General features: G+C 44.0%; 110 protein-coding genes, 1 rRNA gene, 2 pseudogenes and 1 riboswitch (1 of these 114 running past the window's edge). Of the genes and pseudogenes, 91 read left to right on the top strand and 22 right to left on the bottom strand.

Annotation, left to right across the window (positions count from 1 at the left end; all coding sequences use genetic code 11):
• Positions 1–7: 7 nt before the first annotated feature.
• From rrf to WA407_RS18485, 4 genes are all read left to right on the top strand, one after another.
• A 5S ribosomal RNA gene (rrf, locus tag WA407_RS18470) occupies positions 8–124 on the top strand.
• Positions 125–340: 216 nt separating this feature from the next.
• Positions 341–1,333 (top strand): ketoacyl-ACP synthase III, encoded by a 993-nt coding sequence (locus WA407_RS18475; protein ID WP_235307264.1) that lies wholly within the window; start codon positions 341–343, stop codon positions 1,331–1,333.
• A 129-nt stretch (positions 1,334–1,462) separates the two neighbouring features.
• Entirely contained in the window at positions 1,463–3,598 is a 2,136-nt protein-coding gene (locus WA407_RS18480; protein ID WP_336078000.1) for a DNA topoisomerase III, read from the top strand.
• A 109-nt stretch (positions 3,599–3,707) separates the two neighbouring features.
• Positions 3,708–3,845, top strand: a complete 138-nt coding sequence (locus WA407_RS18485) for a hypothetical protein (RefSeq protein WP_016819760.1) — start codon at positions 3,708–3,710, stop codon at positions 3,843–3,845.
• 182 nt (positions 3,846–4,027) lie between these two features.
• Here WA407_RS18485 and WA407_RS18490 read toward each other — a convergent pair whose 3' ends face one another.
• A complete protein-coding gene (locus WA407_RS18490; protein ID WP_336078007.1) occupies positions 4,028–5,194 on the bottom strand; it encodes a type II asparaginase in 1,167 nt (388 codons plus the stop codon).
• Between the two features lie 351 nt (positions 5,195–5,545).
• On the bottom strand, positions 5,546–5,674 hold the full coding sequence (locus WA407_RS18495; RefSeq protein ID WP_081112528.1) for a DUF4023 family protein: 129 nt from the start codon (positions 5,672–5,674) through the stop codon (positions 5,546–5,548).
• A gap of 194 nt (positions 5,675–5,868) precedes the next feature.
• Between WA407_RS18495 and WA407_RS18500 the strand changes: the two genes are divergently transcribed.
• The 28 genes and pseudogenes from WA407_RS18500 to WA407_RS18635 all read left to right on the top strand — a co-directional run bounded on the left by WA407_RS18500 (position 5,869) and on the right by WA407_RS18635 (position 32,917).
• A complete protein-coding gene (locus tag WA407_RS18500; protein WP_336078010.1) occupies positions 5,869–6,132 on the top strand; it encodes a DUF1294 domain-containing protein in 264 nt (87 codons plus the stop codon).
• A gap of 144 nt (positions 6,133–6,276) precedes the next feature.
• Positions 6,277–6,711, top strand: a complete 435-nt coding sequence (locus WA407_RS18505; protein ID WP_061832065.1) for a universal stress protein — start codon at positions 6,277–6,279, stop codon at positions 6,709–6,711.
• Positions 6,712–7,060: 349 nt separating this feature from the next.
• A riboswitch (purine riboswitch) is annotated at positions 7,061–7,162 on the top strand.
• Between the two features lie 148 nt (positions 7,163–7,310).
• The gene (gene purE, locus WA407_RS18510; protein ID WP_013308792.1) at positions 7,311–7,796 is read left to right on the top strand and encodes a 5-(carboxyamino)imidazole ribonucleotide mutase; all 486 of its coding nucleotides are present in this window, start codon (positions 7,311–7,313) and stop codon (positions 7,794–7,796) included.
• Positions 7,793–8,968 carry a 5-(carboxyamino)imidazole ribonucleotide synthase gene (gene purK, locus WA407_RS18515; protein WP_336078012.1) on the top strand — a complete coding sequence of 392 codons (1,176 nt, stop codon included), beginning with the start codon at positions 7,793–7,795 and terminating at the stop codon, positions 8,966–8,968. The genes purE and purK overlap by 4 nt, the downstream gene beginning before the upstream one ends.
• Positions 8,969–8,970: 2 nt before the next feature.
• Positions 8,971–10,269, top strand: coding sequence for an adenylosuccinate lyase (purB, locus tag WA407_RS18520; protein WP_322157868.1), 1,299 nt, complete (start codon positions 8,971–8,973; stop codon positions 10,267–10,269).
• Between the two features lie 359 nt (positions 10,270–10,628).
• Positions 10,629–10,844, top strand: coding sequence for a hypothetical protein (locus WA407_RS18525; RefSeq protein ID WP_336078014.1), 216 nt, complete (start codon positions 10,629–10,631; stop codon positions 10,842–10,844).
• 131 nt (positions 10,845–10,975) lie between these two features.
• The gene (locus WA407_RS18530; protein WP_336078016.1) at positions 10,976–11,857 is read left to right on the top strand and encodes a phosphoribosylaminoimidazolesuccinocarboxamide synthase; all 882 of its coding nucleotides are present in this window, start codon (positions 10,976–10,978) and stop codon (positions 11,855–11,857) included.
• Between the two features lie 58 nt (positions 11,858–11,915).
• Positions 11,916–12,161 carry a phosphoribosylformylglycinamidine synthase subunit PurS gene (purS, locus tag WA407_RS18535; RefSeq protein WP_013308797.1) on the top strand — a complete coding sequence of 82 codons (246 nt, stop codon included), beginning with the start codon at positions 11,916–11,918 and terminating at the stop codon, positions 12,159–12,161.
• Positions 12,162–12,165: 4 nt separating this feature from the next.
• Entirely contained in the window at positions 12,166–12,855 is a 690-nt protein-coding gene (purQ, locus tag WA407_RS18540) for a phosphoribosylformylglycinamidine synthase subunit PurQ (RefSeq protein ID WP_165179506.1), read from the top strand.
• Positions 12,833–15,076, top strand: coding sequence for a phosphoribosylformylglycinamidine synthase subunit PurL (purL, locus tag WA407_RS18545; RefSeq protein ID WP_336078022.1), 2,244 nt, complete (start codon positions 12,833–12,835; stop codon positions 15,074–15,076). The genes purQ and purL overlap by 23 nt, the downstream gene beginning before the upstream one ends.
• The gene (gene purF / locus WA407_RS18550; RefSeq protein ID WP_235307271.1) at positions 15,061–16,542 is read left to right on the top strand and encodes an amidophosphoribosyltransferase; all 1,482 of its coding nucleotides are present in this window, start codon (positions 15,061–15,063) and stop codon (positions 16,540–16,542) included. Before purL ends, purF begins: the two co-directional genes overlap by 16 nt.
• A gap of 59 nt (positions 16,543–16,601) precedes the next feature.
• Positions 16,602–16,796: a hypothetical protein gene (locus tag WA407_RS18555; RefSeq protein WP_336078025.1), complete on the top strand. Its 195-nt coding sequence runs from the start codon at positions 16,602–16,604 to the stop codon at positions 16,794–16,796.
• A gap of 466 nt (positions 16,797–17,262) precedes the next feature.
• A complete protein-coding gene (gene purM, locus WA407_RS18560) occupies positions 17,263–18,303 on the top strand; it encodes a phosphoribosylformylglycinamidine cyclo-ligase (protein WP_336078026.1) in 1,041 nt (346 codons plus the stop codon).
• Entirely contained in the window at positions 18,303–18,917 is a 615-nt protein-coding gene (purN, locus tag WA407_RS18565) for a phosphoribosylglycinamide formyltransferase (RefSeq protein ID WP_069012413.1), read from the top strand. The genes purM and purN overlap by 1 nt, the downstream gene beginning before the upstream one ends.
• 130 nt (positions 18,918–19,047) lie before the next feature.
• Positions 19,048–20,595: a bifunctional phosphoribosylaminoimidazolecarboxamide formyltransferase/IMP cyclohydrolase gene (gene purH / locus WA407_RS18570; protein ID WP_235307273.1), complete on the top strand. Its 1,548-nt coding sequence runs from the start codon at positions 19,048–19,050 to the stop codon at positions 20,593–20,595.
• A 71-nt stretch (positions 20,596–20,666) separates the two neighbouring features.
• On the top strand, positions 20,667–21,932 hold the full coding sequence (purD, locus tag WA407_RS18575) for a phosphoribosylamine--glycine ligase (RefSeq protein ID WP_061832072.1): 1,266 nt from the start codon (positions 20,667–20,669) through the stop codon (positions 21,930–21,932).
• A gap of 216 nt (positions 21,933–22,148) precedes the next feature.
• Entirely contained in the window at positions 22,149–22,604 is a 456-nt protein-coding gene (locus WA407_RS18580; RefSeq protein WP_235307274.1) for a DinB family protein, read from the top strand.
• A gap of 411 nt (positions 22,605–23,015) precedes the next feature.
• On the top strand, positions 23,016–23,594 hold the full coding sequence (locus tag WA407_RS18585) for a TetR/AcrR family transcriptional regulator (protein ID WP_254329577.1): 579 nt from the start codon (positions 23,016–23,018) through the stop codon (positions 23,592–23,594).
• A 361-nt stretch (positions 23,595–23,955) separates the two neighbouring features.
• A complete protein-coding gene (locus WA407_RS18590; protein ID WP_025723270.1) occupies positions 23,956–24,657 on the top strand; it encodes an SDR family oxidoreductase in 702 nt (233 codons plus the stop codon).
• Positions 24,654–25,439, top strand: a complete 786-nt coding sequence (locus WA407_RS18595; protein ID WP_336078030.1) for an SDR family NAD(P)-dependent oxidoreductase — start codon at positions 24,654–24,656, stop codon at positions 25,437–25,439. The genes WA407_RS18590 and WA407_RS18595 overlap by 4 nt, the downstream gene beginning before the upstream one ends.
• A 49-nt stretch (positions 25,440–25,488) precedes the next feature.
• Positions 25,489–26,571, top strand: a complete 1,083-nt coding sequence (locus WA407_RS18600) for an alkene reductase (RefSeq protein WP_235307278.1) — start codon at positions 25,489–25,491, stop codon at positions 26,569–26,571.
• Positions 26,572–26,658: 87 nt separating this feature from the next.
• Positions 26,659–27,601 (top strand): annotated as a pseudogene (locus tag WA407_RS18605) (NADP-dependent oxidoreductase).
• Positions 27,602–27,868: 267 nt separating this feature from the next.
• Positions 27,869–28,546, top strand: a complete 678-nt coding sequence (locus WA407_RS18610) for a TetR/AcrR family transcriptional regulator (RefSeq protein ID WP_235307279.1) — start codon at positions 27,869–27,871, stop codon at positions 28,544–28,546.
• Positions 28,547–28,645: 99 nt separating this feature from the next.
• Positions 28,646–29,503, top strand: a complete 858-nt coding sequence (locus WA407_RS18615; protein ID WP_336078033.1) for a substrate-binding periplasmic protein — start codon at positions 28,646–28,648, stop codon at positions 29,501–29,503.
• Positions 29,504–29,588: 85 nt separating this feature from the next.
• On the top strand, positions 29,589–30,236 hold the full coding sequence (locus WA407_RS18620) for an amino acid ABC transporter permease (protein ID WP_235307280.1): 648 nt from the start codon (positions 29,589–29,591) through the stop codon (positions 30,234–30,236).
• Positions 30,237–30,250: 14 nt separating this feature from the next.
• Positions 30,251–31,000, top strand: coding sequence for an amino acid ABC transporter ATP-binding protein (locus WA407_RS18625; protein WP_081112529.1), 750 nt, complete (start codon positions 30,251–30,253; stop codon positions 30,998–31,000).
• A 54-nt stretch (positions 31,001–31,054) separates the two neighbouring features.
• A complete protein-coding gene (locus tag WA407_RS18630; RefSeq protein WP_023987060.1) occupies positions 31,055–31,480 on the top strand; it encodes an OsmC family protein in 426 nt (141 codons plus the stop codon).
• Between the two features lie 183 nt (positions 31,481–31,663).
• Positions 31,664–32,917 carry a serine hydrolase gene (locus WA407_RS18635; RefSeq protein WP_336078036.1) on the top strand — a complete coding sequence of 418 codons (1,254 nt, stop codon included), beginning with the start codon at positions 31,664–31,666 and terminating at the stop codon, positions 32,915–32,917.
• A 40-nt stretch (positions 32,918–32,957) separates the two neighbouring features.
• Here the strand turns inward: WA407_RS18635 and WA407_RS18640 are convergent, their stop codons facing one another.
• The 5 genes from WA407_RS18640 to WA407_RS18660 form a co-directional block, all read right to left on the bottom strand.
• The gene (locus WA407_RS18640) at positions 32,958–33,935 is read right to left on the bottom strand and encodes a FecCD family ABC transporter permease (RefSeq protein ID WP_336078038.1); all 978 of its coding nucleotides are present in this window, start codon (positions 33,933–33,935) and stop codon (positions 32,958–32,960) included.
• Positions 33,932–34,936 carry a FecCD family ABC transporter permease gene (locus tag WA407_RS18645; protein WP_069012865.1) on the bottom strand — a complete coding sequence of 335 codons (1,005 nt, stop codon included), beginning with the start codon at positions 34,934–34,936 and terminating at the stop codon, positions 33,932–33,934. Before WA407_RS18645 ends, WA407_RS18640 begins: the two co-directional genes overlap by 4 nt.
• A complete protein-coding gene (locus tag WA407_RS18650) occupies positions 34,933–35,913 on the bottom strand; it encodes an ABC transporter substrate-binding protein (RefSeq protein ID WP_061830879.1) in 981 nt (326 codons plus the stop codon). Before WA407_RS18650 ends, WA407_RS18645 begins: the two co-directional genes overlap by 4 nt.
• 200 nt (positions 35,914–36,113) lie before the next feature.
• The gene (locus WA407_RS18655) at positions 36,114–36,842 is read right to left on the bottom strand and encodes a response regulator (protein WP_250259378.1); all 729 of its coding nucleotides are present in this window, start codon (positions 36,840–36,842) and stop codon (positions 36,114–36,116) included.
• Complete coding sequence (locus WA407_RS18660; RefSeq protein WP_336078043.1) at positions 36,835–38,487, bottom strand: sensor histidine kinase; 1,653 nt, start codon at positions 38,485–38,487, stop codon at positions 36,835–36,837. Before WA407_RS18660 ends, WA407_RS18655 begins: the two co-directional genes overlap by 8 nt.
• Before the next feature lie 182 nt (positions 38,488–38,669).
• On the opposite strand from WA407_RS18660, the gene WA407_RS18665 reads away from it, so the two are divergent.
• Positions 38,670–38,963: a putative quinol monooxygenase gene (locus WA407_RS18665; RefSeq protein ID WP_336078044.1), complete on the top strand. Its 294-nt coding sequence runs from the start codon at positions 38,670–38,672 to the stop codon at positions 38,961–38,963.
• Between the two features lie 44 nt (positions 38,964–39,007).
• Positions 39,008–39,832 carry an aldo/keto reductase gene (locus tag WA407_RS18670; RefSeq protein WP_235307288.1) on the top strand — a complete coding sequence of 275 codons (825 nt, stop codon included), beginning with the start codon at positions 39,008–39,010 and terminating at the stop codon, positions 39,830–39,832.
• Between the two features lie 92 nt (positions 39,833–39,924).
• On the opposite strand, the gene WA407_RS18675 is transcribed toward WA407_RS18670, so the two are convergent.
• Together WA407_RS18675 and WA407_RS18680 are read right to left on the bottom strand one after the other, a co-directional pair.
• A complete protein-coding gene (locus WA407_RS18675) occupies positions 39,925–40,578 on the bottom strand; it encodes an SdpI family protein (protein ID WP_235307289.1) in 654 nt (217 codons plus the stop codon).
• Complete coding sequence (locus WA407_RS18680; protein WP_254329585.1) at positions 40,575–40,886, bottom strand: autorepressor SdpR family transcription factor; 312 nt, start codon at positions 40,884–40,886, stop codon at positions 40,575–40,577. The genes WA407_RS18675 and WA407_RS18680 overlap by 4 nt, the downstream gene beginning before the upstream one ends.
• A 218-nt stretch (positions 40,887–41,104) precedes the next feature.
• Here WA407_RS18680 and WA407_RS18685 point away from each other — a divergent pair, with 218 nt between their 5' ends.
• The 10 genes from WA407_RS18685 to WA407_RS18730 all read left to right on the top strand — a co-directional run bounded on the left by WA407_RS18685 (position 41,105) and on the right by WA407_RS18730 (position 51,423).
• On the top strand, positions 41,105–41,716 hold the full coding sequence (locus WA407_RS18685; protein ID WP_336078047.1) for an alpha/beta hydrolase: 612 nt from the start codon (positions 41,105–41,107) through the stop codon (positions 41,714–41,716).
• A gap of 72 nt (positions 41,717–41,788) precedes the next feature.
• Positions 41,789–42,013 carry a small acid-soluble spore protein Tlp gene (gene tlp / locus WA407_RS18690; RefSeq protein ID WP_013308822.1) on the top strand — a complete coding sequence of 75 codons (225 nt, stop codon included), beginning with the start codon at positions 41,789–41,791 and terminating at the stop codon, positions 42,011–42,013.
• A 240-nt stretch (positions 42,014–42,253) separates the two neighbouring features.
• Positions 42,254–43,546 (top strand): ABC transporter substrate-binding protein, encoded by a 1,293-nt coding sequence (locus WA407_RS18695; RefSeq protein WP_336078050.1) that lies wholly within the window; start codon positions 42,254–42,256, stop codon positions 43,544–43,546.
• A 27-nt stretch (positions 43,547–43,573) separates the two neighbouring features.
• Positions 43,574–44,536, top strand: a complete 963-nt coding sequence (locus tag WA407_RS18700; protein WP_336078052.1) for a carbohydrate ABC transporter permease — start codon at positions 43,574–43,576, stop codon at positions 44,534–44,536.
• Positions 44,537–44,539: 3 nt separating this feature from the next.
• The gene (locus tag WA407_RS18705; protein ID WP_336078053.1) at positions 44,540–45,379 is read left to right on the top strand and encodes a carbohydrate ABC transporter permease; all 840 of its coding nucleotides are present in this window, start codon (positions 44,540–44,542) and stop codon (positions 45,377–45,379) included.
• 214 nt (positions 45,380–45,593) lie between these two features.
• On the top strand, positions 45,594–46,880 hold the full coding sequence (gene ilvA / locus WA407_RS18710; RefSeq protein ID WP_235307293.1) for a threonine ammonia-lyase IlvA: 1,287 nt from the start codon (positions 45,594–45,596) through the stop codon (positions 46,878–46,880).
• Between the two features lie 188 nt (positions 46,881–47,068).
• The gene (locus WA407_RS18715; protein ID WP_250259370.1) at positions 47,069–48,043 is read left to right on the top strand and encodes a glycoside hydrolase family 43 protein; all 975 of its coding nucleotides are present in this window, start codon (positions 47,069–47,071) and stop codon (positions 48,041–48,043) included.
• Positions 48,044–48,235: 192 nt separating this feature from the next.
• Positions 48,236–49,321, top strand: a complete 1,086-nt coding sequence (locus WA407_RS18720) for a FecCD family ABC transporter permease (RefSeq protein ID WP_336078055.1) — start codon at positions 48,236–48,238, stop codon at positions 49,319–49,321.
• The gene (locus tag WA407_RS18725; RefSeq protein WP_235307296.1) at positions 49,321–50,346 is read left to right on the top strand and encodes a FecCD family ABC transporter permease; all 1,026 of its coding nucleotides are present in this window, start codon (positions 49,321–49,323) and stop codon (positions 50,344–50,346) included. Before WA407_RS18720 ends, WA407_RS18725 begins: the two co-directional genes overlap by 1 nt.
• A 129-nt stretch (positions 50,347–50,475) precedes the next feature.
• Positions 50,476–51,423, top strand: coding sequence for an ABC transporter substrate-binding protein (locus WA407_RS18730; protein WP_336078058.1), 948 nt, complete (start codon positions 50,476–50,478; stop codon positions 51,421–51,423).
• A gap of 161 nt (positions 51,424–51,584) precedes the next feature.
• On the opposite strand, the gene WA407_RS18735 is transcribed toward WA407_RS18730, so the two are convergent.
• Positions 51,585–52,016 (bottom strand): hypothetical protein, encoded by a 432-nt coding sequence (locus tag WA407_RS18735; protein WP_254329592.1) that lies wholly within the window; start codon positions 52,014–52,016, stop codon positions 51,585–51,587.
• Positions 52,017–52,213: 197 nt separating this feature from the next.
• Here WA407_RS18735 and WA407_RS18740 point away from each other — a divergent pair, with 197 nt between their 5' ends.
• The 3 genes from WA407_RS18740 to WA407_RS18750 all read left to right on the top strand — a co-directional run bounded on the left by WA407_RS18740 (position 52,214) and on the right by WA407_RS18750 (position 54,494).
• Entirely contained in the window at positions 52,214–52,513 is a 300-nt protein-coding gene (locus WA407_RS18740) for a hypothetical protein (protein WP_336078060.1), read from the top strand.
• Between the two features lie 272 nt (positions 52,514–52,785).
• Complete coding sequence (locus tag WA407_RS18745) at positions 52,786–53,610, top strand: alpha/beta hydrolase (protein ID WP_068938549.1); 825 nt, start codon at positions 52,786–52,788, stop codon at positions 53,608–53,610.
• Between the two features lie 92 nt (positions 53,611–53,702).
• Positions 53,703–54,494, top strand: a complete 792-nt coding sequence (locus tag WA407_RS18750) for a dioxygenase family protein (RefSeq protein ID WP_336078063.1) — start codon at positions 53,703–53,705, stop codon at positions 54,492–54,494.
• Between the two features lie 157 nt (positions 54,495–54,651).
• Here WA407_RS18750 and WA407_RS18755 read toward each other — a convergent pair whose 3' ends face one another.
• Positions 54,652–55,170: a DoxX family membrane protein gene (locus WA407_RS18755; RefSeq protein WP_235307300.1), complete on the bottom strand. Its 519-nt coding sequence runs from the start codon at positions 55,168–55,170 to the stop codon at positions 54,652–54,654.
• Between the two features lie 247 nt (positions 55,171–55,417).
• On the opposite strand from WA407_RS18755, the gene WA407_RS18760 reads away from it, so the two are divergent.
• From WA407_RS18760 to corA, 7 genes are all read left to right on the top strand, one after another.
• The gene (locus tag WA407_RS18760) at positions 55,418–56,512 is read left to right on the top strand and encodes a DUF3048 domain-containing protein (protein ID WP_254329593.1); all 1,095 of its coding nucleotides are present in this window, start codon (positions 55,418–55,420) and stop codon (positions 56,510–56,512) included.
• A 188-nt stretch (positions 56,513–56,700) separates the two neighbouring features.
• On the top strand, positions 56,701–57,315 hold the full coding sequence (locus WA407_RS18765) for a DUF47 domain-containing protein (RefSeq protein WP_007428879.1): 615 nt from the start codon (positions 56,701–56,703) through the stop codon (positions 57,313–57,315).
• A gap of 14 nt (positions 57,316–57,329) precedes the next feature.
• Positions 57,330–58,319 (top strand): inorganic phosphate transporter, encoded by a 990-nt coding sequence (locus tag WA407_RS18770; RefSeq protein WP_039272398.1) that lies wholly within the window; start codon positions 57,330–57,332, stop codon positions 58,317–58,319.
• A gap of 237 nt (positions 58,320–58,556) precedes the next feature.
• Positions 58,557–60,005 (top strand): amino acid ABC transporter substrate-binding protein/permease, encoded by a 1,449-nt coding sequence (locus WA407_RS18775; protein ID WP_103049900.1) that lies wholly within the window; start codon positions 58,557–58,559, stop codon positions 60,003–60,005.
• Positions 59,998–60,726 carry an amino acid ABC transporter ATP-binding protein gene (locus WA407_RS18780; RefSeq protein ID WP_235307302.1) on the top strand — a complete coding sequence of 243 codons (729 nt, stop codon included), beginning with the start codon at positions 59,998–60,000 and terminating at the stop codon, positions 60,724–60,726. Before WA407_RS18775 ends, WA407_RS18780 begins: the two co-directional genes overlap by 8 nt.
• Before the next feature lie 316 nt (positions 60,727–61,042).
• Positions 61,043–61,471 carry a GNAT family N-acetyltransferase gene (locus WA407_RS18785; RefSeq protein ID WP_235307303.1) on the top strand — a complete coding sequence of 143 codons (429 nt, stop codon included), beginning with the start codon at positions 61,043–61,045 and terminating at the stop codon, positions 61,469–61,471.
• Between the two features lie 171 nt (positions 61,472–61,642).
• Positions 61,643–62,602 carry a magnesium/cobalt transporter CorA gene (corA, locus tag WA407_RS18790; protein WP_061830842.1) on the top strand — a complete coding sequence of 320 codons (960 nt, stop codon included), beginning with the start codon at positions 61,643–61,645 and terminating at the stop codon, positions 62,600–62,602.
• A gap of 6 nt (positions 62,603–62,608) precedes the next feature.
• On the opposite strand, the gene WA407_RS18795 is transcribed toward corA, so the two are convergent.
• Positions 62,609–63,124 carry a hypothetical protein gene (locus WA407_RS18795; RefSeq protein WP_061830840.1) on the bottom strand — a complete coding sequence of 172 codons (516 nt, stop codon included), beginning with the start codon at positions 63,122–63,124 and terminating at the stop codon, positions 62,609–62,611.
• Between the two features lie 226 nt (positions 63,125–63,350).
• Between WA407_RS18795 and WA407_RS18800 the strand changes: the two genes are divergently transcribed.
• From WA407_RS18800 to WA407_RS18945, 30 genes are all read left to right on the top strand, one after another.
• Positions 63,351–63,641 (top strand): YerC/YecD family TrpR-related protein, encoded by a 291-nt coding sequence (locus tag WA407_RS18800; protein WP_007428885.1) that lies wholly within the window; start codon positions 63,351–63,353, stop codon positions 63,639–63,641.
• A complete protein-coding gene (locus WA407_RS18805) occupies positions 63,641–64,417 on the top strand; it encodes a sirohydrochlorin chelatase (protein WP_254329594.1) in 777 nt (258 codons plus the stop codon). The genes WA407_RS18800 and WA407_RS18805 overlap by 1 nt, the downstream gene beginning before the upstream one ends.
• 185 nt (positions 64,418–64,602) lie before the next feature.
• Positions 64,603–65,484: a diacylglycerol kinase gene (locus WA407_RS18810; RefSeq protein ID WP_013308843.1), complete on the top strand. Its 882-nt coding sequence runs from the start codon at positions 64,603–64,605 to the stop codon at positions 65,482–65,484.
• Between the two features lie 221 nt (positions 65,485–65,705).
• Positions 65,706–67,253 carry a 23S rRNA (uracil(1939)-C(5))-methyltransferase RlmD gene (rlmD, locus tag WA407_RS18815; protein WP_336078076.1) on the top strand — a complete coding sequence of 516 codons (1,548 nt, stop codon included), beginning with the start codon at positions 65,706–65,708 and terminating at the stop codon, positions 67,251–67,253.
• 719 nt (positions 67,254–67,972) lie between these two features.
• Positions 67,973–71,092 (top strand): ATP-binding protein, encoded by a 3,120-nt coding sequence (locus WA407_RS18820; protein ID WP_336078078.1) that lies wholly within the window; start codon positions 67,973–67,975, stop codon positions 71,090–71,092.
• Positions 71,085–71,990 (top strand): RNA-binding domain-containing protein, encoded by a 906-nt coding sequence (locus WA407_RS18825; RefSeq protein WP_336078080.1) that lies wholly within the window; start codon positions 71,085–71,087, stop codon positions 71,988–71,990. The genes WA407_RS18820 and WA407_RS18825 overlap by 8 nt, the downstream gene beginning before the upstream one ends.
• A gap of 90 nt (positions 71,991–72,080) precedes the next feature.
• Positions 72,081–72,344 carry a hypothetical protein gene (locus tag WA407_RS18830; protein WP_336078082.1) on the top strand — a complete coding sequence of 88 codons (264 nt, stop codon included), beginning with the start codon at positions 72,081–72,083 and terminating at the stop codon, positions 72,342–72,344.
• 403 nt (positions 72,345–72,747) lie between these two features.
• Positions 72,748–72,930 carry a hypothetical protein gene (locus tag WA407_RS18835; protein ID WP_322158534.1) on the top strand — a complete coding sequence of 61 codons (183 nt, stop codon included), beginning with the start codon at positions 72,748–72,750 and terminating at the stop codon, positions 72,928–72,930.
• A gap of 446 nt (positions 72,931–73,376) precedes the next feature.
• A complete protein-coding gene (locus tag WA407_RS18840; protein ID WP_336078086.1) occupies positions 73,377–76,775 on the top strand; it encodes an RNA dependent RNA polymerase in 3,399 nt (1,132 codons plus the stop codon).
• A gap of 102 nt (positions 76,776–76,877) precedes the next feature.
• Positions 76,878–77,567, top strand: coding sequence for a ParB/RepB/Spo0J family partition protein (locus tag WA407_RS18845; protein ID WP_336078088.1), 690 nt, complete (start codon positions 76,878–76,880; stop codon positions 77,565–77,567).
• A gap of 14 nt (positions 77,568–77,581) precedes the next feature.
• Entirely contained in the window at positions 77,582–77,857 is a 276-nt protein-coding gene (locus tag WA407_RS18850) for a hypothetical protein (RefSeq protein WP_336078090.1), read from the top strand.
• 6 nt (positions 77,858–77,863) lie between these two features.
• Positions 77,864–78,022 (top strand): hypothetical protein, encoded by a 159-nt coding sequence (locus WA407_RS18855; RefSeq protein ID WP_336078092.1) that lies wholly within the window; start codon positions 77,864–77,866, stop codon positions 78,020–78,022.
• A 96-nt stretch (positions 78,023–78,118) separates the two neighbouring features.
• Positions 78,119–78,289: a hypothetical protein gene (locus tag WA407_RS18860; RefSeq protein ID WP_196765464.1), complete on the top strand. Its 171-nt coding sequence runs from the start codon at positions 78,119–78,121 to the stop codon at positions 78,287–78,289.
• Between the two features lie 14 nt (positions 78,290–78,303).
• Positions 78,304–80,358 (top strand): hypothetical protein, encoded by a 2,055-nt coding sequence (locus WA407_RS18865; protein WP_061830808.1) that lies wholly within the window; start codon positions 78,304–78,306, stop codon positions 80,356–80,358.
• Positions 80,359–80,695: 337 nt separating this feature from the next.
• Entirely contained in the window at positions 80,696–80,884 is a 189-nt protein-coding gene (locus tag WA407_RS18870; RefSeq protein WP_061830806.1) for a hypothetical protein, read from the top strand.
• Positions 80,885–80,921: 37 nt separating this feature from the next.
• On the top strand, positions 80,922–82,157 hold the full coding sequence (locus tag WA407_RS18875) for a site-specific DNA-methyltransferase (protein WP_336078095.1): 1,236 nt from the start codon (positions 80,922–80,924) through the stop codon (positions 82,155–82,157).
• 139 nt (positions 82,158–82,296) lie between these two features.
• A complete protein-coding gene (locus WA407_RS18880) occupies positions 82,297–82,812 on the top strand; it encodes a DUF1643 domain-containing protein (protein WP_336078096.1) in 516 nt (171 codons plus the stop codon).
• 134 nt (positions 82,813–82,946) lie between these two features.
• Positions 82,947–83,690 (top strand): transposase, encoded by a 744-nt coding sequence (locus tag WA407_RS18885; protein WP_336078098.1) that lies wholly within the window; start codon positions 82,947–82,949, stop codon positions 83,688–83,690.
• A gap of 160 nt (positions 83,691–83,850) precedes the next feature.
• Positions 83,851–84,696, top strand: a complete 846-nt coding sequence (locus tag WA407_RS18890) for a tyrosine-type recombinase/integrase (protein WP_336078099.1) — start codon at positions 83,851–83,853, stop codon at positions 84,694–84,696.
• A 175-nt stretch (positions 84,697–84,871) separates the two neighbouring features.
• The gene (terL, locus tag WA407_RS18895) at positions 84,872–86,422 is read left to right on the top strand and encodes a phage terminase large subunit (RefSeq protein ID WP_336078100.1); all 1,551 of its coding nucleotides are present in this window, start codon (positions 84,872–84,874) and stop codon (positions 86,420–86,422) included.
• 51 nt (positions 86,423–86,473) lie between these two features.
• A complete protein-coding gene (locus WA407_RS18900) occupies positions 86,474–86,932 on the top strand; it encodes a DUF2262 domain-containing protein (protein WP_336078101.1) in 459 nt (152 codons plus the stop codon).
• 150 nt (positions 86,933–87,082) lie between these two features.
• Entirely contained in the window at positions 87,083–88,390 is a 1,308-nt protein-coding gene (locus WA407_RS18905) for a phage portal protein (protein ID WP_336078102.1), read from the top strand.
• Between the two features lie 777 nt (positions 88,391–89,167).
• Positions 89,168–89,785, top strand: a complete 618-nt coding sequence (locus tag WA407_RS18910; protein ID WP_336078103.1) for a DUF4355 domain-containing protein — start codon at positions 89,168–89,170, stop codon at positions 89,783–89,785.
• A 27-nt stretch (positions 89,786–89,812) separates the two neighbouring features.
• Entirely contained in the window at positions 89,813–90,643 is an 831-nt protein-coding gene (locus WA407_RS18915) for a phage major capsid protein (protein ID WP_336078104.1), read from the top strand.
• 97 nt (positions 90,644–90,740) lie between these two features.
• On the top strand, positions 90,741–90,959 hold the full coding sequence (locus WA407_RS18920; RefSeq protein ID WP_336078105.1) for a hypothetical protein: 219 nt from the start codon (positions 90,741–90,743) through the stop codon (positions 90,957–90,959).
• Positions 90,952–91,263 carry a phage head-tail connector protein gene (locus WA407_RS18925; RefSeq protein WP_336078106.1) on the top strand — a complete coding sequence of 104 codons (312 nt, stop codon included), beginning with the start codon at positions 90,952–90,954 and terminating at the stop codon, positions 91,261–91,263. Before WA407_RS18920 ends, WA407_RS18925 begins: the two co-directional genes overlap by 8 nt.
• On the top strand, positions 91,263–91,553 hold the full coding sequence (locus WA407_RS18930) for a hypothetical protein (protein WP_336078107.1): 291 nt from the start codon (positions 91,263–91,265) through the stop codon (positions 91,551–91,553). The genes WA407_RS18925 and WA407_RS18930 overlap by 1 nt, the downstream gene beginning before the upstream one ends.
• A complete protein-coding gene (locus WA407_RS18935) occupies positions 91,550–92,701 on the top strand; it encodes an Ig-like domain-containing protein (protein WP_336078108.1) in 1,152 nt (383 codons plus the stop codon). The genes WA407_RS18930 and WA407_RS18935 overlap by 4 nt, the downstream gene beginning before the upstream one ends.
• 63 nt (positions 92,702–92,764) lie before the next feature.
• Positions 92,765–92,890, top strand: coding sequence for an SHOCT domain-containing protein (locus WA407_RS18940; protein ID WP_268794278.1), 126 nt, complete (start codon positions 92,765–92,767; stop codon positions 92,888–92,890).
• Between the two features lie 90 nt (positions 92,891–92,980).
• Entirely contained in the window at positions 92,981–94,603 is a 1,623-nt protein-coding gene (locus WA407_RS18945; protein WP_336078109.1) for a recombinase family protein, read from the top strand.
• A gap of 28 nt (positions 94,604–94,631) precedes the next feature.
• Here WA407_RS18945 and WA407_RS18950 read toward each other — a convergent pair whose 3' ends face one another.
• From WA407_RS18950 to WA407_RS18985, 8 genes are all read right to left on the bottom strand, one after another.
• On the bottom strand, positions 94,632–94,919 hold the full coding sequence (locus WA407_RS18950; protein WP_336078110.1) for a hypothetical protein: 288 nt from the start codon (positions 94,917–94,919) through the stop codon (positions 94,632–94,634).
• 132 nt (positions 94,920–95,051) lie between these two features.
• Complete coding sequence (locus tag WA407_RS18955; RefSeq protein WP_336078111.1) at positions 95,052–95,555, bottom strand: hypothetical protein; 504 nt, start codon at positions 95,553–95,555, stop codon at positions 95,052–95,054.
• 18 nt (positions 95,556–95,573) lie between these two features.
• Entirely contained in the window at positions 95,574–98,471 is a 2,898-nt protein-coding gene (locus WA407_RS18960; protein WP_336078112.1) for a contractile injection system protein, VgrG/Pvc8 family, read from the bottom strand.
• 25 nt (positions 98,472–98,496) lie between these two features.
• Positions 98,497–98,952: a DUF4280 domain-containing protein gene (locus WA407_RS18965; RefSeq protein WP_336078113.1), complete on the bottom strand. Its 456-nt coding sequence runs from the start codon at positions 98,950–98,952 to the stop codon at positions 98,497–98,499.
• Positions 98,953–98,983: 31 nt separating this feature from the next.
• Positions 98,984–99,613, bottom strand: a complete 630-nt coding sequence (locus WA407_RS18970; RefSeq protein ID WP_336078114.1) for a hypothetical protein — start codon at positions 99,611–99,613, stop codon at positions 98,984–98,986.
• 12 nt (positions 99,614–99,625) lie between these two features.
• A complete protein-coding gene (locus WA407_RS18975; RefSeq protein ID WP_336078115.1) occupies positions 99,626–100,138 on the bottom strand; it encodes an imm11 family protein in 513 nt (170 codons plus the stop codon).
• Positions 100,139–100,150: 12 nt separating this feature from the next.
• Positions 100,151–101,254 (bottom strand): pentapeptide repeat-containing protein, encoded by a 1,104-nt coding sequence (locus WA407_RS18980; RefSeq protein ID WP_336078116.1) that lies wholly within the window; start codon positions 101,252–101,254, stop codon positions 100,151–100,153.
• A gap of 20 nt (positions 101,255–101,274) precedes the next feature.
• Positions 101,275–102,777 carry a hypothetical protein gene (locus tag WA407_RS18985; protein ID WP_336078117.1) on the bottom strand — a complete coding sequence of 501 codons (1,503 nt, stop codon included), beginning with the start codon at positions 102,775–102,777 and terminating at the stop codon, positions 101,275–101,277.
• A gap of 540 nt (positions 102,778–103,317) precedes the next feature.
• Here WA407_RS18985 and WA407_RS18990 point away from each other — a divergent pair.
• From WA407_RS18990 to WA407_RS19010, 5 genes are read left to right on the top strand one after another with little or no spacing between them, the layout of a single operon-like run.
• Positions 103,318–103,905: a restriction endonuclease subunit S gene (locus WA407_RS18990; protein WP_250245158.1), complete on the top strand. Its 588-nt coding sequence runs from the start codon at positions 103,318–103,320 to the stop codon at positions 103,903–103,905.
• Positions 103,906–103,909: 4 nt separating this feature from the next.
• On the top strand, positions 103,910–106,966 hold the full coding sequence (locus WA407_RS18995) for a type I restriction endonuclease subunit R (RefSeq protein ID WP_336078118.1): 3,057 nt from the start codon (positions 103,910–103,912) through the stop codon (positions 106,964–106,966).
• A gap of 41 nt (positions 106,967–107,007) precedes the next feature.
• Positions 107,008–107,913 (top strand): AbiJ-NTD4 domain-containing protein, encoded by a 906-nt coding sequence (locus tag WA407_RS19000; RefSeq protein ID WP_336078119.1) that lies wholly within the window; start codon positions 107,008–107,010, stop codon positions 107,911–107,913.
• Positions 107,914–107,926: 13 nt separating this feature from the next.
• Positions 107,927–109,174 (top strand): restriction endonuclease subunit S, encoded by a 1,248-nt coding sequence (locus WA407_RS19005; RefSeq protein WP_336078120.1) that lies wholly within the window; start codon positions 107,927–107,929, stop codon positions 109,172–109,174.
• 18 nt (positions 109,175–109,192) lie between these two features.
• The gene (locus WA407_RS19010; protein ID WP_336078121.1) at positions 109,193–110,809 is read left to right on the top strand and encodes a type I restriction-modification system subunit M; all 1,617 of its coding nucleotides are present in this window, start codon (positions 109,193–109,195) and stop codon (positions 110,807–110,809) included.
• Positions 110,810–110,993: 184 nt separating this feature from the next.
• Here WA407_RS19010 and WA407_RS19015 read toward each other — a convergent pair whose 3' ends face one another.
• Both WA407_RS19015 and WA407_RS19020 read right to left on the bottom strand, forming a co-directional pair.
• Positions 110,994–111,200, bottom strand: a complete 207-nt coding sequence (locus WA407_RS19015; protein ID WP_420873665.1) for a hypothetical protein — start codon at positions 111,198–111,200, stop codon at positions 110,994–110,996.
• Between the two features lie 111 nt (positions 111,201–111,311).
• Positions 111,312–112,075 (bottom strand): annotated as a pseudogene (locus WA407_RS19020) (IS5 family transposase).
• A 122-nt stretch (positions 112,076–112,197) separates the two neighbouring features.
• On the opposite strand from WA407_RS19020, the gene WA407_RS19025 reads away from it, so the two are divergent.
• Both WA407_RS19025 and WA407_RS19030 read left to right on the top strand, forming a co-directional pair.
• A complete protein-coding gene (locus WA407_RS19025) occupies positions 112,198–113,532 on the top strand; it encodes a DNA/RNA helicase (RefSeq protein WP_336078122.1) in 1,335 nt (444 codons plus the stop codon).
• A 730-nt stretch (positions 113,533–114,262) separates the two neighbouring features.
• Positions 114,263–115,343 carry the 5' portion of a DNA modification methylase gene (locus WA407_RS19030; protein ID WP_336078123.1) on the top strand. The gene runs 173 nt beyond the window's last position, so the window shows 1,081 of its 1,254 coding nt (coding positions 1–1,081); the start codon lies at positions 114,263–114,265; its stop codon lies beyond the right edge, outside the window.

Here is a 115,343-nt window from a genome sequence, read left to right on the forward strand (position 1 = left end):
ATTCATGTTTGGTGGCGATAGCGGAGGGGTTCCACACGTACCCATCCCGAACACGACCGTTAAGCCCTCCAGCGCCGATGGTACTTGGACCGCAGGGTCCTGGGAGAGTAGGACGTCGCCAAGCAACAAGCAAGAGAGACCATGATCTTCTGAAGATCTTGGTCTCTTTTTTTTGCGTTAAAAGACAGTGGGATTTTATTTAAAGTGAGTTTGTTATAAGTTCAACTGGATAAGTGGATATTAACTAATAAATAAGAAGACGGTTTTAAAATAATTTAGTACCAGGTATTAGTATCTGGTGTTATAATGTGAATAAGGATTACAAAGGAGAGTGATCAGATTGTTGAATTCAAAAGCTAAGCTTACGGCCTTTGGCACTTATGTACCTGAACGGATTTTGACGAACGCTGACTTGGAGAAGCTTGTGGATACGAGTAACGAGTGGATTGTACAGAGAACGGGTATGCATGAAAGACGCATTGCGGCTGAAGATCAATATGTATCTGATTTATGTATACAAGCTATTACTCGTATGATTAACCTGTATGACGTAAATATAAACGATGTTGAGATGATCATTGTAGCGACGAGTACACCTGATTACTACTTTCCAAGCACGGCTTCACGTATTCAGGCTCATTTTGATATTCCAAACACAGGGTCAATAGATGTTAGTGCAGCATGTGCAGGTTTTTCCTATGGACTTCATTTGGCAAATGGCCTTATTACGAGTGGTCTGCATCGTAAGGTGCTGGTAGTGGGAGCCGAAACGTTGTCCAAAATTACAGATTATACGGATCGGACGACGTGCATACTTTTTGGAGATGGTGCAGGAGTTGCACTTGTTGAATATGACGAGGATGAAGGCTCATTTTTAACTTCAGATATAGGTACCTATGGGCAAGGGGGAGCACATCTTTACCGTGTGGGATTATCTGATCATTTGGATGGAGAGAAGCTGCAAGACCATGGATTTATTGCTCAAAATGGACGTGAGGTTTATAAATGGGCTGTTCGCTCTGTTCCAACGGGAATCGAACGATTATTGGATAAGGCTAATATGAAGAAGGCGGATCTTGATTGGTTTGTACCTCATAGCGCTAATTTGAGAATGATCGAGTCCATATGTGAAAGAAGTACAGTACCTTTGGAAAAAACGCTGACAAGCGTAGAATTGTATGGTAATACATCGGCGGCATCCATCCCGTTGGCTTTGCAGTGTGGTTTGGATGATGGACGTTTACGGTATGGACAACATGTGTTGTTATATGGATTTGGGGGAGGCCTCACCTATGCGGGTCTGCTATTAAAATGGAGTGTGCCTGATTTGTAAGTTATCCTAACCCATGTAGAAGCAATAGCACTAGTATGTACGATCATGTTAATAAGAGCCGTTGGCATTAGAATTTATCGTAAGATGGCAGGATGCTATAATTAACACTATGAGAGAAAGGAGCGTAACATGAAGGTATTGGTATTGGCAGAAAAACCGTCCGTGGCCAGAGAGATTGCACGTGTGATGGGTAGCCGCGAGAAGCATAAAAGTTATATAGAAGGACCCCAGTACGTGGTGACGTGGGCACTGGGACATTTGGTCGGCTTAGCAGAGCCAGAGGATTACGATTCTAAGTATGCGACCTGGAATTTGGAGGACTTGCCTATTCTTCCGAAGAGTTCAAAGTTAAAGGTGCTGCGCGAAAGTAACCATCAGTTCAAAGCTGTGCAGCAGCTCATGAAGCGGCAGGACATTGGAGAGCTTATCGTGGCAACCGATGCTGCCCGCGAAGGAGAATTGTTGGCACGCTGGATCATCCAAATGGCAAACTGGAAAAAGCCCTTCCGGCGCTTATGGATCTCCTCGCAGACGGACAAGGCGATTAAGGCAGGTTTCGCAAAGCTATTGCCTGGTCAGCAGTTTGATCGTTTATATGAATCGGCTCGCTGCAGAGCTGAAGCAGACTGGATGATTGGTCTCAATGTAACTCGTGCGTTGACTTGTCGTTATAACGCCCAACTTTCGGCTGGAAGAGTGCAGACACCAACGCTGGGGATGATTATGGAGCGTGAGAAGGAAATTACCGAATTCCGTTCTCAGGAATATGATACTCTGACGGCGGATTTTGGCGATTTTCAGGCAACTTGGCGGGCAGAAAGCGGGGATTCACGCATGTTTGACCGCACTCAAGCAGAGGCTTTGCGCCGTAGACTTGAGGGGGCCAAAGGCACAGTTGCCAGTGTTAAAAAGAGCGAAAAGAACGAGCCTCACCCGCTAGCGTATGATTTAACGGAACTGCAAAGAGATGCTAATCAGCGCTATGGCTTTTCGGCTAAACAGACGTCTAATCTGCTTCAGCGTCTGTATGAGCAGCATAAGCTGGTGACGTATCCACGTACAGACAGCCGTTATTTGACATCCGATATGGTGGACACACTTAAGGAAAGGCTCAGTAGTGTAGCAGTAGGTCCGTATGCTTCCTTGGCACGTCCGCTATTGCGTAACAACCTACCAATCACAAAGCGAATTGTGGATGACAGTAAAGTCACGGATCATCATGCGATTATTCCTACTGAGCAGACATTATTGCTTAATCAGTTGAGCCCTGAGGAACGGAAGCTGTATGATCTGATTGCACGACGTTTTATCAGTCTATTCTATCCACCTGCACGTTATGATGCTGTAGCCGTATCAGTAACGGTGGAGCAGGAGACGTTTCAGGTAAAAGGCACAACGGTAAAAGATAGCGGATGGCGTGCTGTATATGACGCGAACCATTATGATATGGATGATGAAGAAGCAGAGGATCGGGAAAACAATGGACGAGGCGTTATTTTACCTGAGCTGCAAAAAGGAGATTTCGTCCGGTTACAGCGTTGCCTTGTACGAGCTGGGCGAACGATGCCGCCGAAGCGGTATACAGAAGCAGCCCTGCTCGCTCAGATGGAAAAGCATGGACTGGGTACACCTGCTACCCGTGCAGATCTAATTGAGAAGCTTGTCAGCTCGGATACGATTGAGCGTCAGTGGAACGTGATGCATCCAACCGGGAAAGGTAAGCAATTGATTGAACTGGCGGCTCCACAGCTTCGAACGCCCGAATTGACGGCACGTTGGGAAGCGGAGCTAGAACGGATTGCTCGTGGTCAAGGACAACCGGAACCGTTTTTGAATTCTATTCGTGCTATGGCGAAAGAGCTGGTTTCCACTGTGAAAAATAGCAATGCGGAGTACAAGCCCCATAATGTGACGAATAGTCATTGTCCAGATTGTGGTACAAAGCTATTGGAGAAGAAGGGTAAGAAAGGCAAGCTCCTTGTATGTCCAAGTGCGGATTGCGGTTACCGTCGTTCAGGGGAAAAACGTTTGTCCAATCGACGTTGCCCGCAGTGTCATAAGAAAATGGAAATGAAAGAGGGCAAAGCAGGATTGTATGTAAGATGCCTGCCCTGTGGCATTACCGAGACGTTGGATAAGGACAAGCAACGGGTAAACAAACGGGAACAGCAAAAGCTAGTAAGACAATTTGAAAAACAGGAATCTTTTGGCTCCAGTTTGGGTGATTTGCTTAAAGCAGCGATGGAACAAAAGCAGGGCAAATAGCAGGCAAATAACGAATGACCAAAAGTGCTACAGTCAACATAATCAGCAGGTATACGTCGGTATAAAAACGATCATTCCTTGGCATGGTAAGCCGAGGAGGTGAGTATTTATGCCCAAACATAAACCGCTTAAAATCAATAATCAGCAAAATAAATCAAGCATACTGGAGGAGGAAATTGCTGCTCATCCAGAGAAGCAAGCGAAATATCCTCCAAGCTTGAATGGGATTCCCAAACAGCAGTCTTGATGCTGCGTAGGAGGGACAACGAATTATTGTATAGAACCAAGACGATTGGACGTCAGATGAAGTAGTTACTAATGCTAGACCTGTCTCGCAAAAAAAAGAAGCAGCAGTTACGGTGGTCAACCGTAATCGCTGCTTCTTTTTCATAATAGAATGTTGATTTATTTGATTTGAGATAACTACTTTTAGTATTCATTAAAAAAGGATTGAATTTGGTTAACATCGTGTGTTTGGGTCAAAGCAAGCATGAGCAAAATCCGTGCTTTTTGCGGATTAAGCGAATCGGTCGATACAAAGTTCGATGCCGCGTCTTTTGTTGACGGGGACACCACTCCACTTCCCACGCGGCTGGAGCGGGCAATGATCACTCCTTTTTTACCTGCGGCCTCTGCGCCTTCTGAGGAGGTCTTGGACAAGGAGCCATTACCGGAACCAGCTACGACAATTCCCTTGGCACCAGCTGCTACGGCTGCATCATACAGATAGCGACCATTGTTTTGATATTCGTATAAAATATCTACTTGTGGCAGTTGAGTCAGGTTAGAGATGTCGAATACAGAAGAAGTCGTATGCTTGTGTGTGGATTTGTTGTAGTAGTACACTTGATCGCCCACAACAGCTCCAAGGTACCCCTGCTCCACAGACTTGAACGTATCGACTGCTGTTGTGTTCATTTTGGTGATGTATCTTGCTGCACCGATACGGTCGTTCAACAGGACGAGTACACCCTGACCTTTAGAGGCCGAAGCCCCGGCGACTTTCACTGCATTATAAAGGTTGAAGGGACCATCGGCACTGATGGCAGTAGCTGGACGCATAGAGCCAACGACAACTACTGGCTTATTGCTTTTGATAACAAGATTGAGGAAATAAGCTGTTTCTTCTAATGTATCTGTACCATGTGTAATGACAATGCCATCTACATCGTCTCTGGCAAGCAGTTCATTGGTGCGTTTGGCAAGTTTTAAGAGGATCTCATTATTAACGTCGGGACTACCTACATTAACAACTTGCTCACCACTGACATTTGCAATACTTTTCATCTCAGGAACGGCATTGATCAAGGTTTCCACACCCAACGCGCCTGCTTTGTAGCCGGTTGTATCCGTATTGACGGAAGATGATCCTGCAATGGTCCCTCCTGTGGCAAGTATTTTAATATTGGGTAAATGATTGGTTTGAGGATTTTCGGATTTGTCCGACGTAGTAGTGGTAGAAGCAGGTGCAGTTGTGCTGTTGGTAGCTGCTGCCGCAACCGCAGCGTTGGCGGTAAATCCACCACTCCATAAGGTACTACCGAGAATAAAGCTAGCCAACAGGGGAATCATCGTCATTTTTTTCATGTTAGTCATATAAAGCTCCTCTCCAATCTTAAACCTCAAATATAAATGATAGATTAACTGACAAATATTTTGTCGAATTACGTTAATATCACGAATTATAGGGTGTAAAATTGTTTTTAGTCAACACTTATGTTAGAAAATATGACTTTAGAACTTGTTTATTATGAATGTAATCAATTTCAAAAAAGATATTTGCAAAACAAAACAACAAGCAGATATCTCATAAGGAGTCTGCTTGCTGTTATTGTGGAAGCTAAACAATAGAGTTTACCCTGTAATCAATTCGCATAAAAGGCTGCAGGGTTAAGTTAATACTTTAGGTTAATAACGCGGCTATACAGCTTAATGCAGATTCGTTGATCAAGGATTGTTGGAATGCTGTTTTGTCGGCAAGCTGGCGCTGGGAGTTCCTTTTCCTCGTTTACGGTTGCGTTCTGCCTTTTTTGCATTTTCTCGCAGCTTTTCAACGTATTCATGGGTGCTTTCCATCGCAGTTCCTCCTTTAAGACGAAATAGATGCACTCGGGGATCGCCCTTATGCCACCTTACTATTTCCGCAAAAGCGCTATCCAAGTCAGAAGAGGCGTTGTTTCTGTAAAAGGGGTGGGGTTATAATGAGGGGGAGAGCGCTATATAAGGCCTAATACCTGAACTTGGTACGGTGTGCAAAAGGAGGAGAGACATTGCAGACAGGCTTGTTGGTATGGCTGCTGTTTATCAATGCAGTAAGCTATCTGGTAATGTCGGAGGATAAAAAGAGAGCACGTAAACATCGTGATCGTGTACCTGAACGGACGTTGTTTTTCCTGGCCCTGATCGGGGGAGCGTTAGGCGTTCTAATTGCCATGTACCGTAAACGCCATAAAACACGGCATATGAGCTTCAGACTAGGTATTCCTGCGTTGCTATTCATGAACGCATTGCTGTTTGGTTATTTTTTACGGTAAGGCTGGGGGTTTAGGTTCTCATAGGGAAGTTTAATGATGAGTGAGAAGACTATTTCAGCCATCCGGTGACATGGAATGAACAACCACAGGAATACATATTTCAGGCTTTGAATCAATAAACTGAATGAGGAAGAGGTGCATATTATGATATTTTCAAAAGTATTGCTTGCTTATGACGGTTCGGATGCATCCAACAAGGCTTTGTTAAAGGCGGCTGAATTGGTCAAGGCATCACCGTCCTCGAAGCTTGAGGTGGTAACGGCATTCGATTTTCCTCGAATCTTTATGGGCGAAGGTTTGGCTCCAATTCCGGCTTCAATAAATAAAGAATATTACGATTTGGCCGAACAAACTACGGATGAAGTTAAAAAACGACTTGCTGAGCAGGGTGTAGATGCCAAGGTGGAACTGATTCAAGGTTCTCCAGCCGAAGTCATTTTGGATTATGCCAATGAGAATGGCTTCGATGCGATTGTGATCGGTAGCCGAGGTTTAGGTGGTATCCGTGAATTTGTATTGGGTAGCGTAAGTCACAATGTGGTGCAGCATGCGCGTATTCCTGTGCTGGTCGTAAAATAACTAAATAAAAAGTAAAAGTCGGTTTACTGCCTGTATAGGGAGTGCCGACTTTTATTTTTTTCAGTAGGATGCGTTGCGGTCGCTGTTATCAGGGGAGGGGAGCGATAGCTAAATATAATACAATAGTCCTGACCTGTAGGTATATAAGGGTACTGATTTCACTAAACACGAACATTCTATTGTATGATTATTCTAATGTTCGTTTTCAAGTTGACATAAGGTGTAGGGAATTGTTAAACTAGGAAGTGTATTATCGATAAAAAATGAACTTAAGGTACAATTTAATAAGGTACACATGTTTGAGCCGAAACAAACCACGATCATACTTGTAAAGAATATCGATTGGGATGGAATAGGCACAATGCTAACTCGTATAATGCCGGGGATATGGCCCGGAAGTTTCTACCTGGAAACCTTAAATTTCCGGACTACGGGAGACATACGGCTGAAGCCGCATTGGATGCGGTGGAAGAGGCTTGCTTTTGGCATGCCTTTAAGAGGCTCTGTCGTTTGTTTTTTCGTAGTCCGGTGTCTTGAAAATAACGTTATTTTCGAGTGCCGGATTTTTGGCGCTTATTGATAAACAGGGAGTGAAGGACATGTCAGTGCAGGTCGCTGTCATTATGGGCAGCACATCAGACTGGGACACCATGCAGCATGCATGTGCTGTGCTGGACGAGCTTGAAATCGGATATGAGAAAAAAGTAGTTTCAGCCCATCGTACACCGGATTTAATGTTTCGTTTTGCAGAAGAGGCCGCTGGGCGTGGACTAAAGGTCATTATTGCTGGAGCGGGTGGGGCTGCGCATCTGCCAGGAATGGTGGCTGCGAAGACAGCATTGCCGGTCATTGGTGTGCCTGTTCAGTCGAAGGCTCTGAACGGTCTGGACTCCCTGCTCTCCATTGTGCAGATGCCGGGTGGTATTCCGGTTGCCACTGTGGCAATTGGTAAGGCAGGCGCTACAAATGCAGGGCTGCTGGCAGCACAAATATTAGGCGCTTTTGACGAAAAGATAAGCCAGCGGGTTTTGGCGAGACGCGACCGTATTCGTGATGAGGTGCTGGAAGGCAGTGACTCGCTATGAATGGGGCAAGTGAACCCGCAGGCCGTATCCGACCTCCTGGTACAACGATTGGACTTTTAGGAGGCGGGCAATTAGGAAGAATGCTTGTACTGGCCGGAACCAATCTAGGATATCGCTTTGTGACACTGGACCCTGCACCGGATAGCCCTTGTGGACAGGTGTCAGAACAAATCCGCGCTGCCTATGATGATGAGCATGCGGCCAGAGAGCTGGCTGAGCGGTGCGATGTGATCACGTATGAGTTTGAAAATGTGGACGCAGGTGTGGCTGCGCTTTTGGAACAGGAATCCAGCGTACCGCAAGGTAGTAGTCTTTTGTACACAACACAGCATCGTCTGAGAGAAAAGCGTTCTATTGAAGCTGCTGGTGTCCCTGTCGCTCCGTATCGTGAAATCAGTAGTTCTGCGGATATGGTTCAAGCGGTAGCTGAACTGGGTGTACCGTGTGTGCTCAAGACAGCAGTCGGTGGTTATGATGGCAAGGGACAAGTGGTCATTCGCCAACCGGAGCAAGCCACGGCTGCCTACGAACAACTGGCAGGAGGCGGTGCGGAACTGGTATTGGAACAGTTCATCCGTTTTCGCTGCGAAATCTCGGTGATTGTAGCTCGCAGCACGAACGGTGAAGCCAAAGCCTTTCCACCTGCCGAAAACATTCACGTGAACAATATTTTGCACACGTCGATTGTGCCTGCACGTGTGCCAGAACCTGTTCAGGAGGAAGCACGCAAGTTGGCGCTGGCTGTGGCAGAGTCGCTGGGTGCGGTGGGACTGCTCGCTGTGGAGATGTTTGTCACCGAAGACGGACAATTGTACGTTAATGAGTTAGCACCACGACCGCATAACTCCGGTCATTACACGATGGAGGGATGCGCGACGTCGCAATTCGAGCAGCACATACGTGCGATTTGCGGTTTACCCTTGGGCAGCACGAAGCTGCTGACTTCCGTCGTGATGGTCAATGTGCTAGGTGAGCATTTGGAAGATGTGGTTCGGCGGTTTGCGCAATCGGATGTTGAAGCTGACAGATTGGATGTTGTACCCAAGCTACATTTGTATGGAAAAAGTGAAGCCAAGCCAGGCCGAAAGATGGGACATATTAATCTATTGTGCCAGGATGCGGAACAAGCGCTGGAATGGATTAAACAAACCAATATTTGGGGGAATAAATAGTCATGATCGAACGCTATAGCAGACCGGAAATGAGAGCGATTTGGACGGAAGAAAATAAATTTAAAGCATGGCTGGAAGTAGAACTGTGTGCCTGTGAAGCTTGGGCGGAATTAGGGGTTATTCCAAAAGAGGATACCGTGGCTCTGCGTAAGAATGCAAGTTTTGATATTGAACGGATCTATGAAATTGAGCAGGAGACAAGACATGATGTCATTGCATTTACCCGCACGGTATCCGAAAGTCTTGGAGACGAGCGCAAATGGGTACATTACGGTCTGACCTCCACAGATGTAGTTGATACGGCACTGGGCTACCTGTTAAAGCAGGCGAATGAAATCCTGGAGCGCGATATCTTGAATTTTATTGAAATTTTGAAGGAAAAGGCATTGGCTTACAAGCACACACCGATGATGGGACGTACACACGGAGTACATGCTGAGCCAACAACGTTTGGACTGAAGATGGGATTGTGGTACGAGGAAATGAAGCGCAATCTGGAACGCTTTCGTTTTGCGGCTGACCAAGTACAATACGGTAAAATGTCCGGTGCAGTTGGGACATATGCCAACATTGACCCGGCTGTAGAAGAATTTGTATGCCGCAAGCTGGGCACCAAGCCTGCACCCATTTCTACACAGACGCTTCAGCGCGACCGTCATGCCGAATACATGGCAACATTAGCGTTGATCGCTACATCGTTGGACAAATTTGCTACAGAAGTCCGTGCTCTGCAAAAGAGTGAGTTCCGTGAGGTGGAAGAAGCTTTTGCCAAAGGTCAAAAAGGTTCTTCTGCGATGCCGCATAAACGCAATCCGATCGGCAGTGAAAACATCTCTGGCCTGGCACGCGTGATTCGTGGGCATATGGTATCTGCGTATGAGAACGTAACCCTGTGGCATGAACGCGACATTTCGCATTCTTCCGTAGAACGTATTATCCTGCCGGATGCAACAATGCTGTTGAACTACATGCTGAACCGTTTTGGCAATATCATAAAAAATCTGACGGTCTTCCCTGAAAATATGAAGCGCAATATGGCACGTACGTATGGTGTACCATTCTCTGGCCGTATTATGACGAAGCTCATCGACAAAGGCTTTAGTCGTGAAAAAGCCTACGATACCGTGCAGCCGCGTGCTATGCAGGCGTGGGAAGAGCAACGCCAATTCCGCGAAATCGTCGAGGCAACTCCGGAAATTACGGCCGTGCTCAGCGCAGACGAAATCGAGGATGCGTTCAACCCAGCCTGGCATCTGAAGAACGTGGATACGATCTTCAAAAAGCTGGGATTAGGGGAGTAGGAGGGAAGGTTGCTGCGTGGTGAGGCCGCTGCGCGAACGGATCATTCTTCCGATTGCTGTTGCCCCTGGATTCCTGTGATTGTATAAGTCCAGATATTGGTTGGAATCCAGAGGCAAAGGCAAGCGCTGACGCTTCTCCAGAACGATTCCGTCCGCTCCGCTGCACCCAGCACCAACCCTCATGTGGGAGCAGAACTAGGGGAGGTGCGGCACATAAGATGCCGCACCTTCCCAAAGGCGATGGAAAAGAGTGTTCCACTGCTTTCTATCGCAGGCCACGTTCTCGGGAGGGCTGCCGAATTTGCGCAGCAAACAGCCCGTTGCCCTCCCGAGAACGCGCAGGCTCAAGAAGCGAAGCCTTGAGCCACCGTATCCGTGCGCAGCGTAGCACATGCGCACAACAGGGCGAAGCCAGAATGCTCGCTGCACGGCATGCCGTGCTACGGCCACGGGCCGAATGGTATTGCGGCGACATGTGCGTAAAAACGTTGTTTTGTACCAACGTAAAAGCGTTGCTGGATGAGGGCTTGTACCAACAAGCCTTTATCCAGCGAAACGCGCTCACATCACTCTAGCCACATAATAAACGCCCCCATCCCGCTCACCAGCCAACCCTTGCGGGAGTCCCGAGGGCAGCAGCCCTGGGGGTCCTCCCCGAGGGGAGGATTTAGGAGGGGGAATACTCTTTTGAAAGAGGTGTAATGAAATGTCATTGTCTACTGCCGAAGGTCTGATCCATGCGCCGCTCTTGTATAAAGGCAAGGTGCGTGAACTGTATGATCTCGGAGAGCATTTTCTGATTGTGGTGACAGACCGAATTTCGGCTTTTGATTATGTGTTAGAGCCACCCGTGCCCGAAAAGGGGAATGTGCTGAATAAGCTCAGCGCTTTCTGGTTTGAGCAGACGAAAGACTTGTTGGAAAACCATGTCGTGCACACTGATGTGAACAAGCTCGGGCATGTGATCGACGAACAGAATAAAGAGTTGCTGAAGGAACGGATCATGGTCACGCTGAAGGCTGAACGCATCGACATTGAGTGTGTGGTGCGCGGATATATTACCGGAGGCGGCTGGCGTCAGTATGAGCAGAACGGTGAGGTGAACGGCATTCCATTGCCAGAGGGGCTGCGTAAAAACGAGCGCTTTCCCAAGCCATTATTTACACCAGCTGCAAAAAATGATGTTGGACACGACGAGGACATTTCCCTTCACCAAATGAAAGAACTGGTCGGGGTTGAACTCACAGGTGAGCTTGAGGAAAAGAGCTTGGCGTTGTACGAATTTGCACGTGCTTTCTGCGAGAAGCGGGGGATTATTTTAGCCGATTGCAAGTTTGAGTTTGGTCTTGTTAACGGTAAGGTGATTTTGATTGACGAAATTTTCACTCCAGATTCATCCCGTTTTTGGGCGCAGGAAAAGTATGAGCTGGATGTTGAGATTGACAGCATGGACAAGGAGCCGGTACGAAGCTATTTGGCATCATCCGGTTGGGACAAGAATAGCAAGCCCGATCCATTGCCTGCTGAGGTCGTAGAAGAAACAACTGCAAGATATACGGATATTTGGCGGCGTCTGACGGCACAGTAAATAGTAATCATAATTCAACCAATAGGATTCACTCATTCGGAGGAGGAACTGAAGGAACATGATGAAAGCAACAGTCTATGTCACGATTAAGCAAAGCGTTTTGGACCCGCAGGGGGTTGCGGTGCAAGGCGCACTACATTCTATGGGTTTCGGAGAAGTGGACAGCGTCAGAATTGGTAAGTATATGGAATTGAATCTGGATACAACAGACCGCGAGAGTGCTGAAAAGCGCATCATTGAGATGTGCGAAAAGCTGTTGGCCAACACGGTCATTGAAGACTACCGCTACGAACTGGAGGGCTGATTCCATGAAATTTGCAGTTCTGGTTTTTCCGGGCTCCAACTGTGATATTGACTGCTATAAGGCGGTAGAGGACACGGTCGGTGAACCTGTCGATTATGTTTGGCATACTGCGACGGATCTGTCGCCTTATGATTGTATTCTTGTTCCAGGAGGCTTCTCCTACGGGGATTACCTGCGTTGCGGTGCGATTTCCCGGTTTGCTCCGGTGATGAAGGAAGTTGCCAAAGCGGCTGCCGAGGGCAAATATATTTTAGGGATTTGCAACGGATTTCAAATTCTGACCGAAGCCGGGTTGTTGCCAGGGGCTTTACGCCGTAATCTGTCGATGAAATTCCTATGCCGGGATACGGTGTTGCAGGTTGCGAATAACCAAACACCTTTTACAAGAGACTATGCTGCTGGTGAAGAGATCATTATTCCGATCGCCCACGGCGAAGGCAACTATTACTGTGATGATGAGACGCTGGCTCGTTTGCAGGCGAACAATCAGATTGTATTTAAGTATAAAGATAATCCTAATGGTTCCGTGACGGATATTGCAGGGATTTGTAATGAGCAAGGTAATGTGCTGGGCATGATGCCCCACCCGGAACGCGCGGTGGACGCATTGCTCGGGACGGATGATGGCAAACGTATGTTTACATCTATTTTGAACGCTTGGAGGGATCGACATGGCGCAGCAAGTGTCCGCTAAGGAACCGACGGCAGAGCAGGTTGCCGAACATAAACTGTATCAGCAGATGGGTGTATCGGACAGTGAATATGCGTTGATCTGTGAATTCATGGGACGTCAGCCCAATTACACGGAGATAGGCGTGTTCAGTGTCATGTGGTCAGAGCATTGTGCTTACAAAAACTCCAAGCCGCTGCTGCGTCGTTTTCCAACGAGCGGTCCACGAGTTCTGATGGGACCCGGCGAGGGCGCAGGCATTGTAGATATCGGTGACAACCAAGCGGTTGTATTTAAGATCGAAAGTCATAACCATCCATCCGCTGTGGAGCCTTTTCAAGGGGCAGCGACTGGGGTAGGCGGTATCATCCGTGATATTTTCTCCATGGGTGCAAGACCAGTTGCGGTGTTGAACTCTCTGCGTTTTGGCAAGCTGGAGAGCGACCGTGTGAAATATTTGTTTGAGCATGTGGTATCCGGTATTGCGGGATACGGGAACTGTATCGGTATTCCGACTGTAGGCGGCGAGGTCGTATTTGATGAAAGCTACGAAGGCAATCCGCTCGTCAATGCAATGTGTGTCGGACTGATTGACCATGATAAAATCCAGCGTGGTGTTGCTAAAGGGGTCGGTAACCCGGTGTTCTACGTGGGACCGCCGACAGGTCGAGATGGGATTCACGGAGCGACATTCGCATCGGTTGAGCTGACAGAGGAATCTGAAGCGAACCGGACTGCGGTTCAAGTAGGCGATCCTTTTATGGAGAAGCTGGTTATGGAATCATGTCTGGAACTGATCGACAGCGGTATTGTGCTGGGTATTCAGGATATGGGTGCCGCAGGACTTACCTGCTCCAGCGCGGAGATGGCGAGTAAGGCTGGCAACGGCCTGGAGCTGTATCTGGATCAGGTACCGCAGCGTGAAGAGGGCATGACACCTTATGAAATGATGCTGTCCGAATCACAAGAACGGATGCTGTTCGTAGTAGAGCCTAAGGATGAAGCACAGGCACTGGAAATTTTCGAGCGCTGGGGTGTTATTTGTGCCAAGGTCGGTAAAGTGACGGATGACGGTCGTTTGCGTTTGTTCCATCACAATGAAGTGGTCGGAGATATGCCAGTGACCGCGCTGGTTGACGAGTGTCCGATTTATGACAAGCCTTCCGAAGTCCCTGCTTATTATGAGCAAAATGCTGCTATTGACACACTTCGTTATGCAGAAGTGACGGATTTGAACGGTGCGTTGAAAAAGGTGCTGTCATCACCAAGTGTAGCCAGTAAGAAATGGGTATACGAGCAGTATGACTACATGGTACGCACGAGTACAGCCGTTCGTCCGGGATCGGATGCAGCTGTTGTGACTGTACGCGGAACTCGTAAGGGACTTGCCATGACGACAGATTGTAACGGACGTTATGTATATCTTGATCCAGAGGTAGGCGGACGGATTGCAGTCAGCGAAGCAGCGCGTAACATTGTATGCTCCGGCGGCGAGCCGTTGGCAATTACGGATAACCTGAACTTCGGTAACCCTGAAAAGCCGGACATTTTCTGGCAAATGGAAAAAGCCGTGGACGGTATGGCAGAAGCTTGCCGTGTACTGGATACACCTGTCATCGGGGGCAATGTCAGCTTGTACAATGAAAATGCTAAAGGCTCCATCTACCCGACGCCTGTTGTCGGTATGGTAGGTCTGGTACATGATACAGATCATATTACGACACAAGGCTTCAAAGCCGAAGGCGATGTGATTTTTCTGGTAGGGGAAACGAAGGCTGAGCTGGGAGGAAGTGAGTTCCAAGCTGTCGTACACGGTGTATCCGAGGGACGCCCGCCTGAGCTGGATTTGAACGTAGAGAAAAAACTGCTGACTGCGGTACTGGGAGCGATTCAGGGCGGATTGGTACAATCTGCGCATGATTTGGCAGAGGGAGGATTGGCTGTAGCGCTTGCGGAATCTGGGATTAGCAGCGGATTGGGAGCACAGGTCAACGTAGAAACGACTTTGCGTCCTGACCATGCTTTGTTTAGCGAAAGCCAATCCCGTATTTTGTTATCTGCATCGCCGGATAAAGCGTCTGCTCTGGAAGCACATCTGCGTGGTTTGGAAGTGCCAGTTACTGTATTAGGAAAAGTTGAAGGATCACAATTGACAGTTGAGGTGAACGGACAACCTGCTTTGAACGAGGCAGTCGCCAGTTTGAAGCAAATCTGGGAGGATGTCATTCCATGTCTGATGAAATAACAGCACGGACGTTGTGGACTGGAGATTATTATAATGAAGGCTCTGGTAAAGAGGGGCTGTTTGATAAATTAAAAGAGGAATGCGGCGTGTTTGGAGTGTATAGGCACTCCGATGCGGCTTCCCTAGCATATTACGGATTGCATGCACTCCAGCATCGCGGGGAGGAAAGTGCAGGCATCTGTGTGAGCAGTGGCGACGAGTTCCATTATCATCGTGGAATGGGGCTTGTAAAAGAAGTATTCAATAAAGATTTGATGGCTTCGCTGACAGGCGATATTGCCATAGGACATGTGCGCTACTCGACAAGTGGAGACAGTAAGCTAACGAATGCACAGCCTTTGGTGTTCAAGTATCGTGATGGCGATCTAGCGGTAGCTACGAACGGGAATATTGTGAATGCTTTGCAAATCCGGCATGAGCTGGAGCAGGGCGGGTCTATTTTTCAAACGACCAGCGATACAGAAGTAGTGGCGCATTTGATCGCACGATCATCCAAGGATTTAGTGGAGGCCGCGAAAGATGCATTGAAGCGTATTGTCGGCGGATTTGCCTTTCTGATTATGACCAACGATAAACTGCTGGTCGCTTCTGATCCCAATGGCTTGCGTCCGTTGACGATGGGCAGATTAGGTGATGCATATTTGTTTGCTTCTGAAACCTGTGCTTTGGAAACGATTGGAGCAGAGCTATTGCGCGATATCGAGCCGGGTGAAATGTTGGTATTGGACAAAAATGGTCTGCATGAAGACCGTTACAGTGAAGGCAAGCATCGTAAAGCACTGTGCGCGATGGAATATATTTATTTTGCTCGTCCTGACAGTGATTTGAATGGTTCCAATCTTCATGCTGCGCGCAAAAGAATGGGTAGCCAGATGGCGCTGGAAGCTTTTGTCGATGCGGATCTGGTGACAGGAGTGCCGGATTCCAGTATTTCGGCTGCGATTGGTTATGCTGAGCAAACAGGTATTCCTTATGAGCTGGGTATGATTAAAAATAAATACACTGGACGTACCTTCATTCAGCCGAGTCAGGAGCTACGCGAGCAGGGTGTGAAAATGAAGCTGAGCGCTGTACGACGTGTTGTTGAAGGTAAACGAGTCATTATGATCGACGATTCTATCGTCCGGGGCACTACCTCCCGCCGAATCGTGAATATGCTGCGTGATGCGGGAGCGTTGGAGGTACATGTACGTATTACCTCGCCGCCTTTCAAAAACCCGTGCTTCTATGGTATTGATACGCCGGATCGCCGGGAGCTGATTGCTTCATCCAAAACCGTCGAGGAAATTCGTGAGGAAATTAACGCCGACTCGCTCTACTTTATGAGCGCCGAGGGGTTGATTGCCGCTGTAGGTGGATATAACGAACAGGATTACAAAGGCGGCTTGTGCCTAGCCTGTTTCGATAATGATTACCCGACTCAAGTAGATTTCAAAGGTGAAGAAAAGTTCGGATGTAGTTGTTGAGAAAAGGGAACAAAAGAGGTGCATGAGCAAGTGATGGTGGTTCTGAGGGGGCACTCCGCGTGTGGAAGGTTCTTCCGATCGCTGTTGCCGCTGGATTCCTGGATTGGAATAACCCCTTACAGGGTTGGAATCCAGCGGCAAAGGCGAACGCTTCGCTTCTCCAGAATCCTTCCACCCGCTCCGTTCCTCAGATGTGCAGCATTTTGCAGCAGTGCCTGTACCTCTTTGGTTCCCACCGGGAAGAGGATAGGTAAGGTCGTTAAAAACTCATGGCATAACTATTTCATGCCATGAGTTTTTAACGGAGCGGTGACTCATAAAAAGTCACCCTGCTCTTATAAGAAGGTTGAGCAAGCGAAGCGAAGCTCAAAAGCAGGCAAGGCGAAGCTGCCTGCCTCAAAGGGCAAAGAAGCGAGCCGCTCGTAGGCGCCGCTCACTTCTTTGCCCGGCACGTCCCCGCCTTTGCGAAGCAAACAGTCCGGGACGTGCCCCGCCGCCTCTATTCAAGGCGGCCACGCACTAAAGCGTGTCCTTTGTATCCGTGGGCATAGCCCACGAATACAAAGGACAACACGCGACTCACAGCACGAACCACCACCAAGCAGCACCCAACCTTACACATCTGACCGACTCTTGAGGGGTCCAGGGGGAGCAGCCCCATGGAATCCTCCCTGTTAGGGAGGACTTAGGAGGGTCAATCATTTGAAGGAGTGTTCATGAATGTCCGAAGCATACAAAAACGCAGGGGTAGATATCGCTGCCGGTAATGAAGCAGTAGAACGGATGAAAAAGCACGTTAAACGTACCTTCCGTCCCGAAGTGCTGACGGACTTGGGCGGATTCGGTGCATTGTTCGGCCTGAATAAGGATAAGTACGAGGAGCCTGTACTCGTTTCCGGTACCGATGGTGTCGGCACGAAGCTGAAGCTTGCTTTCGCAATGGATCGTCATGACACCATTGGTATTGACGCGGTTGCGATGTGTGTAAACGACATTGTCGTCGGGGGAGCGGAGCCACTTTTTTTTCTGGATTACCTCGCTTGTGACAAGGTTGTGCCCGAGAAAATTGAAGCTATAGTCGCTGGAATCGCAGAGGGATGCCATCAATCGGGCTGTGCGCTGGTCGGCGGTGAAACCGCAGAAATGCCAGGGATGTATAGCGAGGGTGAATATGATATTGCCGGATTCACGGTAGGGATTGTAGATAAAAGCAAAATTATCAACGGTAGCTCCATTGCTCCCGGAGACACAGTGATCGGTCTGGCCTCCAGTGGAGTTCACAGTAACGGCTTCTCACTGGTGCGCAAGCTGTTATTGGAACAGCAGGGTTATGATTTGCATGATGAAATCGAAGGCTTGAACGGCAAACTGGGCGATGTACTGCTGGAGCCGACGAAAATTTACGTGAAATCTGTTTTGGCATTGCTGGACAAGGTAAAAGTAAAAGGCATGGCGCATATCACAGGTGGCGGTTTTATTGAAAATATCCCTAGAGTGTTACCGGATCACGTCAATGTGGATATAGAATACGGCACTTGGCCGATTTTGCCAATCTTCCAGCTCATGCAGGAAAAAGGCGTAATCTCCAACAAAGACATGTTCACAACCTTTAATATGGGTATTGGGATGGTAATCGTTGTAGGCGAAGAGCATGCACAGACTGCACTGGAAGTTCTGAAGGAACAGGGCGAAGCCGCATATGTGATCGGAAAAGTAACGGAAGGCAGTTCTATCGTGACCTTTACGGGAGCAGAGGTGTAATGAACGAGTACCGGATTGCTGTTTTTGCATCAGGCGAAGGGACGAATTTTCAGTCATTGGTGGATGCGGCTGCGCGAGGAGAACTGGGTGGCGCCTCGGTAGAATTGCTCATCTGTGACAAGCCTGCGGCTCCTGCCGTAGCTAGAGCCCAGAAAGCTGGAATTGCGTGCCATACTTTTCGACCCAAGGAATATCCTTCTCGAGAAGACTATGAGCGTGAATTGGTGGCTTTACTGGAGCAGAAATCGATTGATCTCATCGTGTTAGCTGGCTACATGCGTTTGCTATCCAGCGTCATGGTCGATGCCTACGCAGGAAAAATTATTAATATTCATCCGTCACTACTTCCGGCATTTCCAGGGAAAGATGCTGTTGGACAGGCATTGACCTATGGGGTCAAGGTAAGTGGCGTTACCGTTCATTTTGTGGATGGGGGCATGGACACGGGAGCCATTATTGCCCAGCGTGTCGTGGAAGTTGACGACCATGATACAGCGGAATCCTTATCCGCAGCCATTCAATCCGTGGAACGCCAGCTATATCCAGAGGTAGTTGGCAAATTGGCCCAAGGTAAAATCCAATTAAATGGTCGCAAAGTGATTTCACTTCTCTAAGAATGATTGTAATTTGTCATATCATTGTCATATCAAGGATGCTGTACAGGCATTTTCCGATATTTCTCGGGAAATAAAATGATAAAAGAGAATTTTGCAAAATTCTGAAAGAGCTAAAGGAGGAGACAGGGTGAGTATTAAAAGAGCGCTCGTCAGCGTATCGGATAAGCGGGGGATCGTGGAATTTTGCCGCGAGTTGTCCAAATTGGGTGTGGAGATCGTTTCGACAGGGGGAACGAGCAGCTTGTTGTCGAAGGAGGGCATTCCCGTCATCGGCATTTCAGAGATAACGGGTTTTCCTGAAATTATGGATGGACGTGTAAAAACACTCCACCCTGCGGTACACAGCGGCTTGCTGGCTGTTCGGGATAATGAAGAGCATCAGCGTCAGATGAAAGAACTTGGATTGGGTTATATTGATCTGGTCGTTGTGAATCTGTATCCTTTTGCGGAAACGATCGCCAAACCCGGTGTAACTTATGAGGACGCGATTGAAAATATCGACATCGGCGGTCCAACGATGCTTCGTTCTGCGGCAAAAAATCATGCTTTTGTCAGTGTGGTAGTCGATGCTGATGACTATAGCACAGTGTTGGAGGAAATTCGTAAGGATGGCGATACGGAACTGAATACCCGTAAGCGTTTGGCCGCAAAAGTTTTCCGTCATACGGCGTCATACGACGCTTTGATATCCGATTATTTGTCGAATGTGACAGGCGAGCCGTTGCCTGAGCGTTACACTGTAACCTATGAAAAAATTCAGGATTTGCGTTATGGCGAAAATCCACATCAGCAGGCGGCATTTTACCGTGAGCCATTGGCGGCAAAGGGTACGCTGACAACAGCGAAACAACTTCACGGCAAAGAGCTGTCTTACAATAACATCAATGATGCTAATGCCGCTTTGCAAATCGTCAAAGAATTCAGCGAACCTACCGTAGTAGCAGTTAAGCATATGAATCCTTGTGGTGTGGGGATTGGCGGAAGTATTTATGAAGCGTACAGCAAGGCGTATGCAGCTGATCCAACCTCGATTTTCGGTGGCATCGTAGCGGCTAACCGGATTATTGATGGTGATACAGCGAATAAGCTGAGTGAGATCTTTTTGGAAATTGTACTGGCACCGGGCTTTACGAAAGAAGCATTGGAGACTTTAACGAAAAAGAAAAATATTCGTTTGCTTGATCTGGGTGAGCTTTCCCGGTCTGAACAGGCAGAGAGCCGTTTCGTCGTGACTTCCATTGAAGGTGGTATGGTAGTTCAGCAAAATGACATTCACGCTGTAGACTCGGATGCACTTACAGTTGTAACGGAGCGGGCACCATCCGAGGAAGAACTGAGACAGCTTTTGTTTAGCTGGAAAGTGGTTAAGCATGTGAAATCCAACGCCATCGTACTGGCGGCAGATAATATGACCATTGGCGTAGGCGCAGGACAAATGAACCGTGTCGGCGCGGCCAAGATTGCTATCGAGCAGGCCGGTGACAAAGCAAAAGGTGCCGTACTGGCATCCGATGCATTTTTTCCGATGGGCGATACGTTGGAGTTGGCAGCTAAAGCAGGCATCACAGCAGTTATTCAGCCGGGCGGCTCCATCAAAGACGAAGAGTCCATCAAGGTTGCAAACGAATACGGCATTGCCATGGTCTTTACAGGCGTACGTCATTTCAAGCACTAACTTGTATGAGTTGAGGATGCAGCAGCATTTTCACCTGAACAATCTTAATGGGAGCGGGAGGAAACACCTGAATGGATATTTTGGTTATCGGAGGGGGCGGCCGCGAACATGCAATTGTGTGGGCGCTGAAGAAAAGCCCCAAGGCCGGGCAAATCTATTGCGCACCAGGCAATGCTGGTATCGGACAGTTAGCGGAGTGCGTGCCGATTCCGGTGAGTGACTTTGACGCGCTGACAGAACTGGCGGAATCCAAAAAGGTAGGACTTGTCGTGGTTGGTCCCGATGATCCGCTGGCAGATGGTATTGTGGATGCTTTTGAAGCGAAAGGCATTCCAGTATTCGGACCGCGTAAAAATGCAGCGGAAATTGAAGGCAGCAAAATCTTCATGAAGGATTTGCTCCATAAATATCATATTCCGACAGCAACCTATCGCAAGTTTTATACTTACGAGGAAGCACATGCATACTTGAAGGAACAACCGATTCCGGTTGTCATTAAGGCAGACGGACTCGCGGCAGGCAAAGGGGTAACGGTCGCTTACTCAATGGAGGAAGCGGAAAAGGCTCTCTCTGACATTATGGTGACCAAGGTGTTTGGTGAAGCCGGGGCACAGGTCGTGATCGAGGAGTTTCTGGCTGGTCAGGAAATGTCGATTCTCTCCTTTGTCGACGGCGAAACGGTTCGTCCGATGGCCGCGGCCCAAGACCACAAGCCCATTTTTGATGGTGACAAAGGGCCGAATACAGGTGGCATGGGTACGTATTCTCCGTTGCCTCACATAGCCAATTCTATTATTGAGGAAGCAATTGAGACGATCATCAAGCCGACGGCCAAGGCCATGGTTGCTGAAGGGCGTCCATTCCGAGGTGTATTATTTGCCGGATTGATGATTTCGCCGGATGGCAAGCCAAAGACCATTGAGTTTAATGCACGTTTCGGTGATCCGGAAACTCAAGTGGTTCTGCCTCGTTTAAAATCCGATCTGCTCGATATTTTTCTTGCTGCTGTAAATGGCACGCTGGATCAGGTGGAGATCGAGTGGAAGGATGAAGCGGCGGTATGTGTGGTGCTGGCATCTGGAGGTTATCCTGGAGCTTACGCCAAAGGTGTACCTATCCACGGATTGGAACAGGTAGACGAAGCTATCGTGTTCCATGCTGGAACGGGCATCAACGAACAGGGTGAGTGGGTAACGAACGGCGGACGTGTATTAGGTGTGGTCGGCTTGGGACGTGATATTGCCGGGGCACGGAACAAAGCTTACGAACAGGCGGATCGTATTACCTTTGAAGGTAAACAAAACCGTACGGACATTGCGGCAAAAGCATTGCTGTAGCAGCGATATAAAGGATAAAGAGAATCTCTGTGGAGGTTCTCTTTTTGTTCAAAGGAAATAAAGTTGTAGACTGAGAAAATAAAGCGTTTTCTTAGTGCTTGGTTTACAGCAACAAGGAATTCACCCAAAAAAGGTTGTTTTAGTTCATTCAAATGATTAAACTAACGGTTAATAGTAGGTTCAAGTAATTGATGAGATGAAGAGGGGGAAACCGAAATGAAGACGATCAAGTGCATGATGGACCACCTGTACTGGGCGGACGGACGCATCTTGGACGCGCTCGAGGAGAGTGAGACGAAGAACAAGGAACTTCTGAAGCTGGTTCGGCACGTCGCGGTCGCGGAACGAGTCTGGCTGTCCCGATTGCAGGGCAAGGGTAGCGCGCAATATTCGTTGTGGGAGGAAGCAGAAGACCTGACGGCGATTCGGACGATATTCGAAGAAAACGCCGAACAATATCGCGTCTATATCGAAGGGCTCGAGGAATCCGAGTTGGACGAGATGATCGACTATGCGAACCAGAGCGGGGTTCCGTTCCGAACGTCCGTCCGGGACATCCTGTCGCAGGTCCTCTTACATGGTCAATATCACCGGGGACAGATCAACCGGTCGCTTCGGATCGAATCGGCAGAGCCTGCCCAAGTCGATTACATCACGTTCGCGAGGCTCTAACAGAGCCTAATAATCACCTTTACTCGGAATGGGATTGGCATGAACGACGGGTACGATAGCTCAACAAATTGCTTTTACCATATAAGAGCAACAAGCTAATGTATATTAGCAGACGATGGTGTTTTATAAGTGATAAGAACCTACACTGCCTTATTTAGGATCAAAGAGAGCCCATACCCTTATAAATTGGAAAATTAATTTGCTTCCAAATACGGTTATGGGCTTATTTACTTTTCATAAGCACTACATTAGACTGCCGGTACTTGTTTAAGCTAACGGGCAGGGGAGTTACAATATGTAGAATTGTAGGATAACCAACTCGATGGAAATATTATGTCATTCAAAAAGAGCATAACGATTCTTTACTGATCGTTCTCAATATGTTATATTAATTGAGGGAGGGAGATTGGAATGGCGAGAAGCAAGGAGTTTGAAGAGAAAGAAGTCTTGGATAAGGCGATGCGGCTCTTTTGGGAGCAGGGATACGAGAAAACGTCCATGACCGAGTTGGTTGAGCATATGGGTATTCATCGAAGAAGTTTGTATGATACTTTTGGAGATAAGCATAGTCTGTTCCTGAAAGCGATGGATTGGTTTGACGACAAAATCATCGCCGCACTTGCAGGAGGGGTTAAACGATCCAAGACCGCATCGGAGGCATTACAGTTTATTTTTAGCTTCATGATCGACGGGGATGAGGACTCGCCAGCCGGCTGCTTAATGGTGAATTCGGCCGTAGAATTGGCGGCGCGTGACGTCGAGGTGGACAACAAGTCCACGAAAGCATTCACGACAGCAGAGCAATTGCTCAGGGAGATTATTCTTTGGGGACAACGTGACGGTGAATTCACCTCCACATACAATGCTGAGGAATTGGCGGAATACCTGCATAATGTATGGATTGGGTTAAGGGTAATGGCAAGAACCTCGGCTTCCAGAGAAAAGCTTCACCGTATTACTCATATTTCGATGAAGTTCCTGGAAGAATAAGGGTAATTGTGGTAGTCAGTTCAGATGTGAAGTGTCCCTTCTGCTAATCCATGCTCTTTGCGATCGAGTTATCTTACGCCTATTTTAGAATGAACATTCTAAAAACGCCGAAAGAAGCTCTAAAGCATAGTTTACAATGAAGTTTATCAGCGCAGTTAAAACAACAAACAACACAACACATAAAAACAACAGAGTAAGGCACTCAGCATTTTTTTTAACGATTTTGAGAGTGACCGTTCTCGTTAGAAAACAAGTATCGAGTAAAACTCGCTTACCGTAATTACTACGTATCAAAACGCAGACCAAATAGCTTCAAGAAAACAATTTCATAAACAAAATACAATAAAAGGAGCACATGAAAATGAATATTTCTCAACAAGTTGCATTTGTCACTGGCGCGAACCGAGGTTTTGGTCGCCATCTTGCCCTTGAACTTCTATCCAGAGGGGCTAAGGTGTATGCCGGAGCAAGAAATCCGCAGTCCATTGACATTCCCGGTGCAATTCCTGTAAAGCTTGATATTACGAACCCTCAAGAGGTAGCGGCAGCTGCTATGGCCGCTCAAGATGTTACGCTTCTGATCAACAATGCAGGCTCGGCTACAGGAGCTACTTTGCTTGACGGTGATCTCGATCAAATACAGTTGGAATTTAATACGCACTTCTTTGGCACATTATCCATGATTCGCAATTTCGCACCTATTCTTATTAATAATGGTGGGGGATCCATACTGAATATCCTTTCCGCATTATCATGGTTCAGTAGTGGCGGGAGTGAAGGCGCTTATTCGGCTGCAAAGGCGGCTGCGTGGGCAATGACGAACGAGTTACGCTTAAATCTGTATCCTCAAAATGTGAGAGTAGCTGGCTTGCATGTGGGCTTTATGGATACAGACATGACGTCAGGCGTTGAAGCTCCGAAGTCCAACCCTGCTGATATTGCAAAAATTGCAATTGATGGAATAGAGTCCGATAGCTTTGAAATTCTTGCTGATGAACCGAGCCGTCAACTCCAGCGTGCTCTCGCTGGCGGTGTAGCTGCTATTTACCCACAGCTTAAATGATGAGCAAAACTGTACTAATTACCGGAGCGTCGGGCGGAATTGGAAAAGAGCTGGCGGATCGTTTCGCCAAAGACGGATACGATTTGGTGCTGGTCGCACGCAGCGAGGACAAGCTCGTGGATCTCGCGAGGGAATATCGGAAAAAGTACCGTGTCCAAACGACATACATCGCCAAAGATGTTGCATTACCTGGCGTGGCAGAGGAAATCTACAGGGAGCTTAAAGAAAAAGGGATCACCGTCGACTTTCTTGTTAATAATGCGGGCTTCGGCTTGTACGGGGAATTCTTGGAGACACAGTTGGAGCAAGAGATGAATATGATCGACATTAATATCAAGGCTCTGACTGTAATGACTAAGGTGTTCTTACCGGATATGGTCAAAAGGCAGCAAGGGGGCGTGCTAAATGTGGCTTCGTTGGTGGCTTTTTTTCCTGGACCACTGATGGCAGTTTACTATGCGACAAAAGCGTACGTAATATCGTTCACTGAGGCTTTGGAAAATGAGCTGCGGGGCACAGGCGTGACTGTGTCCGCACTCTGTCCGGGAGCGACAGCGACTGGCTTTGTCGATCGTGCTGGGCTAGCCACCTCAAAGCTGTTTAGAAGCGGCGTCATGGAGGTTGGGCAGGTGGCTGACATAGGATATCGCGAATTCTTGCGGGGCAAGACTTTAATCATAACAGGGGGGCGCAACAAGTTCATGGCGTTCTTGCCGCGGTTGCTGCCTCGCAAGCTCATGACAAATGCGGTCAGATCCGCACAGGCTAAAGTGGAGCGATAATCGAAAGACATTGGAGTTAATAAACTCAATTCAAAGAGGGGGTTTTAAAATGGAAAAACTGTGGAGCAAAACGAAAATTGGCAACCTGGAATTACCTCATCGGTTAGCGATGGCACCAATGACACGTAGTAGAGCGCAAGAGGATGGTACGCCGGGAGAGCTAACTTCCCATTATTATGCTCAAAGAGCATCGATGGGTTTAATTATTACTGAAGGCACACAACCTTCTGATGATGGTCAAGGTTACTTAAGGTCACCGGGCATCTATACGGAAAAGCATATTGAAGGTTGGAAAAAGGTTACGGATGCGGTACATGAAGAAGGTGGATTTATATTTATCCAATTAATGCATGTCGGTCGTGTGTCGCACCCCGACAATACACCACATCATCGTCAACCCGTTGCACCATCTGCGATCGCACCCGGTGTAGAAATGTTTACGGCTAAAGGGATGCAGGAAATACCCGTTCCAAGAGAGTTAAGTGAAGAAAATATCCAGACGACAATTGCAGACTTCCGGAAAGCAGCAGCGGCAGCTATTAAAGCAGGAGCCGACGGCGTTGAAATTCATGGAGCAAATGGTTATCTGATTAATCAATTTATTGGGGAGAATTCTAATATACGATCGGATAAATACGGTGGATCGATAGAGAACCGTGCTCGCTTTGCAATTGAAGTAACGAAAGCAATCGTTGAAGAAATTGGAGCAGAACGAACAGGCTTCCGTATTTCGCCGGGAACACCTCTTAACGGAATTGATGAGGGCGAACACAGTCTTGAAGTTTATCTTCACCTTGTAAAAGAATTAGCTCAATATAATTTAGCTTACCTCCATGTTATGCATTTAGGGAACGAAACACTGCTCCGTGAAATTCGCAACATCTGGCCAAATCCATTATTAGTCAATAGAGCTGGACGGGCTCTAGAAGATCTTAGTGTAGATATTGATAATGGCCTTGCTGATATGGCGCCAGTCGGGGTATGGTCATTAGCTAATCCGGACTTAGTTGAACGCCTTAAAGAAGGCTTTCCTTTGAATGAAGCAGATCGTAAAACATTGTACTCTGGTAACGGAAGCGAGGGTTACACAGATTATCCTACGATGAAAGAACTTCAATCTCAACATCAGTAAAGAATAACATGGATATTGCTTTATGATGGCGTACAAGTTAAAGTACGCCATCAATTTTTCCAATAAACGAATGTGGAATTAAGATAAATGAGAAAAGGAGAAGATGAAGAATTGAAAGCTGCGCAAATGCAAAAATATTCAAAACAAATCCAATTAGAAATAAACAATATAAAAATACCGGAAATCAATAACCATGAGGTTCTTATCAAAGTAAAAGCTGCAGGTGTAAATCCCTTAGACATTCTTATTTTAAATGGTAGTATTCGCATGATTGCCGATTATGACTTCCCTTTAACTTTAGGAAACGAACTATCCGGCGTTATTGAGGCTGTTGGAAAAGATGTTGTGAAATTCAAGGTTGGAGATCCCGTTTATACGAGGCTGCCAATAAATAAAATCGGAGCTTTTGCTGAGTATGCGGCAGTCCATGAGGATGCGATTTCCGTTATGCCTAAAAATCTTTCTTTTATTGAGGCCGCCGCGGTACCCCTCACGGCTTTGACTGCATATCAAGCCTTGCATGATGTACTTCATGTTCAACCCGATAAAAAACTATTTATTTCTGGAGGAACCGGCGGCTTTGGTACGATGGCTATCCCGATTGCCAAATCGATGGGGTTATATGTATTATTTTGATTTGCTATCTAATATCGATTATGTTATCGATACATTGGGGGCAAAAGAAATTAAAACGGAACTTGCTATTCTCAAACCCCAAGGGAAATTGGTATCATTGAAGGCTTTACCCAATTACCGCTTTGCTGCTGAAAATAACTTTCCAATATGGAAAAAGCTATTGTTTGGTTTAGTAGGTGCTCGTTTAGATCGATTAGCAGTTAAACAGAATAAAGAATATCGCTTCTTATTCGTGTCCGCTAATGGCAGGCAATTACAAAAACTGACGAAACTAGTTGAGGATGAAGATATTAAGCCCGCTATAGATTCAGTTTATAATTTTGATGACATTAACATGGCTTTAAATAAAGTTTCTACTGGCCACTCCGAAGGAAAAGTGATAGTAACCTTCTAAGGAGAGGATATATGAATTTTGGAAATACGCTCGAAAGGTGCCTTGGCATAACACCACATTCACGCTTCGTAGCATTTGGCTGATTACGCTAAAGGAGAACGTTAGTTTAATAAAACAGCAGTAGTCTAAGACTGCCGCTGTCTTTTTTGTTGGCGCCAGTCTAATACTTATTTTCTTCTGACACTTTTTTCTTTGACAAAAGTATACTTATCCTATAGGATTAAAAATACAAAACTGACTGACTGATCAATCGGGAGGAGGGAACCCATGCAGCCACGAAAGGCGAAGCAGTCCGAGACCGTCCCAAATGACCAACCTTCCGAGCACGCGGGGGAAGAAACAGACCGCAGAACACAGCTTCTTCACATTGCATTGAAGCGGTTCGCCGAGCAGGGTTACCATCAAACAAAGATTTCAGATATCGTGGTAGAGGCGGGAGTAGCCCAAGGCACGTTTTATTGGCATTTTAGAAGTAAAGAGGCACTGGCGCTGGAGATTATCGCTACCGGTCGTGAACAACTACTGTCAGCGATTGGACAGGGATATCGCCGTGATGCGGGAACGCTGGCTGATATGGTTAAGGCATCGGAGGCGCTGTTTGTTCGGTTATTTGATTTTGCATTGGAGAACCGCTATCTGATGGGTTTGCTGCTGATCGGCAGTGGTGTCGATGAACCGGTGCGCCAGAGTATCCGAGAGACAAGGGCCGCGATGGAGCTGGCATTCCGGCGCAATATGGAAAGAGCGATCGAGCTGAACATGTTGCCTGCTGAATTGGATGTCGAATTAAGGGCGGCACTACTCATGAGTATGATCGAAGGTGTCATTACACGCTGGCTATTCGGTTCAGAGGGAACATATGACCACATCACGCAGATAACTGCTAAAAGATTGGCAGCAGAGGCGGCTAATTTTGAGTTTTATGGACTATTAGGTCAAAGCTAGAGGGTCAACATCGCATGAATGGGTAGTTGGCAACAAATAATATAGCCAAATCACATATATGAACTCAATCATTTACATCCAGACAGGAGAGAAGGATACATGAAAATACGTAAAAAAGGGTTCTTGGTAACTACACTCATAGCTGTGGCATTGTTCAGCCTTGTGCTGAGCGCTTGCGGTACTAAGCCAGAAGCTTCTAATACTAGCAATGGAGCGGGTAGCAGTAATGTGGCAGCGAGTAACCAGCTCGAAGCAATCAAGAAGGCTGGTGTAATTAAGGTAGGCATGATGGGCACCTATCCGCCGTACAATTTCTTGAACGATAACAAGGAATTGGACGGATTTGATGTGGATATCGCCAAAGAATTGGCGAAGCGGATTGGAGTGAAACCAGAGTTCACGGCACAAGAATTCTCGGGACTGGTTCCAAGTTTGCAAAAGAAAAAATTCGATGCAGTGATTAGTCAGGTGACGATTACAGAGGATCGTAAGAAGGCTATTGACTTCACAGAGCCTTATATCACAAACAATGTAAACATTATCGTAAACAGCAAAACAAATGATATTACCAAGCTGGAGGACTTTAAAGGCAAAACCATTGGTGTCGGCTTGGGAACGAATGATGAATCTTATCTGCGGAATGAAGTACTGCCGAAGATAGGCGATTTTGAGATTAAAACGTATGATGATGTCATTACTTCCTTAAAGGATCTAAACTCTGGTCGTATTGACGCAACAATCAACAATCTGTATGCTCTCAAGCCCATTATCGATAAAAACGGGTTCCAAATTAAAGCCGTAGGCGAGCCGATTAAATCGGATCAAGCGGGTGTAGCCATTAACCAGAAAACTCCTGAGCTCAAAGAAGCCTTGAACAAGGCTTTGAAGGAAATGAAGGAAGACGGCACTTACAAAACAATTTTCAAAAAATGGTTTGGCGAGGAGCCAAAAGAATAACGTAAGCCTGTTAGAGGCGTCTGGCTCCAGTCTTGGCTTTCATGCTGACATGGAGCCACTCGTCTGAAAGAAGGGAATATAACCAATGCTTGAATTAATGTGGGAGAACGTCCCTTTTTTATTAAAGGGTGCTTATTATACGCTATATATTACGATTGTCTCTATGTTTTTTGGCCTAATCATTGGTTTGATTGTTGCTGTGGCCCGGTTGAAGGGGAATCGACCTGTTCGATGGCTGGCGCGCATGTATGTATCGATCATTCGAGGGACGCCGGTTTTGGTGCAGATTGCGGTCATTTATTATGGTCTGGATGATTATGGAATATCATTCGGATCGCTGACAGCTGCTTGTCTGGCACTTAGCATTAATACAGGGGCGTACTTATCGGAGACGTTCCGTGGAGCTATTTTAGCCGTACCCCAGGGACAGACCGAGGCAGCTTATGCAACGGGAATGTCGCCCGGTCAAACAATGTGGCGTATTATTCTTCCTCAGGCGGTACGGATCGCAATTGCACCGATGGGGAATACATTTGTAGGTATGCTTAAAGAAACGTCGCTGGTGTCGGTTATCGGGGTCAGTGAATTGATGCGGCAGGCACAGCTTTTACAGGCGCAGTATTTGCGTTACATGCCGTTTCTTCTCGAAATTGGCCTGATGTACTGGATTATGAGCATTGGATTCTCCGCTATACTGGAGCGGGTGGAAAAGCGTCTGGCTCGAGCTTATTAAGGTGGAGATGATAGATGATGATAACAACTAACGGATTAGGTAAACGATTCGGACAGGTAGAGGTTTTGAAAAGCATTGATTTTCAGGTTGCCGCTCGTGAAATCGTCGTATTACTCGGCCCGAGCGGTTCAGGTAAAAGTACCTTGCTGCGCTGCCTGAACGGTCTAGAAGAGCTGTCTTCCGGCAAGTTTGAGGTGAATGGGATTGAGGTCGATGCTACGGCTCCCGTTCGTGTCCGCCAAGCAGCCATTCGTGAGATTCGCAAACAGACAGGGATGGTGTTCCAGCAGTTCAATCTGTATCCGCACAAAACCGCAATCGGCAATGTCATTGAAGGACTGCTGACAGTAAAAAAAATGCCGCGCGACAAGGCTATTTCCATCGGACAACGGTTGTTGGAGCGGGTGGGGTTATCGGAAAAGCAGGATGTACATCCTTCACGTCTGTCCGGTGGACAACAGCAACGAGTAGCCATTGCGCGTGCGCTGGCGATGGACCCGGCGATTATGCTGTTCGACGAGCCGACATCGGCGCTTGATCCCGAGCTGGTAGGGGAAGTGCTGGGTGTTATGCGAGAGCTGGCTCAAGACGGAATGACGATGGTCGTCGTTACTCATGAGATGAAATTTGCTCGCGAGGTGGCGGACAAGGTCGTATTTATGGCAGATGGTATCATTTTGGAGGAGGCAGCGCCACAGGCGTTTTTTGACACTCCCCAGCATGAGAGAACACAGAAATTTTTACGCCAAATCAGTGAATTTTAAAGTAAGATCGAGGATGAATCATAGATTATTAAGATGGAAAGAAGGCCTTTGAACATGAAAGTATCTACAACTTGGCACGGCAAACGCGCGTTTACTTCGGAGGGTCCATCCGGTTATTCCGTTGGGATGGATGCTACGGCGGCTTATGGCGGTGATGGTAAAGGGATGACACCCATGGAACTGCTGTTGGCGGGTCTGGCGGGATGTATGGGCATTGATATTACGATGATTTTGGATCGTTTCTTGTCGGACATTACTCGCATCGATATTGACGCAGAAGGTACGCGCAAGGAAGAAATGCCGACAGGCTTTACAGCGATTGATCTGACATTCCACGTAGATGGAGATATTCCGGATTACCGCGTATGGAAAGCGATTCAGATGGGTAAGGAAAAATATTGTGCGGTATCCGATTCCTTAAAAGCAGAAATTCGGATGCACCTCATATTGAATGGAACCGAAGTACCCTATCCAGCATAAGTGTCGAAGGGTAGTGAAAGAGAGTCAGCCTGTGTTATATACAGGAGGCTCTCTTTTTTATGTTATTTGAAAATATGACACGTAATGAAACTTTTTGTACTCTATTTTCGTTTAAAATAGAAATTGAAATATAAAAATGGGAAAATAAACCTGTGTGTGAAGTGCATACGGGGGGAGGTAATAGTGAAACGAAAGCGCCTTATTGTGGTAGCAACTAGTTTGGCTACAGTGCTCATCGTTATGGGTGTAGCGGCAGGCTTACTATCTTTCATGCAGAATCAAGTGGCTAATCCCCCGAATACCGTCCGGCCCACAACTGCGATTGCAGCTGACGTTAAGGAAGAAACGAAGGAACAGGATGCTGCCCGCCGTTTACTTCATTTTGTGGAGGCGAATGCAGAAAAAGTTTCGATTACGATTCTAAGAGATGGAAAAAAGCTGGCAGGCCAAGAGGAAAACCGGATGATGCCTTTGGCGAGCACCGTCAAAACAATCATTGCGATCGAATATGCCAAGCAAGCGATGGTGGGTAAGATTAACCCGGAAGGGAGAGTGAAGCTGATCTCGCTGGAAAGGTTTTATTTGCCGGGTTTGGATGGGGGTGCTCATACGGCGTGGCTACAGAATATGGAGGCTAAAGGGCGGATACAGAATGAAACTGTATCTGTACGAGACGTCGCCAAGGGGATGATTCAATTCAGTTCCAACGCCAATGCGGAGTATTTAATGGACAAACTGGGGGTGGGTGCGATCAATCGGACGAGAGCCAAAATGGGGCTGAAAAATCATGATCCCATTTATCCGTTTGTATCCTCCATTTTGATTCCCTACGAATGGATGAGGGAGAGACAAGGTGAGAATTGGAATAATACAAAGAATAATATTTCTGCCAAAGAAGCCATTCAGGCGATGTCTGATACGGAATTTCGCCGATATGCCCGCGTGATTCATAACAAGCTGCGCCGTGATGTGAGTGGTTCTTACAAGAGAAACGCAGATATTACGACTTGGTATGATCAGGATTATGATCGTATCAATACGGATCGCTTTATAGCTTCAACGACAGCCGATTATGCCTCTTTAATGAGTAAGCTGAATCGTCGTCAAGGGTTCACAAAAGCTGAGCAAAAGTTATTGTCCGAGGTCTTGGAGGAACCATTTATGGTTATTCCTGAAAACCAGCAATTCCTGAAACATACTGGGCAAAAAGGTGGCTCCACGGCTTATGTTTTGACACTGGCCATGTATGCGACAGATAAGGAAGGGCATACGACAGAGCTAGCTGTCTTTTTTAACGATTTGGACCCAAGCACAAATGCCAGCTTTCCCGAAATGATAAATGATTTTAAAAAGAGGCTACTGCATGATGAATCGTTTAGAAAAGAAGTTAATCGGCGTATCGGTGTACAGGTAGCGCTGCTAAACGCTAGGGTATAGTACTGCGTTTAGCTGCGCTGCGCAACTTCTTATCCTCATCCTATCCGCTGTCTTTTTGTTTGCGTTCCCGCAGCAATAGATACAAAAAATAGGGCGCGCCAATGACGGCTGTCACGATGCCAGCGGGAATTTCGAGCGGCGGCTTCAGGCCTCGTCCCAGCGCGTCAGCGAGGACGAGAATCAGGGCGCCGATCATCGCCGAACCGGGCAATAGATAGCGGTGGCGATTGCCAAATAACCGCCGTGCCAGATGTGGTGCCAGCAGTCCAATAAATCCGATGGAGCCGATGGCAGCGACACAGGAGGCAGACAAGGCGACTGACACGGCTAGCAGTCCTGTACGCACATGCTTCACGCTAAGTCCCAGCCCAGCAGAGCTTTCCTCATCTAGGCTCATAATGTCCAGCTTGCGCTGTAGTGTATAGGCGAGAGGCAGCAACACGATTAACCACGGCAGTAGCCCATACACTTCGTCCCAGCCTTTGCCCCACAGACTTCCAGCTAGCCAAGTGAGCGTGTCGCTGGCTTCGAGTGGATACTTGACCAGTATATAATCGGTCGCAGCCTGAAAAATAGCGCCCACCGCCAGTCCGGTCAAGGCTAGCATATTGGGACGCATGCCTCCCTTCATCGAAAGCTGTACGAGCAACAGTGCAGCTAGCCCAGCCCCGACAAAGGCGGCTACAGGCAGCAGTGCCACTGGGGATGAGGGCAGTAGCACGATGACGAGAACCGCCGCAAAGCCGGCCCCCTTGGATACACCTACCACATCTGGCGAGGCTAGCGGGTTGCGGATCATGCCTTGCAGCAGAACACCGGCTACTGCCAGCCCAGCTCCGGCCATGATAGCCAGCAGGCCACGTGGCAGCCGATAATGATGAACGATGAACCAGGAAGTGGCACTCCGGTCCGTTAGAGCCTTGATCAGCTCAGAGGGCGTAATGTAGGTGCTGCCCACGCCTATAGCTATAAAAGCAACACCTAGCATGAGCGTGAGTAAAATCCACATTTTTTTCATCGTGAAGCCCTCCCGTTCTTATGCGCCAGATATAAAAAGAAGGGCGCACCCACCAGCGCGGTTACAATGCCAACGGGTGATTCATAAGGAAATGCAATAAATCGTCCAAGCACGTCTGCATATGTCAGCAGCAGAGCTCCGCAGATTGCAGACAGGGGAATGACCCGTTTGTAATTGTCGCCTGTAAACATCTTGATGATATTCGGTACCATCAGGCCCACAAAGCCGATGGACCCGGCTACCGCTATGGCAGAGCCTGCCAGCATAATCACTGAGGCCGAGGCCAGTAGACGGACAAGACGTACGTTTTGTCCCAATCCCTGTGCGACCTCCGTCCCGAGGCTCAGCACAGATAGCGAGGGGGCCAGCGCCAGCGCAAGAATCATACCCACGGCGAACCATGGTAGCACCAGACGCGTGTCGGCCCAAGTGGACCCGTCGATGGCTCCGGCGAGCCAATACAGCACATCAGATATTTGCTCGTTGAACACGAGCAGTCCTTGGGTGATGGAGGCCAGCAACAGATGCACGGCCATCCCGGCAAGGGCCAGCTTGACCGGCGTCATGCCCGCCGTTCCGGCCAGCGCGTATACGAAGGAGCCGCCTGCGATGGCCCCGGCAAAAGCAAAATAAATGCTGCCGGACGATCCGATATTCGGCAGCAGCACGACGGACAGCACGACAGCCAGCGAAGCGCCTGAGCTGACCCCGAATACCTGCGGCGAAGCCAGCGGGTTGCGTGTGATGGCCTGCATCAGGGCTCCAGCCACGGCAAGCCCGGCCCCGACGATTAGGCCAATAACGGCACGCGGTAGGCGTACCGTCAAGACAATGAGCTGATCCTTAGACGGATGCTCAGTGAACAGCGCAGTCAGCATGGTGGGGATGTCCATCCTGACTGGGCCAATCGCCACGCTAAGCAGCAATCCAGCCAGCAACGCAGCGATAAGTGCAAAGAAGACCGGCTTATTCAGCCGGTCGCGTGAGGCTTGTCCGATCAACGGGAGCCGTCTCCTTTACTTTGCGCGGGATACAGAAGCGAAATGGCTTGCTCCAGTATTTTTTCGGCTGAGCCGAGTCCACGGTACCGGGTCCACAGTGCCCGGTTTACTTCGTAAACTTCCCCTTTTTTGACGGCCGTAATGTTTTGCCAAAGCGGGTTTTTCTTCCATTCCGCAATCAGCTTCTCATCGGCTTCTACCAAAAAGATCACATCAGGATCCGATTGTGAAATTTGTTCCAGCGTCAGCTTGACGGTAGGCTCGCTTGTATTTTGAAGGGCATTGTGGATACCCGCTTGCTCCAGTAGTTGTCCATCAAAGGATGAAGCGCCGTGAGCCGATAGTGAATCAGAACGGAATACCCCTAGCAATACGCTGCGTGGCTCCCCAGCTTTGATGCCTTCTTTCAACTTTTCCATTGTAGCTTTATGCGTAGCGAGAATTTGCTCGCCTTTTTCCTTCTCACCCAACGCATCGGCGATGACACCGAAGGATGCCAAGTTTTGTTCATAGGAGGAATTGCGGCTCTTTAGAACAATGGTCGGAGCAATCTCACTAAGTTCTTTGTATATGCTTTTATGACGATTCAGATCAGCAATAATCAAATCCGGCTTCAAGGAGCTGATCGTTTCCAGGTTTGGCTGTTTGCGTGTGCCTACTGGTGTGAAGTCGATTTTCTTGCCGAGCAGCCCATCAATATCATCGTCATTTTCCTGAGCTATACCGACAGGAGTTACGCCCAGTTGGGTTGTGGCATCGACAAAAGAGAATTCCAGGGTTACGATTCTTTTGGGTGTACCTGTAACTTTGGTTTCTCCCATCTCATGTTTAATCATTCGAGTGTCGCCTGTTGCTTGAGGTGTTACTGCGCTGTTATCTTGTGACTGGCTTCCACATCCCGCCATAATGACCATCAGTAGTGCCAGGATCGCTGCAAGCAGCATACCTGTGCGCAGTGGTTGTTTCGGTGTTGCCATATGTTATCCCCCGTTCCAGTATGATTATCAGAGAAACTGATAATCATTATCAATCAACTAACTGTTGATCATTCTAGCAATCGGGAAGGAGAACGTAAATAATGTGGTTATTTAAACCGTTTTGACCGATTAAGTGAATTAAATTCAATAAAATTATGAATAGGAGGAGGGGAAGTACCAGGACATCAGAGTTGGACGGTTTATGCATCCCTCCGCTGTCGGCGATAGATACGCTCCGGTCTGCCGACGGTTCCGTACACCTGATCGTGGTGCGCGTCGCCACTTTCCACTAAATACTCCAGATACCTTCTGGCTGTAGAACGGCTCATACCCAGCTCGATTCCCACTGTACCTGTAGTCACCTCACCTCGTCGATTCAGGAGATCCAGCACTTTGTCGCAAGTTACTTTATCGATGCCTTTGGCCCATAGTTCTCCGACTCCGTTCCCCGCCATCCGACCGGTGCCCGCGCTTTGAAGCAAACTGTCAATTTCAGATTGCTCGACTGTGGATTGTTCCTCTTGCCATGTTGTGATTTGTCGCCGAAACCGGGCATATTCCTCCAAGGTCGCACGCAATCTCTCGAATATAAGCGGCTTTACGATAAAATCAAACACGCCTGCTCGAACGGCTTGTACCACTGTTTCAGCTTCTTTGGCGGCAGTCAGCATAATAACATCTGTACCCGGATAGTGTTGCTTGATGAACGATAGCAGGGTTAGACCATCCGTATCAGGAAAATAAACATCCAGCACGACTAGAGGAGGACGGAGCACGTCCAGTTGAAGTTTTGCCTCAAATTCGTTCGTCGCGATTGCACATACGGTGAACCCGTCCACCTTTTCAATAAATCGGCGGTTAATCTCCGCAATTCGCGGATCATCTTCAATAATAAGAACCTCAATGTCCGATACAACCCGCTCATTCATGCGTGTAATCTCCTTTTGCATCATTACTCGTATCTGTCCTAATTAAAGGAATGTATACCTCAAAAATACTTCCTCCACCAGGACGTTTGTGCACTTCTATAGAGCCGCCCATTCGTTCAGTGTACTCCAGCACGAGAGCAAGGCCATATCCATGTCCTGCTTCTGCTTTGGTCGAAGCTCCTCTGACAAACAACTTTTCTTGGATATCGTCCGAAATTCCCGATCCGTTATCCGCAACTTCGACGATGATGGCTTCAGTCGTTTCTTCAAGCCGGAACCAGACCTGCCCGTCAGAGATGGAGGACATCGCAACAGCTTCCATGGCATTGTCCAGCAGGTTTCCGGCTATGGAAGCGAGAAAGGACCACTCCAACGTAGGGGACTGGGTTGAGAATGCTCCTTTAATTTCAGAATGGAGTAAAACCCCTTTTTCCAGCGCCTGTTTCTTCTTACCGATCAGTAGGCTGGCGATGATTGAATCGGTGAGGAGAGCTGTGCCAATCGGCCTGTGTACACGATATTCCTCTGATTCCTGGGTGATAAAGTCCACCGCTTCGTCATAACACTCCAACTGAATCAGGCCGGATATGAGATACAGCCGATTGGCGTATTCGTGTGTTTGTGATCGCAGTACTTCCGCGTAATCTTTGACCTCTGTCAACTGTTGTGTCATGTGGAGCAGTTCAGTCTTGTCACGCAGACTGGCAACCGTGCCCATGATGCGACCGGAACGATCCTGGATCGGCACACGGCTGACGACTACAATTCGCTGCTGGACCTCAATTTCCTTATTCCATATGTACTGTCCCTGATCTGGCCCCATCGTTGAATGCTCTACTGTGTAATCGGCAACAAGCATATCAATCAGTAGATCCGGAACACCAGTCAAGTGACGAAGTTCGCATCCGTAGATAGAGGTTTCCGGAGGGAGTCCGATCAAGCGAGCTGCCTGTGGATTGGCAAGTGTGATTTGTCCGTTACTATTCACCGCGATAATTCCTTCGCCGATGGACTCAATAATAGCTTGCTTTTCCTGGTACAACCGTCCGATCTCCACTGGCTCCAGTCCATGCAGTGCGCGGCGTACCCGTTGCGCTATAACCAGGCTTCCCAATATGCCGATCATCAGCGCGCCCACCATAAACCAGAGCCATGCATATGTGTATGTACGAATATTTTGCTGCACATCTGTCATTAAAAAACCTACAGAGACGAGCCCGATGGCCTTACCTTGCGTATCATAAACGGCTGTTTTGGCGCGTATTGACGCTCCGAGAGAGCCCGTCGATTCAGTGATAAAGGACTGCCCTTGCAGTACCTTATCATTCATGGGGTCTATCATAGGCGTGCCGATGCGCTCCGGGTTTACATGCCACTGCCGGATGAGATGACGATCAGCAATAGTAATAAAATCAGCGCCGCTGCTGGCTTGGACAGGTTTTATAACCTCGTTGATACGCGAACGCAATTGCGTCGTCTCAGTCTGCTCCAGAGCGTCTCTGACCTGTGCATCTACGGCGAGGGTATTGGCGACGGTGAGCGCCCTTTCTCCGATTTCATCATATAGAGCGGAGGTGATCATATATCGAAAGGATAATCCCAACAGCCCGGTAACTACCAGTACTAAAAGGGATATAAATACCATTAGTTTTGTCTGAAAACGCACATGCCTTCACCGCCGTTAAACAAAATATAGGAGGAACGGATCTGCTGATCTTCTCCCCCATACGATCTATTTTACTGTATTACAGAAACGCTCGCACTTTTATTCTTTCGAAAGAATGGTCTATAATAGAAATAGTTACATAATACGAGGAGGAACATAATATGATTGTTATTCATGCCGATATGAAAGTTTTACCTGAAAAAAGAGAGGCTTTTCTGCAACAAACCCAAGGGCTGATCAGCGCATCCCAAGCTGAAGAAGGCAATGTACGCTACACGTTAATGCAGGATCTGAATGATCCCAACGCATTTACGATGGTTGAAGAATGGAAAGATGCTGCTGCTGTAGATTTCCATAATAATTCTGCCCATTTCCAGGCATTTGTTGCCGCGGCTAAAGAATTGTTGGCTGCTCCACTTCAAGTGAATGCTTTTCAGGACGCAACTAAACTGTAATCATCCCGTTGGATCATTCATAATCAGGAACAGGAGGAATAGACATGGGGAACATTGCGGATACAACTGTACTGAATAACGGAGTTCAGATGCCTTGGCTCGGTTTTGGTACTTACAAGGCGGAAGGCAATGAGGTCTACGAAGCGGTCAAAACAGCTATTGAGGTCGGTTACCGTCACATTGATACAGCGGCGATCTACGGTAACGAGGAACTGGTTGGACAAGCCATTCGTGATAGTGGGACGTCTAGAGAAAATCTGTTTGTAACCACCAAGCTATGGAATCAGGATCAGGGCTACGATTCAACACTGCGTGCCTTTGAGGAAAGCCGTAAGCGGCTGGGTCTGGATATCATTGATCTGTATCTCATTCATTGGCCTGGCAAGGATAAGTACAAGGAAACCTGGAAGGCATTCGAACGACTGTATGAAGAAGGAAGCGTACGCGCTATCGGAGTTAGTAACTTCCAAGTTCACCATCTCGAAGACCTCCTCAAAGACAGCAACATGGTTCCTGTCATCAACCAAGTGGAGCTTCACCCTCGTCTGACTCAACAAGAACTGCATCAATACTGCCGGGAGCACCAGATTCAGCTTGAATCGTGGAGTCCACTGATGAAAGGGAAATTAACCGAGCAAGCGGACATCGTTGAGATTGCTGCCAAATACGGTAAAACCTCTTCGCAGGTTATTTTGCGTTGGCATCTGGATCGGGGGATTGTGACGATTCCCAAATCTGTAACCCCGCATCGTATTCGCGAAAATGCTGATTTATTCGACTTTGAATTGACGGCTGAGGATATTGAACGAATCAATGGTCTTCATCTTGATGAGCGTGTAGGCACGCATCCCGATAAGCTGCTGTTCTAATATTAAAGATTAAATGTACAAAGAACCTCCTATTCTACGTTTATCGTGGATTGGGAGGTTCCTTTTTTAGGTTCAAGTTTGGCTTTGTCTGCTTACTGGTTTAGCTTACGATACAACAAGAAAGAATAGAGTACAGGAGAGATAACGGATATAACCAGCCCGGTGAGAAAAATGACCGCCCCAGCCACTCCATCCACCCATGCCGCTACCAAGCCCGAAGCACCACCGAGCATCATCATAGGTCCGCCGAAACGGTGCGTTTTACGCCACACCTCGGGGTTAGACAGAGTCCACGGCGTGCGGATACCGAAGGTATAGTTCGGCTGTACCTGAGTCAGAAAATTACCCATCACCATCAGCAGCAGGCCTATTATACCCAAAATTATAGTATTCATTTGCAGTCGTATGTTCAGGTTATACAGCAGCATTCCCCAACCAGCTATAGCGAGGATCAGAGAAGTACCTATACGCGTAACTTCATAGGCTTTTGAAAATTTCTCATAATTTGCTCTGTTGGGGTCCATATAGCGGGCTAATCGAATGACCAGCGGTACTAGACCCAACAGCACGAGCATGATAATAGAACCACCTTTGCTCATATACCCGTCTGCTGTATTGTCAAAGCTAAAATGAGAGGCCAGCACATCGGGAAGCCGGTTATACAGCAGTAAAGCGCCTATAGCAGGTGATAAGGCAATCAAAGTCGTCAAAACATCCGTCAAGCTCCAAGGTGTTCGCAATTTCATTTAGATTCCTCCCTATCCTTAATATGATTCACATTTTTCTTGGCAGGGATATCAGAGTGGGCGATACTGAACATCCAGCCGATGACATCCGCCACAACCGTTGTATGCAGGGTGTAGATAATGTTTTGCCCCTGTCGTTCATCCAGTACCAGCCCAGCCTGCTTCAGGATATTGAGATGGTGGGAGATGCTGGGCTTACTAATTTGAAAATGTTCAGCCACTTCGCCTGCGCTCATACTTTTCTCCTTTAAAAGCTGTAAGATTGTACGCCGGGTCGGATCAGCCAAAGCTTTGAAGGCATCGTTCAAAATACATTTCCTCCTTTAGATATTTAGATAATATTCTAAATATCTAATATCATATTAAAATAGAGCTATAATACATGTCAACGGAACAATACATCATTTTAGAAAAAAAAGATTTAAATCATACTCATTAGGTTTGTAAAAGGTAGCGAAGTTGGCTATAATTAATTTATACTAAAAATAAGAATCTTAATTTAAAGAAAACTGAGGAGGAAATATAAATGAAACACGTATTTCGTAAAGGAACTCATCCGCAAGCCCCGGTTATTTTGCTGTTGCATGGTACAGGCGGGAACGAACAAGACCTGATACCTTTGGCTGAGATGGTAGCACCGGGAGCTTCTGTGTTAGGCGTGAGAGGAAATGTGCTGGAAAATGGGATGCCGCGTTTCTTTCGCCGTTTGGCAGAAGGAGTGTTCGACATTGAGGATCTCGTATTTCGCACCAAAGAACTGAGCGAATTTGTGGATACAGCTGCAGAGCAATACGATTTTGACCGTAATAACGTGGTGGCTCTTGGCTATTCCAATGGAGCAAACATAGCGGCCAGTATGCTCTTTCACGATGCAAAAGCGCTGCGTGGAGCTATTCTGCATCATGCGATGGTGCCGCTGCGTGGGCTGAATTTGCCTGATTTAAACGGTATCCCTGTATTTCTGTCTTCCGGTGAAAATGACCCGATCGTTCCGGTCACGGAATCCCGTGAGCTGCAAGCTTTACTGGAAGGTGCTGGTGCGCAGGTGAATGCGTATTGGGAACGCAATGGTCATCAATTGACTCGGACTGAAGCCGAAGCCGCAGGAAAGTGGTTTGGGGAGCATTTTAATGCATAAAATGATTCGATAGCGATCAAGCTACGGATTAGCGCTCTACTGAGCGACCCATTATTAGGAGGCGACAAGCGAATGGCAAAACCAGATAATCGAGCCGACAATGTTGAACATTTGCAACAAAGTATTCAGAACACACAGCAGAACCTGCATGAAGCTGAAGGATATCTAAACGAATTTTCCTCTGAAATCAGCAACGAGGAGCGTAAGCAGATCGAAGAAAAAAATAATCGTCGTAAAGAAAGTATTAGATCATTTCGAGAAGAAGTGAAGGACGAAGCAGCACATTCGCAAGAATAATTTAAAAAGCGCGACCCAATTCCGAGTTTCAATTGGAATTGGGTCGTTTTTTTATGCAAAAATCATCATAACCTCATACAATTCATTTTCCCCCTATAATGCAAGGGGGACGCTAATCTGCATTGAAAATAAATATTTTATAAATAATGTTGTTGTAAACTAATTTGTATTGATGTTAAATAATAAAAGAAAGCGCAATCATTTACGAATTAGGATTTCATCATGCGAAGGGGGAAGGATATGCTACTGCAAAGAAAAAGCATGGCTTTGATGCTTATGGCGGTGGTTTTGATGGCTGGACTGCTGCAAGGCTGTTCTTTCAAGACCGATGAAAAGGATGGGCCGGGAACAGAACTTGTATTATGGACGTTCAATGAACTGCATGAGAAGTTTTTTCTGCAAATGGCTGACCAATGGAACCAACAGCACCCTGATGAACTGATTAATTTGAAAGCGAATACATTCCCCTATGATAACCATCACAGCAAGCTGTCGATTGCGTTGCAATCGGGGGTGGGAGCGCCGGATATCGCGGATATCGAGGTGAACAAGATCGGTAATTTTCTCAAAGGAATACCGCAGCTGGTTCCGCTCAATCCGGTGATTGACCCCGAGATCAAAAACATTGTGCCTTCCAGAGTACAGATTTACGGCAAAGACGGTAAGTATTACGGCATAGACTTCCACGTTGGGGCCGAAGTGATGTATTACAATAAAGAGATTATGGATCAGGCGGGGGTAAACCCGGATTCCATCGTCACCTGGGCAGACTATGCTGCTGCAGGCAAGCAAGTACTGGCGAAAACAGGCAAGCCGATGGCGACCTTAGAAACGAATGACCTGTGGAGCTATTGGCCGATGATCTCCCAGCAAAATTCAGATTTTCTGGATGACAAGGGCGAGTTAACGTTGGATAACGAAACCAATATTAAAACACTCGAGTTTCTTCAACAGATGATAAAAGACAAAATCGCTGTTCCCGCACCGGGCGGCGGGCATCACATGGAGGAATACTACGGATTTATGAACAAAGGTGGGGCCGCTTCGGTATGGATGCCGATGTGGTATATGGGACGTTTTACGGATTACATGCCTGACCTAAAAGGCAAAATTATCATCAGACCCATGCCAGCGTGGGAAAAAGGCGGTTTTCGCTCAGCGGGTATGGGCGGAACCGGAACAGTAGTCACGAACCAATCAGAGCACCAGGATCTGGCGATGCGCTTTCTAGCCTTTGCCAAGCTATCCAAGCAAGGGAATGTGGAGATCTGGAAGCAGCTTGGTTTTGATCCCATCCGCAGTGAAGTGTGGACCATGCCGGAAGCCAAAGCCAAGAATAAATTTACGGAGTATTTCGGAACGAATATTTTTGACACGCTCATCGAAGTCAAAGATGAAATCAATGCGGTGCATATCGGACCGAAAACACCTGATATTGCCAGTGCTGTGCGCAATAAAATACTTTATCGGACACTACAGAATGGCGAAGATCCAGCCACGGTGCTACATGAGCTGGCAGATGAACTGAGATAGACCCCAACAGGAAAGGGAGTGAGATTCATGGCAACGCCCGTTCATACGAACGCTAATGTACCGACAGGTCAGCCGCCACAACCTCAGCGTCCGACCAGAAGCCGATGGAGTCGCTTTATTCATTCCAGCCGTACGGCACCGTATGTGTTTGTCCTTCCATTTTTACTGTCCTTTGCGCTATTTTTTGCCTATCCAGTCATCTCGACGGTCATTATGAGCTTTCAGGAAGTCCTGCCAGGGATAACAACTTACGTTGGACTGGAAAATTATATGGACTTAATCAATCCTACGTTTGGAAAGGCGATATTGAATAGCGTCCTGTATACGCTGCTTACACTAGTCGTGCTGATTCCTCTGCCGCTGGTATTGGCAGTATTGCTGAATTCGCCTAAAATGCCGGGCAGAGGGTTGTTTCGCTCCGTGATGTTTATACCTGCACTAACCTCGGTGGTTGTAGCAGGAACGATCTTCCGACTCATGTTCGGTGAATTGGATGGTTCGCTGATGAACTCCCTGTTGGGGGTATTCGGTCTGGAACCTTACAAATGGCTAATGAATGCAAACACCGGCTTTTTAGCGTTGATTGTGCTGGCCTTGTGGAGATGGTTGGGCGTAAATATGTTGTACTACATGTCGGGACTCCAGAACATTCCTCCTGAGTTGTATGAGGCTGCGCAGATTGATGGAGCCAGTCGTTTCGATTCATTTTGGCGGATTACGATTCCTATGCTGAAACCAGTAACGATCTACGTATTTACGATTAGCATTTATGCGGGGTTGTCCATGTTCACGGAGAGCTACATGTTGTGGAACGGAAATAACTCCCCGAACGATATTGGTTTAACCATTGTTGGCTATCTCTATCGCCAAGGTCTAGAGCAGAACAGTATGGGCTTCGGAGCTGCGGTGGGCATTGTATTGCTCGTATTTACACTAGTGCTGAACCTGATCCAGCTCAAATTTTTCGGCATGTTCCGGAAGGAGGATTAAGCGATGGCTCAGAAACAAAAAGGCCCGTTATCCGCAGTGCTCGTTGTCCTGTTCATTCTATTTGCCGGATTTGCCCTGTTTCCGCTATTTGCTGTGACGCTTGCCTCGTTCAAGCCATCGACGGAGCTGTTGCGCTACGGATTGAATCTTAAGCTGGAATGGGACATCATGTCCCTGAAAAACTATGCGTTCATCTTTCAGGGGACAACGGATTATTTTCAATGGTACTGGAACAGTATCGTCATTACCGTCTTGTTTACGGTGTTATGTCTGATATTGTCCGCGATGGTGGGCTATGGTCTGGAGATGTACCGTTTTAGATTGAAAAATGTGATTTTCACACTGGTGCTGGTCGTGATGATGATCCCGGTAGAAATTATCATGCTGCCGCTCTACAAGCTAATGATCGGCATGAAGCTGATCAATACGGTATGGGGTGTAATTCTACCATTCGTCGTCGCGCCGATCCCGATCTTTTTCTTCCGTCAATATTTGAGTGGTGTTCCCAAGGACTTCATGGATGCTGCGCGGGTTGACGGCTGTTCAGAATATGGCATTTTCGTACGGATTATGATGCCTCTGATGGCGCCTGCATTTGCAGCAATGGCTATTTTGCAGGCGATGAACAGTTGGAATAACTTCCTCTGGCCGATGATTGTATTGCGTACCAACGACATGCTGACACTGCCAATTGGACTGTCCAGTCTGCTGACGCCATATGGCAACAATTATGATGTGCTGATCGCGGGGTCCGTTTTGGCTATTTTACCGATTCTCGTCGTGTTCCTGTTCTTCCAGCGTTACTTTATTGAAGGGATGACGGCAGGCGGAGTAAAAGGATAATCGGAAAGGTATTAAATAGAGCAATGGAGTACAAGAAATGTGCAGCGTCAGAAAAGGCTGATCGGGCATTGTCCCGGTCTGCCTTTTTTAGATTCGATTGATTTTCATTCTCATTTTCATGACGATCATCTGCACAAGCTATGGGTAAACGTGGTATGATATTTGAAAGATTTCAAATACAGAAAGAAATATTCAGGCGGAGCGTGGAGAACCTATGGAACCAACAGAAACCCAGAAAACTGACCCGGCCATGGCGTCAGCCGTTGGCATGGAGGATATTGTACGAGCGCATCATATGCTGCGTGAGGTGATTGTACGTACACCTTTACAGAGGGATGCGGTCCTATCGGCCAAATATAATTGTAATGTGTATCTGAAAAGAGAGGATCTCCAAGTCGTGCGGTCCTTTAAAATCCGTGGAGCTTACAACATGATCCGCAGCTTGACTCCTGAGCAAATGGAAAAAGGCATCGTGTGTGCGAGTGCGGGGAATCATGCGCAAGGTGTGGCTTTTTCATGTAACGCACTTGGTATCCACGGTAAAATATTTATGCCGAGTACAACGCCTAATCAGAAGGTGAAGCAGGTTCGTCGCTTTGGCGGTAACAGTGTAGAGGTCATTCTGACCGGAGACACGTTTGACGATGCTTATGATGAGGCCATGAAGGTGTGCAGCGAGCAGGCAATGACCTTCATCCATCCGTTCGATCAGCCGAAAATTATTGCGGGCAATGGTACGATTGCGATGGAAGTGATGGAGAGCCTAGATACACCTATGGACTATGTGTTCGTAACGATTGGCGGCGGCGGTTTGGCGGCAGGCGTAGGTACGTATGTTAAAACCGTGAGTCCGTCCACCAAGGTAATTGGCGTGGAGCCCCTCGGCGCAGCGTCGATGACGGAAGCGATGCGTCTGCACAAGGTGGTTACACTGGATCAAATAGACAAGTTTGTTGACGGAGCTGCAGTGAAGCGTGTGGGTCAGCTGACATACGATATTTGTAAACATACCTTGGACGATATTGTGAAGGTACCGGAAGGCAAAGCATGTACCGCGATTCTGGAGTTGTATAATGAAAATGCGATTGTTGTGGAGCCTGCGGGTTCACTGCCTGTTGCAGCACTTGATTTGTATCGCGAGCAGATTCAAGGCAAAACGGTTGTCTGTATCGTCAGCGGTGGTAACAACGATATAGATCGTATGCAGGAGATTAAGGAACGGTCCCTAATTTATGAAGGACTGAAGCATTATTTTATGGTGAATTTCCCGCAAAGAGCTGGGGCCCTGCGTGAGTTTCTACAGGATGTGCTTGGACCGGACGACGATATTACTAGGTTTGAATATACGAAAAAGAATGATAAGGAAAATGGACCAGCTCTGGTCGGCATTGAGCTGTTCCACAAGGAAGACTATCTTCCTTTAATTGAGCGAATGAACCGCAAGGGGCTTAAATATACGGAACTGAACAAAAACGAAAATTTATTTAATATGCTAATTTGAAGAGGAGCCTACGGGCTCCTTTTTATGTATAATGCATAGTTTATAAATTTCTTTTTATTTGAAATAAAGCGTTTACAAAGGTGAATGTGATAGGTTAATATATGGGTAACTTCATAAGTATAAACACTAATGTAATAGGTGTGTCACCTGAATTTCATTATAAGATACTCATTCGGAGGTGCGAAGGAATGTTGAAAGCATGGAAAAAATCAGTACAGAGTAAATTGACCCGAACGGCGTTTGCTGCTGTAACCTCGGCTGCTTTAATGCTGTCAGTGATGCCATCTGCATCCGCAGAGCATTGGGCGTTAACTGGCGATGTAGCAGTGCATGATCCGTCCATTACGAAGGAAGGCAACGCATGGTATATTTTCTCCACAGGGCAGGGGATACAGGTTCAAAGATCGGACGACGGACGCAATTTTTACAGATTGCCGCAAATATTCCTGTCGCCGCCATCATGGTGGAAATCGTATGTACCTAAGCAAAAGCCTAACGATGTATGGGCACCGGATGCTCAAAAGTATAATGGACGGGTATGGCTGTACTATTCCATTTCTACTTTTGGTGCCCGGACCTCGGCTATCGGACTAGCCTCCGCAACGAGTATTGGCGCGGGGAGCTGGAGAGATGATGGACTAGTGCTGCGTACGACGGATGCTAACGATTACAATGCTATTGACCCGAATCTCGTCATTGACGCTTCTGGTAACCCGTGGCTTTCCTTTGGTTCATGGAATTCAGGCTTGAAAGTGACTCGACTGGACAAAAATACGATGAAGCCTACGGGCCAGATCTATTCTATCGCCAAGCGTACGGCTGGTGGTTTGGAAGCGCCACATGTTACATACCGCGACGGCTATTATTATCTATTTGCTTCCATTGATAACTGCTGCAAAGGCGTGGACAGTAATTATAAGATTATTTACGGTCGCTCTACTAGTATTACCGGACCGTATGTGGACAAGAGCGGAAAAAGCTTGATGGATGGCGGTGGAACGATACTGGATGCGGGGAATGACCGTTGGAAGGGACCGGGTGGACAATCTGTCTATAACAACAGTGTGATTGCACGTCATGCCTATGATGCCACTGATGGTGGAAATCCAAAGCTTCTGATTAGTGATTTGAAATGGGATTCGGCAGGCTGGCCTACGTACTAAAGAGAGTACCGTTTGGAGTCACCTGTGTAGTAAATCATATAGATATATTCAAAAACTGTTCCTTCTAAGGGGAACAGTTTTTGGCTTGCAATGTCATAGAAACATGCTATTATGTATCAAGTTGATAATAATTATCATTATCGTTATGAGAGATGTGATGATTTTCAGGTACGGAGGGAGTGACCTCACCAAATGCAGTCTAAAGACAGCATGGACAAACATACAGATCTGACAGAGAGGGAAGTTCCTAAAGTAGTCATAACAGCACCTCCAGTTCTTCGAGCGGGTAGGATTCGGCAGGCGTTGTTGTTCACAGCTTCGGCTGTATTGTTGGCTTTGGCCATATTCGCCGCCATTTCTTTTGGAGCCAAGGACTTGACCGTAGGCACCGTGTGGTCGGCAGTATTTCACTATGATCGTTCGCTAATGACACATCAGATCATTCACGAGCTGAGATTACCGCGTGTACTGGGTGCAGCTGTTATTGGAGCTGCGCTGGCGGTGGCAGGCTCTCTGATTCAGGGTATTACACGCAACCCGCTGGGAGATACAGGTGTGCTGGGCATTAACGCAGGAGCGATGTTTGTAGTTGCTGTGAGTTTTGCCTTTTTCCCCAATCTACCTTATGGGACGTTAATTGTATTGTCGTTCCTGGGGGCGCTGATGAGTACCTTACTAGTATTTGGTCTGGGAGCATCTGCACCGGGAGGATTGACACCTATGAGATTGACGGTGTCTGGAGCTGTGACGGCTGCCTTGTTAGGTTCCATGACTTCGGGGATTGCGATTTATTTTGATCTAAGTCAGGATTTAGCCTTCTGGTATGCGGGTGGTGTAGCCGGGATTAAATGGTCGCAGCTTGAGATTCTTGCACCGATTTTACTTATGGTGATCGCCTGGTCTATGGGGCTGGCACGTTCCATTTCGCTGATTTCGATGGGCGATGAGGTGGCGTTAAACCTTGGGTTAAATCTCAGGCGTATCCGACTTTTGGGTCTGCTGACCGTGGTGGTACTGGCGGGACTGTCCGTATCGGCTGCCGGGGCCATCGGCTTTGTAGGTTTGGTTATCCCACATATTGCTCGCAAGCTGATCGGTGTGGATTATCGCCAGATTGTACCGTTGTCTGCGTTATTGGGAGCCGTGCTGCTGGTGCTGGCTGATTTGGGAGCGAGAATGGCGAATCCGCCGGAGGAGCTAGCTATCGGAATTATGGTGTCTTTTATCGGAGTGCCCTTTTTCCTCTTTCTCGCCCGTAAGGAAAGGAGGGATTTGTAGTGAGTCGCTCTTTAGGGACCGGGGATACAAGAACGACAAAGGCTTGGCTCGTCTGTTTGGTATTGGCGGGAATCAGCTTTGTTGTCATTGTTCTGGGTTTGAATACCGGAACCATTCGTATTCCACCGCTACGCGTGCTGGATACGTTGTTTGGCGGTGGCAGTGGACGTGATCATATTGTTCTGTTCGAGTATCGTTTGCCTCGTATCGTTGTAACGGTGCTGGCTGGAGCGGGACTAGGCGCAGCCGGGGCGGTCATGCAAGGCTTGTCACGGAACGCACTCGCTGATCCCGGAGTTCTGGGACTTCACGCAGGGGCAGCGTTGGGGCTGGTAATGTTCGTTAGCTTTTTTCGCGATCTGGACGGATCAGCCGCCGTTCTGATCCCCTTGTTTACCTTTGCAGGAGGTGTCATTGCGGCCGTGCTGATTGTTTTGTTGTCCTATAGCCGCAACAGAGGAATCGTGCCCGTGCGTCTGATTTTGTCCGGCATCGGTGTAGCCTCGGGTCTTAGCGCCATAACGCTGTATTGGTCGTTGCGGTTGGATGAGGATACGTACGCATTTACTGCACGTTGGTTGGCTGGCAGCGTTTGGGGCCGGGACTGGATACATGCAGCGGCTTTGCTGCCCTGGATAATCATTGTTTTACCCTACGTTCTGTCGCAGACGCGTAGTCTGAACAACCTGTCGTTGGGCGACGAGACCGCAGCTGGAATCGGCACAAGTGTGAAGCGCCAGCGCCTATTACTGCTGGGCGTAGCCGTGGCTCTATCGAGTGCCAGCGTATCCATGGCCGGGGGCATCGGTTTTATTGGGCTGATTGCACCTCATCTGGCTCGCCGTCTGGTTGGGCCGATGTACCAGCATTTGCTGCCAGTAGCTTGTTTGGTCGGGGTCGTCATTCTGGTCACCGCTGACACGATTGGGCGTTCGGTGTTTCAGCCGAATGCGATTCCCGCAGGTGTGGTGGTTGCTGTGGTAGGAGCTCCGTATTTTTTATTCCTGCTGTCCCGAACAAAATGACAGAAGGAATAGGTACATATGAAATCATATGGTACAAATGATACAACCCGCTGAAATTAATAACTAAGTAGAAGCCTTCTATATTGATCATTATAATGTAGAGTTTCTGTGGCATAGGAGAGAGTAATCATGAGAAAGCACAAATTTGAGGGTTCAGGTTTTAAACGTTCATGGATAGTCACAACTCTTGTTGTATGCATGATCATGTTGTCCGCTTGCGGACAAGCAGCCGACAAGCAGGCTACCGATACGAAAGCGGCTGGCAATGCGCAGACAACCATTAGTGCGGATTCGCGTATTGCTTCGATGTCTATTCATTTGACGAACAACCTGCTGGCATTGGGCATTACTCCGGCTGGTTCGGTTATTGGCGGAGATGTGAAGGATTTTCTGCCCCATGTAAAAGATCGTCTTCAAAATACCCGTAAGCTAGGTGTTGTCACAGACCCGGATATGGAAGCGGTACTGGAGCTTCAACCTGATCATATTTTCTTGGACAAAAAATATTCGGGAACCGATGTGGCCAAATTTGAAAAAATTGCGCCGACCGAAGTTTTTGATCTGGATGAAGGCACATGGAAGGATCAATTAAAAAAAATAGCCGTTATGGTCAAACATGAAGCACAGGCAGACGCATTTCTAAAAGACTATGATACACAGAAGGAACGAGTCAAAAAGCTGATTCATTCAAAAATTGGGGACGGAACGGTTATGGCTGTACGTGTGACGGCGAAAGAGGTCCGTGTTATGGGGATGAAGCGTCCGGTGGGACCGCTGTTGTATCAGGACTTGGGCTTGAAGCCAGCCAAAGGTGTAGAAAAGATCAGCAAGGCTTATCAGGTTGTTTCCCAAGAGGTTTTACCGGATTATGATGCTGATGCGATCCTTGTTATCATCAGTAAAGGCGCGGATGCCCAAAAGGTATACAAGCAGCTGGAAGGAAATACAGTATGGCAAGGTCTCAAGGCGGTGAAGCAAGGGCATGTCTACATGTTGGACGGACAGCCTTGGCTGGACTATTCCGCGACGGGACATAAAATTGCTCTGGATAATGCAGAACAACTATTTTCCAAATAAGTTCTAAAGTATATCAAGCCGTATTCCCCCATGCAGCTTCTTGCAGGCCAGGAATACGGCTTTTTGGCGCACACCCATGCTGTAAGTCGGTTGCCTGATCGAAATGAAAAGGAGCTGCTGCGATCCAAAATGAGGCAGCTCCATATAATGAGAATTGCGGGCTATGAACGTTTTTTACGGAGAAAAATCGGTTTGAGTCCAATAAATCCAATGGCGGCGAGAATTAAATTCACCCAAGGTGAGATTCTGAATACTGGCAGTACACTGCGCAGCGCCAGTCCGGCGACAAGAATCACGACAACTAACACAACATACATCAAGATGGATTTAAGATTCATCTGGGGCTTTGCAGGGGCAGGGTCTGGCTGTTGTGTCTCCTCGCCTTCTTCGGGACGGTCCATAAAATTCATCAGAGCTTCAACGAGTAGAATGGCTCCTGCAGCGATGATGATAAGGGTGGATAGGCTGATTTTTTCAAAGGGTTTGATATCCCCACCTGTAAAGGTGACAAACCATCCGATAATTGCCTGTGTCAAGAAAAACATAGACAAGGCAATCCATGCAATAAGCGTATAATTTTTTGCTTTATTCATTTCTTCCTCCTGCTTTATGAGCGTATCCCAGGCTGATGGAACCGCCATTTCGTAACAAAGACAGTATACGTGAGGAAGCGTCGGATGGCAAAAGACTTTATCTATAAAATGTATATTACCGCTGCATTCTCCTCAAACTGGATACAGGGTGAGCACATAGAGCAACCTGAATATAAACGTTAAGAGGGTGTGGCATCATGAAACTGGAGAACCAGGCAGATTATTCAGTCCAAAAACGACTGGCAAACGCTTCGAACGGGAATAGCGGGGTGGCCTCGTCTACAAATGTGAGTCACCGGAGCGTTCAAGGATCATCTCCAACGTACCGTATACTGGAGGATATCGAAGTGGCTGAGGATACAGAATTTGCGGGTGAACTAGGTGCACAGAACTACCGCAGCCTGTGGCATGAGGATGAACATAACGGCGCCTCTTGTAAGCTGGAGTGGGAGGGACGAACGGAGACCCACCAAATGTTTAGGAACAGCTACGAATAACGAATGTCTACTTTAATGTAGTGGATTCACTCTAATAAGTGTAGTATAGCGTTCTCCGTAATCGCATCGGGGAGCGCTATTTGTTTACTTTTTTAACGATGTGAACTGACCGGTTGACAAGGAAGCAGGGCGATGATAGACTGACTTTACTATAAAATCTTATTAAACTTATCGGAATTAAAGTGAATGAATATCCTGAATGGATATTCCACGTTACGATATGAGTTTGAATTCATAAATGTGTAGTGAAGCTTGAAACAGGGGGAATCAGGATGGAACGGCAAATTGGAATTCGCTTTGAACATGAAGAACTGGCAGCAACAATTCATTATCCAAACCGTACAAATGAGGGAGATCGTCAGAGAAGGGTTCCTCTCGTTGTTATATGTCACGGTTTTGTAGGCAATCGTATCGGAGTAGATCGATTATTCGTCAAGACTGCGCGTGAACTGGCGGAAGGGGGATACTTTGTCCTGCGCTTTGATTTTGCCGGTTGTGGAGAAAGCACGGGGGAATATGGCAAGCAGGGGTTAGAGTCCATGATTAATCAGACACGTACCGTGTTGGATTACGCCGTCAATTGCGCGGACATTGACCCGACCAAGGTGACGCTGATTGGTCACAGTCTGGGGGGCGCGGTAGCCCTTCTCACAGCCGTACGGGACAAGAGAGTACAAAATCTGGTTCTTTGGTCCGCAGTGGGCTATCCGTTCAACGACATCGTCAAAATTACGGAGCGAAGCGTGTACGATGAGTCTGTTAAAACCGGTCATGCCGACTATTTGGGCTATAAGTTTACGCCTGCTTATTTTGAGTCGTTAGCTCAATTTCAGCCGTTCCAGGAGGCCGTTAAATTTAACGGAGATGTGCTCGTTGTTCATGGCACCTCGGATGATATTATTCCTGTGGATTATGCATTTCTGTTTCAAAAGATATTCTGGATGCGTCCAGAGGGGCGCTGTGATAAAGAGATTATTTTCCAGGGAGATCACACTTTCTCGTCAGGTAAAGAGCGGCAACGGCTGATTGATCGAACACTTGAATGGCTGGATGAACAGGAAAATATTCAACGGGATTGGCAGCACTGGATGATCTGATTTCAGTGTGTAACGGATTGTATTGGAAATTGCGCCTCCGCCGGAGTAAAATGGAAGAGTAACACTATACTGGCGTGTGGAGGTTGGCAGCGATGACATTACCCTCAATTTTTGTTGCGCATGGTTCACCGACACTGGCTGTAGAAAATAACGCATATACCAGCTTTCTTGCAAAGCTGGGCGCGAGCCTGCCCCGACCCAATGGAATTGTCATTTTTTCCGCGCATTGGGATAGCCCCGATCAATGTATTGGCGCGGATGATCAGCATGCAGCGTTGCACGATTTCTATGGCTTTCCCGAAGAAATGTACTCAATTGATTACCCTGCACCAGGCGATCCAAAGCTGTATGAGGAGATAGAGCATCTGTTCAGTCAGCATAACCTGTTCCACCAGCCGGTTCGGAACCGAGGACTGGATCATGGAGCATGGGTGGTTTTGCGGCATATATATCCTGATGCAGACATACCGGTCGTACCCTTATCCATTGATTCTCGGCGCGCTCCCCAGGAGCAATACGAGATTGGGCGGATGCTGGCGCCGTTGCGAGAACAAGGGATTTTGATTATCGGTAGCGGTGGATTGGTCCACAACTTGCGGACACTCAAGCAGACGAGTGAGCCAGCCGATTGGGCCGTTCAATATGATGACTGGATTGCACAGCAGCTTCAAGACTGGAATTTGCGTCACCTATTCCAATATGACAAGAAGGCTCCATATGCCAAACAGGCGGTACCTTCTTATGGAATAGAGCATTTTTCACCTTTGTTTTATGCGATGGGGGCTGCGGATCATGAGCGCTCCGCGCGTAAGCTTTTTCAATCGTATGTCCTTGGCTCGTTAAGTCTCAATTGTTGGGCTTTTGGTCAAGAAAGTGATACGTAAATGTAAAAAAAGAACTTCCGAATCCACATGGTGTGTGGGAATGGAAGTTCTTTTGTGTATTTTCGTCTTCGATTAATTAGAAGGCACGTGTATCGTGAGCATAACAGCGCAAAAAAATAACCATTATCCCGGAGGATAACGGTTATTTTGGGGATGTTTAAGCTATTTTTCGACTAGGGTCCACTGGAAAGGTATCTTTATTTTTACGAAACAGTCCACGCAGGAAGGGCAATACCCAACGGTCAAAGCCAATTCTTCCGGCATTTGCACCAGCAACTACAAGGAAGATTTCAAACAGCAGGTAGATTGCATTGGTGCTTACTGTACCCGAGAACAGGAACGAGAAGTTCATAACCATAGCCATCAAAGCAGCCAGCGTAGTCAATGTACCGAGAAGCAGGCCAACCCCGACCAAGAACTCACCCAATGGGATCAGGACGTTGAACAAACCTACATTCGGCAGGGCAAAGGCTTCCAGGAACGATCCCCACCAGCCTTGTACAGCGGGATGGTCTCCACCTGTTTTAGCAATGGCCCCCGAGATAAATCCGCCTGCATCGAATCCACCTGTCAGCTTTTCAAGTCCGTGGGTCATCCATTCATAACCTAGATAAACCCGTACTACAGTCAGCAACCACATTGCGACTTTGTTTTCACGTAACCAGCTGTTAAACATTCAAACCACTCCTCTTTCTTAATCTATAATGTTGGTTGTATTTCATTTTGTTGGGATGATCATCTTTGCTACACCTTTATTGTAGTAGGTTCAGTTACAGTTATTTGTGATAAAAATCACAAAGTCTGAATATTTTTTAAATTTTAATGTCTTTAGATAAGTATTCTATGAGTGGTTACGCTTCAATCAAGACAAAAACAGGAAATAAAGCTTATAATGAGAAAAATAACTAAGTGGAGGGATGAACTTGTCCGGGCCCATTTCCCAACGAAATCATTGGTTGCGTGTGATGGCCTCAGCTCTGTTATGCATGACGCTGATGTCTTGTACTGCTATGTCCAATACGGGTGAATCTGAATCCGTTCCCCAACCGACCAAGCAAGTAACAGAGAAGGAGGCACTTGAACCGCCGAAGGAGCAGTCTATTCCGGCATTTACAGCTCCGCTTACCGGTCTTCCGGTGGAGCAGCCTGTTTTGGAGCGGCCGCTCGCTGTCATGATTAACAATGCTCCGGCTGCACGTCCACAGGCAGGACTTAGCCAGGCAGACATGGTATATGAAGTTCTTGCAGAAGGCGGGATTACCCGTCTGGTCGCTTTTTTCCAAAGTCATGGTGGAGATGTAAAGATCGGGCCGGTCCGTAGCATTCGACCGTATTTGATTGAGCTGGGCGAAACCTATGGTGCGTTGCCGATACACGCAGGGGGAAGCACAGATGCCTATGCGATTTTACAGCAGCAGCGGAAGGAACATCTGGATGAGATTTCAAATGGAGGGGCTTACTTCTGGCGAAGCAAAGATCGTCGTCCTCCACATAATTTATACACAGACGTGAACAGACTGCGCAAAGGAAGCGATAGTAAAGGGTATGCCAAGCAGACGGACGTTCCAGTATATTCTTACCTTAAATCCGGTGAAACCCCAGTTATGGTGGACGAGACTGCAGCATCTTTGCAAATTCGGTTTTTGCTTAAAAGCTATCGGGTATCTTATACCTATGATCCAGCGAATCAACAATATAAGCGTTTTGTGAACGAAAAGTCACATGTGGATCAAAATAATAACCAACAGCTCTCAGCAGCCAATGTTATTGTAATGAGCGCTAGACATCAAACGTTGGATGATGTAGGCAGATTAAGTGTTGAGCTCGACGGCAGTGGAGAGGCCATGGTGTTTCAACAAGGACAGTTAATACAGGCTGAGTGGCGGCATACACCAGGCGATGCGATTCGTTTTATGAAAAATGGGGTTGAAATCCCGTTAACGCCAGGTACATCCTATATACATGTGGTACCTGCAGATACTTCACTGAAGGAACATGTAACCATAGCAGCAAATTAGAAAACGAAATACACCTTTTTAGGAAGAAATTGTCGGATAATGACCTTCCATGTCGGGCACTGTATACGTATGTCATGAAATTTGCTTTTACAAACATTACAAAAACATTGATGAGTGTGATAAGATAGCAAAGGTTGTCTATTGCAGTCGAAACAGGTTGCGGATATTTTCGTAAAGGGGTAATCGTTATGAGATTGAAGAAAAAGGATATATTCTTCGAGACGTTGGAAAATATGGCAGATACGATCGTGCAAGCAGCCGATTATTTTGCCCAACATACTTCAAATCTTCAGGATGTGACTTTGTTTACAAATGAAATGAAGAAGTATGAAAATAAGTGTGATGATTACACACACACGATTATTACTGAGCTGAACAAGACCTTCATTACGCCGTTGGAACGCGATGACATCATGGAACTGACAACAACCATGGATGATGTGTTGGACGGTCTTGAAGCGACGGCTTCTCGTTTTTATATGTACAACATTACGGAGCCGGACGAGTATATTGTGCAGTTCGCTGATATTTTGCGTCAATCAGCTTACGAAATTCAGAAAGCTGTACATTTGCTTTCACAGAAAAAATTGCTGGCCATTCGTGAATACACTATTCGCCTGAATGATTTGGAAAATCAGGGGGATGAATTATTGCGTATTTGCATCAAAAACCTGTTTGCAACTGTAACTGACCCTATTGAACTGATTAAACGCAAAGAATTGTACGAACGCCTTGAAACGACAACGGATTCATGCGAGGATGTTGCAAATATGCTGGAATCCATCATTATGCGTAACTCGTAAGGGAGTCCTTTTACATGGATACAAGTTTACTGGTATTGGGTATTGTTATTTTTCTTGCTCTGGCATTTGATTTTATTAATGGTTTTCATGATACGGCGAACGCGATTGCAACTTCGGTATCGACCCGTGCATTGACCCCGCGACGTGCGATTATTATGGCTGCGGTCATGAACTTTCTCGGGGCAATATTGTTTACAGGCGTTGCGAAGACCATTGGTGGAAGTGTCGCTGATCCAACCAAGCTTACGAATGGAATTGATATCGTCATTGCGACGCTGATCGCTGCGATTATCTGGAACCTCTTAACCTGGTGGTTCGGTATTCCTTCATCTTCTTCTCATGCACTAATTGGTGCATTGGCTGGAGCGGTGTATGTAGGTGCGGGATCGGATAAATTGAACTGGAGCGGCTTCATCGGGATTGTCGAAGGACTTATTTTCTCCCCGTTGATTGCTTTTGTTGTCGGTTACATCGTGATGATAATTTTAAAATACATCTTCGCTCGTCGTAGTCCGCATACGGTAAACAAAGGGTTTCGTACAATGCAGGTCATTACGGCAGCGCTTCAGTCGTTCACGCATGGTACGAATGATGCTCAAAAGGCGATGGGGATTATTACATTCGCACTCGTTTCGGCGGGGTATCAGGACCATTTGGAAGTACCCATGTGGGTAAAAATTTCAGCCGCAACAGCTATGGCGCTGGGTACATCTATCGGGGGCTGGAAAATCATCAAGACGATGGGAACCAAGATTTTTAAAATCGAGCCAATTAACGGATTCGCAGCCGACATTTCGGGAGCCTCTGTTATTTTCACAGCTACATTGCTTCATTTGCCCGTAAGTACCACTCATGCCATTACTTCGGCTATTTTGGGTGTGGGTTCTGCGAAGCGTTTTTCCGCTGTGCGTTGGTCGCTGGCCGGTCGAATTATTATTACTTGGGTTATAACGATACCGATTGCTGCGCTGTTATCTGGATTGATTTTCAAAATTCTTTTCTAGTTCATTATTATTTCTTGAAAAATAGGTACACACTATAGAATACACAATAAGCTTCCGTCCGCTTTTTGCGGCAGGGGCTTATTGGCATTCTGGGGCAAAACTTTCTTCAAAGTTTACACATCCAGATAGTTCCATGAAACGTTTTTCAAAAATACCTGACATCAAAGTAGTCAATTTTTAATAACTCCTGTAGAATAAACAGAAAACTTTGAACCGTTCAACTGACTGGAGGAAATTATGCAAAAATCTAGAAAACTAATAGCACTCATGATTTGTTTGTTTTTTGTGGTTGCCCTGGCCGGTAATTTCGGTGTAGTGGCACATGCAGAAAATAAAACAAAGTATGATATCGGCACGGATACAACGTTCGCGCCTTTTGAGTTTGAAGATGTAAATGGTAAATTTGTCGGAATCGACATGGATTTGCTGGCAGCTATTGCCAAGGATCAGAATTTTGAATATACGATTAAGCCTCTTGGCTTTAACGCGGCAGTGCAGGCCCTTGAAACGAATCAAGTGGATGGTGTCATTGCCGGGATGAGTATTACCGATGAACGTAAGCGGAAATTTGATTTTTCCGAGCCTTATTTTGATTCAGGCGTCGTCATGGCGGTCCGCAAGGATAATGATACGGTTAAACGCTATGAGGACTTGAAAGGACAGCGTGTCGCTGTCAAAACAGGAACGGAAGGTTACACATTCGCAGAATCGATTAAGGCCAAATACGGCTTTACTACAGTTCCGTTCGATGATTCTTCTCAAATGTATGATGAAGTTAAAACAGGTAATTCGGTTGCCTGCTTTGATGACTATCCGGTACTGGCATACGGTGTAAACCAAAATAACGGCCTTAAGTTGGTAACAGATAAGGAAAAAGGTGCTTCTTACGGGTTTGCTGTTAACCAAGGCAAGAACCAGGAGTTGCTGGAGAAATTTAATGCAGGGCTTGTTAATCTGCGCAATAGCGGGGAATACGATAAAATTTTGGCCAAATATCTTGGCGAATCGGGCAAAGGTGTGGCGCCTGTAGAGACCAGCCGCTGGGGACTGATTTCCGCTTCGCTGCCTTCGCTGATTAAGGGTATGGGAAATACGTTGCTGTACACACTTGTATCTTTACTCGTAGCCTTTATCCTAGGGTTGGTGTTTGGCTTTATGAAAGTAAGCCATAACAAGGTGTTCCGTGGTATTGCAACTGTATTCGTCGATATATTCCGCGGTATTCCGCTGATCGTGCTTGCTTTCTTTATTTACTTTGGTATTCCACAGGCACTGGATTTCAAAATGCCGCTTTTTGTCGCGGCTGTACTGACATTATCCCTGAATGCGGGTGCGTATGTAACTGAGATTATCCGTGGTGGTATTCAGTCCATTGATCCGGGACAAATGGAAGCAGCTCGTTCGCTTGGTCTACCCTATCGGACGGCTATGCTTAAAATCATTTTGCCACAAGCTGTGAAAATCATGATCCCGTCGTTTATCAATCAGTTGGTTATTACGTTGAAGGATACGTCCATTTTGTCTGTTATCGGTCTGGTCGAGTTGACCCAATCGGGTAAGATCATTATTGCGCGGACATTCCAATCCTTTGATATTTGGCTGGTAGTAGCGGTGATGTATCTTATCGTCATTACAGTTCTGACCAAAATTTCCAACCGTCTCGAAGGGAGAGTTCGCCGTGGGTAAAATTATCGTTAAAAACCTGAAAAAAAGCTATGGTAGTAATCAAGTATTAAAGGGCATCGATATGCAAGTACGTGAAGGCGAGGTTGTGTGTGTCATTGGCCCCTCTGGTTCGGGGAAAAGTACGTTTTTGCGTTGTATGAACATGCTTGAAGAAATTACCGCAGGTGAGGTCATTGTCGATGACTACAACTTGAGTGACAAAAACGTGGACATTAACAAAGTCCGTGAAAATATAGGTATGGTATTTCAACACTTTAATCTGTTTCCGCATATGACCGTGCTCAAGAACATTATGTTCGCGCCGACTGAACTGGGGAAACAGTCCAAGGCAGAGGCCCGGGAAACGGCTATGAAGCTGCTGGATCGTGTAGGTTTGGCCGATAAGGCAAATGCACTGCCAGGACAGCTTTCCGGCGGTCAGAAGCAGCGTGTGGCGATTGCACGTGCGCTGGCAATGAACCCAGACATTATGCTGTTCGACGAGCCTACCTCGGCGCTCGATCCTGAAATGGTAGGCGAAGTGCTGGGCGTAATGAAAGATCTGGCGCGTGAAGGCATGACGATGATGATCGTAACGCATGAGATGGGTTTTGCACGCGAAGTAAGCGACCGTGTTGTGTTTATGGACGGTGGTTACATCGTAGAAGAAGGAACGCCACAAGAGGTATTTGGTAATCCAAAAAACGAGCGGACTATTAGTTTCTTGGAGAAGGTATTGTAAGAGGATTAAAAGTGAGGCAGGGTTTGTGTTTGTAGGCGGGGATCTCGTTGTAAGACGCTCCGCGATCCATTTGATCTTTCGATCGCTGTTGCCCCTGAATTTTTGGATTGTATAGGACCTTATAAGGTGAAAATTCAGAGGCAAAGGCGAACGCTGCCGCTTCTACAGATTCAAATGGACCGCTACGCTACTGCTCGCTGAGTAGTCCCTTTTCGTGCAAAGAGCCTGCCTCACTTTTGAATGAGTGGGTGCAGGGGAAGAGGGCGCGAGTGATTTTTCATTTTTGATGTTTCTTTTCATAAGTGGAGGGATTGCTTTGAAGATAAGGACTGCTCATCATGAGGATATTCCGGCTTTGGCTTATCTGATGGAGGAGCTTGGTTATCCTACGACTGTAGAAGATATGAAGATGAGATATGATCGTATCGCTTCTGACCCTAACTACCATACTCTGGTGGCTGAAGATGAAGGGGAAGTCGTTGGGATGGTTGGACTACATGCTGATATCTTTTATGAAAGAAATGAAGATTACGCGCGTATCGTCGTTTTTGTGATGGATTCAAAACATCGTAATAAAGGCATCGGGAAGGCGTTAAATGAGGAAGCGGAAGCTTGGGCTAAAGAGAACGGGTTGGTTGCCATTGCTTTGAACAGTGGTAATCGAAGTGAGCGACAGGATGCTCATCATTTTTATCGCCGATTAGGATATGAAGCGACAAGCACAGGATTTGTAAAAAAGATTTAATTTATAATGAATTGATTATTTTATAAGGATATCTTGGGAGGTATGTTGGCCCGGAGATATCCTTTTCTTTATTAAAAGGAATACAGGACTTGAGATTGGTATAATGTTAATTGGCTTATATAAAATATAAATAACATAACAGACGCGAAGTGTAAGCGAGGGGGACGTACGGTGATACGTACATTGACTATAGGTCATGATCATCAGGTAACAGTGGGAAAACCATTGGATCAGATCGTCATGGAGGATTACATATGGATGTGGGTAGATTTTAGCGAGCCTACAGATCGAGAGACGGAGCTGCTGACGAGTTATTTTCATTTTCACCCATTGGCTGTGGAGGATTGTATGCATGTTCTGCAACGTCCCAAATTGGATTATTACGAGGATGTGCAGTTTCTGGTCGTGCATGCGCTTGATGTAGATACGTTAGCTGCGGAAGAAGTGGATATGTTTATTAGCAGTCGTTTTTTGGTTACATATCACCATCATGAGTTAGAGGAGCTGGATCAAGCCTGGGAGCGGATTGTCCAGCATGCGAATGAACGTAAAATATGGTCGCGAGGGCCGCTGTCTGCAGCCTACACGGTGATGGACAAGCTGGTAGATAACTATTTTCCCAGCCTTTTTATGATTGAGGATGAATTGGCCGAGCTGGAGGGCTTGGGCGGTCGCGAATCCGTAGAGGAATTAATGAAGCAGGTGTTTGACCTGCGTGGCAGGCTGCTCAAGCTACGCCGTACCATCGTGCCTATGCGTGATCTGATGTACCGAGTTTTGAATTCGCAGCATGTGCAGGGCCAAGGAGATCATATGGCTTATTTTACCGATATATATGATCATTTATTGAAGCTGACAGACATGCTGGAGGCCGACCGCGAGATGACAGCCGACCTGAGGGACAGTTATATATCGCTCAATTCCAATCGCATGAATTCAATTATGAAGACGCTGACCGTAATTACGACCGTCTTTATGCCCTTGACGCTGATTGCAGGAATTTATGGTATGAATTTTTCGAATATGCCCGAGTTGACCTGGAAATATGGATATTTTGGCGTACTGTTCTTCATGTTTTTGTTGAGTGTTGCAATGGTGGTCTGGTTTATGCGCCGAGGCTGGTTCAAATAGTATAATCTACTTTCTTTTGCGCTTGCGCGGACGTCTGCGCGGGGTAGTGGTGCTTTTGCGCTGCGTCTTTTTCCGGCGTGGGCGTGGTGGTGTGTATTCATCCAATTCCTCGGTGATATCGGTGGCAGAATTTTTGCTCGCGGATTTGCCGAATGCTGGGAGCGAGCCCATAATCAGCTTCGCCATTGGAGCAAATTGCTGCACACTAGACATAACCTTTTGCACCTTGCCGACCGTAGCAACAATTCCATCAATGCCACCCATACGGTCAATGAAGCCTTTGATTTCGTTGAGATTACCGAGGTTGCCAAGCCCCCCAAGCAGTCCTCCTTTGGCTGGAACCGGGTCTGGTGTGACCACGGCAGAATCCGTAATACTCGCTGGCGCCTCGTAAGGAACCAGCCCGGAAGAACCGGCTTGCGGAACCTCGTTGTATGGATCGAGTCCGGGATAAGGAGATGAACTATACGGATCGGAAAGGGAACGCTGTAGCGGCCTCCGATGATAGTAGTGTCCAGGCATGAGATCACATTCCTTTGCAGGTTGATACTCTACTGTATGTTACAAACGCACAGTGGGTTTAGGCGCGTGTCCCGAAATCAGGTATAAAAGCGGATTTGGGCATTCGTACGGTACGTTTCTATGGTCATAATGTTGTTCTGTAATGCGTGAAACCGTTAATGCTTGAAAAACCGACTATTCCTCGGGTACAATGAGGAGAGATCGTAACCTTGGGAGATGATAATCCATGCAGCTTAAAAAGCTTAATGATAAAAGTATTGATCAATTGTTCGAAGCTATTTTAACTCTTAAAAATTTGGAAGAGTGCTATGTATTTTTTGATGATCTGTGCACGATTAATGAAATTCAATCCCTCTCCCAACGTCTAGAGGTTGCCCGTATGCTAGGCAAAGGCAGCACATATAATCAGATTGAAGCAGAGACGGGGGCCAGTACAGCTACCATTTCACGTGTTAAACGTTGTCTGAACTATGGTAATGACGGGTACAAAATGACTCTGGAACGTCTGGGACGCTAATGCGGAGCCCTGGGATACTGGTAATCAGCCATGGCTCTAGGGAGCCATATTGGGTGGAACAGGTGGATCAGGCAGTTGCGAAGCTTCATTTGTCGGAAGAAACGCCGATAGAGGTTTCATTTTTGGAAACGGTTAAAGGAAGATTGATTCAAAATGGTATTGACCGTCTGGAAGCCTTGGGTGTAACAGATATATTGGTTATACCTCTGTTTGTGTCATCAGGCAGTACGCATGTAGATGAGATTAGCTATGCGCTGGGTGTCAAAGATGCGCCGGACAAAGAGACAGATTTGAAGCCATTTCGAATGAAGGCGCGAGTGCATTTTGGCAGCCCACTGGATGACGGAGAAGATGTTGCTCGCATGGTGTGGGACAAGGTTTGCCCGCTATCTTCCGACCCTGCGAGAGAGGTTATTTTACTCGTAGGTCACGGCAGTGTGCACAACGGCTTTTTTCAGCGGTGGGAGCAGGGGATTTCTTCGTTGGCCCGTACGGTGCAAAGCGTGAGCGGTATCATCACGGACCACGCTTTGCTAAATCCCGAGAGTGTGTACGACAAGGCAGCGTATTGGAATCAAGAGCGGGGTCATGATGTTATTGTGGCACCGCTATTTTTGAGTTCGGGATATTTTACAAGTCGTATGATTCCTAAACGCTTGCAGGGACTCGAATACCGTTATTCAGGAGACCCTTTATTACCGCATCCTTTGCTCACAAGCTGGATGGATAGACAAATTCGTGAATTATTGCAAAGTGTGCAGAAGCAAGCAAGGTAAAGTCATAGGTAGTCTGGTTCGGCTATAGCGTCATCTTAGCCTTAAATTTCCTTATTTGGGCAAAGTCTGGCTTCTTTTATTGTAAAAGAGGTCTTTTTCCAGTATGATGATATTTTGTACAGACTGAATGTGATGAACTGCTATGTGAATATAAATATCATTAAATATACGGGTGGCGTAACGGAATGAAAAGAGCTAGATTAATCTACAATCCGACCTCTGGGCGTGAGGAAATGAAGCGTCGTCTTGCGGATGTTTTGCAGCGCCTGGATGAAGGGGGTATTGAAGCCTCTTGCCATGCAACTACGGGTGAAGGAGACGCAACGCGTGCCGCAATAGAGGCCATTGAGCGTGGGTATGACATGATTATCGCCGCTGGTGGCGACGGTACATTGTATGAGGTCATTAACGGGATGGCTGAAAGAGAAAACCGCCCGCCCCTAGGTGTGTTTCCTCTGGGGACGACGAATGATTTCGCCAGAGCACTGGGCATCCCCAAGCACTGGGAGGATTATTGCGACCTCGTTATTCGTCAAAATCCGAAGCCGCTGGATATCGGAAAAGCGAACGACCGCTACTTTATCAACATTGCAGGCGGGGGAACTTTAACCGAGCTTACGTATGAGGTTCCGAGCAAGCTAAAAACGATGATTGGCCAGTTGGCGTATTATTTTAAAGGTATGGAGAAGATGGTCAGCCTTGCCCCACAGGAGCTGATCATCAAGGCATCGGGTCAGGAAGTGATTCACGACGAGTTTATGCTTTTCCTGATTGCGAATACGAATTCGGTGGGCGGGTTTGAAAAGCTTGCTCCTGGGGCGACAATAGATGATGGACTGCTCGACGTCATCGCTGTACGGAAATGCAATCTGGCGGAAATGATCCGATTGGTAACCCTTGCGCTGCGTGGTGAGCATTTGCAGGATAAGAAGATTGTTTATTTTAAAACAGATTACATGGAAGTGACCTCACCCGGCTATGTCCAGCTTAATCTGGATGGCGAACTGGGGGGCACTTTGCCAGCGACTTTCCGGAATTTACCGCATCATTTGAATGTTTTCCGGTGAGGAATGATGAGGAAATATTTCCGCTTCCGGGCGGCAATGCAATATAGTATATGGAATGCAGAGTAGGTAGTTGTTTTTTGTGTGAACATATTGGTTCTTGCCGTTCTCCGTGGGGAGTAACGGCATTTTCGAGTTGATGTTTGTATGTTTAGATGAACGTTCAAATTAGACGTCCGAAAGAAAATACCGCATAAAAAGAAGATCAGAAAGAAGTGACAATCATGACGAATAACCGTAGCGGACGTGGAAAAAGCCGCCGGAATGCAGCAACAGCAACTCCATCCAATCGTATTCGATCCAGTGCAGAGCGTACCGATCTGCCTGTACAAAAGAACGATGAGGCCGTGATAGACATCATCGGCATGAACCACGATGGCGAGGGTGTAGGACGTGTTGAGGGTTTTACGCTTTTCGTTCCGGGTGCGTTACCGGGGGAAAAGGTACGAGTAAAGGTGTTGAAAACGAAAAAGCAGTACGGCTATGCCAAGCTGCTGGATATTGCGCAGGCTAGCCCCGACCGGATTGCAGCTCCGTGCGCCATCTACGATCAATGCGGCGGTTGTCAGATCCAGCATATGAGCTACGAAGCGCAGCTCAGCTGGAAACGCCAGCATGTGGTGGATGTGCTGGAGCGTATCGGGAAGCTGAGTGTGGTTACGGAGTCCAGTGAGCATACTGGACAGGTTTTGGCTGCATCTGCGGATGGAAATGCAGACCGCATGTCGCGTGTACAAGGTGTAGTCGTGCATCCTACACTCGGTATGAGTGAGCCGTGGCGGTATCGCAACAAAGCCCAGGTGCCGATTGGTGTCACCGAAGGTGGGCTTGTCGGCGGCTTCTACGCACGTGGCAGCCATCGCATTGTGGATATGAACACCTGTCTCATTCAGGATGAACGCAATGACGAAGTTGTCGCACGTGTGAAAGAGATTGGCCGAATGCTCGGCATCAGCGCATATAATGAAGAAACCGGACGTGGGCTGCTGCGCCATGTTGTGGTGAAGACTGCTTTTCGCACAGGTGAAATGATGCTGGTGCTCGTGACGAATGGGCGAGATATCCCGCATGCAGATGCGTGGATCGGCAGTATCCGTGAGCATATCCCACACGTGGCAAGCATATGCCAGAACGTGAATACGAAGCGAACGAACGTTATTTTTGGCGACGAGACTCGTGTACTGTGGGGATGTGACGTGATCTACGATTACATTGGAAACGTCCAGTTTGCGATTTCCGCGAGATCCTTTTATCAGGTGAATCCGGTTCAAACGGAAGTGCTGTATAGCAAAACCGTCGAATATGCCGGGCTCACGGGCAAAGAAACGGTAATTGATGCGTATTGCGGCATCGGCACGATTTCTTTGTTCCTCGCTCAGCATGCGGATCAGGTGTATGGGGTTGAGATCGTCAAAGAAGCCATCGATGATGCACGGAGTAATGCGCTGTTGAACGAAATGCGCAATGTGAAATTTGAGGTAGGCGCGTCCGAAGACGTCATTCCTGCATGGAAAGAGCAAGGCATCACCGCCGACGTTATCGTCGTCGATCCGCCCCGTAAGGGCTGTGATCCACGCCTGCTCGATACCATTCTGGAGATGAAGCCAGAGCGCGTGGTGTATGTATCCTGTAATCCAAGCACACTGGCACGGGATCTAAGGATATTGGAGGATGGCGGGTATAGTACTGTGGAAGTGCAGCCCGTAGATATGTTTCCGCATACGGTGCACGTGGAGTGCGTGGTAGTAATATATCGAGAGGAAAAGCATTGATGTACGAGGGATTGAGGGTAATTTGAATATGTTCCTGCATTCAAAAAAACGCTTTAGGGTTGAGTGCGGGAACAAATATTATTTACATATACGAGGCAAGTGGAGTGCTGTGTGTTGTTGGTTAGGGAGTAGTGATTGGAGCCACATTTACCTGCTTTAATAAATAGCTACTTTGCCCGAAGCTTCTAAAGTTCGGGCTATATTTGTTATAACCAAAATAATTAATTTAGCGCAGGGCATTTGATGAGGCTTCCGTTCGTCGGATGGAGAATAGTTTTATATAATCAATAGTAGAGTTGTTCGTCCGAACAATAGTAAGTTTTCCAGTTTATCAGGTATAGGTATATGGTGTTGGGGTACGAGATCAGATGAATATATTAATTGAATAAGGTCTATAGGACTAATTAAAAATGATGCTCCTGTCGCTTGCAGGAGTCTTTCTTATTGTTGAAAATGGGAAAAATTTCTGGAGTTTGAAACCTAAATGGTCTATGCTTATTGTAGTTATAGCACGTGTGTAAATGATAGAATGTCAAGCTGTTTCTTGAAATAAACCACAAAGAAATACAGAAGATTTCCCAGAATGAAATAAGTAAGGACATGTAAAAATCCCCCTACAACGTAGGAGGATGCGAGTTTGGATGGATCAAAGAAACCCTCGCCCCATCTGTCTCGTCGAATGCCGAGAGGCTATTTTATTACAAGGGAGTAGATAGTTTATGACGTTTCGTGAGAAAATCCAACAATTGCGTAAAGGTGCAAGCGAGGCTCAATCTGCAACAAAAATTATCGATAAGCTCAAGGCCCTTAAAGACAGCAATGGTCCAGATACATCGTATAGATGGATATGGGAGTTGATTCAAAACGCTAAGGATGTCGTGAATGCAAGTGGATTCGTTGATATCGAGATTAAATTTAGCGAAGTTAATAAAACTATTGAATTTAACCATAATGGTCGATTATTTACGACTGAAAACATAGTTTTTTTGATTGAGCAGGTTTCAACAAAAGAACGCTCATTGACCGCTGAGAACAAAAAGAAATCTACTGGTAAATTTGGAACGGGTTTCTTGACGACTCATTTGCTTTCTGAAAAAGTTCAGGTGCATGGATATCTACAAGATGATAATGAAAGCCCTCGTTCTTTCGAGACGTTATTAGACAGGACTGGACAAGACAAAACATCAATCATGAATGCCATAAGTGACAGTTGTGATATGCTGGACAACGGAACAGAATGTACTGTTAATGAGAGTCAAATGAATACAAAGTTTGTTTACGAATTGGATAGAGTAGGGATAGAAACAGCAAAGTCAGGCCTAAAAAATCTTCTGATTTCTATTCCATATGTATTTGCATTTGTGCCAGAGTTAAGTTCAATAACCGTTAGCATGGATAATTATGAAAGAGTGATTCGAAGAGGGGGAAGATTCACTGTAGACCTTGAATCTGCTAATGTTACCGAGGTGCAAATCGCAAAATCAAAAGGTGAAAATCCTACTTTTGAAAATAGGTATGTCTTTGTGCAGTCGAATGATGAGGTATCGATCGCTGTAGAAATTAAAAAAAACAGTACAAATGAAAAACATTTAATTGGTCTACATAAGGAATTGCCACGGATTTTTTGCGATTTCCCCTTACTAGGCACTCATGACTTCTCATTTCCAGTAGTTGTAAATAGTCCATTGTTTAATCCCACAGAGCCTCGTGACGGCATCCCCTTGATTCATTCCGAGCGTTCAGGTGGTGACTCAGAAGATAACAGAAACAGAATTATAAAAGCAATAAACCTATATAACGATATGCTTGACTATTTTGCAAAGGAAGGTTACAAAGACCTCTATAATATTGTTAAGATTTCTGAACAATCCGAAAAAAATTGGCTCGACTCAGATTGGGTTGAGAAGATTCTTATTCATCCAATCAAAGAGCATATAAAAACAACTACTTTCATTCATAATAGTTTGGATGAAATTTGTTCTCTTTATGATGTTTTGGGCACCTCAAGCATTTTGATTATGAAAGATGAAACTCCTGAATATAGAAGTAAAGTTTGGGAGTTGTCAAATATATTGATGCCTGCGAAGATGACCCGAAAAGATGAAATCGAAAACTGGTACAACTCATTGTGGGTGGAGTGCCGCAATTTTGGCATTGTTGATCTAATTAAAGAGGTTGAGGACTGCGGTAATTTGGTGACCCTGAGTACTCGTTTGGGTTGTGATTCGATAAGTGATTCGATAAAATGGCTTAACGATTTAATTATTCTTCTATATCATAATTCAAGTAAGTTCATTGCTGAATTAGGGCTAAATCCATCCATTCTTCCTAACCAATGCGGAGATTTTTTACCTTTGGATAGAATATATGCTGAAAAAAATATCGGTGAAGTATATAAGGATATAGCCTTAATTGCAGGTATTAATTTCAGAGCAAGATTGCTTGATAATAGGGTCTCAAAAGACTATCTGCAAGGGTTGCAAGAATTTAACTTGAATAATGTATTTAGTGAGCTTATTCAAACCCCAATTGATCAAGAAACAAAACTTGAATTTTATAAAGCAATCACCAATCTTCGTACAGGAAAAAATGATAAGCAAAACGAATTTGTGGATATTGCTAAATGCCTATATCCAAATTACTTTGATCAATACAGCAGAGTAAATTATCTTAATGATAAACTGCTCTCCGATGCATTAAAGTTTTGGAGGGAGAAGATTTGTATAGATTTAAGTGACTGTGCCTCTATTAGTAGTGTCCTTGAGCAATATGACTTTCAAAATGACAGAGAAGTAGCTGGATGGGTTTCGAAATTGGCAAACCATTTCAGAATATGTGAGGATGAAAACTTACTTGATAGATACGCTGTATTACCAAATCAAGTTGGGGATTTTATGTGTAAGAGTGAAATCTTTTTTGACGACGGAAGTCTTAATGAAATTCTAAAAGAGGCGGCTATGTATTCAGGCAATGACGTAAGGAAAAAAATGTTGTTTGAAGGCATTGCAATTGAGCTACCCTTAAACCGAACTATATCGCTTGAAACTATAGCTCCAACAATCACTGACTATGTTAGAAATAACAATAAATCAATAAGACTAAACGATTTCGAGCTTAGAGAAACATTTAGAAACACTTGCGCATGGATTAGGGACAATCGCAAAGATAGTAGAGTTAGTAAGTGTTTTAAAGAACTTATAGAAAACCTTCATTGGTTCTATGACGATGAAGAAATTGCTGAAAGTATGGCAAAGTCAGAACAGTATGATGAAATTTTAAAAAGATACAATGTAGCTGATATAAATGAATTGGCTAATATACTTGCATCTCAACCATCTGCCGGGAGCGAAACTATCAGCATTTCAAAAGAACTGCTTGCTCAGTGGGGCATATCATCAGAAGAAGAGCTTTACAAAGCACTGTCAAAAAATGTTTTTGGTTCTGCTCAAATCCACTATTCCAAAAGTGATCCTGAGGTTTTTAGTTACGTTAAAGATATTCTGAATCGCTCAAGAACTAATATTGTAAACTTTTTGCATGAACATGATGATTATGATTTTGATAAAAACAACCTTCAGCTTATAAAAAATACAGCGAATACGATTTTTAGAGTTCGTAAATTCGAACAAGAAATTTACATTATTGCTAGACCTTCAGATTTTGAACAAATAATCTTGTACTACGATACGGAAATAGATTTGCTAGATTTCGATAAAGACTGTGAGTTGTGGGTGGAGGATGGAGTTGATCCAATCCCCAAAAAGATCACTCTTGGCAGAATACTGAAATTGACAGGAGTAAATAAGATTCCATTAAGGAGTTTAAAGCATAATGATTGATAGACATACAATCAGTACGTTGTTAGGTTCAACATCTTTTAAGAACCTAGTCGGTGTAGGAATGGAATTAAAGCCGTATGAATTGGCTTTGCTTATGTTGCGTGCATTAGACAACTCCGAAGAATATGGGTATATCGTGATGGGTGTATCTAAGCTTATCAATAACTATGCGGTTGATGGGTTAAGTTTTGCGACTAAGGATTTAGCTAAAGAACCTATCGCGACTGCATTAAGCCTTATATCCTTTGAACTCGAAGTGGAATACGAAAATATAGAAATTTATGGGAAAAATGTATTTGTGATAAAAATAAAAAACAGCCACGAAGATCTTTCTATGAATTTTATAAGAAACCTCGATTCGCAAGAAGCCTTTGTCAAAAATCTAGTTGTAGCTTGTTTAACTTTACAAGCAAGAAAGCATTATTCTAATACAAATGAAGATCAGCGTAACGATTATATCGGTGACATACTTGGGGCTATCGGTTATACCATAAAAGACCAAACTAGGCGAGGAAGTTCTTCGTCGGGCAAAGATTCTGGTGAACTTGATATATTCGTGTCAAAAGATGGACTACCATTTACTGTTATTGAAGCAATGAATCTTAGTTCTTTAAGCACAAACTACATTAACGAACATTTGGATAAGATTTTTTCATACGATACTTCAGGCAATAAATTCAATGTATGCCTATCTTACGTCAAAATTGCGGACTTCAATTCGTTCTGGGAAAGATATTCTGCGCATGTGGCTAATTACGATTATACTGCACCTTTGCTTTCATCAGACACAAGTATTGATGATGAATATGGGTATTCTGAATTAAGATTAATGAAGACCAATCACAGTCGTTCGGGTAGAACGGTTAGCTTGTATCATATTTGTGTCAGAATTCATTGATTTATATTATTCTCAATACTTGCAAGCTCGGTATATGAGGTGTTGAAAAACATTCCGGGTAATTTCATCACTGCTTTCGATGCGAGTAATGTGAAGAGCGGTCAAGGGGTTGCTATCTTCTATTTCGATGAAGGGAAGAAAGAATGGGTGGAAGTGAAATGCAGTAAGACAAGTGGAAATTCGATCACAGTAGAGGTTGATCATTTTACGAAGTTCGCAGTACTTGTTGTAGACCAACAGACAGGGCTTCCTGTGTTAGAAGGAACAACGCCTGCTGTGCTAAGTAATATCGTAGGACACTGGGCTGAAGCAAGAATCAAGCAAGCAGTAAAAGATGGTATCAAACAGAGTTAATATTTCACAAAATTAAGTCATAAGACGAGGAGCGTGCTACATGAACGCAACCTTGTATCCATCTGAATTAAATCCTCATGTGCCGTTGTGGAAGTTGGAAATTGACGATACAACAATGGCGAAACTTGTCGAATTGTCACAATTTCATTGTAAGTTAGCGCTAGAACATATCCAATCTTAAACAAGCCTGGAACGCCGTAAGGCTATCAAGGATGAAATTACGGCGATCCGTGCTAGGCGTGATTTTTTTAATTGCTGGCTTGCAAAAAGTGGCTAGATCGGCATCTGGCAGTGCTACAGCGTATCTAGCTATGTGGTAGCGTAGTTCTTTATCCTAAAACATTTAATTTGCAGAATACCACCCACAGTTTACAAAGAAACCTGCCAAGAAAGGAGAAAAGGAATGCATTATCACGTAGCAGACTGGGCTAGACCATCTTTTGAAGCGCGATTGCAGGAGCATATTCGTGCCATCGATCAATTAGCAGATGTAAGTACAGCGCGGCTACAGCAGATTCAGATGCAAGGAGAACTGCAAGAGGCAATACCGCAGAGTAAACATTCATCTGGAGGAGGTAAATATTAGATGTGACTTAAAACCAACAAACACCTTTTGAATTCTACAGTTTCCTGGTGAGGCACAAAGCTCCAGTCTCAAATGAATGGTTCAATACATTATTTTTGGGCTTATCAAAATGTCCAAACAGATCAGTCTTGTGGATTCGATCAATCCCTTATGAAAAAATCCCAAATCTTGATATCTATATCAAAAAAGTGCGAAATAGATATTATCATTTCAACTTGTTCATCTACATTTTAGACAGCCGAGGGCATATCGTCCTCGGTTTTTCTGTTCTCTTTGAAGTCTTGTCCTCTATATAAATGATTCTCCAAATTCTCCTTGAAGTACAAACATATATCCGATACAATAAATACGAACGTTTGTTTCTGTTTGGCGCACAGAAACAAATTACCATCAAGAATGAACGTTCAAAATCTTATCATCCAAATCACTAAACAGGAGGTCAAAATTTGTCCAGTAATCCAACACGCAATCAATACCAAATCAAGCTATTCCGCTTCAATGAAATCACTCATGTAGGTGACCAACTTAACGCACCACAATTCAGCACTCGTCTCATCACCGTATCGAACAGTATCTATCTCGATCAACTCAAGCGAGTCATAGCAGAACGTGATCCTTCCATCGATGTTACCGAAGTCATCTTTATGCTCAAAGCTGATCAAATTGACGAAGACGATCCATCGCAACTTGCTTTGTTTGAACGGATGTTACGAGATGGAATCTATTATAATGGAAGGAAGTATGTCCGTTCGATTAAGTCACCTGCTATGGGACGTACACAGCGAACGGAATTTATCCAAGAAAAGTATGTTGCTGATCTGTATCGGCGCATTACACTAGGCAAAATGCCGCCACTCACCAACATCCATAAGTGGGAAGCAGCACTTGGTGTGAGTCGTTCAGCGGCACAATCAGTCCCTTATATCCCTCGTATTGTCGTCATTCCCGATTATGAAAAAGATACGATCATTGAGGATGTATGGAAAGTGGAAAAGTGTGCTGAAGATTTGGAGCAACAGAAGTTTATATTCGATGAAAAGACGAAGCAACGTGAATATTTCAAAGCCAAGAAAGAATTAAAATCAACCAAGGAAAAATTACATAAGTTAGAACGTATACCGAATAAAACGATCTCGTGGAATGGTCGTACAAAGTCTGATCCTGATCAAAATGAATATAAAACTTTCAACGGATGGAATAAACAGAATCGTCGAGTGAAGCTAGAAGCAATTTCTTTTCCTGCTCGTTCGGTTATGTATAATGACGAATTATACCCTTGCTATTCCATCGAGCAAACAGAAGAAATCCCAATCATAGCGATTAATGAAGAGTCCATCGGATTCAAGAGAGTAGAGTATCCAAGTTATAAAAATGAGAATGTCCAATTTTTCGATGGTCAAGGTTTAATGAGCTTCCAGTTTGCAGAGTGTATTGGACAACATCTGAACCTATCCTATTCACCTAATGCAGTTCAGGGAAGACTACCATATATCAAAGGTAACTTTATCCGTTTCGATCTGTTGAAATGGTTTAAGGAAAACAACGTGACAGAGATAAAGGATGTTTTTGGTGAATCACAACCCATCATCGACAAACAGGGTCGTCCTATTGATCTTATCCTCACCAAATCCTGCTTCAAAGCATGGCATCAATACAGCGAGGGAGAAGCTAAGCCTAAATGTTTGTTTGAAAATATAGCGGAATATGAAGCATTACTGAAAGTACATAATCATAATCACTTTTGGGTAGCGAACTATGCGAAACCAGCGTACCAGATGAACGCCTACACACCACTGACATACCAGTATATTCATGCGCTGAATCTTACACTGAACGATTTATATCAATTAGCTACGCCTCTAATGGATGTCATCAAACGTGTACTACATGGACAAAAGAATGACACCCATGGAAAGTGGCTTCTAGATATTGCGTACACAAAAGCGTTCCTACATATGCTAGTCCAAGAAGACGATGAACCCAAAGATGTAGATGATGAACCCGACGAACAGGAAGATGAAATAGAACGAGGTCAGAAGAAAGAGTTTATCAATGAAATCATCCAAGCTATCGATTTGAATGAATTGATGCTGTATGACGGTAATGTCCGTAAATTCATCGTGAAGCAAGCGATGCAGAAAGTTCAGGATATGTTGAAAGGTCGTATCCCGATTCGTGGCAGCTACTTTTATCTAACTAATGATCCGATTGCATTTATGGAGCATGCCAGTGGAAAACCAGTTATAGGCGTACTGAAGAAGAACCAGGCTTTTATGAATCGGAAACGTGGAATACATACGCTATTCCGTTCACCGTTAACGATATTTAATGAAGTCGGTAAGCTAGATTTTGTACAAGTACATAACCGATATATACGTCATTTAGATAATGTGATTGTTCTGAACTGTTGTGATTTAACACTGGCAAGACTTGGACTAGGAGATGTGGACGGAGATACGGCTCTCTGTACCAATGATCCCACCATATTCTCAGCCGTGATTGATGCCCCTACCATTATTAATGAAGAGGATAAAAAAGTAGCTGCTCCAGTACCGAATCATATAGACAGCATCGTTAAGATGGAGCTAAAAAGTCTACATAATCTAACTGGTAGATGCACGAATGTGAATACGTATTTTCAGAATCTGGCTTTGGAGGAAGGGAGCCTTCAAGCACGCGTCTTGGAAAACTCAGTTTTAAAATTTCTCCAAGGCCAAATTATTGATGCGACCAAAAATGGACTGGAAGTAGAGATTCCATATGTGCTGGATCGTCTGGCTATCCAGATGCCATATTTCTTTCGTTTTGTTAATGGTGGCAAGGCAGAGGATTATCAGCACTCGACGAAATCGCCGTTTAATCAATTTTGCGTCAAGGCAGAGAAGTACATAGATGACAAGTTCCAGATGGAAGATGGCAAACTGGATCAGTCTATTTTAGGCATAGAAAGTACGAGACAACTGATACAGGACATGAGTAAAGTTAGTCAGACCAAGTTTTTGAACTACCTAGCGCATATTGAGCCACTGTATAAAGAATACAATGAGAAGAAAAAAACAATTGATTATCGTCGAAAGCAATTTAATGAACTAAAAAAATGGGAACGGGATAATGATACCCGGAAAGCAATTAGCGCAGAATACGCCAAGTTAAGAGAGGAATACAAAACTCAGTGTGAAGAGATCTGTCCTTATCCTTCGGTACTTGCCAGTGCTGCTGTCGAGATCGCATATCAGTCCTACAGAACCTACTCCTTTGCATGGCTATTTGTAGATGGGCTACTGGAAAATCTAAAGCTGCATGAAAATATTTTGAAGAGAGAAGTACAAAAGGTGAATCGGCTCGCGAATCGTAATGTAGAAGGTAAAGAGCTTACCGTTCAAGCTGGCATCGCTGCCATAGATAATGTAGAGTTTCCATTGCATGTGCCGGATGGTGTGTATTCGTTATTTGAAATTATGGGACAATTTTTTATTGGGCATGAAGCTGAGAGGGAAACCGTAGTACAAACTAGTAATACGCCTTCTATGTTGGACGAAAAAAGTACAAGACGAATATTGAGAAATTATCCGCTTGGCTTCAGTACATTGAAAAAATCTCAGGAAGAATCACAGTCGATAGCTGACCAGGTGTTAGGCAAGACATGGCGGATTCAAATAGTCAAATACCAATATGTTCATATTGTAGATGAGCAGGGGAAAGTGAAGTGTATCATTCCTAGAGATCAGGTCATTCGTCGAGATGAGGGGTTATCGTTCTTTGATTTTGATACTGCAGCAATTGAATTTATCAGTATTGAAAAAGTAACGAAATCAAGCTTTAAGGCGATAGTCCATATCGAATAAATTAAATCATAGTGTGTCATGATCTGGCGCCTGTTAACACGGGCGCTTGGGTGACAGCTAGAACGTTATATACGAATCCAAACATAAGGGAGATATCATCATTTGAACATCACATTAAAATTAAGCCAGATCGTTACCAACCCGAATCAGCCACGCAAGCATTTTAACGAGGAGTCTTTGCAGGAACTGGCAGCATCCATTATAAGCGATGGATTACAGGAAGCTATATTGGTCAGACCACAGGGAAATCAATATGAAATTGTTCAAGGGGAGCGCAGATATCGAGCAGGTCAAATGGCTGGACTGGATACGATTGCAGTGAAAGTAAAGGAATTAAACGATGAGGAAGCTTTTCATCTATCTGTCATCGAAAATATCCAGCGGGAGCAAATGAATCCTATTGAAGAAGCTCATGCATTTTATGAGTATGTACAAAGAGGATACACGCATGATCAAATTGCTAAAAAAGTGAGTAAAAACAGAGCTTTTGTTACAAGCCGCCTAAGATTACTGAAACTATTACCTTTTATTCATGACTGGATTGCAGAAGGATATATTTCGGACGGTCATGCCAAGCAACTATTGAAAATGGAATCGTTTTTGAATAGATTGCTAAAAAATAAACCGACATTAAAATTTATTCATGAAGACGGTTCACAGAGAGAAGAAAGTCATTTTGAAAACTATCAATGGAAATTTCATAGTTCCTTTTGGGAGAAACATGACATAAAAAAAGAAAAACTAACCGTAAACGAGGTCAAAAGCTGGGTGGATGGTTGGCATTATGATTAATCATCTCGCCTATTTTGAATTATATGGGACTTGGCTCTGTGGTTGTTTCTAAAAATCGAGGATTCGCTTTAACCGCTCAAATGGATTGTATTGTCAATCATCTTCATATCTCCAACATCACAGAAGAAGATATTGATTTTGCAGTTGTTTATGATTTGGAAAAAAATAAAGATGATTTTGATTCCGAATTCAGGCCGTGGATGGTTGAGAAGTTTTGGGATGAGATGCGAAATGAACTTTTTTACTCTGATACCAACATCGAAGAAAAATGGAATGTACATAGCTTTTAAGATGAATTGAAAAGATGTAAAAATTATAGCGATGCTTTAGATGGAAAATCATTGGAGATGTTAACGGAAGAAATCAAATTTTATAAGCAACAATTAGATCATATTGCCAAAGAGAATCATGTTTCAATGGATGACATACTTGATGAATTGCTGACCATGGAGTAAATGGTGTCACGTGACACATATAGCGCCTGTTAACACGGGCGCTTGGGTGACATCTAGTATATGGATGCGATCCACAAATGAGAGGAGTGAATCTGAGTGAGCTATTTTTATTGTTACGATGGTCAGATGATGCGGAAATTGCAGGGTAAAAATATCCGCTACATTACTCGCGCTTTGACGATTGATAAGCATCAAAAGTTTTGGCTGTATGCTATTAATGAAGAATTTCAACAGGCTTTAGAGGAAATTAAACAACTGAAAATATAAGGAGTGAATCTGATTTGGCAGTGAATCGGGATTGTGAAATTGAGCAAATGTATAATTATTTAACTGAAGAACATAAACAAAATGTACATAAGGAAGCATTTCAGGATATTGCAAACGTATTTCTAGATTTATATGACGAGTACACCAAACAGTATCATCAATATGTAGAATTCAAAAATAATAAACGGATAGAAAAGCCTGATTCAGCTGTAAAATGGCTCTGCAACGCGAGTATGGGGCATGGTAAAACAACCGTACTAATTTGTTTCTTGAAGTGGCTTGTATCTGAAACTTATTTGAAGAAGAAGGTTCCAATCTTATTAGTCATACGGGAGAATGGGATGGCTGAAGAAGTATTCAATGAGTTGAAGAAATTTGATGAGCATTGTATTGTCAGTGTAAGAGCTGCTAATAAAGAAGATATTGAACCATATGTTTGTTATCATCAAATTGTCATTATTACTCATAGTAGACTCGATAATCTGGCTCTTGGATATGGAAATGCTCAAATATATAAGAGTTGGAAGCAGTATCGCATGAATGGGTTCAGTAGCTACGATGCTCTTGATACTCCCAATTATGTATGCACCCGACAACGATTATTGATCGTTGATGAGAAACCTTCCTTTGTCAACGCATCGATTTTTGGAATTGACAGTTGGGATAATGCATTAGATTGGTTTAATACGTTGTCGTTTGTTTTAAAAATGCAGCCTTTTCAAGCTCAGGTTTTAAAAACGTATATTCTTCATTTAATTGCAAACCAACTCGTCGAAAACACCTCAGATGTAACAACCGCTCTTATGACGAAAACCAAAGATGACAAAATGAAAAGTATTCTAAATGCCATTCAATCTATAAAGGCTAATGCTGAATCCAAAAGTAAAATTGAAGCGTACAAAAAAATGATTCACTTTGAAAAGTTATGTAAGAGATCCAGACTTGGAAGAATTGACGACTATGAGCAAAATGGTTTGACAGGTAGAAAAATTATCGTTTCAGAACGTATCCACTATGGCAAACTGAAGTTAAATATGCTTGTCCTAGATGGAACTGCTAAAATGAACAGTAGACAATACATAGGTTTTAAAGCAAAGATTATTCAGAATTATAATCAATACGCTCGGCTAAACATGTGCCAAGATGTAATTAATACTTCAAAAAATAGTCGTTTGAAGAAGGGCCATACTACTCAAAAAGCAATTACGGAACGGATACTTGAGTTAAAGCAGAAGCATTTAGATTTATTCATATTGCCAACGAAATTTGACATCCCAATCTACAAGAAATTAGGAGCCATTGGAACAGAGCAGCAGGATTCCTTTGAAGAAAAAGTAAGTGATCATACTCGGCCTATTAACTTAATGAACACAACAGGGAAAAATCAGCTTAAAGATAAGACAGCGATGTATTTGACCAGTCTGCCTCGAATGAATCCCGACTACTATAAAATCATAGCAATATCACTTTATGGAGACAAGGTTTCACTAAAAATGAGTGAAGAAGATGATTTGAATTGGTTTGAAGATGAAAAGTTAGAGATGGTGTATCGAGGAGAATTGTACGCTGAGTTTTTGCAAATTGTGCATCGGACAGCGTTAAGAAAAATTAATGAAGATACGCCCATTCACATATATGTTGCATTTGACCAAAATGAAAAAAACGTAGCTGCAGTTCAACCGATGTTTTGGGAGATTAACAGTTGGTATATGCAAGGAAAAATGAACTATACCTATCACTACATCAATGATGAATCCTTATATGGTCGGGGAGATACCATCCGAAACTTTGCTGAGGATATACATCATTGGATTTGGGAGAATTCTACCTATTTTAATCAGTTGCCGATGCCGGTCAGTAATATTCAAAAGGGTGCAGATAGTATTGGGGAGAAATTTAGGAAATGGCTGTCCAAAAATAACAATTGGATAAACAAGAAAGAGATGATCAATAAAGTATTTGCACAATACGGATATATTATTTATGAGCAAAAAGACAGATATAGCTCAAACACCAAGTACATCTCAACGATTAACAAACATTACGAATATCAGATATTTGGTTCGTAATAGACGTGACCCCACTTCTCTATATATAGGGGAAACTGGGGTCAGTTCATTAAATTTAGCTTTAGTTTGGGGAATGGGGTTATGTTGTTCTTTAAAAGGAAGGTTTCCAGTTGAGTACCTCCATATCCAAGATGGTTTTCCTTGGATTGGGGGGACAAGCAAGCAACAGGTCCATCGTTGCGCGGTAGGCACTTGAACTCAGAATTTTAGATAGGGCTTACAAAGTGTTTGAGATGTGTCACGTGACACAATGTTGAAAATGTAAAAGTATATATTATACACGGGAACTCTGGCTATGAGCTAGGGTTCCTTTTCATTTTGGAGAGGAGCAACAAGATTGCTATTAATGTTACAAGCAATAATCATAGAAATATTACGATTTATTACTGTAGTTGGTGTGTTTTTCACCTGGATGTGGATTGCAGCCTTTTTAAAAATGAAGGTAGAAAGGGGGATCAAGTGGATTGGAAATCAAATTCGTAAGCGTAGAAATGCTCGTACCTTACATAAAAAACGCCAGAAATAATGAGAAAGCTGTAGAAATAAAGGAGCAAATTCTATAAATGAAATGGATGAAATTGAAGATCGATCAACTGGTACATGCCGAATATAATCCAAGGAAGGATTTAAAAGCGGGTGATCCTGAGTTTGAAAAGATTAGGAATAGTGTTATCGAATTCGGTTATTGTGAACCGATTATTTGTAATAGTGATTATACCATCGTGGGAGGCCACCAACGTGCCAAAGTGTTGAAGGCACTCGGATACGATGAAGTCGATTGTGTCATAGTGGATGTAAATAAGTCGAAAGAGAAAGCTCTGAACATAGCGCTCAATAAAATTACAGGGGAGTGGGACTTTGAAGCACTGGCTACATTATTAGATGAGTTAAAAGAAGCAGAATATAATATTGAGTTAACAGGATTTGATTGGTCTGAAGCAGAGAAATTGCTGGATACATTGCACGAAGATACAGTAGATGAGGATAATTTTAATGTAGAAAAAGCTTTGCCTGAACATCCGATCACTCGTAAAGGTGACATTTGGCTACTTGGGAAGCATAGGCTCATATGTGGTGACTCGACTAATCCGCAGGATATCGCAATGTTGATGGATGGTAAGAAAGCACAGCTCATTGTAACTGACCCGCCCTACAACGTGGACTATACAGGCAAGACCAAGGATGCACTGAAAATTGAGAACGATAAGATGGATAACGACCAATTTTATAATTTCCTATTGGCTGCCTATACTCGAATGTATGAAGTTGCTGATGATGGAGCAAGTATTTATGTGTTCCATGCGGATAGTGAAGGTTTGAATTTTAGGAAGGCATTTACCCAAGCTGGGTTCAAACTGGCCCAGTGTTGCATATGGGCTAAACAAGCAATGGTTATGGGTAGACAAGATTATCACTGGATGCATGAACCCGTATTATATGGTTGGAAACCGACAGGTGGACACTACTGGAACAGTGATCGTAAGCAAACAACCTTATGGCAATTTGATCGCCCCTTCCGCAATGAATATCATCCCACGATGAAGCCGATTCCCTTGATTAGCTATCCAATTAAAAACTCAAGCAAACTTGGTGATATTGTATTTGATCCATTTGGTGGTTCAGGTTCAACGTTGATTGCTAGTGAGGAAACGGATCGGATTTGCTATACCAGTGAGCTTGATCCTAAGTATGTAGATGTGATTATGAAGCGATATATTGCCCATGTTGGCGATAATAGCGGCGTTTATCTGATTCGAGATGGTATGCAGTATAGCTACCAAGAAATCATTCAGCCTTGAAAACTAAGATTCCATGATATCTCCCTATAGTCTTCATAGCAAATGTTGTTCCTAATCTCCATCAATCAGTTTTTTCGAGGATCGTAATCTTGTTCCCTCCTGCTTATAATTGAGATATAAATAGCGGGGAGGAAATAATATGAAAAAGACTGCTGAACTTGACTCTACAGAACAGTATAGATATTTACTACGAAGGGAATGGGATGAGGATAAATCAAGTGCCTTGTGGATTATGCTCAATCCAAGTACAGCTGATCACCAAGATGATGATCCAACTGTTAAGGCATGTATTAGATTTACAAAAAAATGGGGATATGGCTCTTTTGAAGTAGTAAATCTTTTTGCTTATAGAGCAACGAATCCTTCAGATTTGAAAAAATTAGAGAAGGAAATTGCAATAGGAGCAGAAAATTTGAACTACATTGGTGAAGCATTGAAACGAGCAGATTTGATTATAGCGGCTTGGGGGTCTAACGGAAAAACTCATAGGAGAAATCAAGATAATGAGTTAATTTCATTACTTGGAAATTACAAGTTAAAATGTTTAGCAATTTTAGCTGATGGTGACCCTCGTCATCCTTTATATATTAGTATAGATAGTCCTCTTCAGGATTTCGAATTAAGGAAGAAAATTAGGATTAGATCAACAGTTTAAGTATAAAGACATTAATGAATTTTACAACGTCTTTTGAATATTTAGTGAAGAGAAATTATCTTGGTCTCTTCCGGTAATCTTGTAAACAGGTCTGTGTAATTTTGCACGGACTTCTTTTTTTGGAGGTGAACAGAATGAGCAAGAACAATAATAATCCCAAAAGAAATAAACCGAAGATACTGACAAAGTACGATCAATTCGTTGTGCCAAGACTGAAGGATATTCCCGTTTGGGTACGTGAAGGAGCCACAGATGAGGAGATTGCGAAACGGCTAAATATTCATATTTGGACACTAGGCGACTATCGCAGGAAACATCCGAAATTTGCTGAAGCATTGGAACGTCCAACTAAATGGGAAACACATGTATACCCTAGATTAGCGGAGATTCAGCAATGGTTCGAAGAAGGCGTGAATGCGGAGGACATTATCAGGAAACTCGACATTGGTAAAACGACTTGGTACGAGTATATAGATAAACATCCGATGCTGGCTGAACTAGTCAAATGGAGCAAATCTGTCCCTATATCCCACGTAGAAAATTCACTTTTGAAAGCTGCTACTGGGTATGAATATGAAGAAATTAAAACAATAATTGAAGAGGACAAAAATGGAAAAAAGAAGACTCGTATTGAGAAAGTGAAACGATATCAGCCTCCCAATCCGACAGCGATGATTTTCTACTTAAAGAACCGTGCACCTAACGAGTGGAATGATCGACGTGAGCTGGTGGTCAATACGAAGGCATTGGAACAGGAACGTAAGCAGCTATTTCTGGATATGATCGAAGCCGATGTAGTGGATGCCGACTATGAAGCCATTGAGGAATCGGTCGAGATTGAGGAAGGATATATGGAGTCGGATGATTCGCAGCCATAACGTTATGCCGTCAGTATTTGTATAGATAAATGCCTATTTCAGCCTTGAATTAGCCTGTAAATTGCCCAAAATCAGTGCATAAGATAAGTTATGCAAACGGTGGACTTTGCCCCGCATCAACGGTATGATGTGACACACAAAGCGAAGGGTGGGGGCTAATATGGAGTATATTCAAGGGTTTGAAGCACATTTACGGAGCAAGGATCGGAGCGAGAACACGGTTTCGTGCTACATTCGGGACGTATTGCAGTTCATAGTCTGGTATCAAAGGAAAACGGAATATGGACTGGACAAGTGGATTGAGTTGGATGGCGTAGAATACAAGAAATATCTGCAAAGCACCAACCAAGCGATACTGACCATTAATCGTAAGATTGCCAGTATCAATGTATTCGCACAATGGATGCACCAACAAGGCTATATTAAGGAAGAGATACATATCGAAGCAGTTAGAAACAAGGTTGTCCGGCAATACAAAGGATTAGCGGAAAAGGATTTGTGGAAGCTGCGGAATGAAATTCACCGTATGGGCAATCGAATGCATATCTGTATGATTGAATTGCTGCTGGGAACAGGGATACGGGTAAGCGAATTGGTTGGCACCAAGTTGAAGGATATTGAAATAAGCGAACGAAAAGGTTTATTGGAGGTATTCGGCAAAGGAAACTCCTTCCGCACTATTCCATTAAATAAGGAAGTACGAAAAGCCATTACCCGATATCTTGAAGTCAGACCACAAGTAGAATCAGAATATCTATGTATTGGCCAGCGTGGAGCATTGGAACGAAATGCGATCAACCTGATTTTGAACAAATATGGGGATCGGGTCAACGTAAAGGTCACACCCCATATGCTCAGACATACGCTTGGCTATAAGCTGGTGAAAACGACTCCATTGACAACCATCCAGCAAATCCTTGGACATGATCATGTAGCAACGACCAATATCTATACCTTAACAACACAGCAGGATATGGCTGAAGCTTTAGTAAATATCGAGTGGTGAGCAGCCACTCTTTTTGTCGTGGATGGAGGGGTTCTTCTATGTAGATAAACCAAGCCGCCAGCAAAGAGGGCAGAAATTTTTGTGATGATTTTATAGTGAATTTGAGAAAGGAGTTATACCCATTGAAGAGATAAAGCTAGAAGAGCAGCGTCAAGCTGAGCTACTTAAGCAGTATATGGAGAAGCATTTTAAACCACCGAAAATGAAACAACTGATCGAAACGTTCTCTTTTTCTGAACTACGTAAGCTTATTGGGGAGATGGATATTGAGTTTTTCGCTTTAGCCTATTTTCCTAAATACTTTGATCGAGCATTTGGCAAGTTTCACAAAGAGTTATTTTCAGAGTTAAAGCATATGCTTGCAAATAGAGGACTGATTACGGCTTTTGGACTCCCAAGGGAGCATGGAAAGTCAACGATCAGTTCTTTTCTATTTCCACTGTATGCGACTTTATATGATAAGTCACAGTTTACATTAATCATATCAGCGACAGAGCAAATTGCTCTTCCGTTCCTCGATATGATTAAAGATGAGCTAGAAACGAATACGATGCTGATTGAGGATCTTGGGATTCGAAAAGGGAGCCGCTGGAACAACAATGAAATATGGCTCAAGAGTAAAGGTGGACTGGACTCCTGCATTATGATTCGTGGGATTGACGGTAGCTTGAGAGGAATTCACTATAAGCATCATCGTCCTACCTTAGTTCTAATGGATGATTTGCTCAAGGAGGATACGGCTCGATCCGAAGCCAAACGAGAACAAATTAAAAATACGTTTACGGATGTCATTCTGCCTATTGGCACAAGGGATACAAATATTCTGATCTGTGGAACCATTTTGAACGAAGAGGATATTATGGCCGATCTGCTCAAGGGTAAAATCCCTGGTGTGCGAAGTGTCCGTAAAGCAGCCGTGCTTCAATTTTCAGAGCGTGATGATCTATGGTCAGAGTGGGAGCGACAATATAATAATCTACAAGACGAGGATAGGATCAATACTGCCTTGTCTTTTTTTATGGCGAATGAGGAGGAAATGCTGGAGGGTACGAAAATCCTATGGAACGAGTATTTGGACTATTATTATTTGATGTGTAAGAAGCAAGCGATGGGTGAAAAGAGTTTCTATAAAGAGCTACAAAATGATCCGCGCTCAACAGACGAGTACATATTTCAGAATCTGATGTATTGGGACAGATTGCCTGAGCTTGAGGACATGGAACTTGCCATGTACATTGATCCAGCTATCAAAGCCGGGAAGAAAAATGACTATTCGGCCATTTCGATTATTGGGCAGCACCGAAGGACGAAGCAAATGTATGTGATAGATGGAAATATCTACAAACTTCTGCCGGATGATTTATTCCAAGTGGCTATTGAGAAGTTGAAGCTTTACCCTGTAGATAAGCTTGGTTTTGAGGTGAATCAGGCACAGAGTTATATGAAGCAAAAGTTTGAAGAAGAGCTATGGAAGGCGAATATACATACACCCGTGGAAAGTGTGCATTCCAAGGGGCAGAAGCATGAACGTATTATTAGCTTGGAGCCAGAAGTGAAGAAAGGTCATATTCTGTTCAATGCAGCGAATATTCGATATAATAACCAGATAAAGGATTATAACCGAAACTGCCAATATGATGATGCGCCAGATAGTTTATATGGGGCTGTTCAATTAATTCAGTCTGTGAAAAGTCTGAAATTTTATGATCGTAGTTTGCTATTTTGAGATTTATGCTAAATTAGATGTTTATATATATTAATAGAAAGGAATTATAGAATGGAAAGATCAGTAATCATCAGCTTAATTGGAGTGTTTACATATATTGAGGACTATACGGCACTCGAGGCAAACGAAGGAAAAATACATTGGAGGTTAGATATAAAAAATGGATCTGTTGATGTATCCGAAATGATTAAAAGAGCAGAAGAACTTTTTTTATGTTTAGCAGACTTTGATAGAAAAGCAAGAGAAGCCATAGCGGAAGAATTGATTGAATACAAAAATGATTTTTGGCCCGAGTATGATGAAAATGACGAAAATTTAAATTGGGATGCTGTGGATGCAGGTGAATATAATACAACGAACGAAAAATTTCAAGAATCAATAACTTTATATGATATCGAACTTAATACAAATGAAATATACTGTGAGTATGATGATGGAGATTTATTTGGTGGACATAGGATACATGCTTACTTCGATAAAAATTTCAAGTTGTTAAGGGCTGATGTGTAAGTCAACACAAATAAACGCACTTAAGAAGCGCAGAGCTTGAAGTTACGTTAACGAAAAACGTTAGTTCAACAAGGAACTACCTTAGTAAAGGTGGTTCTTTTATTCATTTAAGCAACAATTACATAGCCCATTTTGAAAGGAAGTATATATTTGCAAATTACCGAACAAATCATATTAGATTGTCTAAATGAACTCCAATTGACTGTAATAGCCAAACAGAAATACTCAGACTACTACAATGGTCAGCATGCTATTCTTAAGAACTATGCGATGCAAGAAAGCCGAAGCAATCAAAAGCTTATTTTTAATTTCCCTCGTAAGTTTGTAGATAATGAAGTCGGTTATCTGCTTGGAAAGCCAGTAAACTATGTGTCCAAGTCAGATCAGGATGAAGCTATACATAACATAGATGTACATATGAACCATTGGGACAAGGAGCATAATCTACAGCTCCGGAAACAATCCGAAATCTTCGGTGAAAGTATTGAATTGAATTATATCGACTCCGATGGTCAGTTTTCAGCCACGGTGCTATCCCCTTTGAATGCGTATGTGTTGGAAGACGGAACAGCAGAACGAAATGTATTACTAGGACTACATAAATTTACTCGTCGATTTGATAAGCAAGTATATTTGGATGTGTATACCGACCATGAAATTCTACATTATACAATCGGCAACGATGATAAGCACAATCAGAGTAAGCAAAACCAAGCACCTGAATTAAAATATATCGGCAAACATAATCACATCTTTGGAAGAGTCCCGCTTATCTCCTGTCCAGCTAATACAGAGAGAAAAAGTGGCTTCCAGGATGTGATTTCTTTGTTTGATGCCTATAATGCTTTGAACTCTGATTTAGTCAATGAAATTGCAGATCATCGCAACGCCTATCTTGTGATCGAGAATGCCAAGCTGGAAGCGGAAGACTTGTTGAATATGAAGAAGATGGGCATTATTCAGGTTCCAGCTGGAGGAAAGGTAAGTTGGCTTACGAAGGAGATTAATGATTCTTTTGTAAAGAACGAGCTGGATAATATTGAACGCAAAATCTTCGACATGATGGATCAGGTTAATTTTAATGAGAATTGGGCCAGTAATACGTCCTCCTTGGCGTTGCGAAATAAGCTGCTGAATTTGGAGAATCGAGTGGCAATGCGTGAAGCGTTGATGGAAAAGGCAATCAAGCAGCGTTTACGGAATTTCTTCACGTTCCTGCACATTAAAGAAGGTGTGCAATATGATTACCGTGATATCGCCGTAAAGTTCACAAGAAACTTGCCAACAGATTTGGTTGGGATGGCAGATGTGATTGTGAAACTGAAAGAAGTGGTCTCACAGGAAACGTTGCTCACGTTGCTTCCATTTGTTGAGAATCCGAAGCTGGAATTCAATAAATTTCATGCAGAGCAGCAACGATTAATTGCTACGGATAAGGAGGTCTCAAATGCAGAATAAAAATAGCATCAAGCGGTTGGTTAAGAATAATTGTGCATCCTATCTCGGAACGAAACATGGTATTCAAAACTATTGCTGCTCACAGGATGGCCCATGTGTATTCTTTAGTCAAAATGATACTCTGCCCCGTTGTATATATTTTGAAAAAGGAGTTTTATCCGTAGACGAGAAGCTGGAACGAGAATATAAGTCTGAGCGGAATGTGAAGACTGAGTTTAAAACAGCGCAACCGAGGGTGAACTGTCAGAAATGTGGGACTGCATTTTCAGCTCATTCGAATCGGCAAAAATACTGTGAGAAATGTAGAGATAAGAATGCAAACGAAAAGTCGAAATTACGGATGCGCCAGATGAGAAAAAGCAGGCTCGATGTTACGCTTTAGGCTATCCAAAAGCCATATAAACTAAGGGTGAAAAACAACCGTAAATGGTGAGGGAGTATGTTAGTACCTATTTCTCATTTTTGCGGCTTCTAATGCGTAACATCATTGTATCGGATATGACGTTAAACGAATTCAACATACATATGCGTGTTCGAAAGCTCGAACCTATACAGACTTACGGTGTTACGCTTTAGGCTATCAAAAATCCAAATGAAATAAGGGTTAAAAATACCCAAAAGTGGGGAGTCGGTATGTTTGTACCTTTTCCTCGTTTTTGTGATTTCAAAAGCGTAACATCCCTGTCCTGAGCATGACATTAAACGGCTCAATTAATACATACATATGTGTGTTTGGTTCTGTGGAGTCGAATGGGCAATGAAGGAGATTAATCGAAAATGAATTTAGAACAAGTGAAGCAATTAATTGAGGAAAACCAAACAAACGAGGAATGGCAATCGTATCTTCGGGGATTGAATCCGTATAGCGTAGAAGGGATAGAGCAATACATTCAATCTAATCATGATGTAAGAAGTTGGTTCGATAGCACCGTGGACAAACGATCAGCCAAATCGTTGGAAACGTGGAAGACCAATCATCTGGAAAGTGCAGTGGACGCTGAGATCAAGAAGCGATTTCCGGCGAAGGATGAGAAAGAAATCGAGGTCGAGAAGCTACGTGCCGAAGTCGAAAATATGAAGTTAGAGAAGCAGCGTGAACGGTTAACCAGTCAAGCGATCAAAATTGCATCCGAAAAGAAACTTCCACTCCCGTTAGTGGATTTTTTTATTGGTACAGATGAAGAAGGGACGACAGCGAATTTAGCTATGTTGGAACAATCGCTGCAAGTGGCTGTACAGCAGCAAATTGAGCAACGACTCAAAGGAGATGGCTATACTCCTCCGGCTGGTTCAACAGGTAACACATTCACATTGGATACGATTAAAAGAATGTCCCCAAACGAGATTAATCAGCATTGGGATCAAGTCAAACAAGCATTACAAAACAAACAATAATGAACGAAAAGGACAAGGTGATTAAATATGACAGTACAACATTTTATTCCTACCATTTGGAGCGCACGTTTAAATGAGAGTCTGAAAAAGAATCTCGTATACGGTAATGTGGTCAACACTGATTATGAAGGTGAGATTAGAGGTCAAGGTTCCACCGTGAAAATCAATTCCATTGGGGCAGTAACGATTGGCAATTATGATAAAGATGCTGGAATTGGCAATCCGCAGGAACTAGACGCTACGCAAAAAACGTTGGTGATCGATCAGGCGAAGTATTTCAATTTTCAAGTGGATGATGTCAATGCCGCTCAAGCGAATGTAAATCTACTGGATGGTGGAATCGTGGAAGCTTCGTATGGACTCGCCAATGTAGTGGATCAGTATCTTGCTGGATTCTACACAGAGGTTAAAGCTGAGAATACAATTGGTAACGATACAACGCCTATAATTCCAACCAAAGATACAGCCTATGATTTACTGATTGATTTAGGTGTGCTACTGGATGAGAACAATGTGCCTGAAAGCGAGCGTTTTGTAGTGGTTCCTGCATGGTACTATGGCTTGCTGCTGAAAGATGCTCGTTTCACCAAAGACCCAAATATTATCCGCACAGGTTATGTAGGGGAGATTGATGGCATGACCGTTTATAAATCCAATAATGTGCCGAATACCACAGGAGCCAAGTATAAAATTATTGCAGGTCATAAGAGTGCCATTTCGTTTGCCGGGCAAGTGGATTCGGTGGAAGCCTTCAGACCAGAGAAACAATTTTCAGATGCAGTAAAAGGATTGCAAGTGTTTGGAGCCAAATGTATCAAGCCGGAAGCTCTCGCTGTACTCACAGCCAATAAGTCTTAATTGAAATTAGGATGATATGAGACACATTATAATAGAAGAAACACGTTCGGGGTATCCGTTTTGGATGCCCTATTTTCAATTTAGGAGGGACAAAAAGATGTGGTTTTTGAATAAAGAAACAGGCTGCACATGGGAAGTCACAGATCAGGAGTTAATGCTGCGGTTACAGGCTAGTGGGCATTATGAGCAAGTAGAGGAACCTCAACCAGATGAGACTGAACAAGGTGTAGCCCAAACGAAAGCTCAAGTTGTCAAGAATATGAAACGTACCGAGAAGGCACAGGTAAAGGAGGAACAGGAGCCAGTACATGAGTGAGCTAATGGATTTGATGAAACGATTATTGAGCATGGAGCCAACAGACATATCCAAGGATGATATCCTGATTCACTACTTAAACAAAGCCAAGGGTAATATTCTGGGCTATTGCAATGTAAATGTACTTCCTACGGAATACGATGATGTCATGGTCGATTATGCGGTGTATTTATATAAAAATAGGGATTCGGTTGGACTCATAAATAAGCAGGAAGGTGAACGCTCAGCTACCTATGAATCAGGCATTCCAGCAAGTATTCGACTTGCTCTTCCTTTACCTAAAATCAAGGTCGGAACAGATTAATGTTTTACGATACGAAGCTGGAGATTTTAGATGATACTCATTTCAACCCTGTTCTGTCAGTGATGGCAGATGTACAACCTTATCGTAAAAATTTTTCATTCGAAGATGGTTACATACTAGAGATGACACATCGAGCTTTCTGTCCATTGGAATCCTCATTGCAATTAAACGGCTATGTTCAAATCTACACGAGTATCTTTATTATTTTGGACATCAAGGAATGGAGTGATTATATGGAATTGTATCTATTTCGCTGCAAGCCAGATTTTGCACTGGAGGTGAAGGAGTGACACGAAGCTTAGAACCCATGCTGGATTTCTTTCTGCGAGAGAAGGGAGAGCTTGTGCATATCAATGGTATGCGACAGCTTGCTCTGATTCGAGATGCGGCAAATAATATTCAAAGCACCGATGAAAAAATTATTCGAGCAGCAACACCTTTACATACAGGAGATATCGTGGATTATCGTGATGAATGTTATCTGATCACCAGTCAGGTGGATCAAAATGAACAATCTTGTCGAGGCAGGATGCGAAAATGTAATCAACGGCTGGCTTTAAACTGGAATGGACAGGTAAAATGGTTTGATGCTGTGGTGGAAGCCAGAACATTTTCAACGGAAACAGGTAAAGTTATTTCCATGCCAGAGGGCAACATTCTGGTTAGTCTACAGGACAATGCAGACACGCGAAACATCGCATTGAACCAACGATTCTACATTACCCATCAGCCATTTAAAATAGTTGGAATTGACCGCACGATGAATGGCATCATCCAATTGAGTTGTCTAATGGATAGCATAAATACAGCTTATGATGACGTGGAACATAACATTTCTGACCGATGGAAGTACGAGATTGCTCATACCTACGCATTACATATCAATCACGGAACGATAACCTATGTACGGCTCAACGAAATAATACCGTTGAATGTGACCGCTACGGATAATGGGAATGAGATAGCCAATCCGACGATTACCTATACATCCAGTGATCCGAGTGTAATTAGCGTAGACCAGCAAGGACAGGTTATGGGCATTGCTTTGGGACAAGCAAGAATCACTGCGAAATTAACGTATCACCCAGCAGTACAAAGTAGCATTGAAATGAGAGTCGTCGAAACAGGAACGCATATCTATTCGATAACCATAACCGGCAGTCCTACGCTTAAAACAGGCCAAAGCGCCTCATACGTCAGTCATATCTATGATCATGGAACAGAAGTGTTTGGCCAGTCTGTAGAGTGGAGCCTACGGAATCAGGATCATTCCACTCCGGTTATGGGGAGCATAACAGCCAGCACAGGAAATAGTGTGACGGTGAAAGCCGGAAGCAGTAGTGGGGCGAACAATAAAGCCCTTGTGTTGACGGCCACCTTAGTAAGCGATTCTAGCATGACCATAGAAAAGACCATTAGCCTTAAGAATTTATTCTAAGCTTTATAGCCTATCGGCTTGCCTTTGTGGTGAGCCATTTTTATTTCAAAGGAGCACATACATATGCAACGAAAATCTATTGATTATTTGCTCAGTCTGAGTCTATTGAAGCAATTGAGATCACAAAATGTCATTACAGAAGAAGAATTTATAGCGATTGATGAGCTTAATAAAAAATCTTTCAAGTAGCTATAACATGGGCAGAAATGGACTTGATGATGTTCCGCAAGCATTATACCATGTGACCGTATAAAGAAGATATCGAAGGGAGAAACACCTATGGCCCAAGCCACAACCGCAAAAAAAGTCGTCGTCGTACCCATTAAAACGATGGACATCGTAGAGGGAATTCAATCTATTCAAAAGAAGAAAGTCGCTGCCTATTGCCGGGTTAGTACCGATTCTGAGGAGCAAAAGGAAAGCTATACCAATCAGGTCAATTACTATACCCAATACATTCAAAACAACTTGGAATGGGAAATGGCTGATATTTACGCAGATGAAGGGATCACTGGAACCAGTACCAAAAATAGAACGCACTTTAATCGAATGATACAGGATGCCCGAAACGGTAAACTAGATCTGATTCTGGTCAAGTCGATTTCGAGATTTGCAAGGAATACACTGGATTTATTGAAATATGTACGGGAACTTAAAAGTCTCGGAGTGGCTGTATTTTTTGAACGAGAGAATATTAATACGCTCGATACAACAGGTGAAGTATTACTGACCATCCTGAGTTCTCTTGCCCAAGATGAGAGTCGAAACATTTCTGAAAACAGCCGATGGGGAATACTACGTGGCTTCCAAAACGGTAAAGTCTTCTGCAACACGAATCGCTTCCTTGGCTATGACAAGGATGAACATGGTGAATTGGTGATTAACGAGCCAGAAGCAGAGATTGTACGCAGAATATACGAGGAGTATTTGGATGGCAAAAGCTATCAGGCGATAGCCAGAGGTTTGATGCGAGATCACATTAAAACAGTCACGGGTGGCGATACTTGGTGGGATTCCTCGATTACCTTAATTCTGACCAATGAGAAATATTACGGAGCTTTGCTTCAGCAAAAGACGGTGACGGTAGATTTTCTAACCCACAAACGAATAAGGAATAAAGGACAGGAGCAGCAATATTTAATTGAGGACAACCATGAACCGATTGTATCCAAGGAACTATTTGAAGCGGTGCAAAAGGAAAAGGAACGGAGGGCCAAGCTGAAAGGGAGTGTGATGGGAGAGAGTAAAAGATACTCCAGTAAATACGCACTGAGCAGTAAAGTGTATTGTGGATGCTGCGGAGCTATTTTCAAACGCCGAACCTGGAACAGCAATAATCCATCCAAAAAAGTGGTATGGCAATGCAAAACGTATGTCAATGAAGGTAGAGCAGCGTGTGATGCCAAGTCGGTCGATGAACCAATTTTACATTCCGCGTTTGTACGATTGTTCAACCGGATGTATAAGAATAAGAAAAGATTCATACGAACGCTAAAAGCCAATATAGAATCGGTGCTTTCCAGCAAAGTAGGGCAAGAACCGCTATTGGACATCGAAGGACAGATGCAACAATTGAAATCGGATTTGAAGGAACTGGTGAACCTCAAGCTACGGAATCAGATTGACGAGAGCGTATATGATGAAGAAACGAACAGACTTTCCAGCGAGCTCAACGAGCTACGGCAACAGATGCTGATATTAGAGGAGGAGCATGAGCAGCAAGCGAAAATCAAGGAACGTGTCGATGAAATTATCCAAGTACTAAGCACACAGCAGGATATACTGGAACAATTTGATGATAACCTATTTAATGCGTTGGTGGAGAAGATAACCATTCTCTCACCAGCGCATTTTGTTTTTACCTTGAAAAGTGGAATGAGCATAGACGAAATACTGGACTAAAAAAATCATAGACTAAAGTGATCAAAAGCTAACGAATAGCTGTGGGTTGTATGACGGGAAGGATCAATCGAATCCCGTCTTTAACTCCTTCCATATACATGGATTGTTTATCTTGACTTAGCTGATAGCCTATGGCTTCTTCCCATTCGGATAGCAGGCGTTGAATATCCTCGTTTTGATTCATTTTGAATTGATCCATTTGGGTGAATAGATTTTTGTCCTTTGTTGAACATGAAACCTGTTGTTCACTGGCAAGTTCTAATTGATAAAACCGCTGGCATAATGCTTCTTGAAACCAATCAGGCCAATCTGACATAGTGCATTTCCCTCCCGTTGTTGAAGTGTGTGTATGTTAACTCTGATGGGGAGGGATGGCAAGTCATTGTTTTTATAGTGTGGCTAACCTTTGTATCAGATATTTACCAAATACATATAATAATTCCATTTGTTACTCGTCAGGTCCTTTAATAATAGTTATAGTAGTCTCTTTTTCAACAAATACAAGTTCATCATTAACATCCTGATAATATATATCTTTAAAATTAATATTTAACATATTTTTTATTATTCGAAAATTGTGCAGTTCATTTATATACAAATATAGCTTATTAATAATTAAACGTTGAGCATCAATGTGCATTTCTATCTTAGTTAAATCATCTGTTAATCGTTCAATATTACGCAAGTTCCATACTTTTATACCTTTTTGCTCCACCTCTTCTATTTTTACCATGCCAAACAAACTAGCCAGTTCTTGGTAATTAGGATTTCCTTCTCGAAAAATTTCTATTATCTCCTTTACTAATTCATCCAATGAATCTTCCCTAAATTTTTTCCTGAGTAAATCTGGTGAATCATCAAAAAGCCAAGAACCTATATCGTTAAAACTATCATTTCCTGAATCCAATACCCCAATTATACTAGGTTTAGTATAAAGAAATTTCTTATTCAATTTTTATCGCCTTCCCTTTTATTGTCGTTTATACTCTCCACCAATTTTTTCTGCTACCTTATCATAAAACATATCCCATGCTTCATCCATTCGCCCCTCTTTATATAACTTATTGAAATTAATATCCGATCTTAATTCCTCTTGGACTAATCGATACACCATTCGAACAGACTGACCATCAACTTTCCATCCGTCAATTCCTCTAGTCATATTGAACGATTTTCCATTGGGAGTTATTGCTCTCATCTCTAGCATATCAAAGTCCACGGCTACCATTATATCTTCTAAACTAAATGGACCATTGCTAGGATGATTATGTGTAAACACGGCATCTTTTCCTGCGTGCCTATAATCACTAATATCTATTGCCTTCTCAGTACCGACAACTGTGTCCCCAATTAAATTACCATCCTTGTCAAAAAACTGCCCATGCTCTTTAGATTCATGTCTGATTCGCTCTTCTACTTCTGTAATTTTAGTATAGTCGTACTTAATTTTTCCCGTCCCCTTATTCCCTTTACCCGTGTACTCTCCTGATTCTAACGCATCAATCTGTTTTTGTCTCTCAGGAGAAACTTTCGAACCTGCACCTTTGGAATGCGGAACATCAGGACCAGGATCATGAAACCGATAATGACCTCCAGCAGTTTCGAAAATGGGTAACCTTTTAGTTATACGGATGTTCATCTTTCGGGCTACACTTTGCAAGTAATTCCCCAAGGATTCGAAATTGGTTGGAAAACGGAGGGCATTCGTTTTGAATTTTCCATCTCCAACCTTGGCTAGAGCAGAGTCGGCCTTTACTGAATCTCCGAATAACCCCGGTGTTCCTCCTTTACCGGCTTTCTTTTCTTCAGCTTCTTTGAGTCCTTTAGATAAAGAGGCTTCTTCTTTGCCTAGCTTTCCTAAATTCTTAGTGAGTTTGGCTCCTCCCTTGACGATTGTAAATACATCCACTCCACGCTCCACAGCTTTTATGCTGTCATACCCTGCATCATAACTTTCTTGCTTCGTGTCTGTCAGCGGGTTTGGAATAAAATTGTTCCACTTTTTCACAAGAGGTTCTGTAAAACCATCCCAAGCCTTTTTCCCGTCATTCAGAAGTTCGTTTCCTGATTTTTGAAAAGTGACCGTTTCCGCAATATATCCTCCTGCATGCTTAATGCCTTCAAGGGTCTCATTACGATCGAGGAAACCTTTCCCGGTGACGTTACCGGGCATGACGAAAGGAGTAGCCACCATGACTCCCATATCCACGATATCGACAGCGGAGTTCCATACCCCGCTTAAAAAATCCAAACCCGCATCCCATTCTCCCTTGAGGGTAGAGGTGACATTGTCTTTCACGCGTGCTCCCATTACACTTTGGATTCCCTTTTCAGCGACTTGCTTTTCAAAGTCAGACAAAAGCGGCTCAGGGTAGTACTGATGGAGGGAAGCTATAAGCTGAATTTCCGAACTCACACTGTTGACTTCCTGCTCCAAATCCAATGTATCGGTTGTTGTATTCAAGTGTAAGCCGTTGGTTCCTTTCAGCAGAATGCTTCCTGCTGAAAGACTAAGGCTGCCGGTAGCTTGAATCTGAACATGCTGAGTACTGCTCAGGCTGACACCATGATGGGTATTCATGGAGATGTACAGCGATCCTTCCTGCGCACTCATCGACAGTTCGGAGTTGCCCAAGGATATTTCTTTGCCCTGCGGATTCGCAAAGGATTTGACACCAGGATCGGCTGTTTTACGCTGGTGGCGTTCTGCAGGTGATTCGATCACGGCACCTTGAGCTGCGTGAGATGGAGGGGCAGCAACGCTAGATGGTTTCGTTCGTACCGACTGTATGACCATCGCATCATCTTCGTCTGCACTCGGAAAATACAGCTTCACCTGCGCCCCTTTTTCCGGCATCAGATACCAGACCTGATTGCCCTCGGCAGAGTAGGGGAACCACTGAGCATCCTTGGGATTTTGCTGATTATCCATATCCAAATGTAATCGAACCTGATTGCGGCTGACATCTAATATTTTCCCTTCAATAGCGGCGCCAATGATCGTTCGATTATATATTTTGGGAACCTTCAAGCCCGCCGACAGGGCGCATTCATACGACCAAGTCATCAAGCCACGAATCAATTGGCCTTCACGTTTGGTGATGACGTACGTTTCATGATTGCGCTCGACTTCATCTCCCAGTTGCAACATTTGATCCCACTCAAAGGTATAGCGGGTGTAATCTCCAATCGTGGCAGATTTCCAGCCGTTAGCCTCTTGATCCAAAAAGGGAGCAATCTTGCGCTGCAATGTAAAAGGAATCTCTTTCAATTGAATATGCTGCCTGCCCTGTGGAACACCGATCCAAATTTGCGTATGGTGCGATACGATATTTGGAACGAGAAGAGCTCCTACATGGGAAGCCAGCCGCTTTAAAAAAGTCCAATCCGTCTCCTGATATTGCATGATGAACTGGTTTGTCGCTTTTTTCTCAAAAGCTTCATCGATCTTGTCTGAGCCTTTATAATCGGCCAGTACCGCATCTACAATCTCCACATACTTTTGATGGATGTGTTGAAAAGAACGGTTTTTGAGCTGCGTATCCAGTTTAAAACTATGAGAAATGACGTCGAGATTAACCACGATCTCTTGATGCATGTGCTGTACATCTACGCAGTACAGTTGTCCCATGAATAAGGGATGCTTCTGGTCTTTGGCATCGGAATACCAGAGTTCGACTTTGTCGTCGCTGCTTGCTTTGGTAATGATTGTATCTGCCTGATCGGATTCTAAGCTGCCCGTGATCATCAGTCTGGCATGTTCCCCCAACTCGTGACTCATATGGACGTGACTAAGACGCAGCTTGCCATAGGGCCAAGTGACATGTAAGTGCTGATAGGTAAAGCGGTCTTTTGCTGCGATGTTCATCCCTTACTCTCCTTGCTTGATAAAATCAACTATCCTGTCCGTCATCAATAATGGAGATGATACCTCCACCACCTGATCCTGTGCTGTCTGCACCAAAAAAGGAGGATATCGCCTCTTGTACACCTTGACAGCTACACATTAAGGTCGAATTGTTGAGTAGGGCGGGTGCCCCCTCAATCAATACGTCTTCTTTTCCGCCTGTCCACTTGGACCCAAACGCAATCTCCGGTTCACAAGGAAGACCCTGCTTCAATTTACACAGACCAAAAGCATTGATTTTGCTAATATTGGCTCCACAAATGGCATCGTCCACGTTTAGAACGGGTTTATCTTTAATGAAGACACCGTGGCTGTACATCATATTAAGTACACCAGGGTCTGTACCTTGACTGCACTGTAACTTGGCTCCTCTGACCACATAGGAATGCTCTCCGCTGAGCGCCCCTTGGGCCAGTGCCTTGATAAGTAGGGGTAAAAACATATAAGCACCTCCTTGGATAAAAGGTAAACAATCAGGAAAGCTCCGACCATGTCGCGGTGTGCAGCATGGCATAAGTTAAGGGAACCCATAGGGGAGCATCCTCCAGTTTAAATTGGCAACTCCCGATCACAGCTTTGCCGCGCCAGGAACGTACAAAGACAATCTGATAATAGGGAGAGGGGGAAACTAGAAAAATAGCTTCATAGCAGCCAATGATGGTATCTTGAATAGAAAGAGCCTTTTCATCCACGAGCTTCATACTTGGTTGTGCGCGACTCGTTTGCTCAATCATTTGTTGTTGATAGATTTCTATTTGCGTGGGGTCCAGTTCTTGCCTGCTTTGGTGCAGACCGAACAGAATTCCACCCAGCTTGTCCTGAACAACGAAGCTTTTCGACGGATCTACCGTCTGCCCAGCCCGAACTTCTGGAATAAGAGAGTCCGGCAGGGAAATGGTGAGTTGATTTTCAAAGACAGGAAGGGTTTGAAACCGGATCTCCTGTTCATTCGGTAGGGTTAGCGAGCCTTTCGAAATTCCCTCCATCGCTTCTTCAATAGACACCATCATCCAGCTTTCATCGTTTTCCGCTGTGCTTAGTTGCTCCTTTAATGTTTGTTGATGATGCAGTTTCAGAAAAAATTCATCCCAATGCTCCGTCAAGATTGAACCTCCTTATACGAGTTCTAGCTTTTGTAGCCGAAAACCACTCAAACTCCGCCGAAGCAAGCTTTCAGCAGCCTCCAAGCTAACGATAAAATAAGGTTCCCTCACGTTGGAGAGTCGGAAAAAATGATGTCCATTCACTTTATGGCTATCCAGCACAAGTCGCTTTAGGGTTTGATCATGCGGATAAAATTCAGTTTGTTCTGAAATACCATCCACAGAGGGAACAGATGAAATCCAATATAATTCCTGACGGCTAGGTTCCCGGCTCACGATATACACCTGTTTAAAACGGGCTTGTGTATTGTATAGTTGTAGAATCCGTTTCATCGGATCGGAAAATAGCGGTTGTGAGGTTGAAAACGGTAGCCAGTCCGTGTACTCGGCATCTTCTGTCGCATGAACATTTAAAACCTGAGCCGGAGGCATGCCAACAAATGGCGTTTTAAAAGAGTCTAAATTCATCGGTTTTATGTTTCGGGAAATACGATGATCATCGACCAGCACATAATAATGGCGCATACACATTCCTCCTTATTCCGTCCACACAATAGATTGACGCTGTGCTTCGCTTAGTTTCCAATGCTGTTGGTACTTTCGCGGGACAAGAGTTCCTTGCATCGTAGCCCCCTCAAAATATGCATGTTCAAACGAATGTACATCTGTAAAATCAGCCCCATCCAGGTTGGCGTGTTCAAAACGAAGTCCACATAACCCCGGCACCCGAACTCCATGTTCCCGATACGGCTGTCCACTGGCACTGCTAAAGTTAGCACCTCTCAAGTCGCTATATCTAAAATCCGTGTCGGTCAGTAAGCATCCCTGAAAGCTGCCTCCTGCCAGATTCGCTCGCTGCCAGATGCTTCCGATCAATATGCAGGTGTGAAACTGGCTTTCCCGTAAGTCACTGTGGCTAAAATCGTTATAGCGCAAATCCTTTTGCATCAGGTGAAGGTGGGGAAGAGAGAGCCGCTTTAGGTTTTCGTAAACATAGGGTTCTTCTTCACTGGATTGCAGTAGTTGCTCTTTCACATCATCTGCAATGAGTGCCACCTGATCTTCCACATAAAGATTCTCACTGATATCCTTGTACTCGCCCGTTCGGATGGCTAAACGATCAGCTTTATCAATGGCGAGATACTCAGGCATTTGAACCACTTCTGCCATGCTTAAGCGCAGGAGGGAGTTCACAAACTGATGGAAAAAAGGAGCAGATTCCAGCATCAGTCGTTCAACGTCCACAGAAGTGATCGTCCCCATATATATTTTTCGTTCCTGCTCCAAGGTTTCCAACATGGTACTCATCGGTGCGTAAGCCCATGATGCGTCATAGGTTAGCTTGCAATCGGAATCATCTTCGTACCATTCAGCAGAATAAGCCTCGACCATATATAAGTAGGATTGCTCCAGCATCTGAGTGCGTAAGAAAGAATAGTGGATATAGCCAATCGGTTCTTTTTGACCTTGTTGCTGTATGCTCAAAATGTGTATACACAAATTCCTGAACGATTCTTTGAAGTCGGAGATCAGTTGAGCTTGGTAGCGATGAAACTTGGCTTCCAGCATGTCCAACTGAATGTCCAGCAAAGGTGTAAAATGATGCTCTTTAAAATGGTGTAACGCTGCTTGTTTATCCATCTGCTAGTTCTCACCTCCCGTTAGTTCATCTTAATTTCCGTGCCGGAGAAGGTGGTTTTGTCATCCAGCGTAATCGTGTTGCCTTTACCGGATAGCTCGATTTTTCCGGCGGAAAGCTGGATGTTACCGGAACTCATAACGATATCGGAGGTCGCGCTAATACTCACATTTTTTCCGCTTACAATATCAATGCCCGTTTTATCGTTAATGACAATGGACATGCCGTTGCCGGAGATGACGATTTGATCCGGGGCGAGCATGATTTCTTTGCCGTATTTGGTTCGTAGTGTCTTAATTGCAGGGTCAGCCATTCGATCTGGCGCAGGAGCTGCTGCGGACAATGCTGAAGAAGACTTTGATCCGGCAGACGAAGCAGAAGCAGTCCCATGTCCAGAAGCGGCAGAAGATTTTCCCGCGGAAGGCTGCGGTTCTCTTTTAACTGAACTGATCGCGTACCCTTCTTCTTCCTTATAACTAGGAAAATAGATACGAATGCTGTCCCCGTCCTCAGGCATACAATACCAGCCCGTGTTATCCGCAGATGCATAAATGGTAGAGTAGGGAAACCAGTAATCGGTATTGGGGTCCTGCTGGTCGTCCATATCAAGCTGGGCGCGAATTTTGTCTCGACGGACACTCAGCACCTTGCCATGAATGGAAGCGCCGATAATGGAACGATTATAATCTTTAATGGGACGTAGGCCGCTTCGTGGTGACAGCTTGGCGGTATGTGTCAACACCCCGTCTTTCATCTCCGTCAGCACCTCAGCGACCAGCAAAAGGTGGCCTTTAAAGGTCACTTCATAGCCAGGCTCTAGCAACTTTTCCGTTTCAACTTCATACTGGATAAAATCCGCATCACGCACACCGGGGATATGGTTTTCAGAGGCCGTTTGAAAATCCGCGACCCGTTTGGTGACTTTATAATTGGTGGATTGTATTTCTCCCTTGCTCAGACCCATAGGCAGGCCAAAATAAAACTTCGGTACGCCATAGCCCACCGCAGGAATGAGTGGAGAGTAGAAGTGGGAAGCCATCCGTTTCAGAAATTGCCAATCGGTTTCATCATATTGCATGATAAATGTGCTGATGGGTTTCTTGTGGGACACGACATCCATGGCTTCTGCCTTAGGGTAGCTGGATACAATACTTTCGATCAGCCCCGTATAGGTGAGCTTGGGGTTCTGGAAAGAGCGTTGATGCCGCTTGATATCCAGTTCATAGGTATGAGATATGGCTTCAAAGGTCAGATAATGAACCCCGTGAACGACCTTCTCCTCGACATCTAAGGCAATACCTCGAAACAAGGGTTGTCGGTTTCCATTTTTATCCGTGACAAAAGCTTTGACCTGAGTTTCTTCATCCGAAGCACGTACATACAGCTCTCGCTTTTTCTCCGAGATGATACCTGTACAGATCATTCGGGCATGGTCATTGACTGTTTTTAAGATTTTAAGTTCATGAAGGCGAACGAATTCATAAGGCATAATTTCAATATGACCGTAAGTCACGGTGTTTTCCATGTGTTTCTCCTTCGTGTAGTTGTTTTTGGTAAATATTATTTTGAGATTTCCAGCTAGCATATAATGCTATGGCTAAATCCAGCATATGTATTTATCGGTTAAAAGAGAGATTTAGTTTACAGATTGACCCATTGGTTGGGGTATTTACTATGTGTATTTTTGGAAGCGGGTGATATGGGAGGGAAATGCAGAGTAGAAAAAAACATATAATAGATCAAAAAAATATAATAAAAAGAAATATATCCCTTCCATCGTCTCGACACATGTGGAGTGTGTGGTAGTAATATATTTGAAATAGGTTGGTGGCAATAGGTTAAATGGTTTTTAACTAAATATAGAAGTGTGTTTTATGTTCCCCCGGACGAATGGTTCGGGGGATTTTTTTGACCTCCGGGGTCTTACTTTTACGCAGAAAAGAGTGGCGAAGTGCGATAATATGAAATATAATCGTATTACATATTATCGTTTGACAAAACAAATTTGATGTGATTTAATGTGTAATATAGAATTATTTCAAAAAATGCAATCTGATGTTTGGGGGTGATTTATTTGGAGAAAAGAGGATTAAAAGAGTTCGTAACATTCGTTCCAGGTATAAATCCAACAAGGGCGCAAAAACAGTTTAGTACTCAAGTAATAAATTATTATGACCAGTCGTCTTTTGAAGCTGATTTTAATCATGAGGACGTAGTAGTTGAAGAAGAGTCAAAATCTTTATCTCAAAATAACCTGTCTTTAAATGAAGGCGATGTTGTTATCAGTAACTCATTACAGCTTGCAACAATGGTCGGTAAAAATAATGTTGGTAAAGTGTTGTCCCTTAACTTCACAAAAATCCAGTTTGATAGCGAACAACTTGATAAAAGATTTTTTCTTTACTTGTTTAATGCTTACAAAGAAGTGAGGCGACAAAAAGAAAGGGAGTTACAAGGGAGTGGCCCGATTCTAAGAATTCCACTTCGTGCCCTGGGGGAAATTGTCGTTCCTGTTGTTCCTCTTAAGGAACAGAAGAAAGTAGGCGCTATTTACGCAGAAACATTGAAGTTGCAAAGTAAGTTAAACAAGTACGCGGACTTGATTGAGCAGTTTACGGGCTCAATAATAGAAGAAACCTTAAAGGGGAAATAATCAAATGAAAAGTCAATCGGAATTAGCATTTGAAATTGAAGTTATCGATTATTTGACCAAAATCGGTGGAGTAAAACAATGGGAGTACAAAAAGGACATCAAAACAACCGAACAACTCTGGGATAACTTTAAAACGATCTTAGAACAAAATAATCGCGCTCGTTTGGATGAACCATTGTCTGTCACTGAATTTAACCAGGTGAAGAAAATCATCACTAGTATTGAATCACCTTACCAGGCTGGGCAATTTTTGTATGGTGTGAACGGTGTTTCTGAAATTGAAGTTGACCTTGACAATGGTAAGCATGTGTTTTTGACAGTTTTCGACCAAGCCCAAGTCGGCGGCGGGAACACTGTTTATCAAGTAGTAAATCAAATCAAACGGCCAAAAGTAATGGATGGTAAGCCGAATCGCAGGTTTGACGTGACGTTGCTTATTAATGGTTTGCCAATTATTCAAATCGAATTAAAGAAAGCACTTCACAGCACTACAGAATCCTTAAACCAGATGGAACAGTATATTGCTGAAAAACAATACAGCGGTATCTTTTCAACCTTGCAGATTTTAATCGCGATGACGCAGTTTGATATTCGTTACATGGCAAATACCCCACTCAAAAGCTTTAACCGAGCTTTTGCTTTCAACTGGCAAAACGCAGAAGATGCTCGCCCTATTCGTTCATGGAAGACGTTTGCGGATAAAGTGTTGTCCATTCCAATGGCTCATGATTTGGCAACACGCTACATGGTACTTGATGGTACAAAAAACAAAGAAAGTATCAAAGTCATGCGTCCTTATCAAGTCTATGCCACAAAGCGTGTGCTTGATAAAGTTAGAAAGTTTGACTTCAAATATGATGATGGTAAATTAGGATACATTTGGCACACGACAGGCTCAGGTAAAACAATCACAAGTTTTAAGACAGCGTGGCTTGCAAGCCGTCTATCTAATGTAGATAAAGTTGTCTTCTTGGTTGACCGAATAGCGCTTACCAACCAAACAGCTGATGCCTATAAAGCCTATGATCCAGTTGCAGGTTTTGAAGGGAAAACTGGTGTGGTGGGTGACACAGCCAATATCTCAGACCTTCATCGCAAACTAACGAAGAAAAGCGATAAGAACATCATTGTGACAAGTATCCAAAAGATGTCGCGTTATGTAGCGCGGGACAGCTTCAAGCCACTTAATGAAAATATTCTTTTTATCGTTGATGAAGCCCATCGTTCAACTGGTGACGGTACTGAAAATGAAGGTATGCTCGAAACAATCCGAAAAGCAATTCCTAATTCTGCTTGGGTTGGTTATACTGGGACACCAAAATTCCCCGAAACACGAGAAATCTTTGGTGAACTACTACATGCATATACCATTAAAGAAGCGATTGCGGATAAAAACGTCTTAGGGTTTAACGTTGAATTCAAGGAAACGATCGAGGCTCCCGAAGATCCCACCGAAGATGATATCGATGATAATGTTCGTGGTAGTGTTTACGACTATAGCCCAGAACATGTGAACTTAGTAGTAAAGGACATATTCGATAACTGGAAGAAACGTTCAAATGACCGTAAGTATAATGCCTTGTTTACAGTCCACGTTGGTGGTAATAAAGCAAGTACACCAAGAGCGATGGAATACTTCGATAAGTTTGCGGAAGAGAATGCGAATCGTCCAGCAGATAAACGACTAAAAGTTGCGGTGAGTTTCTCGGCAGATACATCCAATAGTATTCATCAACTGAAAACGAACGAAAACTTGCACAGAGCCATCAAAGCCTATAACGCAATGTTTGGCACAGCTTTTGATATGACGACGGTTAAAGCCTACACAGATGACTTAGCACGGCGGCTTAGCAAGACAGCTGATGATCGTAACTATTTAGATTTGGTAATCGTTGTGGATCAACTTTTGACCGGTTTTGATGCTCCTGAGATGAATACGCTCTATATTGACCGAACACTTAAGGGTGGGAACTTGATTCAGGCATACTCACGTACAAATCGAATGCATAACCTTGTCGATAAGCCTTGGGGAAATGTCGTGAACTATCGTTGGCCGGAGCAAAACGAGTATGAAATGAATAAGGCTTTTGCTATCTATTCAAATCGTGCATCTGCTGACGAACAGCTTTCCCTTGAAGATTTGAAAGAAGGCAACGAAGCGTCTGGTATTATTTCTAAACCATTTAGCAAGGTCCAAGCTGAGATGCAAGAAGTAATCAAGAAGCTTTCAACACTCACAGATGATTTTGTGCAATTACCACCAAGTGAAAAAGCACAGGACGAAGTCTTTGAGAATTTGAAAGAGTATAATCGCTTGCTTAGTCAGTTGAAACAATATACCGAAGATGACGACAAAAATCCCATTTCTGCCTATGATAATCCTGAAGAGTTCTATGAACGTTTAGGTATTACTGAAGAGCAGGAAGTCATTTTAACAACTGTAATCGCCGGTGAGTTGAAGGAACGACGTGCTAAGCGAGAAGACATTGATATTTCGCAAGTCAATCTCTCTATGGTTCATATTCATGATGTTACCATCAACTATGATTACTTGATTGATTTGATTGCTAGAATGGCTGACGAAGTTCACGCGAACGATATTGTGAAAGCGGAAAGCACACGTGATGAAATCCATCTTGAAATTGCTAAGTCTGACAATGAAAAAGAAAAATCTAAGATGCGTAACTTTGTATCTAAGATTTTTTCAAAGGAGTTTGAATTTGATAATTATCCAGCACCTCGAAGTGTTGAAAAAATGAACCAAGCTATGGATAAGGCACAAAAGGATACTAATATCCAACTTGTAACGAACTTCATCCGTATTTGGGGACTTGATAACAGCACAAAGCCTAAGGAACTTGAAAACTTGATTAAGAAACACCGATTAGGTCAAGAGGATATGGATAAACAAGGTGAGTTAACAGCAATCATGAATGACGCAAGAGCTGATTACAAAGAAATTGCAGCTGAAAAGATTGCAGAATTAACTTGGGTACGATATCGCATTGAATTCCGTAAGGCATTTTACGAAATGGCTGACGAAATTAAGAAGGGAGAATAGTCAAGTGATAAAATTAAGCAGACTACAAAAAGGAGAACAGAATGAATTTATACACAGAACGCCATGGATTAAGAAAACCAATTGCACGTACGAGTAAAATTTCAAAAGAAGTTTATACTTTGCTATTAAATACATGTCAAAAATATTATAAGAACCTAACACATATCTTCAAACTTCAGCAGCATTGTTCTTTTGTTAATCAGTATTATATTGAATTTAACCGTAGTCAATTTGAAAATAGAATGGTAATAAAAATTCCTAATATTCTCAGGGATGATTATGGTCATATAGCTGCCCCACAATATAATGATGATTATGACCAATATTCATTAATTGACCTTATAGAATATGTTGCTGAAAATATAAAGGATATTTCTGAAGGATGGAATAATGATCGTTACAAAAATTATTGGGATATTCGTTGTTTGGATACAACAAAAGTTTTTGATGATTATCGATATGAAATAAACGAAATATTTCAAGAGTCGGGGTTGTTGTTTACATTAACCCGAGGAAAACTTATTGAGCGTATAGTAGAAAACACCCCGCTTTCACCAGCAATAGAGACACAAGTACAGCAAATTGCTGAATATGGGACAAGAGAATTGATGAAAGATGCAATTGCATTATACAAAACACCAAATCCAGCTGCTCGCCAAGATTCAGTTGAGAAAATATGGGACGCCCTTGAGCGCCTGAAAACTTATTATACTAATCTTGACAAACGTGGCTCTGCAACCAAAGTGGTAAATGATATGAGCAACGGGAAGTCAGATTTTACTAAAATTTTTGATGCTGAATTTAGGGCACTAACGGACATTGGTAATAGTTTTAGAATCCGTCATCATGAGACAAATAAAATTGATATTACGGATAATCGCCACTATGATTACTTTTTTAACCGCTGTTTGTCGTTAATTGCTTTAGCAATTCAATATTTAAAATAAAAGGAGATTAGAAATGAGTGATAAAATAACAAAATCACCTCAAATCAGATTCGCAGGATTTACGGATGCTTGGGAACAGCGAAAGTTAAGCAAGGGTATGACTGAATATACAGAACGTGTGCTGATCGAAGATGATAAAGTATATAAGCAAGTATCAGTAAAAAATATAGGAGAAATCAAATTGCGTGGAGAACAAGAAGGTTCAAAAATTGGACGTAAACGTCAGGCAAAAATTAATCTGACAAAACATCCAAATACATTAATCTTCACTCGTCAGACGATTGAACAAGGTGGAATTGGATTTGCGCCAAAAGAAACTGATGGGGCTATTGTTACTGAAAATATGCCCACCATTAGTGTTGATACTAATGTCTTCGATAGAAACTACATCATAGCTTTAGTTAAAACTGTTCATTGGCGCAAAAAAGTAATCCTTTCAAACATAGAAGGTGGAACTGCTCAGATTGCAATCCATGAAGACGATATTTTAAAATCTGAAGTCCTGTTTCCCAAAATCAATGAACAACAAAAAATAGGGACTTTCTTCAAACAGCTAGAAGACACTATCAGTATTCATCAGCGTAAGTTGGAACTGCTGAAGGGTACGAAAAAGAGTCTGCTTCAAAAAATGTTTCCGAAAGACGGAGCCAATGTTCCTGAAATTCGCTTTGCAGGATTTACTGATGCTTGGGAACAGCGACGGTTAAACGAGTACCTAACAACTTCAAAAGTAAAGAACAAAGATGAACGGTTTGGAAAAGAAGATGTGTTATCAGTTTCTGGCGATTTTGGAATAGTTAATCAGATTGAATTTCAAGGGCGTTCATTTGCTGGTGAATCAGTTGCACCTTATGGGGTAGTTGAAACGGGTGACGTGGTATATACAAAGAGTCCGTTAAAATCTAACCCGTTTGGAATCATCAAAACTAATGAGGGACAAGCGGGTATCGTTTCAACGCTTTATGCCGTTTATAAACCAAATGATAATGTTGATAGCAAATTTGTCGAACGATATTTTGAAAATGACCAACGATTAAATCGTTACTTGAAGCCCTTAGTAAATAAGGGTGCTAAAAACGATATGAAAGTTAGCGATGATAACGCATTGATTGGTACAGTGGTTTTTCCAGTTGAAGTTGATGAACAACGAAAAATTTCCTCGTTTTTCAATCAATTAGACAACCTCATCACCCTTCATCAGAGTGAGTTAAATTCGCTTAAAAATTTGAAGAAATCACTGCTTCAACAAATGTTTATATAAGAAAAGGAGATTACACAAATGAGTAATGCAACAGATATTACATCAAAGCTATGGGAAATGGCTAACAAACTGCGTGGGACAATGGATGCAAGTGAGTACAAGAACTATATTTTACCATTTATGTTCTATCGCTACTTATCAGAAAATCAAGATGAATACTTAAAAGTCAATGATTTGGGAGAGTTCTACGAAGTGACAGATGACACTGAGAAAGAAGATTACCTTGAAGAAATCAGTAAAGGTCTCGGATATGCGATTGACCCAGCCTACACCTGGAACAAAATCGTATCAAAAATTGAAAATCACAAAATCAAAGCTAGTGATTTCCAAGATATGTTTGACTCGTTCAATACAAATGCCAAACGTAACGCAGTCGCAGAAGCGGACTTTGCTAATGTATTTTCAGATGTTAACCTTGGGGACACACGTCTAGGTTCAAGTACAAACGAACGTGCAAAGGCTTTGAATGATATCGTTTTGATGATTAACGAGTTTACTTTCAAAGACGATTCAGGCCGTGACATTTTGGGTGACGTTTACGAGTATTTGATTGGGCAATTTGCTGCCAATGCTGGTAAAAAAGGTGGGGAATTCTATACACCTCATGAAGTTAGTCAAATCCTAGCAAAAATTGTCACGATTGATGCAGCTGGTACTGGCGATCAATTCCGTGTATATGACCCTACAATGGGATCAGGTTCACTTCTTTTGACAGTTCAAAAAGAATTGCCAAATGGTAATGAAGAAGGAAGCGTTGAGTTTTACGGTCAAGAGTTGAATACTACAACTTATAACTTGGCTCGCATGAACTTGATGATGCATGGGGTAAATTATCGCAATATGGAGTTGAAACGCGCAGACACACTGGATGCTGACTGGCCATTTGCGGAAAAAGATGGCACACAAATTCCTTTGAAGTTCGACGCGGTCGTATCAAACCCCCCATATTCTCAGAATTGGGATACAAAAGGCGTTGATCGAGAAAAAGATACACGTTTCAAGGGTTATGGTGTAGCACCTGCATCTAAGGCAGATTATGCCTTTGTTCTTCATGGACTGTACCATTTAGATAAAGCTGGAACAATGGCTATCGTGTTACCGCATGGGGTACTCTTCCGTGGTGCGTCTGAAGGTAAAATCCGTAAAAATATCATCGACAACAATCTGTTAGATGCTGTTATTGGATTACCAACTAACTTGTTCTATGGCGCAAGCATCCAAACATGTGTGCTGGTGTTCAAAGGTCGTGAAGCTCGAAAGAGTAAAGATATTTTGTTTATTGATGCTTCAAATGAGTTTGTAAAAGGAAAGAACCAAAACAAACTCTCTTCTGAAAACATCGACAAAATTATCGAAACTTACAGTAACCGTAAATATGTTGAGAAATATGCTCATGTGGCATCTTTGGACGAAATCAAAGAAAATGATTACAATTTGAACATTCCACGTTACGTCAACACGTTTGAAGAAGAAGAAGTTATTCCACTTTCACAAGTGGCTCAAGAGTTGACAGAAGTAAAAGCGGATATTACGAATTCATATGACAAATTGTTTGAGCTTTTGAACGAGTTGAACGGGACAACCGATGAAGCCAAAGAAGAACTGAGTAAATTTATCAGTCTTTTAGGTAAATAATTGTGTTAGAAAAGAGCTAAGGAGGATTTTAAACCTTGGCTCTTTTCACAAACACTTGGGAACAGCGTAAGTTATTTTTGATGACCATTCACCAAAACAGGTGAAGTATGCTTTAGAAACTTTGATCAGACAAGCAGAATTAATGTATGGCATAAATTGTCCCCTCGCTTTTGAAATTATTCATTTATTCATCAACCTGAACCAATAACAGTCTATTCTTAAATCCCCCACGCTTTTCTTTCTTCTCCAGCCTTATCTGCTCAAACTCCTCTATGCTAATCCCCTGATTATCCAATATAGCATAAACGACCTCAACCAAATCCGCCAATTCTCCAACCTGGTCAGCAGTTTCAGCAGTAAGATATTCCTGAAGTTCCTCCTCTAACTTCATATCGAGCATGTCTGAGTAGTCATTGTCATCCAACACCATTATTGTTGCTTTCTTTCCTGAAGCTTCAATAATCTGTGGAATCTTATCACGGACTAGGGCGTGTCTTCAAACCTAAGCAAGCCATACGAGAATGGAAGCCAGCGTTAAAAAAGCCTGGAAAGTGCAGGCTAATTTATCATAGCGAGTAGCAAGTCGACGATATTTTTTCACCTTGTTAAAAAAGCATTCCACCAAATGACGCTCTTTGTAGAGATCGTGGTCGTATTTCGGTTTCACCCGCCGATTTTTCTTCCCTGGGATCACCGGGATCGCTTCATGCTCTTTCAAAAGAGATCGGATAGCGTTGGTGTCATACGCCCGGTCAGCTAAGACTTACTTCATGGTTAGTTCAATGGTTTGGAGTATTTCGTATCCCTGGACAGAATCATGGGCCTGTCCTCCCGTCAATTCGAAACGAAGTGGATTTCCCAACGCATCAACCACGGCATGAATTTTCGTGCTTAGTCCCCCTCGGGATCGTCCGATTGCTTGCTTGTCTTGCCCCCTTTTGCGCCTGATCCATGCTGATGGACCCGCACGATCGTGGCATCAATCATTATGCTTTCTTCGTCGAGATCAAGCGAAACATGCTCTAGAACCTTATCCCAAATCCCTGCTTTCTGCCAGCGCCGAAAGCGAGTATATACCGATTTCCAATGGGGAAAGGTGTCTGGTAGATCCCGCCATGGGGCACCCGAACGAGCGACCCAAAGCATGGCATTTAACATCCATCGATTGTCCACAGCGGGACGTCCTCCTTGTGGTTTACGTTCGGGTGGAAACAGCTTTTGAATTAGCCGCCATTGTTGATCTTGGATTTCGTATCGTGTACTCATCTACTTTATTTAACCTATTTAAGCTTTGTTAAGCAGTTTGAAGACACACCCTAGTCAATCGGAAGAATCTGTACGATCAGAATAAAGAAGCTATCGACAATTCAATATTCTCAAGAATCAAAGTGGAATTATATCAAACGATTGAAAATCAGCTTAACGAAGGGAAAGAGTACGATTTTTCTCCCTATAAATATATTGTGTGTGATGAGTCGCATTACTTTACTACGGACAGTGGATTTAATGATAATGCCGATGATTCCCTTCAAGCTATACTCGGTTTACAGTCTCAAATTAGAATTTTTATGTCCGCAACTGGTCATGTGTTATTCTCTTATATCAAGGATCAATATAGGCGTAAGCTCAAACAAAAAGGTAATAAAATATGGACGTACTCCATTCCAATAAAATTCAATCAGATTGCATCGTTATCCTTCTACACAGGCTTTTATGCAATAGAAAAATGGATTGAGCGCAAATTCAATAAAGCTAACGATAAAATTATATATTTTGAAGACACGATCCAAAAGGCTTTTGAGCTTCATATGAAGTATGACGATTCACTATTCGTATGTAGTAAGAGTAGCAAAAATAAAAAATATCTCAAATATGTAGATGATGATCAAGTGGAGTCCATGATCAAGCAAAATAGGTTTGACTGTAAATATCTATTCACCACGACGGTGCTTGATAATGGTTTTGATTTGAAGGATGAGCAAATTAGATTAATTGTGTGCGATATATTTGATGTGGATATGATGCTACAGTGTATTGGGCGAAAGAGATTCAAGAATGACCAGGATAAGGTACATGTAGTGTTACTGAATCGAAGCAATCGAGATTTGAATAATTACTTGAGATCAGTCCAGAAGAAACTGGATGAAGCAGATGCTTTTATTCATGGTGGGGTTGAAGAATGGAAAAAGCTAGTGGGTAAATTTTCGAGGCAATCTAATTACAAAGACAACGCAACAAGTGATGGCAAATATAAATCGAAGAAGACAGTTTCCAGAGTTAAATATCTTCAAGCTGTAGCAACGAGGAATCGGATTAAGGATATGCTGGATCGCAATAGGGAAACGAATGAGTATAGAGAAGAAACTGGAGGAAGAAAAGCAAGTGATGCTTATATGATGTACATTTCGAACTTATTACATAAAAATAAAATCACGTTGATTGAGAAACTATTTGAGAAAGAAGAATTATGTAGCTATTTAGAAACAATAGTAGGTAAAAGAATATATAAAGACGGTCAAAAACAAGTCATTGAAAAATTTGATATCAAGGATTATCGAGGTAGATTACAAAAGGATATTAGCCAATTACAGTCCTACCTCCAATCGAATCAATTTAAATATGCGATTGGTAGTTTTCCAGATAACCGAAAAAAGTTAGAAGATGGAAGCAACAATCCCCATAAAGGGAAGCGATATTGGTTAGTTAGTAAATTTAAGGGATAGTCGGTTGTAACAAAAAAATCAATTTTTTCTTATTTTCGATACTGTCAAAAAGGTAGTACATATAAGGATTTTTTTAATCTTGGACAGCATATTGTGGAGTAATGCTATATATAACATATATCCATGATTTGCCGTCCAGAGGATAGAAAAGGCAATGAAATCAACCGTTTTTTAGAGATAGGGAAAGATAGAAATTTGCGAACAAAGTATTTATAATATGCCGCAAAGGGGCTGGGTGTGGGAGGGGAAACGGAGGCAGGCGATACTACCGTTTACGAAGCGTAGCGAAGTGGTTTTATCGCGGTTTTAGTTTCCCCTATCCCACGTATAGATCATACATTGACTTGGTAGGATTCATGGACAATTCAGAGTCATATTATTAATTGGTTGTATTTATCGCTTTAAAATTTTCGTATTTCATATTGAATTTTACCTTGTTGAATACTGACTGCTATTTGCAAAATTTTAAACTACACGAATTGAGGACTTGAGTAAAATGTGTCACGTGACACAATGAGCAAATTTACAATTACAAATTAGATTACACGGAAATTCTGGCTATGAGCTAGGGTTTCTTTTTACATTTAGAGAGGAGCAACAAGATTGTTATTAATGCTACAAGCAATAACCATAGAAATATTACGATTTATTACTGCAATTGGTGTGTTTTACACATGGCTTTGGGTTGCAGCCTTTTTAAAAACGAGTTTAGAAAGGGGGATCAAGTGGATTGGAAATCAAATTCGTAAACGTAGAAATGTTAATTCCGTACATAAAAAATGCCAGAAATAATGAGAAAGCTGTAGATTATGTAGCAACCAGTATTCAGAGTTATGGATTTAAGAATCCGATTTTGATAGACAGTAATCATGAAATCATAGCAGGTCATACTCGTCTGTTAGCAGCTAAGAAGCTTGGGTTAAAGCAAGTTCCAACGATACTGGTGGATGATTTAACGCCTGAACAGGTCAAAGCCTTCAGAATCGCTGATAACAAAACTGCTGAGTATGCAGATTGGAATTTTGAATTGTTGGCGCAGGAAATGGAAGAATTAAAACTGGCTGATTATGATCTTTCTTTAACTGAATTTGATATGAGTGAGTGTGAGAAGTTGCTGGATACATTACATGAAGAAACATCCGATGATGAAGATAATTTTGATGTAGAAGATGCATTGTCTGAACATCCGATCACTCGTAAAGGTGACATCTGGTTACTTGGTAAGCATAGGCTCATATGCGGTGACTCGACTAATCCGCAGGATATCGCAACATTGATGGATGGCAAGAAGGCACAGCTTATTGTAACTGATCCACCTTATAATGTCGACTATACGGGCAAAACGAAGGATGCATTGAAAATTGAGAACGATAAGATGGACAATAACCAATTTTATGATTTTCTATTTGCTGCCTATACTCAAATGTTTGAGGTAGCAGATGACGGGGCAAGTATTTATGTGTTCCACGCAGATAGTGAAGGTTTGAATTTTAGAAAGGCATTTATTGAAGCTGGATTCAAGCTGGCACAATGCTGCATCTGGGCAAAGCAAGCGATGGTTATGGGTAGACAAGATTATCACTGGATGCACGAACCTGTATTGTACGGTTGGAAGCCGACAAGTGGACACTACTGGAACAGTGATCGGAAGCAAACAACATTATGGCAATTTGATCGTCCTTTCCGCAATGAGTATCATCCCACGATGAAGCCGATTCCCTTGATTAGCTATCCAATTAAAAATTCCAGTAAGTTTGGTGATATTGTGTTTGATCCATTTGGTGGTTCAGGTTCAACGTTGATTGCTTGTG

Origin of the sequence: Paenibacillus sp. 203 (assembly GCF_037027525.1) — a bacterium.
GTDB classification, from domain to species: Bacteria; Bacillota; Bacilli; order Paenibacillales; family Paenibacillaceae; genus Paenibacillus; species Paenibacillus polymyxa_B.

Excerpts from the sequence above, each read along its gene's own strand:
- WA407_RS18695 (WP_336078050.1), top strand. The coding sequence starts at position 42,254 with ATGCTACTGCAAAGAAAAAGCATGGCTTTGATGCTTATGGCGGTGGTT.
- WA407_RS19005 (WP_336078120.1), top strand. The coding sequence starts at position 107,927 with ATGAGTGATAAAATAACAAAATCACCTCAAATCAGATTCGCAGGATTT.
- WA407_RS18930 (WP_336078107.1), top strand. The coding sequence starts at position 91,263 with ATGTTTTACGATACGAAGCTGGAGATTTTAGATGATACTCATTTCAAC.
- WA407_RS18735 (WP_254329592.1), bottom strand. The coding sequence starts at position 52,016 with ATGAATAAAGCAAAAAATTATACGCTTATTGCATGGATTGCCTTGTCT.
- WA407_RS18765 (WP_007428879.1), top strand. The coding sequence starts at position 56,701 with ATGAGATTGAAGAAAAAGGATATATTCTTCGAGACGTTGGAAAATATG.
- WA407_RS18745 (WP_068938549.1), top strand. The coding sequence starts at position 52,786 with ATGGAACGGCAAATTGGAATTCGCTTTGAACATGAAGAACTGGCAGCA.
- WA407_RS18795 (WP_061830840.1), bottom strand. The coding sequence starts at position 63,124 with ATGCCTGGACACTACTATCATCGGAGGCCGCTACAGCGTTCCCTTTCC.
- WA407_RS18700 (WP_336078052.1), top strand. The coding sequence starts at position 43,574 with ATGGCAACGCCCGTTCATACGAACGCTAATGTACCGACAGGTCAGCCG.
- WA407_RS18675 (WP_235307289.1), bottom strand. The coding sequence starts at position 40,578 with ATGAAATTGCGAACACCTTGGAGCTTGACGGATGTTTTGACGACTTTG.
- WA407_RS18530 (WP_336078016.1), top strand. The coding sequence starts at position 10,976 with ATGTCATTGTCTACTGCCGAAGGTCTGATCCATGCGCCGCTCTTGTAT.
- WA407_RS18580 (WP_235307274.1), top strand. The coding sequence starts at position 22,149 with ATGAAGACGATCAAGTGCATGATGGACCACCTGTACTGGGCGGACGGA.
- WA407_RS18825 (WP_336078080.1), top strand. The coding sequence starts at position 71,085 with ATGATTGATAGACATACAATCAGTACGTTGTTAGGTTCAACATCTTTT.
- WA407_RS18810 (WP_013308843.1), top strand. The coding sequence starts at position 64,603 with ATGAAAAGAGCTAGATTAATCTACAATCCGACCTCTGGGCGTGAGGAA.
- WA407_RS18875 (WP_336078095.1), top strand. The coding sequence starts at position 80,922 with ATGAAATGGATGAAATTGAAGATCGATCAACTGGTACATGCCGAATAT.
- purB (WP_322157868.1), top strand. The coding sequence starts at position 8,971 with ATGATCGAACGCTATAGCAGACCGGAAATGAGAGCGATTTGGACGGAA.
- tlp (WP_013308822.1), top strand. The coding sequence starts at position 41,789 with ATGGCAAAACCAGATAATCGAGCCGACAATGTTGAACATTTGCAACAA.
- WA407_RS18835 (WP_322158534.1), top strand. The coding sequence starts at position 72,748 with ATGCATTATCACGTAGCAGACTGGGCTAGACCATCTTTTGAAGCGCGA.
- purL (WP_336078022.1), top strand. The coding sequence starts at position 12,833 with ATGGCGCAGCAAGTGTCCGCTAAGGAACCGACGGCAGAGCAGGTTGCC.
- WA407_RS18640 (WP_336078038.1), bottom strand. The coding sequence starts at position 33,935 with ATGAAAAAAATGTGGATTTTACTCACGCTCATGCTAGGTGTTGCTTTT.
- WA407_RS18480 (WP_336078000.1), top strand. The coding sequence starts at position 1,463 with ATGAAGGTATTGGTATTGGCAGAAAAACCGTCCGTGGCCAGAGAGATT.
- WA407_RS18615 (WP_336078033.1), top strand. The coding sequence starts at position 28,646 with ATGAAAATACGTAAAAAAGGGTTCTTGGTAACTACACTCATAGCTGTG.
- ilvA (WP_235307293.1), top strand. The coding sequence starts at position 45,594 with ATGGAACCAACAGAAACCCAGAAAACTGACCCGGCCATGGCGTCAGCC.
- purK (WP_336078012.1), top strand. The coding sequence starts at position 7,793 with ATGAATGGGGCAAGTGAACCCGCAGGCCGTATCCGACCTCCTGGTACA.
- WA407_RS18940 (WP_268794278.1), top strand. The coding sequence starts at position 92,765 with ATGCAACGAAAATCTATTGATTATTTGCTCAGTCTGAGTCTATTGAAG.
- WA407_RS18995 (WP_336078118.1), top strand. The coding sequence starts at position 103,910 with ATGAAAAGTCAATCGGAATTAGCATTTGAAATTGAAGTTATCGATTAT.
- WA407_RS18740 (WP_336078060.1), top strand. The coding sequence starts at position 52,214 with ATGAAACTGGAGAACCAGGCAGATTATTCAGTCCAAAAACGACTGGCA.
- WA407_RS18650 (WP_061830879.1), bottom strand. The coding sequence starts at position 35,913 with ATGGCAACACCGAAACAACCACTGCGCACAGGTATGCTGCTTGCAGCG.
- WA407_RS18720 (WP_336078055.1), top strand. The coding sequence starts at position 48,236 with ATGCAGTCTAAAGACAGCATGGACAAACATACAGATCTGACAGAGAGG.
- WA407_RS18945 (WP_336078109.1), top strand. The coding sequence starts at position 92,981 with ATGGCCCAAGCCACAACCGCAAAAAAAGTCGTCGTCGTACCCATTAAA.
- WA407_RS18920 (WP_336078105.1), top strand. The coding sequence starts at position 90,741 with ATGTGGTTTTTGAATAAAGAAACAGGCTGCACATGGGAAGTCACAGAT.
- WA407_RS18620 (WP_235307280.1), top strand. The coding sequence starts at position 29,589 with ATGCTTGAATTAATGTGGGAGAACGTCCCTTTTTTATTAAAGGGTGCT.
- WA407_RS18590 (WP_025723270.1), top strand. The coding sequence starts at position 23,956 with ATGAATATTTCTCAACAAGTTGCATTTGTCACTGGCGCGAACCGAGGT.
- terL (WP_336078100.1), top strand. The coding sequence starts at position 84,872 with ATGGAGAAGCATTTTAAACCACCGAAAATGAAACAACTGATCGAAACG.
- WA407_RS19010 (WP_336078121.1), top strand. The coding sequence starts at position 109,193 with ATGAGTAATGCAACAGATATTACATCAAAGCTATGGGAAATGGCTAAC.
- WA407_RS18715 (WP_250259370.1), top strand. The coding sequence starts at position 47,069 with ATGTTGAAAGCATGGAAAAAATCAGTACAGAGTAAATTGACCCGAACG.
- WA407_RS18625 (WP_081112529.1), top strand. The coding sequence starts at position 30,251 with ATGATGATAACAACTAACGGATTAGGTAAACGATTCGGACAGGTAGAG.
- WA407_RS19000 (WP_336078119.1), top strand. The coding sequence starts at position 107,008 with ATGAATTTATACACAGAACGCCATGGATTAAGAAAACCAATTGCACGT.
- WA407_RS18960 (WP_336078112.1), bottom strand. The coding sequence starts at position 98,471 with ATGAACATCGCAGCAAAAGACCGCTTTACCTATCAGCACTTACATGTC.
- WA407_RS18975 (WP_336078115.1), bottom strand. The coding sequence starts at position 100,138 with ATGCGCCATTATTATGTGCTGGTCGATGATCATCGTATTTCCCGAAAC.
- WA407_RS18965 (WP_336078113.1), bottom strand. The coding sequence starts at position 98,952 with ATGTTTTTACCCCTACTTATCAAGGCACTGGCCCAAGGGGCGCTCAGC.
- WA407_RS19015 (WP_420873665.1), bottom strand. The coding sequence starts at position 111,200 with ATGAAGTTAGAGGAGGAACTTCAGGAATATCTTACTGCTGAAACTGCT.
- WA407_RS18485 (WP_016819760.1), top strand. The coding sequence starts at position 3,708 with ATGCCCAAACATAAACCGCTTAAAATCAATAATCAGCAAAATAAATCA.
- WA407_RS18770 (WP_039272398.1), top strand. The coding sequence starts at position 57,330 with ATGGATACAAGTTTACTGGTATTGGGTATTGTTATTTTTCTTGCTCTG.
- purS (WP_013308797.1), top strand. The coding sequence starts at position 11,916 with ATGATGAAAGCAACAGTCTATGTCACGATTAAGCAAAGCGTTTTGGAC.
- purN (WP_069012413.1), top strand. The coding sequence starts at position 18,303 with ATGAACGAGTACCGGATTGCTGTTTTTGCATCAGGCGAAGGGACGAAT.
- WA407_RS18665 (WP_336078044.1), top strand. The coding sequence starts at position 38,670 with ATGATTGTTATTCATGCCGATATGAAAGTTTTACCTGAAAAAAGAGAG.
- purQ (WP_165179506.1), top strand. The coding sequence starts at position 12,166 with ATGAAATTTGCAGTTCTGGTTTTTCCGGGCTCCAACTGTGATATTGAC.
- purD (WP_061832072.1), top strand. The coding sequence starts at position 20,667 with ATGGATATTTTGGTTATCGGAGGGGGCGGCCGCGAACATGCAATTGTG.
- WA407_RS18915 (WP_336078104.1), top strand. The coding sequence starts at position 89,813 with ATGACAGTACAACATTTTATTCCTACCATTTGGAGCGCACGTTTAAAT.
- WA407_RS18910 (WP_336078103.1), top strand. The coding sequence starts at position 89,168 with ATGAATTTAGAACAAGTGAAGCAATTAATTGAGGAAAACCAAACAAAC.
- WA407_RS18755 (WP_235307300.1), bottom strand. The coding sequence starts at position 55,170 with ATGTTTAACAGCTGGTTACGTGAAAACAAAGTCGCAATGTGGTTGCTG.
- WA407_RS18490 (WP_336078007.1), bottom strand. The coding sequence starts at position 5,194 with ATGACTAACATGAAAAAAATGACGATGATTCCCCTGTTGGCTAGCTTT.
- WA407_RS18630 (WP_023987060.1), top strand. The coding sequence starts at position 31,055 with ATGAAAGTATCTACAACTTGGCACGGCAAACGCGCGTTTACTTCGGAG.
- rlmD (WP_336078076.1), top strand. The coding sequence starts at position 65,706 with ATGACGAATAACCGTAGCGGACGTGGAAAAAGCCGCCGGAATGCAGCA.
- WA407_RS18900 (WP_336078101.1), top strand. The coding sequence starts at position 86,474 with ATGGAAAGATCAGTAATCATCAGCTTAATTGGAGTGTTTACATATATT.
- WA407_RS18495 (WP_081112528.1), bottom strand. The coding sequence starts at position 5,674 with ATGGAAAGCACCCATGAATACGTTGAAAAGCTGCGAGAAAATGCAAAA.
- WA407_RS18705 (WP_336078053.1), top strand. The coding sequence starts at position 44,540 with ATGGCTCAGAAACAAAAAGGCCCGTTATCCGCAGTGCTCGTTGTCCTG.
- WA407_RS18595 (WP_336078030.1), top strand. The coding sequence starts at position 24,654 with ATGATGAGCAAAACTGTACTAATTACCGGAGCGTCGGGCGGAATTGGA.
- WA407_RS18950 (WP_336078110.1), bottom strand. The coding sequence starts at position 94,919 with ATGTCAGATTGGCCTGATTGGTTTCAAGAAGCATTATGCCAGCGGTTT.
- WA407_RS18685 (WP_336078047.1), top strand. The coding sequence starts at position 41,105 with ATGAAACACGTATTTCGTAAAGGAACTCATCCGCAAGCCCCGGTTATT.
- WA407_RS18750 (WP_336078063.1), top strand. The coding sequence starts at position 53,703 with ATGACATTACCCTCAATTTTTGTTGCGCATGGTTCACCGACACTGGCT.
- WA407_RS18775 (WP_103049900.1), top strand. The coding sequence starts at position 58,557 with ATGCAAAAATCTAGAAAACTAATAGCACTCATGATTTGTTTGTTTTTT.
- WA407_RS18820 (WP_336078078.1), top strand. The coding sequence starts at position 67,973 with ATGACGTTTCGTGAGAAAATCCAACAATTGCGTAAAGGTGCAAGCGAG.
- WA407_RS18985 (WP_336078117.1), bottom strand. The coding sequence starts at position 102,777 with ATGGAAAACACCGTGACTTACGGTCATATTGAAATTATGCCTTATGAA.
- purF (WP_235307271.1), top strand. The coding sequence starts at position 15,061 with ATGTCTGATGAAATAACAGCACGGACGTTGTGGACTGGAGATTATTAT.
- WA407_RS18655 (WP_250259378.1), bottom strand. The coding sequence starts at position 36,842 with ATGAATGAGCGGGTTGTATCGGACATTGAGGTTCTTATTATTGAAGAT.
- WA407_RS18730 (WP_336078058.1), top strand. The coding sequence starts at position 50,476 with ATGAGAAAGCACAAATTTGAGGGTTCAGGTTTTAAACGTTCATGGATA.
- WA407_RS18610 (WP_235307279.1), top strand. The coding sequence starts at position 27,869 with ATGCAGCCACGAAAGGCGAAGCAGTCCGAGACCGTCCCAAATGACCAA.
- purM (WP_336078026.1), top strand. The coding sequence starts at position 17,263 with ATGTCCGAAGCATACAAAAACGCAGGGGTAGATATCGCTGCCGGTAAT.
- WA407_RS18800 (WP_007428885.1), top strand. The coding sequence starts at position 63,351 with ATGCAGCTTAAAAAGCTTAATGATAAAAGTATTGATCAATTGTTCGAA.
- WA407_RS18505 (WP_061832065.1), top strand. The coding sequence starts at position 6,277 with ATGATATTTTCAAAAGTATTGCTTGCTTATGACGGTTCGGATGCATCC.
- WA407_RS18600 (WP_235307278.1), top strand. The coding sequence starts at position 25,489 with ATGGAAAAACTGTGGAGCAAAACGAAAATTGGCAACCTGGAATTACCT.
- WA407_RS18805 (WP_254329594.1), top strand. The coding sequence starts at position 63,641 with ATGCGGAGCCCTGGGATACTGGTAATCAGCCATGGCTCTAGGGAGCCA.
- WA407_RS18880 (WP_336078096.1), top strand. The coding sequence starts at position 82,297 with ATGAAAAAGACTGCTGAACTTGACTCTACAGAACAGTATAGATATTTA.
- WA407_RS18885 (WP_336078098.1), top strand. The coding sequence starts at position 82,947 with ATGAGCAAGAACAATAATAATCCCAAAAGAAATAAACCGAAGATACTG.
- WA407_RS18925 (WP_336078106.1), top strand. The coding sequence starts at position 90,952 with ATGAGTGAGCTAATGGATTTGATGAAACGATTATTGAGCATGGAGCCA.
- WA407_RS18890 (WP_336078099.1), top strand. The coding sequence starts at position 83,851 with ATGGAGTATATTCAAGGGTTTGAAGCACATTTACGGAGCAAGGATCGG.
- WA407_RS18585 (WP_254329577.1), top strand. The coding sequence starts at position 23,016 with ATGGCGAGAAGCAAGGAGTTTGAAGAGAAAGAAGTCTTGGATAAGGCG.
- WA407_RS18670 (WP_235307288.1), top strand. The coding sequence starts at position 39,008 with ATGGGGAACATTGCGGATACAACTGTACTGAATAACGGAGTTCAGATG.
- purE (WP_013308792.1), top strand. The coding sequence starts at position 7,311 with ATGTCAGTGCAGGTCGCTGTCATTATGGGCAGCACATCAGACTGGGAC.
- WA407_RS18980 (WP_336078116.1), bottom strand. The coding sequence starts at position 101,254 with ATGGATAAACAAGCAGCGTTACACCATTTTAAAGAGCATCATTTTACA.
- WA407_RS18660 (WP_336078043.1), bottom strand. The coding sequence starts at position 38,487 with ATGGTATTTATATCCCTTTTAGTACTGGTAGTTACCGGGCTGTTGGGA.